This window comes from Pseudomonas sp. XK-1, assembly GCF_038069885.1.
Classification (GTDB): domain Bacteria; phylum Pseudomonadota; class Gammaproteobacteria; order Pseudomonadales; family Pseudomonadaceae; genus Aquipseudomonas.
On sequence record NZ_JBBPES010000008.1, the window covers coordinates 142083 to 224195 of the forward strand.

At 62.8% G+C, this 82113-nt stretch carries 66 protein-coding genes; 37 read left to right on the top strand and 29 right to left on the bottom strand.

Features of this window, described 5'->3' with window-relative positions:
• The first annotated feature begins 152 nt into the window (after nucleotides 1–152).
• Together WMW70_RS19970 and WMW70_RS19975 are read left to right on the top strand one after the other, a co-directional pair.
• Nucleotides 153–1382 carry an acyl-CoA dehydrogenase gene (locus tag WMW70_RS19970; protein ID WP_341439205.1) on the top strand — a complete coding sequence of 410 codons (1230 nt, stop codon included), beginning with the start codon at nucleotides 153–155 and terminating at the stop codon, nucleotides 1380–1382.
• A 180-nt stretch (nucleotides 1383–1562) separates the two neighbouring features.
• On the top strand, nucleotides 1563–4793 hold the full coding sequence (locus WMW70_RS19975) for a DUF1631 family protein (RefSeq protein ID WP_341439206.1): 3231 nt from the start codon (nucleotides 1563–1565) through the stop codon (nucleotides 4791–4793).
• A 15-nt stretch (nucleotides 4794–4808) separates the two neighbouring features.
• Here the strand turns inward: WMW70_RS19975 and WMW70_RS19980 are convergent, their stop codons facing one another.
• The 3 genes from WMW70_RS19980 to xthA form a co-directional block, all read right to left on the bottom strand.
• Nucleotides 4809–4991, bottom strand: a complete 183-nt coding sequence (locus WMW70_RS19980; protein ID WP_341439207.1) for a hypothetical protein — start codon at nucleotides 4989–4991, stop codon at nucleotides 4809–4811.
• A 103-nt stretch (nucleotides 4992–5094) separates the two neighbouring features.
• Nucleotides 5095–6465 carry a phosphate ABC transporter substrate-binding/OmpA family protein gene (locus tag WMW70_RS19985; protein WP_341439208.1) on the bottom strand — a complete coding sequence of 457 codons (1371 nt, stop codon included), beginning with the start codon at nucleotides 6463–6465 and terminating at the stop codon, nucleotides 5095–5097.
• Between the two features lie 142 nt (nucleotides 6466–6607).
• Entirely contained in the window at nucleotides 6608–7420 is an 813-nt protein-coding gene (gene xthA, locus WMW70_RS19990) for an exodeoxyribonuclease III (RefSeq protein ID WP_341439209.1), read from the bottom strand.
• Between the two features lie 142 nt (nucleotides 7421–7562).
• Here xthA and WMW70_RS19995 point away from each other — a divergent pair, with 142 nt between their 5' ends.
• The 9 genes from WMW70_RS19995 (at nucleotide 7563) to WMW70_RS20035 (ending at nucleotide 25364) form a co-directional block, all read left to right on the top strand.
• Nucleotides 7563–8204: a GNAT family N-acetyltransferase gene (locus tag WMW70_RS19995; protein ID WP_341439210.1), complete on the top strand. Its 642-nt coding sequence runs from the start codon at nucleotides 7563–7565 to the stop codon at nucleotides 8202–8204.
• Between the two features lie 148 nt (nucleotides 8205–8352).
• The gene (locus tag WMW70_RS20000) at nucleotides 8353–10080 is read left to right on the top strand and encodes an autotransporter assembly complex protein TamA (RefSeq protein ID WP_341439211.1); all 1728 of its coding nucleotides are present in this window, start codon (nucleotides 8353–8355) and stop codon (nucleotides 10078–10080) included.
• Nucleotides 10077–13757: a translocation/assembly module TamB domain-containing protein gene (locus WMW70_RS20005; protein ID WP_341439212.1), complete on the top strand. Its 3681-nt coding sequence runs from the start codon at nucleotides 10077–10079 to the stop codon at nucleotides 13755–13757. The genes WMW70_RS20000 and WMW70_RS20005 overlap by 4 nt, the downstream gene beginning before the upstream one ends.
• Nucleotides 13758–14091: 334 nt before the next feature.
• Nucleotides 14092–15465 (top strand): alanine/glycine:cation symporter family protein, encoded by a 1374-nt coding sequence (locus WMW70_RS20010; protein ID WP_341439213.1) that lies wholly within the window; start codon nucleotides 14092–14094, stop codon nucleotides 15463–15465.
• 110 nt (nucleotides 15466–15575) lie between these two features.
• A complete protein-coding gene (gene tpx / locus WMW70_RS20015) occupies nucleotides 15576–16076 on the top strand; it encodes a thiol peroxidase (protein ID WP_341439214.1) in 501 nt (166 codons plus the stop codon).
• Between the two features lie 194 nt (nucleotides 16077–16270).
• Complete coding sequence (locus WMW70_RS20020; protein WP_341439215.1) at nucleotides 16271–17497, top strand: MdtA/MuxA family multidrug efflux RND transporter periplasmic adaptor subunit; 1227 nt, start codon at nucleotides 16271–16273, stop codon at nucleotides 17495–17497.
• Complete coding sequence (locus WMW70_RS20025) at nucleotides 17494–20586, top strand: MdtB/MuxB family multidrug efflux RND transporter permease subunit (protein ID WP_341439216.1); 3093 nt, start codon at nucleotides 17494–17496, stop codon at nucleotides 20584–20586. The genes WMW70_RS20020 and WMW70_RS20025 overlap by 4 nt, the downstream gene beginning before the upstream one ends.
• 85 nt (nucleotides 20587–20671) lie before the next feature.
• Nucleotides 20672–23779, top strand: coding sequence for a multidrug efflux RND transporter permease subunit (locus tag WMW70_RS20030; protein ID WP_341439217.1), 3108 nt, complete (start codon nucleotides 20672–20674; stop codon nucleotides 23777–23779).
• Nucleotides 23780–23930: 151 nt separating this feature from the next.
• Complete coding sequence (locus WMW70_RS20035) at nucleotides 23931–25364, top strand: efflux transporter outer membrane subunit (RefSeq protein ID WP_341439218.1); 1434 nt, start codon at nucleotides 23931–23933, stop codon at nucleotides 25362–25364.
• 64 nt (nucleotides 25365–25428) lie between these two features.
• Here the strand turns inward: WMW70_RS20035 and WMW70_RS20040 are convergent, their stop codons facing one another.
• Together WMW70_RS20040 and WMW70_RS20045 are read right to left on the bottom strand one after the other, a co-directional pair.
• The gene (locus tag WMW70_RS20040; protein WP_341439219.1) at nucleotides 25429–26436 is read right to left on the bottom strand and encodes a TRAP transporter substrate-binding protein; all 1008 of its coding nucleotides are present in this window, start codon (nucleotides 26434–26436) and stop codon (nucleotides 25429–25431) included.
• Nucleotides 26437–26816: 380 nt separating this feature from the next.
• Entirely contained in the window at nucleotides 26817–27323 is a 507-nt protein-coding gene (locus WMW70_RS20045) for a disulfide bond formation protein B (protein ID WP_341439220.1), read from the bottom strand.
• Between the two features lie 338 nt (nucleotides 27324–27661).
• Here WMW70_RS20045 and cls point away from each other — a divergent pair, with 338 nt between their 5' ends.
• The gene (gene cls / locus WMW70_RS20050; RefSeq protein ID WP_341439221.1) at nucleotides 27662–29047 is read left to right on the top strand and encodes a cardiolipin synthase; all 1386 of its coding nucleotides are present in this window, start codon (nucleotides 27662–27664) and stop codon (nucleotides 29045–29047) included.
• A 29-nt stretch (nucleotides 29048–29076) separates the two neighbouring features.
• On the opposite strand, the gene WMW70_RS20055 is transcribed toward cls, so the two are convergent.
• From WMW70_RS20055 to WMW70_RS20065, 3 genes are all read right to left on the bottom strand, one after another.
• A complete protein-coding gene (locus WMW70_RS20055; protein WP_341439222.1) occupies nucleotides 29077–29268 on the bottom strand; it encodes a hypothetical protein in 192 nt (63 codons plus the stop codon).
• A gap of 113 nt (nucleotides 29269–29381) precedes the next feature.
• Complete coding sequence (locus WMW70_RS20060) at nucleotides 29382–29597, bottom strand: CsbD family protein (protein WP_341439223.1); 216 nt, start codon at nucleotides 29595–29597, stop codon at nucleotides 29382–29384.
• Nucleotides 29598–29705: 108 nt separating this feature from the next.
• Nucleotides 29706–38288 carry a GH36-type glycosyl hydrolase domain-containing protein gene (locus WMW70_RS20065; RefSeq protein WP_341439224.1) on the bottom strand — a complete coding sequence of 2861 codons (8583 nt, stop codon included), beginning with the start codon at nucleotides 38286–38288 and terminating at the stop codon, nucleotides 29706–29708.
• A gap of 324 nt (nucleotides 38289–38612) precedes the next feature.
• On the opposite strand from WMW70_RS20065, the gene WMW70_RS20070 reads away from it, so the two are divergent.
• The 6 genes from WMW70_RS20070 to WMW70_RS20095 all read left to right on the top strand — a co-directional run bounded on the left by WMW70_RS20070 (nucleotide 38613) and on the right by WMW70_RS20095 (nucleotide 43903).
• Nucleotides 38613–39494 (top strand): hypothetical protein, encoded by an 882-nt coding sequence (locus WMW70_RS20070; protein ID WP_341439225.1) that lies wholly within the window; start codon nucleotides 38613–38615, stop codon nucleotides 39492–39494.
• Nucleotides 39495–39627: 133 nt separating this feature from the next.
• Nucleotides 39628–39786: a DUF3309 family protein gene (locus WMW70_RS20075; RefSeq protein WP_341439226.1), complete on the top strand. Its 159-nt coding sequence runs from the start codon at nucleotides 39628–39630 to the stop codon at nucleotides 39784–39786.
• 421 nt (nucleotides 39787–40207) lie between these two features.
• Nucleotides 40208–40438 carry a hypothetical protein gene (locus WMW70_RS20080; protein ID WP_341439227.1) on the top strand — a complete coding sequence of 77 codons (231 nt, stop codon included), beginning with the start codon at nucleotides 40208–40210 and terminating at the stop codon, nucleotides 40436–40438.
• 150 nt (nucleotides 40439–40588) lie between these two features.
• Complete coding sequence (locus tag WMW70_RS20085) at nucleotides 40589–40990, top strand: DUF4398 domain-containing protein (RefSeq protein WP_341439228.1); 402 nt, start codon at nucleotides 40589–40591, stop codon at nucleotides 40988–40990.
• On the top strand, nucleotides 40987–41787 hold the full coding sequence (locus tag WMW70_RS20090; protein WP_341439229.1) for an OmpA family protein: 801 nt from the start codon (nucleotides 40987–40989) through the stop codon (nucleotides 41785–41787). Before WMW70_RS20085 ends, WMW70_RS20090 begins: the two co-directional genes overlap by 4 nt.
• Before the next feature lie 31 nt (nucleotides 41788–41818).
• Nucleotides 41819–43903 carry a putative bifunctional diguanylate cyclase/phosphodiesterase gene (locus tag WMW70_RS20095; protein WP_341439230.1) on the top strand — a complete coding sequence of 695 codons (2085 nt, stop codon included), beginning with the start codon at nucleotides 41819–41821 and terminating at the stop codon, nucleotides 43901–43903.
• A 25-nt stretch (nucleotides 43904–43928) separates the two neighbouring features.
• Here WMW70_RS20095 and WMW70_RS20100 read toward each other — a convergent pair whose 3' ends face one another.
• Entirely contained in the window at nucleotides 43929–44657 is a 729-nt protein-coding gene (locus WMW70_RS20100) for a Crp/Fnr family transcriptional regulator (RefSeq protein WP_341439231.1), read from the bottom strand.
• A 164-nt stretch (nucleotides 44658–44821) separates the two neighbouring features.
• Nucleotides 44822–45541: a Crp/Fnr family transcriptional regulator gene (locus tag WMW70_RS20105; protein ID WP_341439232.1), complete on the bottom strand. Its 720-nt coding sequence runs from the start codon at nucleotides 45539–45541 to the stop codon at nucleotides 44822–44824.
• A gap of 368 nt (nucleotides 45542–45909) precedes the next feature.
• On the opposite strand from WMW70_RS20105, the gene WMW70_RS20110 reads away from it, so the two are divergent.
• The 4 genes from WMW70_RS20110 (at nucleotide 45910) to WMW70_RS20125 (ending at nucleotide 47695) form a co-directional block, all read left to right on the top strand.
• Entirely contained in the window at nucleotides 45910–46398 is a 489-nt protein-coding gene (locus tag WMW70_RS20110; protein ID WP_341439233.1) for a glycine zipper 2TM domain-containing protein, read from the top strand.
• A 73-nt stretch (nucleotides 46399–46471) separates the two neighbouring features.
• Nucleotides 46472–46642: a hypothetical protein gene (locus tag WMW70_RS20115; protein ID WP_341439234.1), complete on the top strand. Its 171-nt coding sequence runs from the start codon at nucleotides 46472–46474 to the stop codon at nucleotides 46640–46642.
• Nucleotides 46643–46729: 87 nt separating this feature from the next.
• Entirely contained in the window at nucleotides 46730–46948 is a 219-nt protein-coding gene (locus WMW70_RS20120; RefSeq protein WP_341439235.1) for a hypothetical protein, read from the top strand.
• Nucleotides 46949–47188: 240 nt separating this feature from the next.
• Complete coding sequence (locus WMW70_RS20125) at nucleotides 47189–47695, top strand: ATP-dependent zinc protease family protein (protein ID WP_445942172.1); 507 nt, start codon at nucleotides 47189–47191, stop codon at nucleotides 47693–47695.
• A gap of 144 nt (nucleotides 47696–47839) precedes the next feature.
• Here the strand turns inward: WMW70_RS20125 and WMW70_RS20130 are convergent, their stop codons facing one another.
• The 9 genes from WMW70_RS20130 to WMW70_RS20170 all read right to left on the bottom strand — a co-directional run bounded on the left by WMW70_RS20130 (nucleotide 47840) and on the right by WMW70_RS20170 (nucleotide 55538).
• Complete coding sequence (locus tag WMW70_RS20130; protein ID WP_341439238.1) at nucleotides 47840–50008, bottom strand: catalase; 2169 nt, start codon at nucleotides 50006–50008, stop codon at nucleotides 47840–47842.
• Nucleotides 50009–50179: 171 nt separating this feature from the next.
• Nucleotides 50180–50461, bottom strand: coding sequence for a hypothetical protein (locus tag WMW70_RS20135; protein WP_341439239.1), 282 nt, complete (start codon nucleotides 50459–50461; stop codon nucleotides 50180–50182).
• Nucleotides 50458–51006: a pyridoxamine 5'-phosphate oxidase family protein gene (locus WMW70_RS20140; protein ID WP_341439240.1), complete on the bottom strand. Its 549-nt coding sequence runs from the start codon at nucleotides 51004–51006 to the stop codon at nucleotides 50458–50460. Before WMW70_RS20140 ends, WMW70_RS20135 begins: the two co-directional genes overlap by 4 nt.
• Before the next feature lie 29 nt (nucleotides 51007–51035).
• Nucleotides 51036–51524, bottom strand: coding sequence for a hemerythrin domain-containing protein (locus WMW70_RS20145; protein ID WP_341439241.1), 489 nt, complete (start codon nucleotides 51522–51524; stop codon nucleotides 51036–51038).
• Nucleotides 51525–51728: 204 nt separating this feature from the next.
• Complete coding sequence (locus tag WMW70_RS20150; protein ID WP_341439242.1) at nucleotides 51729–52685, bottom strand: hypothetical protein; 957 nt, start codon at nucleotides 52683–52685, stop codon at nucleotides 51729–51731.
• Between the two features lie 425 nt (nucleotides 52686–53110).
• Nucleotides 53111–53317, bottom strand: coding sequence for a hypothetical protein (locus tag WMW70_RS20155; protein ID WP_341439243.1), 207 nt, complete (start codon nucleotides 53315–53317; stop codon nucleotides 53111–53113).
• 392 nt (nucleotides 53318–53709) lie between these two features.
• Nucleotides 53710–54381: a transmembrane anchor protein gene (locus WMW70_RS20160; protein ID WP_341439244.1), complete on the bottom strand. Its 672-nt coding sequence runs from the start codon at nucleotides 54379–54381 to the stop codon at nucleotides 53710–53712.
• Between the two features lie 12 nt (nucleotides 54382–54393).
• Nucleotides 54394–55131 carry a HupE/UreJ family protein gene (locus tag WMW70_RS20165; protein ID WP_341439245.1) on the bottom strand — a complete coding sequence of 246 codons (738 nt, stop codon included), beginning with the start codon at nucleotides 55129–55131 and terminating at the stop codon, nucleotides 54394–54396.
• 47 nt (nucleotides 55132–55178) lie between these two features.
• On the bottom strand, nucleotides 55179–55538 hold the full coding sequence (locus WMW70_RS20170; protein ID WP_341439246.1) for a hypothetical protein: 360 nt from the start codon (nucleotides 55536–55538) through the stop codon (nucleotides 55179–55181).
• A 117-nt stretch (nucleotides 55539–55655) separates the two neighbouring features.
• On the opposite strand from WMW70_RS20170, the gene WMW70_RS20175 reads away from it, so the two are divergent.
• Both WMW70_RS20175 and WMW70_RS20180 read left to right on the top strand, forming a co-directional pair.
• Nucleotides 55656–55943: a metal-sensing transcriptional repressor gene (locus tag WMW70_RS20175; protein ID WP_341439247.1), complete on the top strand. Its 288-nt coding sequence runs from the start codon at nucleotides 55656–55658 to the stop codon at nucleotides 55941–55943.
• A 50-nt stretch (nucleotides 55944–55993) separates the two neighbouring features.
• Complete coding sequence (locus tag WMW70_RS20180) at nucleotides 55994–56344, top strand: DUF3147 family protein (RefSeq protein WP_341439248.1); 351 nt, start codon at nucleotides 55994–55996, stop codon at nucleotides 56342–56344.
• Between the two features lie 277 nt (nucleotides 56345–56621).
• On the opposite strand, the gene WMW70_RS20185 is transcribed toward WMW70_RS20180, so the two are convergent.
• The 4 genes from WMW70_RS20185 to WMW70_RS20200 all read right to left on the bottom strand — a co-directional run bounded on the left by WMW70_RS20185 (nucleotide 56622) and on the right by WMW70_RS20200 (nucleotide 63599).
• Nucleotides 56622–58025, bottom strand: coding sequence for a TolC family protein (locus tag WMW70_RS20185; protein ID WP_341439249.1), 1404 nt, complete (start codon nucleotides 58023–58025; stop codon nucleotides 56622–56624).
• Complete coding sequence (locus WMW70_RS20190; RefSeq protein ID WP_341439250.1) at nucleotides 58022–61201, bottom strand: efflux RND transporter permease subunit; 3180 nt, start codon at nucleotides 61199–61201, stop codon at nucleotides 58022–58024. Before WMW70_RS20190 ends, WMW70_RS20185 begins: the two co-directional genes overlap by 4 nt.
• A 92-nt stretch (nucleotides 61202–61293) precedes the next feature.
• Nucleotides 61294–62532, bottom strand: coding sequence for a multidrug efflux RND transporter periplasmic adaptor subunit MexE (mexE, locus tag WMW70_RS20195; RefSeq protein ID WP_341439251.1), 1239 nt, complete (start codon nucleotides 62530–62532; stop codon nucleotides 61294–61296).
• 152 nt (nucleotides 62533–62684) lie between these two features.
• On the bottom strand, nucleotides 62685–63599 hold the full coding sequence (locus WMW70_RS20200) for a LysR family transcriptional regulator (protein WP_341439252.1): 915 nt from the start codon (nucleotides 63597–63599) through the stop codon (nucleotides 62685–62687).
• A gap of 249 nt (nucleotides 63600–63848) precedes the next feature.
• Here WMW70_RS20200 and WMW70_RS20205 point away from each other — a divergent pair, with 249 nt between their 5' ends.
• Nucleotides 63849–64862, top strand: a complete 1014-nt coding sequence (locus WMW70_RS20205) for a zinc-dependent alcohol dehydrogenase family protein (RefSeq protein ID WP_341439253.1) — start codon at nucleotides 63849–63851, stop codon at nucleotides 64860–64862.
• Between the two features lie 118 nt (nucleotides 64863–64980).
• On the opposite strand, the gene WMW70_RS20210 is transcribed toward WMW70_RS20205, so the two are convergent.
• Nucleotides 64981–65934 carry a ribose-phosphate diphosphokinase gene (locus tag WMW70_RS20210; RefSeq protein WP_341439254.1) on the bottom strand — a complete coding sequence of 318 codons (954 nt, stop codon included), beginning with the start codon at nucleotides 65932–65934 and terminating at the stop codon, nucleotides 64981–64983.
• Between the two features lie 198 nt (nucleotides 65935–66132).
• Between WMW70_RS20210 and WMW70_RS20215 the strand changes: the two genes are divergently transcribed.
• Nucleotides 66133–67029 carry a universal stress protein gene (locus tag WMW70_RS20215; protein WP_341439255.1) on the top strand — a complete coding sequence of 299 codons (897 nt, stop codon included), beginning with the start codon at nucleotides 66133–66135 and terminating at the stop codon, nucleotides 67027–67029.
• Between the two features lie 446 nt (nucleotides 67030–67475).
• On the opposite strand, the gene ytfE is transcribed toward WMW70_RS20215, so the two are convergent.
• Nucleotides 67476–68141, bottom strand: a complete 666-nt coding sequence (ytfE, locus tag WMW70_RS20220) for an iron-sulfur cluster repair protein YtfE (protein WP_341439256.1) — start codon at nucleotides 68139–68141, stop codon at nucleotides 67476–67478.
• A gap of 148 nt (nucleotides 68142–68289) precedes the next feature.
• Between ytfE and norR the strand changes: the two genes are divergently transcribed.
• The 7 genes from norR (at nucleotide 68290) to ubiT (ending at nucleotide 76129) form a co-directional block, all read left to right on the top strand.
• Entirely contained in the window at nucleotides 68290–69819 is a 1530-nt protein-coding gene (gene norR, locus WMW70_RS20225) for a nitric oxide reductase transcriptional regulator NorR (RefSeq protein WP_341439257.1), read from the top strand.
• Between the two features lie 195 nt (nucleotides 69820–70014).
• Entirely contained in the window at nucleotides 70015–71349 is a 1335-nt protein-coding gene (locus tag WMW70_RS20230; RefSeq protein ID WP_341439258.1) for a coproporphyrinogen III oxidase, read from the top strand.
• A 173-nt stretch (nucleotides 71350–71522) separates the two neighbouring features.
• A complete protein-coding gene (gene moaB / locus WMW70_RS20235; RefSeq protein WP_341439259.1) occupies nucleotides 71523–72080 on the top strand; it encodes a molybdenum cofactor biosynthesis protein B in 558 nt (185 codons plus the stop codon).
• A complete protein-coding gene (locus WMW70_RS20240; protein WP_341439260.1) occupies nucleotides 72077–73309 on the top strand; it encodes a molybdopterin molybdotransferase MoeA in 1233 nt (410 codons plus the stop codon). Before moaB ends, WMW70_RS20240 begins: the two co-directional genes overlap by 4 nt.
• Before the next feature lie 429 nt (nucleotides 73310–73738).
• Entirely contained in the window at nucleotides 73739–74734 is a 996-nt protein-coding gene (ubiU, locus tag WMW70_RS20245; RefSeq protein WP_341439261.1) for a ubiquinone anaerobic biosynthesis protein UbiU, read from the top strand.
• A 10-nt stretch (nucleotides 74735–74744) separates the two neighbouring features.
• A complete protein-coding gene (locus tag WMW70_RS20250; protein WP_341439262.1) occupies nucleotides 74745–75632 on the top strand; it encodes a U32 family peptidase in 888 nt (295 codons plus the stop codon).
• Entirely contained in the window at nucleotides 75629–76129 is a 501-nt protein-coding gene (gene ubiT, locus WMW70_RS20255; protein ID WP_341439263.1) for a ubiquinone anaerobic biosynthesis accessory factor UbiT, read from the top strand. Before WMW70_RS20250 ends, ubiT begins: the two co-directional genes overlap by 4 nt.
• A gap of 104 nt (nucleotides 76130–76233) precedes the next feature.
• Here ubiT and WMW70_RS20260 read toward each other — a convergent pair whose 3' ends face one another.
• Complete coding sequence (locus WMW70_RS20260) at nucleotides 76234–76911, bottom strand: Crp/Fnr family transcriptional regulator (RefSeq protein WP_341439264.1); 678 nt, start codon at nucleotides 76909–76911, stop codon at nucleotides 76234–76236.
• Nucleotides 76912–77106: 195 nt separating this feature from the next.
• Here WMW70_RS20260 and can point away from each other — a divergent pair, with 195 nt between their 5' ends.
• The 3 genes from can (at nucleotide 77107) to WMW70_RS20275 (ending at nucleotide 78573) form a co-directional block, all read left to right on the top strand.
• Nucleotides 77107–77733: a carbonate dehydratase gene (gene can / locus WMW70_RS20265; protein WP_341439265.1), complete on the top strand. Its 627-nt coding sequence runs from the start codon at nucleotides 77107–77109 to the stop codon at nucleotides 77731–77733.
• Nucleotides 77734–78010: 277 nt separating this feature from the next.
• Nucleotides 78011–78256 carry a type II toxin-antitoxin system CcdA family antitoxin gene (locus tag WMW70_RS20270; RefSeq protein WP_341439266.1) on the top strand — a complete coding sequence of 82 codons (246 nt, stop codon included), beginning with the start codon at nucleotides 78011–78013 and terminating at the stop codon, nucleotides 78254–78256.
• On the top strand, nucleotides 78256–78573 hold the full coding sequence (locus tag WMW70_RS20275; RefSeq protein WP_341439267.1) for a CcdB family protein: 318 nt from the start codon (nucleotides 78256–78258) through the stop codon (nucleotides 78571–78573). The genes WMW70_RS20270 and WMW70_RS20275 overlap by 1 nt, the downstream gene beginning before the upstream one ends.
• A 749-nt stretch (nucleotides 78574–79322) precedes the next feature.
• On the opposite strand, the gene WMW70_RS20280 is transcribed toward WMW70_RS20275, so the two are convergent.
• The 3 genes from WMW70_RS20280 to WMW70_RS20290 form a co-directional block, all read right to left on the bottom strand.
• Nucleotides 79323–80213, bottom strand: coding sequence for a DUF2971 domain-containing protein (locus WMW70_RS20280; RefSeq protein WP_341439268.1), 891 nt, complete (start codon nucleotides 80211–80213; stop codon nucleotides 79323–79325).
• 97 nt (nucleotides 80214–80310) lie between these two features.
• Entirely contained in the window at nucleotides 80311–80667 is a 357-nt protein-coding gene (locus tag WMW70_RS20285) for a hypothetical protein (RefSeq protein WP_341439269.1), read from the bottom strand.
• 125 nt (nucleotides 80668–80792) lie between these two features.
• Nucleotides 80793–81053 (bottom strand): hypothetical protein, encoded by a 261-nt coding sequence (locus WMW70_RS20290; RefSeq protein ID WP_341439270.1) that lies wholly within the window; start codon nucleotides 81051–81053, stop codon nucleotides 80793–80795.
• Nucleotides 81054–81195: 142 nt separating this feature from the next.
• Between WMW70_RS20290 and WMW70_RS20295 the strand changes: the two genes are divergently transcribed.
• Nucleotides 81196–82113 (top strand): IS110 family transposase (locus WMW70_RS20295; RefSeq protein ID WP_341439271.1); only part of this gene is annotated, 918 nt, incomplete at its 3' end.

Consider the following 82113-nt stretch of genomic DNA (forward strand, 5'->3'; position numbering starts at 1 on the left):
ACGAAATGGCAACAGACCCGCATGGATCATATATCGGTGATGAATGTTTATACACGGTGAGAATAGGTTAGATAAATCCTAGTCCCTGATCTAGCATCATTTCCACCTCACCGAATCAGTCATTCACACTCAGCGTCAGAAGGTAGCCGCCCATGGATTTCGCCTACTCCCCCAAGGTTCAGCAACTGCGTGAACGCGTAACCGCGTTTATGGAGACCCATGTCTATCCAGCCGAGGCCATGTTCGAGCAGCAGGTCAATGAAGGCGACCGCTGGCAGCCCACCGCGATCATGGAAGAGCTGAAGGCCAAGGCCAAGGCTGAAGGTCTGTGGAACCTGTTTCTGCCGGATTCCGAACTGGGCGCTGGCCTGACCAACACCGAATATGCACCGCTGGCCGAGATCATGGGCAGTTCCCTGATCGGTCCTGAACCCTTCAACTGCGCTGCGCCGGACACCGGCAACATGGAAGTGCTGGTGCGCTACGCCAACGAAGCGCAGAAGGAACAGTGGCTCAAGCCTTTGCTGGACGGCACCATCCGTTCCGCCTTCGCCATGACCGAACCCGGTGTGGCCTCATCCGATGCCACCAATATGCAGGCCAGCGCCGTACGCCAGGGCGATGAGTGGGTGATCAACGGCCGCAAGTGGTGGACCTCCGGCGCTTGCGATCCGCGCTGCAAGATCATGATCTTTATGGGCCTGACCAACCCAGACGGCCCGCGCCACCAGCAGCACTCGATGATTTTGGTGCCGATGGATGCCCCGGGGGTCAAGGTGCTGCGGCCGCTGCCGGTATTCGGTTACGACGACGCGCCCCACGGCCACGCCGAAGTGCTGTTCGAAAACGTGCGGGTGCCTTATGAAAATGTGCTGCTGGGCGAGGGCCGCGGCTTCGAGATCGCCCAGGGTCGCCTCGGCCCAGGCCGCATTCACCACTGCATGCGCTCCATCGGCATGGCCGAGCGCGCGCTGAAGCTGATGTGTCAGCGTTCGGTCGAGCGTACCGCGTTCGGCAAGCCACTGGCACGCCTGGGTGGCAATATCGACCATATCGCCGACTCGCGCATGGAAATCAATATGGCCCGTCTGCTGACCCTTAACGCGGCTTATATGATGGACACCGTGGGCAACAAGATCGCTGCCAGTGAAATCGCCCAGATCAAGGTGGTGGCACCCAACGTCGCCCTCAAGGTGATCGACCGGGCGATCCAGATCCACGGCGGGGCGGGGGTCTCCAACGACTTCCCGCTGGCCTACTGGTACGCCATGCAGCGTACCCTGCGCCTGGCTGACGGCCCGGACGAAGTGCACCGCGCGGCCATCGGCAAGTTCGAGATCGGCAAGTACATGTCCCGCGACATGATGAAAGCCAGCCGCTGATCGGATAACCCCCGGCTGCAAAGAACGCCAAGGCCCGCGGATGCGGGCCTTGGCGTTTGTGTTTGGGGTAAACGCCAGCCGTCGGCCAAGCGCCTGGCGGCGTTGCTGGCGACCTGTGCAAGTGCCTGTGGCGGTCTATAGTGCTTGAGTGGAAACGAGCCAATACAGGATGTAGGGGGGATGTCGATGCAACAGCGTACCGCCGTAATCGCTGCCTTGTGTCAGGCTGTCAGTACACATTTACCGCCTTGCCTGGAGGCTCTGGTCGATGCCTCGAATCGCGCCTTGAATGAACTGCGCCTGTCGGCGCGCAGCAATTTCGAGGCCCAGGGGTGCGACGATTTCCTGCGCCTGTGCAGCGCCCTGCGTGAGCGCACCATCGCCCAGACCGTGGCGGCCATCCTTGAACTCCTGCCCAGCGGCACCACCCCCCAGGCCGTAACCCCCTCGGGCAGCGAGTGGCAGCTGGTCGATGACGCGGAAGTAGAGGAGATGCTCGAAGCGCGCCGCCTGGTACGCCAGCTGCGCGAGCCCCTGGGCGTCATGGAGTGGCGCAGTTGCGCACGCCTGAACGCCGTCACCGGGGCCCACGCGAAAGATCGCGAAAACCCGCTGTCGCTGGAATTCATGATCCGCGTGCTGCAGTCGCGGCTCAATCTGCGCGGGCAACTGCCTGTGGTGCGCGAGCACTTCTATGCCGCGGCGGCCAAAGAGCTGAGCGTGGTGCTACAGGCCTATTTCAAACACCTGGATACGGTCTTCGCCGAATTTCAGATCGAGCCGCGCATCGATCCGGTGGTGCACCCGGCGCTGGAGCGGCAACGCGCCCGGGCGGCGCGCAAACCGGATGCGTCCTACCAGGCGATCCAGCAGTTGCGCGCGGTGGATGCCGGCTCCGGCGTAGGTTCGAGTCCGGTCGCGGCGCAGCCCGTCGACCCGGCAGTACTGCAGCAGGCGCTGAGCCAGGTGCAGCGCCTCGAACCGCCTCAGCAGGGCTGGTCGGCCCAGGCCTTTGTTCAGGAACTGCAGGCTGCCGGAGCCAGCTTGTCGCCGCGCCAGAGCGACGATGCCGGGGTGGTGGCCGAGCTCTTTCAGCACATCGAGCAGGAGTCGCTGATCGCCCAGGACATCAAGCCGGCGCTGCGCCATCTGATGTTGCCGGTGGCCCAGGCCGCGATGCTCGAACCCGCCGCCTTTGCCGACACCTCTCACCCGGTCCGGGCCACTCTGGACAAGCTGATCCGCCTCTGCGATTTTTCCGACCCGCCCAATCTGGCGCTGGAAAACCGCGTACAGCAGCTGATTGCCGACATAGTGGCGGACTATCGTGGCGACAACAGCGTATTCAGTCGCTGCAATGACGAGCTGGAGCAGTTGCTGGCCATACAGCAGCGCGCCTACAGCAACAATGCCGATCGTGTGCGCCAGTACAATCGCGGACGCGACGCCCTGGAGCGGGCCCGCCAGCAGGTCGGCCGCGAGCTGTTGGCGCTGTTCGGCAGCCGGGCACCGCAGATACTGCTCGATCTACTGGACAGCGGCTGGCGCGAACTGCTGGTGCACGAGCTGATTCGTCACGGCGAACAGAGCGCCGAATGGCTGGATGATCTGGCGGTGATCCGGCAACTGAACCACTGGCTCCAGGTGGAGGCCGGCGGTGCAGGTTCTGACAGCGAGCCGGTCGAACGTGCCTACGAGTCAGGCGCGGTTCTGGAGCTGATGCGCAAACGCATGGAGAGCTTCCTGCCCGGGCAGTATCGCCACACTCCGGTGCTCAATCAGCTGCAACAGCAGTTGCAGGGTGAACAGGCGGTCGAGCTGGTCGAGCTGCAGCCACCGCAAGCGCAAACCCAGGACTTGCGCGACCTCGAACCCGCGCAACAGCGTTGGCGCGAGCGGGTTCAGCAGCTCAAGGAAGGCGACTGGCTGGTGACGCAGAAGGGCCAGCATTTGCAGCTGATCTGGGCCAACCCGAGCAGCGACCACTATGTTCTGGTCGATAGCCAGGGCCGTGAAGCCGGCAGTTTCACGTCCCATGAACTGATGCACCAGCTCGCCACCGGTTGGATCGGCACCTCGGCACCGGAAGGCCAGGGTGTGATCCAGGACCATCTGGAGAACATCGTCGGCAAGCTCTACCGCGATATCGCCTATGCCCGCAGCCACGACGAGCTGACTGGTCTGCTCAATCGGCGCAGCTTCGAAGCCGCCGCGGCCCAGGCCCTGGCCAGCCCCCAGCCGTGCGCCTTTATCTATGGCCATATCGACCTGTTCAGCGTACTCAACTCCAGCTTCGGCCCCCTGGCCGGGGACACCTACCTCAAGCACACCGCCAGCCTGCTGGCGGCCCAGTTACCCGCAGGGGCAACCCTGGCGCGTATCGGTGGGGTGGATTTTGCCGTGGTGCTGCCCCAGGCCGATGCCGACCAGGCCAGCCTGCAGGCCGAAGCGCTGCGCGCCGCCATAGAAGGCAACCCGCTGGAATGGCAAGGCCATTCGCATAGCGTGACCATGAGCCTGGGCATCGTGCTGACCCGCGATTGCCACGATGTGATCAACCTGTTCCGCGACCTGCAGATGGCCTGCAACAGCGCCAAGGAGGCGGGGCGCAACCGCGTGCATGTCTACAGCGACGAGATCGACGGTGCCCGCACCGGGCTGATGGCCATCGCCGGGCGGGTGGACGATATAGTCGAACGCGGCGAGCTTAGCCTGCGGGTCCAGCAGATCGCGTCCACCGAATCCAGCAAAGGGCACCTGCCGCATTACGAAGTGCTGCTGGTGATGGAAAACGAGCTGATGTTGCTGGACTTCATCAGCGCCGCCGAACGCTATAACCGCATGACCAAGGTCGACCGCTGGGTGCTCAAGCGGGTGTTCAGCGGTCTGGCCCAGCACCCGGGCATCTGGGATCACTGCAGCGGCCTGTCGGTCAACCTGTCCGGCAGCAGCCTGAATGACGACCGCCTGCTCGAGTTTATCGAGTCGCTGTTCGAGGACTACGCGATACCGCCGCAGCGTATCTGCTTCGAGCTGACCGAAACCGCCGCGGTGGCCAACCTGACCAAGACCGCCGACCTGGTGCGTTACCTGCAACGGGTCGGCTGCACCTTTTCCATCGACGATTTCGGCACCGGTTTTTCGTCCTACGAGTACCTCAAGCGCCTGCCGGTGGATTACGTCAAGATCGATGGCAGCTTCGTCAAGGAAATCGAGCGCTCGCCGAGCGACCATGCCATGGTCAAGTCGATCAACGAGATTGCCCATGTGCTGGGGCGCAAGACCATCGCCGAGTACGTCGAAACGGCCAGCATCCGTGAGTGCCTGGCTGCCATGGGCATCGACTTCGTGCAGGGCTATGGGGTCGAGATGCCGCTGTCGCTGGACGCGTTCTTCTCACGCTACCGCTAGGGCCTGGGTGTGGGCTCAGGAGGTTGGCTGGTCCTTGTCGGCGGCGGCCAGTTCGCGCAGCCAGAGCAGGCGCTGATGCAGTTGAGCGGCAAAGGCGCGGGCGGCCAGCTCCTCATAAAAGGTCAGCCCCCGCGGCCCCATGCGTACCTGCCACAGTGTGCGGCCATGGCGCTGCAACGCTTCGATCTGCACATCCATCCGCCTGCATTCCCCTGTCTGCCGAGTAACGGCCGCCACCTTCATGCGGCCGTCTTCCCAGAGGTTACGCCAAGTCCCGCCGAAGCGGGAGTAGGCCGCCGGCTCAATAAACCCAGACCTCGACCCGGCGGTTGCGGATACGTCCGTCATCGGCGTTGTTGGCGGCCACCGGCAGTTCGTCGCCGAGACCGATGATATCGCGGAAGCTGACCCCGGCTTTGCTCAGCTCGCGGCGCACGGCCATGGCGCGCAGCTTGGACAGCAGCTCGGCGCGAGCGACATCGGCCTTGGCGTCGCCGAAGCCGACCAGCACCACCTTGCGCTCGAGTTTGTTCTGCTGCTGCAGGTAATCGAGTAGCCGCGGCAGATCGCGCAGGGCCTTGTTATCCAGGCTGGCACTGCCTTGCTGGAAACGAAAATTCACCGACAGCCGCTGTGCCTCCCGGGTCAGCGCCTGGTACCGGGCGGGCATCTCGGGGGTGGCCGCGACCTGCATGGCCTGCACGTTCTGCGCAATAAAGCCGCTGCGCTCGACAATGGCCTGGCCACGCGGGCTATGGGCGAACTGGACCAGGGCACGCGCCCAGGGGTTGGCCAATGCGGGCTGGTTATAGAGGAACAGACGCCGCGACAAGGGGTAGTCCTCGGTGGCAATCAAGGCCGGGGTGGGCAGCATGGGCTGCGAGTCGCCGGCGGCGATCGCCAGGGCCTTGGCCTGGCGGATATAGGGCAGGCCGATAAAACCGATGGCGTTGCGGTCCTGGCTGACTGCATCGGAGAGCTGCTCGCTGGACTCATAGCGCTTGGCGTGGGCGGCCAGGGTCCTGGCGTTGGCGCTCAACACCAGTTCCTTGAAGGTGTCGAAGGTGCCGGACTTGTCATCGCGGGCGTACAGGCTAATGGGGCCGGGCGGCGCGCCGAGCTGTGCCCAGTCGCTCAGCTCGCCGGCAAACACCTGGGCCAGTTGCTCGGTGCTCAGGGCCGTCAGTGGGTTGCTCGGGTGCAGAATGATCGCCAGCCCATCGAGGGCGATAATCTGCTCGGCCTCACGGCTGGTCAGATCGCCCAGGGCGGCCAGGTTGCTGGCTTCGCTGTCCTTGATCGGCCGCGAAGAGGCGGCCAGCTCGGCGCTGCCGTCGGCCAGGGCGCTAAAACCGGTGCCCGAGCCGTGTGCGGCCACTTCGATGCTCAGACGGCGGCCATCGGCGTTTGTGGCGACTATCCTCTGCTCGTTTTCCACCATCCCGGCTTCGATGCGGATGGCGCTCAGGCCCTGTTCTTCCAGCATGCCTTCGACCAGTGCCGGCCCCAGCCGTGCGCCTATGGTGTTGGAACCCTGGATACGCAGCACGCTGGCGTTGTTATCGGCGGCCAGGACCGACCAGGGCAGGGCATAGCAGACGGAGCCGAGCAGCAGAAAGCTGAGGGTGCGAAGCCAGGTTTCACGGTCAGACGTGGAGAGGGCGCGCGACATGCGGCAGACACCTTGTGGTGAGTGAAGGTGCTGCGAAGATAAGACAAAAATATGACCGCAATATGACGACGGGGTGATGCCTGGAGGGCTCTGCGATGGGACGGGTCAGCAGGGTGCCGACCGCCCCGGTCGGTGGCAGTGGTCAGCCCAGTTCAAGCCAGATCGGCGCATGATCCGAGGGCTTCTCCATGCCGCGCAGCTCATAATCGACGCCGGCATCCTTGATCCGCTCTTGCAGCGCCTGGGAGGCGAGGATCACGTCGATGCGCAGGCCGCGCTTGGGGTCGTCCTCGAAGCCGCGGCTGCGGTAATCGAACCAGCTGAAGCGATCATTCACCGCCGGATTGAGATGGCGGAAACTGTCGATCAGGCCCCAGTTCTTCAGGGTCGCCAGCCACTCGCGTTCTTCCGGCAGGAAGCTGCACTTGCCGGTTTTCAGCCAGCGCAGGCGGTTCGGCTCGCCGATGCCGATGTCGCAATCCTCCGGCGAAATATTGATATCGCCCATCACCACCAGGGCTTGCTCGGGGCTGAACTGGCTTAGCAGCAGGTTCTGCAGGTCGGCGTAGAAGCGTTGCTTGGCCGGGAACTTGGTGGGGTGGTCGCGGCTTTCGCCCTGGGGGAAGTAGCCGTTCATCACGGTGACCGGGTTGCCCTGGGCATCGGCAAAGGTGCCGTAGATAAAGCGCCGCTGAGCGTCTTCGGCGTCACCCGGAAAACCCTTGTGCAGCGTAAGCGGCTCCTGGCGTGAGAGCAGGGCGACGCCGTAGTGGCCCTTCTGACCGTGGTAATGCACCTGGTAACCCAGCTCACGAATCTGCGCCTCGGGAAACTGCTCGTCGGCCACTTTGGTTTCCTGCAGGCCGATCACATCGGGCTGGTGCTTGTCGATCAGCGCCGCTAATTGATGGGGGCGTGCGCGCAGGCCATTGATATTGAAGGAGACGATCTTCATGGGCGGCAGTCCTGGGTTGCGCTCTGGAAAGCAGGGGATGCTAGCCCATTCGCCGGAGGCGGGCCAGCCGTATGGCGGCCGGCGCAGTGCAGTGCTAACGTGGCATCAGGCCCATAAATAAAGAAGAACTGAGGTCAATACCATGCCCAACAGTCCCGCCGAAGTTCGTATGCTCGACAGCGGCTATGCCCGCGAAGCCCGCTCGCTGCTGTATCACGCCTACCGCCACGACCCCACCTTTGCCTACCTGTTCGAAGCCGACCGGCCCGGCTATGACCAGCGTGTGCGCGCCACCGTGCGCGAGCTGGTGCAGCAGCACTTCAGCGAGGACCTGCCGGCCATCGGCTTGCTGATCGACGATCGCCTGATCGGCATGGCCCTGATCGCGCCGCCTCAACGGCGCATGGATATCACCGAGAGCTGGAACTGGCGTATGCGCATGCTGCTGACCACCGGCTTTCGCTGCACCAAGCGCTACCTTGAGTACCATGATGCGGTAATCGCCTGCCTGCCGCCTGGCCCTTATCACGTGCTGCCGCTGCTGGGTGTGCATCCGCAATATCAGGGCCAGCACCTCGGCGAACAACTGCTTGAAGCGCTGCACAACTGGTGCGCCGAAGATACCGGCTCCCAGGGGGTGGTGCTGGATACCGGCAACAGCCATTACCTGGACTTCTACAAGCGTCAGGGCTACCAGGAGATTGGCGAGGTGGCGGTCGGCCCGATCATCGAGCACGTCTTCTTTCACCCCAGCCCGCAACCGGCAATCAAGGCCAGCGCCTAGGGCGCTGTCGATCACCACCGGTAATCGTTTTGCCCATGGATACTGGCCTTGGTTGGGTTTGAACGGCGGTTACCGGTTGAAATAACTGCGTGCTGAAAATCGTTCTCAACGCTCTAGGGTGGCACTTTGCTCGTGCTAGCATCCGCCCATGGGTGTTTTCTTCAGGCTTACTGCTGCATGTGTTCTGCTATTGCTCGGCTCTTCAGTGCTGGCCGAAGCGCGTTTGCTCGTGCGTGTGCAGCCGGCCAATAGTGCCCTCAAGGACAATATCGAAGGCCATATCGGCAGTCTTGGCGAGCGCGATGCCCGGGCCCTGCGGCGCTACGTGCGCAGCGCCGAAGCGCAGGCACAAAAGGCGGCCCAGGCCCTGGGCTATTACCATGCGCAGATCAGCAGTGAAGTCAGCGATGGCGCGACGCCGCGCCTGACCCTGCGCGTCAACTCCGGTGAGCGGCTGCGCTTGCGCGAGGTGACCCTGCGTATCGAGGGCCCGGCCAGTCAGCTCGCGGCGTTTCGCCTGCCGCGTGATGCCCAGTTGCGCAGTGGTGCGCCACTCAATCATGGGCGTTACGAGGCGGCCAAACGCAGTATCCAGAATCAGGCGTCACGCTATGGCTTCTTCGCCGGACGCTTTACCCGGCAACGCCTGGATATCGATCCGGCGGCGGGGGTGGCCGATATCGAACTGGTCTATGACAGCGGGCCGCGCTATCAGTTGGGCGCGATCAGCTTTACCGGCGACGTGCCCTTCGAGACGCAATTGTTGCAGCGCATGGCGCCCTTTGCCGCCGATAGCCCCTATGACTCAGAGCTGATCGCCGAGCTGTATCAGGCGCTGCGTTCCAGCGGCTATTTCGAGACGGTGCAGGTCGATGCCAATCCGGCTAGCGCGGAGCAGTTGCGCATCCCGGTAGTGGTTCAGCTGCAGGCCCGTCAGCCGCGCAGCATGGGTCTTGGCCTGGGGTTTTCCACCGATGTGGGGCCGCGGGTGCGGGCCAACTGGACGCGCCACTGGGCCAATCCCCAAGGTCATAGCTATGGTGCGGAAACCGAGCTGTCGGCACCGCGGCAGAATCTCGGCCTCTGGTATGACATCCCCCTCGACCCACCGCTGACCGACAAGCTGCGGATTGCCGGCGGCTATCAGTTTGACGATCTGGCCGATAGCGATATCGACAGCCGCCTGCTCACCTTCGGCCCGGAGTGGCACCGCAAGCTCGACAGCGGCTGGCAGCGGGTGATCTCGCTGAAATGGCAGCATGAGGAGTACGACCTGGGTGATGACAGGGGCAGCAGCACCCTGTTAATGCCGGGCGTCAGCTATTCGCTGTTGCGCAGCAATAACCAGATCGACCCCAACCATGGCTACCGCCTGCAGTTCGAACTCAAGGGGGCCGCCGAAGGCCTGCTGTCCGATACCAGCCTGGTACATGCCAATGTCCAGCTCAAGGGCCTGACTACCCTGGCCAGCCGGCATCGTTTCCTCGGCCGGGTGCAGTTCGGCGGCACCGAGGCCGGCGGCTTCGGCAATGTGCCGCCGTCGCTGCGCTTTTTCGCTGGCGGCGACCAGAGCGTGCGCGGCTATGACTACCAGAGCCTGTCGCCGGAGAACCGCGATGGCGACAAGGTCGGTGGTCGTTACCTGTTCTCCGGCAGCCTCGAATACCAGTACAGCATCGCCGAGCGCTGGCGGCTGGCGAGCTTTGTCGACCAGGGCAACAGCTTCAACTCGCTGGATATCCCCTCGCTGAAAAGCGCGGTGGGGTTCGGGGTGCGCTGGGTCTCGCCGCTGGGGCCGTTGCGCTTCGACCTGGCGCATCCGCTGGATGATCAGGGCGGCGTGCGCCTGCATTTCTCCATGGGGCCGGAACTGTGAAGCCATTACCGCGCAAGGGACTGCGCAACGCACTGTTAAGCCTGTTCTGCGTGCTGCTTCTGCTGAGCGCCGGGCTGAGCCTGCTGCTGAGCAGCCAGACGGGCAGCCGCTGGCTGCTGGAACAGGTGCCCGGGTTACGGGTCGACGGCTTCAGCGGCACGCTGGGCGGTACCTGGCGTGCCGAGCAGCTGCACTGGCAGCAGGAGGCCAACAGCGTGCGGGTCGACAGCCCGAGCCTGGCCTGGTCGCCGGCCTGCCTGTTGCGCATGACCCTGTGTATCGAGCGCCTGCATGCTGCGCAGATCAGCCTGGTGTTCCCGCCTGGCGAGGCAGCTGACAGCGAAGCCTTCAGCTTGCCGGAACTGTCCCTGCCGTTGGCCCTGCAGCTGGGCGAGATCGCCATCGACAGCCTGCTGTTCAATGACAATGAGGTGCTGCAGGGTCTGCAGCTGGCTGCACAGTGGACCACCCGGGGGCTGCGCATCGACAGCTTGAGCCTGCACAGCGGCGAACTGCAGCTCGAGCTGACGGGCCTGCTGCAGACCACTGGCAACTGGCCGCTGCAGCTCGCTGGCCAGTTGCAACTGCCCGCACCGCAGCAACAGCCCTGGCTGCTGGCCTTGCAGGTCGAGGGCGATCTGCGTGAGCGCCTGCAACTGCAGGGCGACAGCAGCGGCTACCTGCTGGGTCGCCTGAGCGGCGAGCTGCAGCCGCTGGCCGAGCATTTTCCGGCCCGCCTGCAACTGCAGGCCGAGGGTTTCAAGGCCAGCACCGAGCTGCCGGACAGCCTGCGCTTCGACCAGCTGGCATTGAGCGCCGACGGCGATCTGCAGAGCGGTTACCGGCTCAGTGGCAGTGCCAGCCTGGCGGCCCAGCAAGAACCCGTCGCGCTGGTGCTGCAGGCCCTGGTAACCGCTGCCGGTGCCGATATCGAGGCGCTGCGCCTGACTGCCAGTCCGCAGCAGCAGGTGCAACTGAGCGGCCGTCTGGACTGGCAGGAGGGCTTTAGCCTCGACAGCCGGTTTGACTGGCAGGACTTCCCCTGGCAGCGCCTTTATCCGCTGGAGCAGGAACTGCCCGTGGCGCTGCATAGGCTGCAGGGCGAACTGGCCTACGACAAGGGTCATTACCTTGGCTACTTTGCCGCCGAACTGGAGGGCCCCGCCGGAGCCTTCAGCCTGCAGAGCCCGCTAAGTGGCGACCTGCACAAGCTGTATCTGCCCGAGCTGCGCCTGCAGGCCGGCCAGGGCCGTGCCGAAGGCCAGGTCAGCCTGGGTTTTGCCGAACAGCTGAGCTGGGATGTGCAGCTGCAACTCAGCGAGCTGAATCCCGCCTTCTGGCTGACGGAGTTGCCCGGCACCCTGGCAGGGCCGCTGAGCAGTAGCGGCAGCCTGAAGGATCAACGCCTCGAACTGACAGCCGATATCGACCTCAGCGGCCGCCTGCGCGGCCAGCCGGCCGTGGCCCAGGCGCGGTTCGCCGGCAGCCCGGACAATGGCGAACTGAGCCGCCTGGAATTGCGTCTGGGCGATAACCGCATCTACGGCCAAGCCTCGCTGCAGCAGCAATTGCAGGGGCAGCTGACCCTGGCCATGCCCCGTCTGGGGCAGCTCTGGCCGCAGCTGCAGGGTCAGTTGCAGGGCCAGCTCGATCTGGCCGGCAGCCTGCAGGCACCGCAAGGCCAGTTGCAGCTCGACGGCAGGCAGTTGGCCTTTAGCGATCGGCGTCTGCAGCAGCTCAGCCTCAACGCCAGCCTGGACAGGGCCCAGCGTGGCCGCCTGAATCTCGATGTCAGCGGGATCCAGTTGGGCGAAACCAATCTGGGCCGGCTTAACGCCAGCGCCGAGGGCGACCGTCAGCGCCAGAGCCTTGAGCTGCAGCTTGAGGGACCGTCGCTGCAAACCCGGCTGGCGTTGGCCGGGCGTCTGGATCAGGACAACTGGCGCGGCCAGCTGCAGAGCGGTCAGTTGCAGAGCGGCGGCCAGGACTGGCGCTTGCAGCAACCGGCAACCCTCAACTACCTGGCCAGCGGCCAGCTGGATCTGGGCGCGCACTGCTGGCGCTCGGGACCTGCCAGCCTGTGCGGCGAGGCCCAGCGCCTGCTACCCGAAACCAGGCTGCGCATGCGCCTGAGCGATTTCCCCCTGGACAGCCTGGCCCCCTGGTTGCCCGAGGACTTCGCCTGGCAGGGGGAGCTCAACGGCCTGCTGCAGCTGGACCTGCCGACCAGTGGTCCGAGCGGACGTTTGCAACTGGATGCCGGCAGCGGCGTCTGGCGCGTGCGTGACCAGCAACACTGGCTGGACTTTGCCTATGACAGCCTGCGTCTGAACACCGAGCTTGGGCCGCAACGCATCGACAGCCTGCTGGAATTGCGCGGCCCGAAAATCGGCGAGCTGGAGCTGCAGGCCCGGATCGACCCGCGTCCGGCGGATAAGCCGCTCACTGGCAGCTTCCGTCTGAGCGGCCTGGATCTGGCATTGGCGCGGCCCTTCGTGCCCATGGTCGAGCGCATCGCCGGCCAGCTCAACGGGGCAGGAACCCTCTCCGGTGGCCTGCTGGACCCACAGGTCAACGGCAACTTGCGCCTGCTCGACGGCGAAGTGTCCGGCGGCGAGTTGCCACTGGACTTTACCCAGCTGCAGCTGCAGGCCCGCATCGACGGCGAGCGTCTGCTGCTCGAAGGTGGCTGGCGCAGTGGCGAGCATGGCCAGGCCAGCCTCGACGGCGAGCTGAGCTGGAGCCAGGGCATGGTCGCCGATATACGCCTGCGCGGCAGCCGCCTGCCGGTCAGGGTGGAGCCCTATGCGGCGCTGGACGTCGAGCCGGACCTGCGCCTGCGCCTGCTCGATGAGCAGCTTGCGCTGACCGGCAAGGTGCTGATCCCCAGCGGCCGGATCGAGGTGCGCGAGCTACCGCCGTCAACCGTGCAGGTTTCCAGTGATGCCCGGGTGGTTGGCCACGAAAGCCCGGCGCATCGGGCTCCGGCAATCGCCATGGATATCGCTGTCGAAGTCGGTCAGCAGCGCCTCAGCTTCAGCGGTTTTGGCCTGGATGCCGACCTGGCCGGACGTGTACATATCGGCAACGACCTGGATACCCGCGGCGAACTGAGCCTGAACAAGGGGCGATTTCGCGCCTATGGCCAACGCCTGACCATCCGCCGTGCGCGCCTGCTGTTCGCCGGGCCCATCGACCAGCCCTATCTGGATATCGAAGCGATCCGCCGGGTCGACAACGTGACGGCGGGGCTGCGCCTCAGCGGCAATGCCGCGCAACCCACCAGCACGGTGTTCTCGGAACCGGCCATGAGTCAGGAGCAGGCGCTGTCCTATCTGGTGCTGGGGCGGCCGCTGGGGCAGGGCGGTGATGACAACAATATGCTTGCCCAGGCGGCATTGGCCCTGGGCATGGCCGGCAGTGCGCCGCTGCTCGGCAACCTGGCCGCGGGCCTGGGGCTGCGCGATTTCCAGCTGGATACCAAAGGCAGTGGGGTGACCACCAGTGTGGTGGCCAGCGGCAATCTGTCCGAGCGGCTTAGCCTGCGCTATGGCGTCGGTGTATTCGAGCCCGCCAACACCATAGCGCTGCGCTATGAACTGAGCCGCCGGCTCTATCTAGAGGCCGCCAGCGGGCTGGCCAGCTCCCTGGATATTTTCTACCGGCGCGATTTCTGATCCCCGCGCCCGGTAGGTAAACCAGCCCTGATGGCCTCTGTGTTTATGCGGTCTTTGTTGTTGAACAAAGGCCTTAACTCCCGGGTAACCGCAGGTTCACGATAAAAACGTCCAAGTAATTGAATCTAAACAGTTAAAACAACTGCACAAGTCTTCATATACTGACGCCCCCAATCTCGGGGCAGCCCTGGCTGTGGCTGACAGGCATTGCCGACCCGTTGTCGGCGGTTAACGCTCACCTGAGGGGTTAACCGCATTGCAACAGCGCCTATCCGGCGGTCGCGCAAGCGAAGGATACCCACCTCGCGCTCACTACAAGAATAAGGAAACCAACATGGAATTCATCAACACCCTGGTCAATCAACTCAATGGCGTGGTCTGGGGCCCGCCCATGCTGGTCCTGATTCTCGGCACCGGTCTGTTCCTCATGCTGCGCCTGAATTTCATGCCGCTGACCAAGATCGGCGCTGGCTTCAAGCTGATGTGGCAGGGCCGCAAGAAAGGCGATGCCGAGAGCGGCGAGATCAGCCCGTTCCAGGCGTTGATGACCTGTCTGGCCGCCACCGTGGGTACCGGCAATATCGCCGGCGTGGCCACCGCGATCTTCCTCGGCGGCCCGGGTGCACTGTTCTGGATGTGGTGCACCGCACTGGTGGGTATGGCCACCAAGTACTGCGAAGTGGTGCTGGCGGTGCATTACCGCGAGAAGGACGACCGCGGCGAGCACGTCGGCGGGCCGATGTACGCCATCAAGAACGGCCTGGGCAAGAAGTGGCTGTGGCTGGGCACTGCCTTCGCCATCTTCGGCGGCTTCGCCGGCTTCGGCATCGGCAACATGGTGCAGGTCAACAGCATGGCCGCAGCGCTGCAAACCACCTTCAATGTGCCGCTGTGGCTGACCGGCCTGGTCACCATGCTCTTCGTCGGCATGGTCATCCTCGGCGGTATCAAGCGTATTGGTAAGGTGGCCGCGACCCTGGTGCCCTTTATGTGTGTGGCCTACATCATCGCCGCCATGGTGGTGCTGGTGGTCAATGCCGCGGAAATCCCGAAAGCCTTTGAAATGATCTTCACCTACGCCTTTACCCCGATTGCTGCTACCGGTGGTTTTGCCGGTGCGGCGGTGATGGCGGCGATCCGCTTCGGTGTGGCCCGCGGTATCTTCTCCAACGAAGCAGGTCTGGGTACTGCCGGTATCGCTCAGGCGGCCGGCACCACCAACAGCCCGGTACGTTCGGGAATGATCGGCATGCTCGGAACCTTTATCGACACCATCATCATCTGCTCGATGACTGGCCTGGCGATCATCACCTCCGGCGTATGGACCAGCGGTGTCAGCGGTGCGGCACTGTCGGCGGCAGCCTTCGAACAGGCCATGCCGGGCGTCGGCGGTTATCTTCTGACCGTCGCCCTGGTGGTGTTCGCCTTTACCACCATCCTCGGCTGGAGCTACTTCGGCGAGAAGTGCTGGGAATATATGGTCGGCACCAAGGCGATTCTGCCGTTCCGCATCCTCTGGGTGTTGGCGGTGCCGTTTGGTGCCATTGCCCAGCTGGACTTCGCCTGGCTGGTGGCCGACACCCTCAACGGCCTGATGGCGATTCCCAACCTGATGTCGTTGCTGCTGCTTAGCCCCATCGTGGTCAAGCTGACCAGAGATCATTTCGCGAAAAAAACCCAGGTTGGCGTGGTTAAGGCTACAGCCTGACCCGTCGGTCAGTTAATATTGCGGGCCGTCAGGGGCGCGAGACTTGCCATTTGCCAAGCTCGCGCCCTTACTTGTTTACCGTCCCCAATCTGCACAGAAGGATCGATTCCATGGCACAAGTCACCCTCAAAGGTTCCCCGGTCGAAGTGACCGGTCAATTGCCGCAAGTCGGTCAGCAAGCGCCGTCCTTTACCCTGGTCGGCGCGGGTCTGGCCGATGTCAGCCTGGCCAGCCTGGCTGGCAAGCGCAAGGTGCTGAACATCTTCCCCAGCGTCGATACCCCGACCTGCGCGACTTCGGTGCGTACCTTCAACGCCGGTGCCAGCAAGCTGGCCAACACTGTGGTGCTGTGCATCTCGGCCGATCTGCCGTTTGCCCAGGCGCGCTTCTGCGGCGCGGAAGGCCTGGAGAACGTGATCAACCTGTCGACCATGCGCGGCTCCGAGTTTCTCAAGGACTATGGCGTGGCCATCGCCTCCGGCCCGTTGGTCGGTGTAGCCGCCCGCGCCGTGGTGGTGCTGGATGAAAACGACAAGGTGCTGCACAGCGAACTGGTCAGCGAAATCGCTGACGAGCCGGACTACGCCGCGGCGATTGCCGTACTCAAGTAACAGCTGCTCAATGATTGTCCAACGGCCTGCCTTGCAGGCCGTTTTCATTTCTGCGGGCTTTTCTGGAGAGCAGTTTTTTATCGGCGGATCAGGCAGTTAGTTACGTAAGGAAATGGTAAATAGGCGGTAAAGAGACTTTGCAGGCTGGCTGATACTGCATATCGTTCAGGCTTCCCAAGGAAGTGATCCTCGCCATGCCTGATTCCGCGTTCGCCCCCCGTCCTCGCCACCTGTCGCGCCAATGGCTGTTGGGCTCGCTCGCACTGGCTGTTCTTGCCGTACTGCTGTGGTGGTTCTGGCCCAGCCCGCCGGAAGCGCCACAGGGCCGTGGCCGTTTTGGCGACATGGGACCGGTGCCGGTGCGTGTGGCGACTGTCAGCCAGGGCGACTTCCCGGTTGAACTCAAGGCCCTGGGCACTGTGACCGCCTATAACACGGTGAATGTGCGCGGCCGGGTCGAGGGGGAGCTGGTCAAGTTGCTGTTCAAGGACGGCCAGCAGGTCGAGGCCGGCGATCTGCTCGCGGTAATCGACCCACGTGCTTACGAAATTGCCTTGCAGCAGGCCCAGGGCGCACTGCAGGAACACCAGGCGCAACTGCGTAACGCCGAGCTGGACCTGGCGCGCTACCGCGGCTTGTATGCCGAAGACTCGATTGCCAAGCAGACCCTCGATACCCAGCAAGCGCTGGTCAACCAATACCGCGGCAGCCTCATGAGCCTGCAGGCTGATGTCGCCACCGCGCGGCTGAACCTGGATTTCACCCAGATTCGCGCCCCCATTAGCGGCCGCCTGGGCATTCGCCAGGCCGATGTCGGCAATCTGCTCAGCTCCGGTGATGCATTGCCGCTGGTGGTGATTACCCAGACCCTGCCGATTGCGGTGATCTTTACCCTGCCCGAAGCCGAACTGCCAGCCGTGGTGCAGCAACTGCGTGCCGGAGCGACCCTCGCGGTCGAGGCCTGGGACCGCAGTGAAAAACTCAAACTGGCCGAGGGCGAACTGGAGAGCGTCGACAACCTGATCGACACCGCCACCGGCACGGTCAAGCTCAAGGCGCGCTTCGCCAATGCCGAGGAAATGCTCTTCCCCAACCAGTTCGTCAATGTGCGTCTGCGGGTAAAAACCCTGCAGAACGTCACCCTGATGCCGGCCGCCGCGCTGCAATTCGGGGCCAGCGGCACCTTCGCCTATGTGGTGGACAGTGATGACAAGGTGCAGCTGACGCCGATCAGCGTTGGTGCCAGCGACGGCCTGCGCAGCGTGGTCGAGCAGGGCCTCAAACCAGGTGATCGCCTGGTGCTGGAGGGTACCGACCGCTTGCGTTCGGGCAATCAGGTCGAAGTGATCAGCGACAAACCGGTTGCCGCCCAGGCCGAGCCGGCCACGCTTGAGCGCCAGGGCGCGCCGCGCGCCCAATGAACGCCTCACGCCTGTTTATCCTGCGGCCGGTCGCCACCACGCTGATCATGCTGGCGATCTTCCTCAGCGGCCTGATCGCCTACCGCCTGCTGCCTGTCTCGGCGCTGCCGGAGGTGGATTACCCGACCATCCGGGTGATGACTCTGTATCCAGGTGCCAGCCCGGACGTGATGACCAGTGCGGTCACCGCGCCGCTGGAGCGCCAGTTCGGCCAGATGGCCGGGCTCAAACAGATGTCTTCGACCAGCTCGGGCGGTGCCTCGGTGATCACCCTGCGCTTTAACCTGGAGGTGAAGCTGGATGTCGCCGAGCAGGAAGTGCAGGCAGCGATCAACGGCGCGAGCAACCTGCTGCCCAATGATCTGCCGGCACCGCCGGTGTACAACAAGGTCAACCCGGCTGACACCCCGGTGCTGACCCTGGCCATCCGCTCGAAAACCATGCCGCTACCCCAAGTGTTCGACCTGGTCGACACCCGCCTGGCGCAGAAACTGGCGCAAACCAGCGGCGTCGGCCTGGTCACCCTGGCCGGCGGGCAACGTCCGGCGGTGCGTCTGCGAGTCAACCCGCAAGCCTTGGCCGCTTATGGCTTGAACCTCAGCGATGTGCGCAACCTGATCACCGCGAGCAACGTCAATCAGCCCAAGGGCAACTTCGATGGCCCGACCCGGGTGTCGCAGCTGGATGCCAACGATCAGCTGAAATCCGTCGACGAATACCGCGAGTTGATTCTGAGCTATCAGGACGGCGCGACGCTGCGTCTGAAGGATGTCGCCGAGATTATCGACGGCGCGGAAAACCAGCGCCTGGCCGCCTGGGCCAATCGCAACGAAGCGGTGCTGGTCAACGTGCAGCGCCAGCCGGGGGCCAACGTGATCGATGTGGTCGACCGCATCCAGACCCTGCTGCCCAACCTGACCCAGGGCCTGCCGGCCAGCGTCGAGGTCAGCGTGCTGACCGACCGCACCGAAACCATCCGCGCGGCGGTCAAGGGCGTGCAGTATGAGCTGCTGCTGGCCATCGCCCTGGTGGTGCTGGTGACCTTTCTGTTCCTGCGCAAGCTGTCGGCCACCATCATCCCGTCCATCGTCGTGCCGCTGTCGCTGATCGGCACCTTCGGCGTGATGTACCTGGCTGGTTTCACCATCAACAACCTGACCCTGATGGCCCTGACCATCGCCACCGGCTTTGTGGTGGACGATGCCATCGTCATGCTGGAGAACATCGCGCGGCATCTGGAGGAGGGCGAAACGCCGCTGAATGCCGCGCTCAAGGGGGCCAAGCAGATCGGCTTTACCCTGGTGTCGCTGACCATCTCGCTGATCGCGGTGCTGATTCCGCTGCTGTTTATGGCCGACGTGGTGGGACGCTTGTTCCGCGAATTCGCCATCACCCTGGCGGTGGCCATCCTGATTTCCCTGGTGGTGTCGCTGACCCTGACGCCGATGATGTGCGCGCGCCTGCTCAAGGCGGAAAAGCCCGAGGAAGAAGGGCGCTTCTACCGCGCCGCCGGGGCGGTGATCGACGCCATGATCGCCCGTTATGGCCTGTGGCTGACCTGGGTGCTCAAGCATCAACCGCTGACCCTGCTGGTGGCCATCGGCACCCTGGCGCTGACCGTAGTGCTATACCTGGCCGTGCCCAAGGGTTTTTTCCCGGTGCAGGACACCGGGGTGATCCAGGGTATTTCCGAGGCACCGCAGTCGATTTCCTTCCGCGCCATGAGCGAGCGCCAGCAACGCCTGGCCGAAGTGATTCTGCAGGACCCGGCCGTGGCCAGCCTGTCGTCCTATATCGGCGTGGACGGCGACAACCCGACGCTCAACAGTGGCCGCCTGCTGATCAACCTGACGCCACGGGCCGAGCGCGATGTCAGCGCCAGCCAGATCATCGAACGGCTGCGCCCGGAGCTGGCGCGGATTCCCGGGATCGAGCTGTACCTGCAACCGGTGCAGGACCTGTCCATCGAGGATCGGGTCAGCCGCACGCAGTTCCAGTTCAGCATGGAGTCGCCGGATATCGGTCTGCTGGAAGAATGGGTACCCAGGCTGGTCAGCGCGCTGCGCGAGCAGCCGGAGCTGACTGACGTGGCCAGCGACCTGCAGAACCGTGGCCTGCAGGTGTTTCTGCAGATCGACCGCGACATGGCCGGTCGTCTCGGCGTCAGCATCGCCGATATCGACAACGCGTTGTACGACGCCTTCGGCCAGCGGCAGATTTCCACCATCTACACCCAGGCCAGCCAGTACCGCGTGGTGCTGGAGAGCGAGAATGCCGGCAGCATCGGCCCGGCGGCGCTGCGGCAGATTCACGTCAAGGCCGCCGATGGTCAGCAGGTTGCGCTGTCGACCCTGGCCCAGGTCGAGGAGCGCGCCGCCAGTCTACTGATCAACCATATCGGCCAATTCCCGGCAGCCACGCTGTCGTTCAACCTGGCCAGCGGCGTATCGCTGGGCGAAGCGGTGGCGGTGATCGAGCGGGTCGAGCGCAAGATCGGTATTCCGCCAGCGGTGCAGACGCGCTTCCAGGGCGCAGCGGAAGCCTTCCGCGCCTCGCTATCGAGCACCTTGCTGCTGATTCTGGCGGCCATCGTCACCATGTACATCGTGCTCGGCGTGCTCTACGAGAGTTACATCCATCCGATCACCATTCTCTCCACCTTGCCTTCAGCCGGGGTCGGCGCGCTGCTGGCGTTGCTGATCAGCGGCAACGAGCTGGGGTTGATCGCGATCATCGGCATCATCCTGCTGATCGGCATCGTCAAGAAGAACGCGATCATGATGATCGACTTCGCCCTCGACGCCGAACGCAACCAGGGCATGACGCCTACGGATGCGATCTATCGCGCTGCGCTTTTGCGCTTCCGCCCGATTCTGATGACCACCCTGGCCGCGCTGTTCGGCGCGATTCCTCTGATGCTGGCCACCGGCTCCGGGGCCGAGCTGCGTCAGCCCTTGGGCCTGGTGATGGTCGGCGGGCTGCTGCTGAGCCAGATCCTTACGCTGTTCACCACGCCGGTGATCTACCTGTACTTCGATCGCCTTTCGCGACGGGTCAGTGGCCGTAGCGCCGCCGGGGTGGCGGTGTGAGTGCTTTTTGTAGGAGCCAGCTTGCTGGCGATTATGGCCAATGCAAAAGCATCGCGAGCAAGCTCGCTCCTACAGGGGCTGCGGCATGAACCTCTCCGGTCCCTTTATCCGCCGGCCGGTGGCAACCCTGCTGCTGAGCCTGGCGATTCTGCTGCTCGGCGGCGTCAGCTTCGGTCTGCTGGCGGTAGCGCCGCTGCCGCAGATGGATTTCCCCACGATTACCGTGCAGGCCAGCCTGCCGGGAGCCAGCCCGCAGATCATGGCGTCCAGCGTGGCCACGCCGCTGGAGCGCTCGCTCGGCACCATCGCCGGCATCAGCCAGATGAACAGCCGCAGCAGCCAGGGCAATACGCGGATCATGATCCAGTTCGACCTGGACCGGGATATCAACGCCGCCGCCCGCGAGGTGCAGGCGGCGATCAATGCCTCGCGCGAGCTGCTGCCCAGCGGCATGCGCAGCATGCCGACCTACCGCAAGGTCAACCCCTCGCAAGCGCCGATCATGGTGCTGTCGCTGACCAGCGAGGTGCTGCCCAAGAGTGAGCTGTATGACCTGGCCTCGACCATCCTGGCGCAGAAGCTTGCCCAGGTAACCGGCGTCGGTGAAGTGCAGATCGGCGGCAGTTCCTTGCCCGCCGTGCGCGTGGCGCTGGAGCCGCGCTTGCTCGATCAGTACGGCATCGCCCTGGATGAAGTGCGCCAGAGCATCAGTGCGGCCAACGCCAAACGGCCGAAAGGCGCGGTGGAAGATGCCGAGCGGCACTGGCAGGTGCAGGCCAGCGACCAACTGGAAAAAGCCGCCGACTACCTGCCGCTGATCATTCGCTACCAGGACGGCGCGGCGGTGCGCCTGGGCGATGTGGCAACCGTCACCGATGGCGTCGAGGACCGCTACAACAGCGGCTTCTTCAACGATGAGCAGGCCGTGCTGCTGGTGATCAACCGGCAGACCGGGGCCAATATCATCGAAACCATCGCCGGTATCCGCGAACAGTTACCGGCCCTGCGTGCGGTGATTCCAGCCAGTATCGAGCTGCAGGTGGCCATGGATCGCTCACCGGTGATCAGCGCAACCCTGCATGAGGCCGAACAAACCCTGCTGATCGCCGTGGTGCTGGTGATTCTGGTGGTGTTCGCCTTTCTCGGCCGTTGGCGCGCCGCGCTGATTCCGGCCCTGGCGGTGCCGGTGTCGCTGGTCGGCACCTTTGCGCTGATGTACCTGCTGGATTTCTCCCTGAACAACCTGTCGCTGATGGCGCTGATCATCGCCACCGGCCTGGTGGTGGACGACGCCATAGTCGTGCTGGAAAACATCTCGCGGCATATCGAGGCCGGCGAAACGCCCATGGCGGCGGCGTTCAAGGGCGCGCGGGAGGTTGGCTTCACCTTGCTGGCGATGAACCTGTCGCTGGTCGCAGTGTTTATCTCGATCCTGTTTATGGGCGGCATCGTCGAGCGGCTGTTCCGCGAGTTTTCCATCACCCTGGCCGTGGCCATAGTGATTTCCCTGCTGGTGTCGCTGACCCTCACGCCAATGCTCTGCGCCCGCTGGCTCAAGGCCGAAACTGCCGAACACCAGCCCGGTACCATGCAGCGTTGGGGCAGGGCCGTGCAGCGGCGGGTGCTGACGTTCTATAGCCGCAGCCTGGACTGGGCGCTCAAGCATTCCTTGCTGATGCTGTTCAGCCTGCTGGCAACCATCGCGCTGAATATCTTCCTGTTTGTCAGCGTGCCCAAGACCTTTATGCCGCAGCAGGACACCGGCCAGCTAATCGGCATGATTCGTGGCGATGACGGCCTGTCGTTTCAGGTGATGCAGCCGAAGATGGAAATCTTCCGCCGCGCCGTGCTGGCCGACCCGGCGGTGGACAGCGTGGCTGGGTTTATCGGCGGCAGCGGCGGGATCAATAACGCCTTTATGATCGTGCGCCTGAAGCCTGTCTCCGAGCGCAAGGCCAGCGCCCAGGAGGTGATCAACCGCCTGCGTCATTCGGTGCCGAAAGTGCCGGGCGGGCGGATGTTTCTGATGCCCGATCAGGACCTGCAGATCGGCGGGCGGGAAGGGCGCAGCTCGGAAAACGAATACATGCTGCTGTCCGGCGATCTCGATGAGTTACGCAAGTGGCTGCCGCCGGTGCGTGAGGCGCTGCGTGCACTGCCGGAACTCACAGATATCGACGCCAAGGAGGCTGAAGGCACCCAGCAGATCCGCCTGGTGGTTGACCGCGACATGGCCAAGCGCCTGGGCGTGGACATGAATATGATCACTGCGGTACTGAATAACGCTTTCAGCCAGCGCCAGGTGTCGACCATCTACGACAGCCTCAATCAGTACAGCGTGGTGATGGAGATCAACCCGCAGTTCGCCCAGTACCCGGAAACCCTCGACCAGATTCAGCTGATCACCGCCGAAGGCGCGCGGGTGCCGTTGTCCAGTTTCGCCCGCTGGGAGCGCAGCCTGGAAGAAGACCGGGTGCATCACCAGGGCCAGTTCGCGGCGGAAAACATCGGCTTCGCCCTGGCCGAAGGGGTCAGCCTGGAGCAGGCCAGTGAGGCGATCAACAACGCGGTTGCCCGGGTCGGTTTACCCACCCAGGTGCAGGGCATGCTCGGCGGCACCGGTGGGGCCTTCCAGCAAACCCAGCAGAACCAGCCGTGGATGATCCTGCTGGCCTTGGTGGTGGTGTATATCGTCCTCGGCGTGCTGTATGAGAGTTATATCCACCCGCTGACCATTCTCTCCACCTTGCCCTCGGCCGGGGTCGGCGCGCTGCTGGCGCTGCAGCTGATGAGCATCGAATTCAGCCTGATTTCACTGCTCGGTTTGTTTTTGCTGATCGGCATCGTCAAGAAGAACGCGATTCTGATGATCGACCTGGCGCTGCAGCTGGAACGCCAGCAGCACCTGAGCCCGCAGGAGTCGATCCGCCAGGCCTGTCTGCTGCGCTTCAGGCCGATCATGATGACCACCCTGGCGGCGATTCTCGGCGCGCTGCCGCTGATGCTCAGCAGCGCCGAAGGCGCGGAAATGCGCCAACCGCTGGGCATCACCATTGTTGGCGGGCTGGTACTGAGCCAGCTGCTGACCCTCTACACCACGCCGGTGATCTACCTGTATTTCGACCGCCTGCGCCACCGGGTCAACCGCTGGCGAGGCGTGCGCACCGACGCTGCTCTGGAAACCCCGCTATGAACGGTTATGGCCGCAACTGGGTGGAGGGAGCCGTTGTACGTCGTAGGGTGCGCCGCGCGCACCAAGGGTTTATGGCGGGCGCTGGTGCGCACGGCGCACCCTACCTAATTGCCCAAATGCCTTAAGCATCACCTGATTGGTACATCGCCTTATGAAAGTCCGAGCCGTATATCGTTTACCCGCTTTGCTGGCTTTGAGTCTGGCTTTGAGTGCCTGCGCACTGGGACCCGACTATCAACGCCCCGAACTGCAGATTCCTACGCAGTTTAAGCAGATTGAAGGCTGGACCCAGGCCAAGCCCGGTGATGTGCTGGAACGCGGCAGCTGGTGGCAGTTGTATGGCGATGCTGAGCTGAATGCCCTGGTCGAGCGGCTGAATATCTCCAACCAGAACCTGGCCGCCAGCGAGGCGCAATATCGCCAGGCTCGCGCCCTGGTGCGCGGCGCGCGAGCGGCGTTCTATCCGAGCCTGTCGAGCAGCGCCGGGGCCAGCCGCAGCGGCCAGGGCACTGGCAGCCAGAGCACGTCCAGCAGCACCAACTCGAACAGCAGCGGCGTGTCCAGCAGCTATGACCTCAGCCTGAATGCCGCCTGGGAACTGGATATCTGGGGCAAGCTGCGCCGTTCGCTGGAATCCAGCCGCGCCGGTTTCGAGGCCAGCGCCGCCGACCTCGCCGCGCTAAAGCTCAGCCTGCAATCAGAGCTGGTACAAAACTACCTGCAACTGCGCGTGCTGGATGATCAACAGCGCCTGCTCGATGCCACAGTCGCGGCCTATGCGCGGTCGCTGAAACTCACACAGAACCAGTACAACGCCGGCATCGTGCCGAAGTCCGATGTCAGCCAGGCGCTGACCCAGCTGAAAAGCACCCAGGCCCAGGCCATCGACCTGAAATGGCAGCGCGCCCAGCTGGAGCATGCGATTGCCGTGCTGATCGGCGTACCGCCCAGCGAACTGAGCATCGCCGTGCGTGAGCAATTGCCCAGCCTGCCGCAGATTCCCGTGGCCTTGCCGTCGCAACTGCTGGAGCGCCGCCCGGATGTGGCCGCGGCCGAGCGCCGGGTGATGGCCGCCAACGCCGATATCGGTGTCGCAGAAGCCGCCTGGTACCCGGACCTGACCATCTCCGCCAGCGGCGGCTACCGCGGCAGCAGCTTTGCCGACTGGATCGATCTGCCCAACCGTTTCTGGTCCCTCGGCCCGCAACTGGCCCTGACCCTGTTCGATGGTGGCGCGCGTAGCGCCGAGCTGGAACGCAGTGAAGCGGCCTACGACCAGACCGTGGCGCAATACCGTCAATCGGTACTCGACAGCTTCCGTGAGGTGGAGGACACCCTGGTGCAACTGCGTGTGCTGGAGCAGGAAGCGGTAGTCCAGCAGGAGGCGCTGGACGCCGCCCGCGAGTCCTTGCGCTTGATCGAGAACCAGTACAAGGCCGGCACCGTGGACTTCAACAGCGTGGTCAATGTGCAGGCCACGGCGCTGAACAACGAGCGCACCAACCTCGGCCTGCTGGGCAGTCGTCTGACCGCCAGCGTGCAGTTGATCGCGGCGCTGGGTGGTGGTTGGCAGCAGAAGCAGTAGGGGGCGCTGCACATCCGCCCAGGCGGAGGGGCTTGGTGCGCATGGCGCACCCTACGGTCAGGAGCTAGTCGCGCTTGTTGCGGTTGACCGTTTGCGCGGCCTTGATTACATCGCGACCGATAACCGTCTCGAACTGCTGCCACACCGGCTGCATGGCCTGGCGCCAGGCGTCGCGCTGTTCATCGCTAAGGGCGATTACCTCGGTGCCGGCAGCGCTCTCGATACGCTTGCGGTCAGCCAGGTTGGCCGCTTCGGCCTGGCGGTTCACTTCAAAGGTGACCTCGTCGATGATGCCTTCCAGCTCCACGCGGATCTGGTGCGGAATGCCGTACCAGAAGCGCGGATTGCTCACCAGCATATAGTCGAGCACGCCGTGGTTGGTCTCGGTAATAAAGGGCTGCACGCTGTGCAGCTGCTTGCTGTAGATATTCGACCAGGGGTTTTCCGCCCCCTCGACCTTGCCGCTTTTCAGCGCCTCGAAGACCTCGGCAAAGGGCAGTACCAGCGGCGTTGCACCGAGCTGGTTGAACTGCGCCTCAAGCACGCTGGAAGGTTGGATACGGAACTTCAAACCGGCCGCGTCGCCCGGCACCAGCAGCGCCTTGGTGGCCGACAGCTGCTTCATGCCGTTGTGCCAATAGGCCAGGCCGACGATGTTGTGGTCTTCCATGGAGCGCAGCAACTGGCGGCCCTTGGCGCGCTTCTGAAAGCGGTTGACCGCGTCCAGGTCATCGAACAGGAAGGGCAGGTCGAACACCTGCAATTGCTTGGTGTACTTCTCGAACTTGGCCAGCGACGGTGCCAGCAGCTGCACCTCATTGTTGGCCAGGGCTTCGAGTTCGTTGGCATCGCCGTAGAGGCTGGAGTTGGGGTAGACCTCAACCTTGACCTTGCCGCCCAGGCGCTCCTCGGCGAGTTTCTGGAACAGCAGTGCGCCCTGGCCTTTGGGGGTGTTGTCGGCCACCACATGGGCGAATTTGATCAGGATAGGCCCCGTCTCGCTGGCGGCATGGACCTGGGCAGAGAGCAGCAACAGGGTGCTGGCCGCAACAACGGCTATCGACTTGAGCATGGCGTGTCCTTTTATTCTTATGGAAAAGTCGCGCCGCCGGCCCAGTGTGCGGAAAGGGCCTGGGCGACGCGATAGCGGCAGACACTCGCAATGCCTATGCCAGAGTCTGGCCTGGCCGGCGGGGACCGGGCCTGCGTTATACCGCTGTGCGCCAGATCACAGTGGCTGGCGGATTACCGCCGTTATCTCTGCGTTTGTCGGCGGTAATCCGCTTATCTGGGAGCCTGTCGGGCTTGACCGTTCGTAGCGAGGGAAAGTCCGGGTCGAGTCAGTTTTGTTGGTCTTTCGAGGAGAATAGCAAGCTATTTAACGAGAAAGAGCAGCAAAAATGGCCGAGTCCGGCTTTTCCGCAGTAGAACAGCGTTAAGTCCGACAGGCTCCTAGCGTCCCTGACGCAGTGCGCGCCAGGCGCTGAACAGGATCAGGCCCATCAGCAGCGTCAGGCTGAGCCAGGTCCAGGCGGTAAAGGGCAGGCCGAGAATCTTGTAGTCGTTCTGCCCGCATACCCCGGCGCTCATAAACACCTCGGGCAGGTAGTCATGCAACGGCAACTGGAAGGCATAAAAAGGGAAGGGTGAGCAGCTGAAGCTTTCCAGCACGCCGCTCTCGATCAGCAGCAGGTGGCTGTTATCGTAGACGGCCATGCCCCCGGCAGCCAGGAGCAGGGGCCACAGCGCCAGGCTCAGCCAGCGCAGGCCGAGCGCCTCGCAGGCCAGCAGCAGAAGACTGACAACTGCGCCACAGACCAGCCATAGACGGATCTGCACGCACAGGGTGCAGGGCTCCCAGCCGAACTGGTGTTGCAGGACCAGGGCGGAACCGAGCATGAGCAAACAGGCTGCGGCGATCAGGGCCAGCAGCGTAGTCAGAGGGGTGGGGCGGGTCATCCGAGTCTCCATGGCACGCCGGCAGTGGCGCAAGGCTTTAGGTCGCCGTGGGCTGACCCCGCGGCAGGGCGAAGGCAAGGATGATGGCAAGCGCCTGGACGATCAACCCCGGGATGCGCCCCGAGTGCATTTGTCCGCATTGCGCTGTCTCAGCTGTACTGCTCGCGCTACATTGCATGCGCCTGACGGGCAATTGTCGAGGCGTACGAGCCAGAATGCGCCAGCGCACCGACGCAGTGCCGGGAATTGCTAGGCTGCAGATGGACAGCTGTGCGTCTGCAGAGCACGGGTCGCGGGGGTACGCGCGGCTGCGCTTAATCACCTGCCGAGGATAGGCCATGCTTGCCTACCGCTGGATCGCAATACTCGCTCTGCCCTGGGCCCTGGGCTCACTCTCGGCCTGCAGCAGCCTGCCGACTCTGGTGCCGGACATGGCCCATAGTCATGCGCCGGTACGCCTTATCGGCCCGGGCGGGCCGCTGTCGCCAGCGCGCAGCCAGGCCATCATCGGCAGCCTCAAGGCGTCGGGCGTGGAGACCAATATCTTCGACCTGCACCTGGCCGTCGAACAGGCCATAGTCGGCAGCCCGCTGACGGCGGGCAATCGGGTCGAGTTGCTGCAGGACGGCCGTGCTACCTACCGTTCGATGATCGAAGCGATTGGCGCGGCGCGTGACCATATCAACATGGAGAGCTATATCTTCGACGATGACCAGGTCGGTCAGCGTTTTGCCGATGCCCTGATCGCCAGGCAGCAGGCCGGTGTGCAGGTCCATCTGATCCGCGACAGCGTCGGCACCCTGGGCACGGCCGCGGGCTTCTTTACCCGGATGAGCGATGCCGGGATACAGATCGTCGAGTTCAACCCGGTCAATCCGTTGACCGCCAAGGCCGGCTGGCAGGTCAATCAGCGTGACCACCGCAAGCTGCTGGTGATCGACGGGCGCATCGCCTTTCTCGGCGGGGTCAATATCAGCAGTGTCTATTCCGGCAGCTCGCCCCAGCTCGGCGAACAGGTGCCGATGTCCGGCGACTTGCCCTGGCGCGACACCCACCTGCGCCTCGAAGGCCCAGTGGTGGCCGAACTGCAGAAACTCTTTATCGGCACCTGGACCGGGCAGAAGGGCCCGGAGCTCAGCGCGCGGCATTATTTTCCGCCGCTGGAGCAGCGCGGCAATGAGGTGGTGCGGGCCATCGGCAGTTCCCCGGAGGAACCCCATAGCCTGATCTACGTCACCCTGATTTCCGCCCTGCGCAGCGCCCAGAGCGAAATCTGGCTGACCAACGCCTACTTCGTCCCCGACCCGCAACTGCTCACCACCTTCAAGGAGGCCGTGGGCCGAGGTGTGGATGTGCGTCTGATCCTGCCCAGCCGCACCGACTCCTGGTTGGTGTTCCATGCCGGCCGGGCCTATTACGAGCAGTTGCTGGAGGCCGGGGTACGCCTGTACGAGCGTGACGATGCCCTGTTGCATGTAAAGACCGCGGTGATTGACGGGGTCTGGTCCACGGTGGGCTCGACCAACCTCGACTGGCGCAGCTTCCTGCATAACCAGGAGGTCAATGCGGTGGTGCTCGGGGCGGATTTTGGCGAGCAGATGCGCGTGGTGTTCCGCACCGACCTGGCCAAGTCCAGCGAGATCAGCCTGCAGGCCTGGCAGGATCGCGGCCTGCAGGTGCGCGTCAAGGAGTGGTTGGCACGGCTTTGGGAGTACTGGCTCTAACAGGCCGTTGAAAAACTACCTGCTAAGCGTCAGCGCTTGAACAGCGCCGAGTCCAGCTGGTTGAAGCAGCGCACGAGCTGCTCATGGCTGGCGGCGGCAAAGGCTTTCTGGGCCAGCGGTACCAGCACCGCGGGTTTGACCCGGCCGGAAGCAAGCTGGCGCTGCATATAGGCCAGGAGGGTTGCGTCGCTGACCGCTTGGGTTGGATCGGGGCTGTCCACGGGCGAGTTCCTCGGCTATTGCCGTGTTTGCATTGTGCGCAATGATAGCCCTTCACGCTGCGGGCTGGTGCGACCGCTGTCGGCGCTCTGGCCAACAGCGGCTCAGTCAGGGCTTAGCTGGTGCGGTGCCGCTCGAAGAAGCTCAGCACCTGTTTTTCCGCATCGCCGCGCGGCATCTGGTAGCGCTGTTCTATCAGTGTCGTCAGCTTCTGCGCGTCGCCTTCGGACTTGATCAGCTCGTCCAGGGTCAGTTCGTCCCAGACGACACGGGCCAGGCCCGCGAGCTGACGCCAGTTCTTGCGAATGATTTCGGCGAGTGGTCTGCTCATTTTCGGACTCCCTGATTCGGCAACCAGTGAAACTGCATGGATAAAACCGCGCCCCGCGCTGCGCTCAGCATCGCAGCGCGGGTTAAGCGCGTCGGTACGCCGGCGCGCTTAACCCGGTCGGCAGCGCAACTCGATGCGATGTTCGCCGCCGTCGTCGACCAGCGGGATCTGCGTATCCGCGAGGGGCACGCCGTCCAGCGACAGCGAGGCAGGCGCGTCGACCTGCTGGATCACCTCGATGCGGTACAGCGTGCTGCCGAAGCGGTAGACCAGGCTGTAGCCCGGCCAGTCTGCCGGCAGTACGGGCTGCAGGCGCAGGCTGCTGCCGCTGCGCTGCAAACCGAGCAGTGACTCGACGATCAAACGGTACATCCAGCCGGCCGCGCCGGTGTACCAGCTCCAGCCGCCGCGCCCGGCATGGGGGGGCACGCCATAGACATCGGCGGCCACCACATAGGGCTCGACCTTGTACTGCTCGATGCTCTGCGCGCTGCCGTGGCTGACCGGATTGATCATGCGCAGCAGCTCCCAGGCCCGTGCGCTGTCGCCCAGGCCGGCAAAGGCCATGCTCGCCCACACGGCGGCGTGGGTGTACTGGCCGCCGTTCTCACGCACGCCGGGCACGTAGCCCTTGATATAGCCGGGGTCCAGGCCGCCCTGGTCGAAGGGCGGGTCGAGCAGTTGCACCAGCCCGACGTCGCGGCGCAGCAGATGTTTCTCCAGGGCGTCCATGGCGCTGCGCTGACGCTCGGGCGCGGCCGCGCCTGAGAGCACCGACCAGCTCTGGGCAATGGAGTCGATGCGGCACTCCTGGTTTCTGGCAGAACCCAGCGGCGTGCCGTCGTCGAAGTAGGCGCGGCGATACCAGGCACCGTCCCAGCCGTGTTCCTCCAGGCTGGTGCGCAGGCTGGCGGCCTGTTCGTTGCAGCGCTGGGCGAATGCCGGGTCGCCCTGGATCAGGGCGGTGTCGGCGAACTGCTGGAGTACCTCGAAGAGGAAGAAGCCCAGCCACACGCTCTCGCCGCGGCCCTGCTCGCCGACGCGGTTCATGCCGTCGTTCCAGTCGCCGTGGCCGATCAGCGGCAGGCCATGGGCACCGCGCGCCATGCCGTGTTCGATGGCACGCACACAGTGCTGGTAAAGGCTTTCCTGAAGCGAAGAACGTTGTGGCAGGTCGAAGTAGGACTCTTCGCCTGCATGCAGCGCGCGGCCCTCGATATAGTTCACCGATTCGTCGAGCACGCTGTAATCGCCGGTGATGCGCACATAACGGCTGGTGGCCAGGGGCAGCCACAGGTAGTCGTCGGAGCAGCCGGTGCGCACGCCGCGATCCAGCGGCGGATGCCACCAGTGCTGCACATCGCCCTCGCTGAACTGATGGGCCGCGCACAGCAGCAGGTGCTGACGGCTGGCCGCCGGGCTGGCATGGATCATCGCCATGCTGTCCTGCAGCTGATCGCGAAAGCCAAAGGCACCGCCGGACTGGTAGTAGCCGCTGCGGGCCCAGAAGCGACTGGCAATCACCTGGTACATCAGCCAGCCGTTGGCCAGCACATCGATGGCTGGCTCGGGAGTCTTGATCTGGATCGCCCCCAGGGTCTCGCGCCAGTGCGCAGTTACCTCCTCCAGCGCGCGGCTGGCGGCACTGGCACCGTGAAAGCGCTGGGCCAGCTGCAGCGCGGCCTTGGCATCGTGGCCGGCACCGAGGCGGAAGATCACCTCATGGCTGGCACCTTCGGCCAGCTCGAAGGCAACCTGGATTGCCGCGCAGGGGTCCAGGCCTCCGCCGGTGCGGCCCGACAGGTAGGGTCTGGCCATCGCCGCCGGGGCATTCAGGTTGCCGTTGCGGCCGAGGAATTCGCTGCGGTCGCCGCTGACGCTGCGCACCGGCGAGTCGACATCGAAGAACGCCACACGGCCGGGGAAGTCGATGGAGTAGGCGTTGCGGGCGAACAGTGCGCCGCTGACCGGGTCCTGTTCGGTGACCACGTGCATGGCCGATTTCTCGCGCAGGTCGCCGAGTACCCAGGCCACGTACCCGGTGGCCGACAGCCGGCGGGGGCGGCCGGAGTGGTTGCGCACCTTCAGGCGCGAGAACTTGATCGAGGCATCCAGCGCCACATACACCAGCAGCTCGCTGTGGATGCCGTCTTCATCGTGCTCGAAGACGCTGTAGCCGAAGCCATGACGGGTGGTATAGCTGCCCGTGCCGGGGCGCGGCAGCGGGGTGGGCGACCAGAACTGTCCGGTTTCGTCGTCGCGCAGGTACAGCGCCTCGTCGCTGGCGTCGCCGACCGGCTCGTTATGCCAGGGCGTCAGGCGGTATTCATGGGCGTTCTCGCTCCAGGTGTAGGCACCGCCGCTTTCGCTGATCACCGTGCCGAAGTGCGGGTTGGCCAGCACGTTGGACCAGGGGGCCGGGGTGCTCAGGCCATGGCCCAGGTGGATCACATACTCGCTGCCGTCGGCGCTGAAACCGCCGTAGGGGTTGCCCAGTTGCAGCGCGGGGTCGCGGACCGGCGTGTTGGCCGGCCGCGCTTGCGCGGTGCGCATCTGGCTGGCGTCGAAGCGCGGCAGCGCCGGTTCGCTGGAGCGCCGATGCACCTGCTCGGCCAGGCTGCCTTTGCTGTCGCTGAGTACCAGGCGCGCCACGGCGAGCATCAGCAGGCGGTCCTCGTTGGACAGTTGCTGGGCCGGACGGACGAAGATGCCACCGGGTCGATCGACCAGATGGGCTTCGCTGCCGGAGGTCACCAGGGCCATGATCAGGTCCTGCAGGTGCTGGCGATAGCCGACCTGGTCCTCGTTCCAGATCACCAGATCCACCGCCAGGCCTTTCTGCCGCCAGTAGGCATGCGCCTGCACCAGCTGGCGCACCAGCTCGATATTGGCCGGGTCGGCGATCTGTACCAGGACGATGGGCAGGTCGCCGGAAATCGCCTGGCCCCAGAGGTCGGACTGGTTGCGCTGGTTGCTGGCCAGCACGCTGGCATCGGCGCGCAGCGCGGCATTGGCGTAGAGGATCGAGGCGGCCATCTGCTCGAACAGACGGGCATCGGCCATGCTGGCGTTGAGCTGGCGCAGCAGCACCTGGCTGTGGGTCCAGGCCAGGCCGAAGACGCGGTCGGCCAGATGGCGATCGCGGTATTTGGCGATCAGCTGCAGGCAACCCTCGCGGCTTGCGCTGATGCCGCTGACCAGGTCGATAACTGCGGTCTGGCCTGGATCCAGGGTGATCCGGCAGCGAATTGCGACAATCGGGTCGAGCACCGAGCCGGCACTGCCGGACAGGCTGTCGACGCCGACGTCCAGCGCGGCCGGATGGGCCACGCTACGGCCGCGGCCAATAAACTGCGCGCGGTCGGTTTCGTAGGAAATCGCATCGATATCCACGCCGTGGGCGGCCAGCAGGTGGCACATCCAGGGCGTTTTTTCCTCGCTGGAACGCGGCCGCCGCGAACACAGGATCGCCTGCAACTCCGGCAGCAGTTCGGTCTGCACGAACAGCTTGCTGAAGGCCGGGTGCATGGCATCGGCTACGGCCGCGGCGAGTACCACTTCGGCGTAGCTGGTGAACTCCAGGGTGCGGCGGACCCGGGCGCGGTTGGTCAGGTGCAGGCGACGCAGTTCGATATCGTCCTCGGGGGAGACGACGATCTCGGTATGGGCGTCGAAGTCGCGTTCGCGCACCCGGAATTCGGCGCGGGCGTCGGTGAAGATCGCCTCGTAGCTGGCCGTGCGGCGCAGGGTCGGCTGGTACGCGGCGGACCAGAAGTCGCCGCTACTGACATCGCGCAGGTAGCAGAACATGCCCCAGTTATCGCGGCTGACATCTTCGCGCCAGCGCGTCACGGCCGTGCCGTTGCAGCGGCTGTAGCCGCCACCGGCACTGCTGAGCATGACGTGATAGTGACCGTTGGACAGCAACTGCACAGCGGGACGTCGGCGGTCGGGATCGGCGAATACCCGCAGCTTGGTTTCGGTGATTCGCGCGGCGGCGTCGGCCGCGGGCGAGTGGGTGGCATGCAGGTACTGTGCGGCGGTTTTCGGAATGCGTTCCTGCAGCAGCAGGGCGGTGGCCTGGAACTGCGGGTCGGACTCGAAACGCCTTTGCATCGGCCGGTCCAGCAATACATGGGTCAGGGCCAGCAGGCTCATGCCCTGGTGGTGGGCCATAAACGAATAGACCACCGCCGAGTCTTGCCCCCGGGGCAGGCGCGCCGGGGTGAAGTCGATGGCTTCATGCAGACCGAAGGTACCGGCCAGGCCCATCTCGGCCAGACGCTGGAGGTTCTTGCAGGCGGCTTGCGGATCGACCATCAGGGCCAGGACCGAGGCGTAGGGGGCCACCACTATGTCTTCGCCGAGCCCGCGTTTGAGGCCCAGGCCGGGCACGCCGAAGGCGCGGTACTGGTAGTTGAAGTGGGCATCCTGGGTGTTGTAACCGGACTCGGAGACACCCCAGGGCAGGCCCAGCTGGTTGCCATGCTCGATCTGCCGGGCCACGGCGGCGCGGCAGGTCTGGTCGAGCAGGGTGCCGGCATAGTTGGGCATCACCAGCATGGGCATCAGGTATTCGAACATCGAGCCGGTCCAGGACAGCAGCACCGGCACGCCGCGGTTGTTGGTCAGCAGGCGGCCGAGGCTGAACCAGCCTTCCTGGGGCAGCTGGCCCTGGGCGATCACGACGAAGTTGGTCAACCGCGCCTCGGATGCCAGCAGATCGTAACAGGCGCTGTCCAGACGGTTTTCTTCGGCGTTGTAGCCGATGCTGAACAGATCGCGCTGGGCGTCGTAGAGAAAGCGGAAGTCCATCTGCGCCAGACTCGCGGCCAGCTCGGCGAGGCGTTTGGCCATGGCGATCCGCTCGTTGGCATAACGCTGTACCTGCTGCACCTGGGCCTGACTGGCGGCCGGCCACTGCAGGCTGTCCAGCTGGCTCAGCTGCTGCCAGGTGGCTTGCGCGGGTTGCTCGGCGGCGTCCAGGGGCGGCAGGCAGAACAGGCTCAGCTCGTTATGCAGGTCATCGCAGTGCGCCAGCAGCGCCAACAGCCAGCGTTCACTGTCGCTGTCGGGAGTCGCTTGCAGGGTCTGGCGCAGCTGCTGGGCATGTTCCAGCAGCCGTTGCAGGCGCTTACAGCTTGCCGCCAGGCTGTGCGGCGCAGTCGACTGGGCATCATCCAGTTCGCCTTGCAGCGGGGCCAGGGTTTCTCTGTCGAGGCCCGCATCGGCCATGGCCTCGCGCAACAGCGCGAGGGTATCGCCGAGGCCGGCAAACAGCTGCGGGCTGAGCAGGGGCTGGGTGGCCAGCTCCAGCAGACCCGGACGCAGGGTCAGCAGCAGCCCGGCCAGGTTGCCGCTGTCCACCGTCGATACATAGTGCGGCGACAGGGGTTTGAGCGTCTGGGTGTCGTACCAGTTGAAGAAGTGCCGGCGATGGCGTTCCAGGCCGGCCATGCAGCTCAGCGACTTATCGAGACGTGCCAGCAGGCGGCCGGCGCTGAGGTAGCCGAAATCGTAGGCGGCCAGGTGCGACAGCAGGGCCATGCCCATATTGGTCGGCGAGGTGCGATGGGCGATCACCAGGCTCGGTTGTTCCTGGATATTGTCGGGCGGCAGCCAGTTGTCCAGCGGGCCGACATGCTGATCGAAGAAGGCCCAGGTCTTGCGCGCCAGGTTGCGCAGAAAGCGCAGCTCGTCGGCGGAGGGGTCGAATGCCTGGCGTGCTACCGAGCGGCTGAGCCACCAGGCGATTGCCGGGCCGCTCAGCCACAGCAGCAGCAGCGGGCTGGCCACGGCCAGCACCAGCGGCGTGGCGAGCAGCAGGGCGGCGCAGACCAGCGCGGTCAGCGGCGCGACCCACATCAGCCGGTACAGGCCGGGCAGGTCGTTGCGGCTGCTGCGCTCCACCTCGCGGGAGGGGTTCCATTGCAGCAGGCGCTTCTGGCTGATCAGCATGCGCCACAGGCTGCGGCCGATGGCGTCCAGGCTGATCAGGGCTTCGAAGGGCAGCCACACCAGGCTGAGCAGGGCGCGGCTGAAATGCAGCAGGGTCGCCCGCAGGGTCACCAGCAGGTGCTGGTCGAGGGGGATGTCATGGGGCTTGCGCAGCAGTTCCAGCAGCGCGGTGAGCAGCGGCTGGGCCAGCACCAGGGCGAGCACCATCAGGGTCCAGAGCAGTGCCTGGTCGACGGCGAACCAGCCCCACAGCAGCATGGCCAGAAAGGCGCTCGGCTCCAGGCTGCGGCGCAGGTTGTCGAGGATTTTCCAGCGGGCCAGGGCGCTGAGGCGATTGCGCTCGCTGCCGCCCTCGGACTTCGGCGTCCAGCTCAGCAGCCAGGGCAGCAACTGCCAGTCGCCGCGCATCCAGCGGTGCCGACGCTTGCAGTCGGCGCTGTAGCGGGCCGGGTGTTCTTCATACAGCTGCACATCGCTGAGCAGCCCGGAGCGGGCGTAGCAGCCTTCGATCAGGTCGTGGCTGAGGATGCGGTTGTCCGGGAAGCAGCCTTCCAGGGCCTGTTCGAAGGCATCCACCGCGTAGATGCCCTTGCCGACAAACGAGCCTTGCTGAAACAGGTCCTGATAGACATCGGAGACGGCGCGGGTATAGGGGTCAACCCCCGCGTCGCTGCCAAACAGTTGTGCATAGGCCGAGCGTGCGCTGCTCGGCAGGCTGATGCCGACCCGCGGCTGGAGGATTGCGTAGCCGCTGCTGATGCGTCGCCGCACCGGGTCGAATACCGCCTGATTGAGCGGGTGGGCGAGGGCCCCGACCAGCTGTTGGGCGACATCGCGCGGCAGCTGGGTGTCGGTGTCCAGGGTGATGACGTAGTTGACTCGCGGCAGCGCGGCGATAGCGCCAACGATCAGGGCGAAGTGCTCCTGACCCTGGCCGCGCAGCAGGGCATTGAGCGCGGCGAGCTTGCCGCGTTTGCGTTCATGGCCCATCCACACGCCTTCGGCGGGGTTCCAGCGGCGCGGGCGGTGCAGCAGGTAGAAGCGCTCGGCGGTGACGGGTGGGTATTTGAGGTTGAGCGCCTCGATCAGCTGGCGGGCCAGCAGGAGCAGGGCGGCGTCCTGTTCCAGCACCTCGCTGGGCGCATCCATAAAGTCGGTGAGCAGGGCGAAATGCAGGTTGGCGTCGCGGTTGGCGAGAAAGCGCACCTCCAGGCCTTCGACCAGCTCCTCGATATCCCGCGCACTGCCCATCAGCGTCGGCACCACCACCAGGGTGCGCGCCTGTTCGGGAATGCCGGCGCTGTAGTCCAGGCGCGGCAGGGCGTCCGGGGTCACGGTCAGGGTGACCAGCCAGTTCACCAGACCCAGGGCCAGGCAGCTGGTCATCAGCAGAGTGGGCATCCCCAGCAGCACCAGCAGGCTGTCGCTCAGGCCGGCCTGGCGTGCGACGGCGAGAAAGGGCCAGGCCAGCAACAGGCTGAGGAGCAGTGCCGGGGTCAGGAAGAAGGTCAGCGGTGCACGGCGCAGCAGGCGTTGCCAGGCTTCGCCGATGGGCACACGGGCTTCCAGGCGCTGTTCCAGCGCAGCCAGGCCCGGGCCCTGCAGGTAGAAGCCGACGTGAGCGCCAATGCCCTCGCCAGCGGCGGCCATTTCGATGGCCGTGCGGGCGACCTGCTCTTCCGCGTGGACGCAGTGTTTGGCCAGGCTTTCGACCCTGTGGCGGTAGTGGTCGCGGGTGGCGAAGTCCATGTCGGGGTAGATGGCGGCCGGGTCTTGGTTGAGCACCTGTTCGACCCGGCTCATGCTTTCGACGAAGCTCTGCCAGTTGCTGTCGGCCAGCAGACGCAGGCTGTTGATGCTGTTGCTGATGGAGACCTGTTCGGCCGCCTGTTGCTGAGTATCCAGCTGCACCAGGCGTTCGATGTTCTGCCCATTTTCGCCGAGCATCTGCTCGATCCAGGTCAGCGGCAGGATCAGCGCGGCGCTTTGTCCCTGCAGGCGCCTGGTCAGTTCGGCGACGAAGGAACTGCTCATCGGTGGTTGCGAGCGGGCCATGTCGGCGACGCTGAGCACCACGCTTTTGGCGTCCTGTTCGGCTGTTTCACAGATCTTGTCGGCCCAGTCGTTGGCCAGGTTGCGGTCCGCCCAGTTGGCCATCACCCGCGAGGCGATCCGGCGCAGGTTCTCGATCAGGGCCAGGCGCAGCATGATCGGAATCGCCCACAGCTCGCCGAGGGTCAGCGGCATGACCGACTGATAGGCCGCGACGAAGCGGCTGAGGCTTTCGCAATCGACCCGGCCATCGCCATGGGAAATGGTTGCCAGGGCGATGTCGTAGACCCGCGGCAAGCCCCTCGAAGGGCCGTTGGCCAGGCGTGGCAGCTCACGGCTGTAGCCTTTGGGCAGGTGCTTGCGCGCGGTGCGGATCTGCTCTTCGATCAGGTAGAAGTTGTCCAGCAGCCACTCCGCTGCCGGGGTGGCGCGGCGTGTGGCCAGGGGCACGGCATTGAGCATGGCGCAGCTGCGCGCCAGCAGCGCTTCGTTATCGTCCAGGCGGGTCAGCAGTGCCCCGGCGGCAGAGCGCGGGTTGAGCTTATGCTGCCCGGCCAGTTGATGGCCATGGCTGGCCATCTGTTCAGCGTTGAACAGTTCGGCGCGCAGGGCGGGTTCGTGGACAAACTGCTGAGTTGAACTGCGCAGACGCGACAGTGTGCGAATCCATATGCTGAACATTATTTCCTTGGCCGGCCGCGTCTATTTCCCGCGGCCTGGTAGCTGTGGGACTGGGCGAGGGGATGCGCCGCTCTGCAGATTTTCACCTGCTGATACGCAGAGGGCAGAACGTGCTGATGGGTTCTGCCGGTCACCAGTCTGACTGGGTGGCATGCTGGCGTCTGTCCGTCAGCGCACATGGCACCATAGTGGCGCTGTTGCGCTTATGGTCAGAGGCGCGTTAAGCGTGATGGCGCACCGACGGGCCCGGCGCGCGCTGCCAGAGTTGGGTGCGCGAGCCCTGCGATCACGCGGACAAGCCAGCGCGCGGCCGGAGTACTGGCAATGACACCGTTTCGACAGTTCTGCCTGCTGCTGCTGTGCAGCGCCTCCGGCCTGCTGCAGGCGAGCGATGCCGCGGCCTTGCGCGCCCGTCATCTGGCCTTGGCCGAGCCCCTGGCGAACAACCCATTCCAGCGCCCGCTGTACCTCGAATCGACGCACGGCGACAGCCTGCTGCAGGGCGATATCTACGCCGAGCTGGAGCAGCCGTTCAGCCTGGCCGGGCCGGCGTTACAGGGTGTCCGGCAGTGGTGCGAGCTGCTGATCCTGCACCTTAACGTCAAGGGCTGTCAGGCCTCCGGTACGCAGGCGCAGGCCAGGCTGAAGCTGTATGTGGGGCGCAAGTTCGATCAGCCGCTGGCCGATGCCTACCCGTTCGAATTCCACTATCGGGTCGAGGCCGCCCAGAGCGACTACCTGCGTGTGCTGCTGGCTGCGCCTCAGGGACCGCTGGGCACCCAGGATTACCGCATCGTGCTCGAAGTACTGGCGCTGGACGCTCGGCGCAGCTTCCTGCACCTGTCCTATGCCTATCGTTACGGGGTGGCGGCCAACCTGGCCATGCAGGGCTACCTGGCCACCGGCGGGCGCGACAAGGTCGGCTTCAGCATCGTCGGCAAGACCGCCAGCGGCGCGCCGCAGTACCTGGACGGCATGCGCGCGGTGGTCGAGCGCAACACCATGCGCTACTACCTGGCCATCGATGCCTACCTGGGCGCGCTTGCGCTGCCCGTCGCGGCGCGTCAGGACAAGCGCCTGAACGACTGGCACAGCGGCGTGGAACGCTACCCGCGGCAGCTGCACGAACTCGAGCGGGCGGCCTACCTGAGCATGAAACGTCAGGAGATTCGCCGTCAGCAGAGGCAGGCTGCGACGAGGCAATGAAACAACCCGATCTGTGTGCGGTAACGTACAGATAAGCTGTCTGCTTACTTTCATTCTGTAGCCATGTAGAGCGACGCTTGCGCGCCTGCCAAACGCATCCCCCATTCACGCTACAGCTTGCAAGGAAAGTCCCATGAGCTTAGGCACCATACTGTTGATCGTGCTGATCCTGATTCTGGTCGGCGTCATTCCCGCCTGGCCCCACAGCCGCAACTGGGGTTACGGGCCCAGCGGTGGCCTGGGCCTGGTGGTTGTCATCATCATCATTCTGCTGCTGCTCGGGCGTATCTGAACCGCGCTGCGGAGGTTAGCCAAATGCCGGGTCCGCTCGCCGGTCATGGCGCTCGCAATGCGAGGGTCAAAGCGCGGGCTGTTGTGCTGTTGCGGTATCCGTAGGTTGGCGATGAAGTGCGATCTTAAGATCGGTAGCGTACCGACTGGCGGCCATTGGCCTGCCATTGTGTTTACCCCGAATGCGTGAAGTGCGCAGCGGGAATGTCTTTGGGGGCCAGCATGCGCAAGCCTGTTGCGCCGCCTTGCAGTAGATGCCGATGCGTTGGTGCAGTGTTTTTCACCAAGAGCAGAGGCTGAATTGAACCAGCAACCTGTGGTCTCGCCGGTGATGGCGGGTAGGACATCTGGATTCTCAGCGACCTTTGGAAAAAAGTGCGCCTGCTGCCATAGGCAGCGGCTACGACCACAGGAGAAACACAATGGAATGTTCCCGCCCATGGCTGCTCACGTTGTGCGTCCTGGTACTGCTCAACGCAATCAGCCTGCATGGCAGTTTGCAACCGACCCAAGAAGCCGCCGACGCGCGCCAGCAAACCGCAGTTTGGAAAGCCGACACCCCGACGGCTCTTGGTCAAGGGCTCTGGGCCGTGGAGCTGGACGCTCAAGCAATGGCCGCCACAGCTGCGCCACTCCCCAGGTTCAGCTTTTGAAGCCCGCCCCGAATAATTTTCAGTTCTGATGACAATCTACCGCTGCAGGGCTCGCCTGACGTGGCTCTGTGCCCGGAAAAGCGCTGTCGTCAGTACCCAGTTTGCCCGGCCGAGTGCTCAGCTACCGGCATGGCCTTAGAGGATCACACCATGAGCAAGACCCCGATATCCACCCGCCTGGGGCCGTTGCGCCTGCTCGGCGCATGCGCCGGCCTGTTGCTGCTGAGCGGTTGCGCCTCACCGCCAGCCGCTCCCGATGTCGCCCTGCAGGCGGCCGAGTCGGCCATCAGCCGTGCCGAGCAGGCCCGCGTGGCCGACTATGCCTCGCCGGAACTGGGCGTGGCGCGGGACAAGCTCACCGCGGCCAACGCGGCGGTGCTGCGCGAGGAAATGATTCTGGCCCACCGCCTGGCCGAACAGGCGCGCGTCGAGGCGGAACTGGCTCTGGCCAGGTCGCAGGCGACCAAGGCCAAGGTGGTCAACGACGAAATGGTGAAAAGCACCGAAAGCCTGAAACAGGAAATGCAGCGCAACACTGGAGCTCAACAATGAATATCGCCCATAACCTCCTGGCCGCCGCCGTCGCCCTGACCCTGGTCGGTTGCGCCGCGCAGCCGAGCATGCCGCAGGGCGCTGCCGAGACCCGCCTCAAGTTGACCCAGCTGCAAGCCGATGCGCAGCTCAACACCCGCGCCCCGGTGGCGCTCAAGCAAGCAGAGGGTGCCGTACTGGCCGCCGAGCAACTGCGCAAGGATGAAGAGCAGGAGCAGGCCCTGGGCCAGCACCTGGTGGTCATGGCCGACCGCAAGGTGGAAATTGCCAAGGCCCTGGCCCAGACCCGCCTCTATGAAGATCAGCGCAAGGCCCTCAGCACCCAGCGCGAAGGCGCACGTCTGGATTCGCGGACCCTTGAGGCCAATCAGGCGCAACAGCAGAACGCCCGACTGCAGCAGCAGCTCGATGAGATGAACGCCAAGCAGACCGAACGCGGCCTGGTGATGACCCTCGGCGATCTGTTGTTCGCCACTGGCCGCTCCGAACTGCGTGCCGGCACGGTAAACAATCTGGACAAGCTGGCGCTGTTCCTCAAGCAGCATCAGGACCGTGACGTGCTGATCGAAGGTCACACCGACAATGTCGGCAGCGAAGAGGCCAACCTCTCCCTGTCGCAGCGTCGTGCCGATTCGGTGATGAACTTCCTCCGGCAGCAGGGCGTTGCGTCCATCCGCCTGGGCTCATCCGGCAAAGGCGAGAGCACCCCGGTCGCCAGCAACGATTCGGCCTCCGGTCGACAGATGAACCGTCGTGTTGAGGTGATCATTCGCAACACCTCCAGCACCCAGAACTAAATCAGTCGGGGCGGTCCGACAAGGTGGGGCTATGACGTATCGGGTATTGATTGTCTCTGCCGATGCCGACGACAGCAGTGCAATGCGCGAAATGCTGGTGGAGGCCCTAGACGGCCCCTTCAGCAGCGAGCGGGTGCGCTCTCTGGCTGACGCGCTGACGCGCCTGCAGGACCGCGGCATCGACGCGGTACTGCTCGACCTGTCGTTGCCCGATAGCCAGGGCATCGCCTCCTTCGAGCAGGTGTTTGCCGCCGTACCGCAAACACCGATCATGACCCTGTGTATTCCGGAAGATGAAGCCCTGGCGCTGCAGACCCTGCAGCGCGGGGCCCAGGGTTATCTGCTCAAGGGCCGGTTTGCCAGCTATCTGGTGGCGCAATCGCTGGGCCATATCATTCAGCGCCGCAATGTCGAGGCGAACCTGTTCTTCGAGCGGGCGCGAGCGGAAATCACCCTCAACTCGATCAGCGATGCGGTAATCAGCACGGATATGCAAGGCGCTGTCGAGTACCTCAACGTCGCGGCGGAGCAGATGACTGGCTGGTTACGCAACGAGGCACAGGGCCAGCCAATCGAACGGGTGATGAACCTGGTCGACGTTGACAGCGGTGCCAAGGTGGCCAACCCGTTGGAGCTGGTGTTGCGCGAGCATAAGCCCATGGGCATGAAGGCCGGCACCGTGCTGATACGCCGCGATGGCAGCCATGTGGCGATCGAGGATTCTGCTGCGCCGATCATTGACGCCAATCAACAGGCTAGCGGTGCCGTGATCGTTTTCCATGATGTTACCGAGTCGCGCAGCAGGGCCATGAAGATGGCGCACCTGGCCCAGCATGACTTTCTGACCCAGCTGCCCAATCGTGTGCTGCTCAATGACCGTATCGCCAAGGCCATCGATCTGGCAGAGCGCACAGGCAATGCCATCGCCCTGTTTTTTCTCGACCTTGACCATTTCAAGAGCATCAACGACTCCCTTGGCCACGCCACTGGCGATAAGCTGCTGAAAGCCGTGGCCGTGCGTCTGTCGGCCAGTGTGCGCAACTCTGACACCGTGTGTCGCAATGGCGGCGACGAGTTTGTGGTGCTGCTGGTGGAAGGTCGCAAGATGCAGGACGCCAGCGTCACCGCACAGAAGATCATCAGCGCCCTGGCCGAGCCTTTTATTCTTGGCCCGCATGAGGTGCAGGTGAGCTGCAGTATCGGCATCAGCGTGTACCCGATGGATGCCGATAACGCCGACACGCTGCTGAAAAACGCGGACATGGCGATGTACCACGCCAAGAAGGCCGGACGAAACAACTTCCAGTTCTTCAAGCACGCCATGAATGTTCACGCCGACGAGCGCCAGGTGATCGAGAAAAGCCTGTGGCAAGCCCTGCAATGGCAGGAATTCATCCTGCACTACCAGCCAAAATTCAATCTGGAGACGGGGGCCGTTACCGGGGCCGAGGCGCTGTTGCGCTGGCAGCACCCGCAGTGGGGCGTCACCCTGCCGGAGGGCTTTGTAAAGGTCGCCGAGGCGTGCGGTTTGATCGTGTCGATTGGCCGCTGGGTGTTGCGCGAGGCCTGCCGGCAAACCCGCCACTGGCAGGAACAGGGGCTGCACCTGGCCTCGATTGCGGTGAATATCTCCGCCCTGGAGTTCCGCCACCCGGATTTCGTCGCTGAGGTAAAAACCATCCTCTACGAAACCGGGTTGGAACCAGGCTGCCTGCAACTGGAAATTACCGAGAGCATACTGATGCGCGATGCCGAGCTCAGCAGCGGTATCCTCCAGCAGCTCAAGGGCCTTGGCGTGCAACTGGCAGTGGACGATTACGGCACAGGTTACTCAAGCCTGAGCTATCTGCAGAAGTTTCCCATCGATGTGCTGAAGATCGACAAGTCGTTTGTGCATGCCATTGACACCAGCAACGGCGTTATCGCCAGCGCAATGATCGCCATGGGCAGCAGCCTGCAGTACAAGATGGTCGCGGAGGGCGTGGAAAATCAGGAGCAGCTGCTGTTTCTCAAGAGCGCGCAGTGCGAGGAAGGACAGGGGTATCTGTTTAGTCGAGGGCTGCTCGGTGAACAGTTCGCCGACCTGTTTCTCGCCAAGCTACCGCCGGCCGCTTGAGTTGCCAGCTTGCGGCCGCGGTCATTCAGTGCTGCGCCTGCAGCTTATTAGGCAGTAACCGGGCGTAATCATCGCTCAGCGCCTCATAGCATTCGCAGGCGGCGGCCTCCAGGCCTTTGCGGTCGAGGATGGTGATGCGCCCGCGGCTGTAGTGAATCAGCTTTCGCAACTGCAGCGCGCCGGCGGCAATGGATACCCCACTGCGGCGTACGCCGAGCATATCGGACAGGTACTCGTGGGTCAGTTGCAGGTGATCGCTGTGGGCACGGTCATGGCTCATCAGCAACCAGCGCGCCAGCCGCGGTTCGACCTCATGGAAGTGGCCGCAGGCGATATTCTGCGACAGCTGCACCATCAGCACATAGAGGTAGCGCTTGAGGGTAGCTAGCAGCCGCGGGCATTCCAGCAGGGCTTCACGGAACTTCAGGGGGCTGATGCGCAGGGCACTGCCGGTGCCTTGCACCACGGCGCGGCTGGGGGCGGAGTTGATGCCCAGTACCTGGGTGGCCCCGAGCATGCCTTCGTTGCCGATCAGGGCCAGCTCCAGCGGACGATGCGAGCCAAGGGTGGTGACCAGCGAGATAAAACCGCTGACAGGGAAATACAGGGAGCGAAAAGGTCGGTCAGGCTCACAGAGAACCTTGCCGAAGTGCAATTCCACCAGTTCGCAATGGGCCATGACCCGGTCGCGCTCTTGGCGCGGCACTGCGCCCAATAACAGGTTGATGATGTGCGGTGGTGGTGCAACTGACATGACTGCGTCCTGCAGCACGAGGCAAGCCCATCGGGGCACGGAAGGGGTGCCTGGCAATCCCGTTTCCGCAGTCTGCCCCTATGCCGGCCGGGGGCTCTGTTCGCTGCACCACTTAGCGCAGGCTTTAAACGGCCTGCTTTGGTGCTGCGCAGGCTCTAAACGGGCTAATGCGAGGGGACAAAGGGCAGCAGGCGGTCGGTTTCCTTCTTGACCACGGCGTAGCACTCGCAACTCAGTTGCTCGAGCTTGTGGCGGTCGAGCACGGTGATATTCCCGCGGCTGTACTCGATTACCCCCTGACGCTGCAGCTTGCCGGCCGCCTCGGTGACCCCTTCGCGGCGCACCCCGAGCATATTGGCGATCAGCTCCTGGGTCATGCTCAGCTTGTTGCTGGGCAAGCGGTCGAGCGACAGCAGCAACCAGCGGCACAGTTGCTGGTCGATCGAATGGTGGCGGTTGCACACCGCGGTTTGCGACATCTGGGTAATCAGCGCCTGGGTGTAGCGCAGCATCAGCACTAGCAGTGCGCCATGGCGGCTGAACTCATCCTTGAGCTTCTGGCTAGGCATGCGATAAGCATGCCCGCCGCTCTGCACGATGGCCCGGCTGGGTGTGCTTTCGCCGCCCATAAACAGTGAGATACCCACCAGGCCTTCATTACCGACCACGGATATTTCCGCCGAAGCGCCGTTTTCCATCACATAAAGCAGAGAAATGATCGAGTCGGTCGGGAAATAGACATGGCGCATGGTATCGCCTGACTCGTAGAGCACCATGCCCAGCGGCAGTGACACCAGTTCAAGATAGGGGAACAGGCGATGCTGTACATCAGCAGGCAGAGCTGCCAGCAGGGTGTTGCGCTGGGGGATGTGCTTTTCAAGCATCTCCGTATCCCTTGGCGGAGCCGGGTTTCTTAATCTGCAAACTAGCGGTTGCTTTCAAGGACATCGCGTTTCGTACTCGACTGGATAACGTAACAGTTCTGCGTCTGCGAAAGCCGCAGGTGTCAACGATAGTGTCAGTTTGGCCGAGCCCGCTCTGTTCGTTAGCGTACACAGCAAGCCTTTACGCTGGTTCGCGACCCGGCTCCCGCAAGGCCTATGTGCGATAACGCACTGACAGGATGGGTTCATGGGCGTAGCCTGAACCGAGGAGCGACGATCAACGGCAGGCCCAGGCGTGCCGACGGTTTGCGCGATTCAGACCAGGGCGACAGTGCACCGCTGCCCGGCAACCTCAGAGGACATTGGCCATGAACATTTTCAATAGATGTGTAGCGCTGCTGGGGCCTGTTGCCGTGCTAACACTCAGCGCCTGCACTGCGCTCAACCCGCAAGCGCCTGCGCCTTATCCGCAGACTACGTATCAGACCAACGGCAATAACCAGGGCTATTCCAACGACTATGGCGTGGTGACCGCCATCGAGACCACCCAGGCCGAATACCAGGGCATTGCCGGCACCGGCTATGGCCTTGGCACTGTGGCCGGCGCGGTGCTCGGCGGGGTGGCGGGCAATCAGGTGGGCAAAGGTTCGGGCAACACCGCCGCGACCATTGCCGGCAGTGCGGGCGGTGCCTATATCGGTCACCAGATTGAGAAACGCAACCAGTCCGCGCCCGGCTACGCCATCACCATTCGTATGGCCAATGGCAGCTCCCAGACCCTGAACCAGGCCAGCCCCGGCGACCTGCGCGTTGGTGACCGGGTGCGCCTGGAGAATGGCGTGTTCCAGCGCTACTGATCGTCGGGGTGCAGGTCTGAACACCTGAACAAAACCGAAAAGCCCAAATAATCAATAAACAAGGAGGGTTCGCATGTCATTCGCACTTTATATCGGTGGTGCCCTGATCTTTATTGCCGGGCTGGTCTACGGCGCGGTACTGCTGGCTGTACCCACGCAATGGATAGTGGTGGGGGCCATCGTGTCGCTGGGCGCAGCCTTTGTCACCGGCGTCAGCGTCACGCGGCAGAAGGACCAGCCTTAGCAGGCAGGGTATACCGTGGAAGGCAAGCGCAAGGCCGACTGAAAACGGCCGACCCGCTGCTGTGGATTTATCAGTGGAGAGAAGCAGATGGACGGAATAAAAATTGCGGCACTGGTACTGATCATTGGCGGGGCCCTGGGCCTGGCCTATGGCGGTTTCAGCTACACCAAGGAAACCCACAACATCGATATCGGCCCACTGCATATGCAAGTGGCGGAGAAGGAACGGGTCAATGTTCCGCTCTGGGCGGGCTTTGGCGCAATCATCATCGGCGGTCTGCTGCTGGTGGGGCGCCGCAAAGGCTAGCCACCGACGGCTTGCCCGTCGGCCTGAGTTATACGCGCAAAAAAATGCCGCTTTCCTGTTAAGGGAAAGCGGCATTTTTCTTGGGTGAGCAGGATTGGGTGCCTGCTTCTGCGCGCGCCTGGATTCAGCTTCAGTTCAGCCAGCGTCATTATGCTGGCTCCACTTTTACTGGAAATGGAGTCTCAGCATGTCAGACCTGACCTTGGCCGTAGCGCAGGTGATCCGATGAGATTTGCCGCAATGACACTGTCCGCAGCGCTGCTTTCAACCGTCGCGATGGCCAACCAGCCACAGATCTATGGCCTGCATGAACAGGTTTCCCTGCACGAACTGGCCCTGAAACTGCCCGCCAAACTCGATACCGGTGCCGAAACCGCCTCACTCAGCGCCAAGAATATCGAAGTGTTCAAGCGTGATGGCGGCGAGTGGGTGCGCTTCCAGCTGGGCCTGGACGATGCCCGGCAGGCGCAGGTCATCGAAAAGCCGCTGACGCGCATGAGCTATATCAAGCGCCGCGCCGACGACCGTGGGCCCGGCGACAAACAGCTGTATACCGAGCGCCCGGTGATCGAGCTGGATATCTGCGTGGGCGATGAGCTGAAAAATATCGAGGTCAACCTCACCGACCGCAGCGCCTTTGAATTTCCGCTGCTGATCGGCGCGACGGCGCTGAAGGCGTTCAACGCTGCAGTCAGCCCCGGCGTGCGCTATTCGGCGGGTCAGCCAAGCTGTACGCAAACCAGTTGAATTGGCTCATTAGCGTTGTGCCGCGCAGCAGTAGGGCGCTACGCGGCCCTGAAGCGCCAGACTATTTCCCCCACACTTTGTAGGGTGCGCCGTGCGCACCAGAATTTGCTTCCGTCCGGGGCACCCTACATAGGCAACCTGGGTTCAGGCCACTATCGCATCCATGTCCGGGCGCTCGGTTATCCGGTGCTTGGCGATGGCAGCGAGAAAACTCGCGACAAAGTCGCCGTTGGCCATCTTCCCCGATGCGCTAATCACCCCCGGGCCTTGAAAGGCTGCCCCTTGATTGCCACTGCCGCGGGCGGCCTTGTCGATCAGCATGGCCCCGTCGTCGGTGGCGGCGATGGGCTTGCCATGTTTATAGGCCTCTTTGATGAACAGCAGGGCCTGGGCATTCTGGCACAGCGCATCGACGCTTTTGGCTCCACCCGGCACATACACGGCATCGAACTGTACCGAGCCGACGGTGGGCAGGCTGTGGTCCACCCTGAGGGTTTTCCCCGTGCCGCTGCGGATCTCGCCCAGCTGCGGGGCAATCACTTTCAGTGTGGCACCGGCGGCGAGCAGAGCGGCACGCAGGCTTTCGATGGTCGTGGCATCGACGTCATTGGCCGCCAGCACCGCGACTTTGCGCCCGATTATGGAGCCGGTGCGGGTCGTGGCCATGCTCAGGGCGGCGTCCATCAGGGGTTTATCCGTGCGCGGCAGGCTTGCTGCGCCCGTCGGCGCTGGCGGCACAGCCATGCCCAGGCCGTCGGCGACCCGTTGCGCCAGGGCAGTGTCGATCTGCGTCAGGTTCGCCAGCATGCGCTCGCGGATGGCGGGCACCGTGACCTTGCCCAGCTCGAAGCAGAAGGCGTCGACTATATGCGCCTGTTCCCAGGCTGCCTGGCTGCGCCAGAACAGCGCCGGCTGGGAGAAATGATCGGCAAAGCTGGGGCTGCGTACCCGGGCTTTTGCGCCCTCTATCGGCTCGGCATGGCTGACGAAACCACCTTGCTCCCAAGGGCGCTGCATCGGGCAACCGCCGCCCAGGGTGTTGGGCTCGTAACTGACGCGGCCCTTGATGATGTCCTGGCGCATATGGCCGTCGCGCTGGTTGTTGGCCACCACGGCAATGGGCCGATTGATCGGTATTTCATGGAAGTTGGGGCTGCCCAGGCGCGACAGCTGGGTGTCCGAGTAGGAAAACAGCCGGCCCTGCAGCAGCGGGTCGTTGCTGAAGTCGATGCCGGGCACCAGATGGCCCGGGTGAAAGGCCACCTGCTCGGTTTCCGCGAAGTAATTGTCGGGGTTGCGGTTGAGGGTCAGCTTGCCAATCAGCTGCACCGGCACCAGGGATTCGGGGATCAGCTTGGTGGCATCGAGCAGGTCGAAATCGAAGCTGTGCGCGTCCGCCTCGGCGACTATCTGCACGCCCAGCTCCCACTCGGGGTAACGCCCATGATCGATGGACTCCCAGAGGTCGCGGCGGTGAAAGTCGGCGTCCTTGCCGGCCAGTTTGACCGCCTCGTCCCAGACCAGGGAGTGCACGCCGAGCAGCGGTTTCCAGTGGAACTTGACGAAGCTGGCGCTGCCTGCGGCGTCGATAAAGCGGAAGGTGTGCACGCCGAAGCCTTCCATCGTGGCGAAGCTGCGCGGAATGGCACGGTCCGACATCAGCCACATCAGGGTGTGACTGGTTTCCGGCACCATGGAGATAAAGTCCCAGAAGGTGTCGTGGGCGGATGAGGCCTGGGGTATCTCGTTGTGTGGTTCGGCTTTGACGGCATGAATGAGGTCGGGAAACTTGATCGCATCCTGCACGAAGAACACCGGCATATTGTTGCCGACCAGGTCGAAGTTGCCCTCCTTGGTGTAGAACCTGACCGAGAAGCCGCGCACATCGCGGGCCGTATCGATCGAGCCGCGGGAGCCGGCCACGGTGGAGAAGCGCACAAACACCGGGGTTTTCAGGCTGGGGTCCTGCAGGAAGCCAGCCTTGGTCAGGGCGCTCATCGACTCGTACACCTCGAACACGCCATGGGCCCCGGCACCGCGGGCATGCACCACGCGCTCGGGGATGCGCTCATGGTCGAAGTGCATGATCTTTTCGCGCAGGATGTGATCTTCCAGCAGCGTCGGGCCGCGCTCGCCGGCGCGCAGCGAGTTCTGGTTGTCGCTGATGCGCAAACCCTGATTGGTCGTCAGCGCTTCGCCCGGCAATTCGGCGAGCACTGCCGCCGCCTGTTCGGAGCGGTTGGCATCGGCTGGGGACGGATCGAGACCGGTCAGGTTCTGAGAAACGGGGGCATCGTTAGTGCGCTTGCTCATGGGTACGCTCCTTGAAAAATTGAGCGTGGTAAGCCTGCACCTGAAACAGTCGGGTGAAGACCTCCACCACGCCATATGGACGGCGATATTCGGCAGGGAAGGGGCCAGTCAGCCTGGGCACTGAGTGCTCGAATCAGGCCGCTGGAAGAAAACCGGCGCATGCGGCCGGGGTTATTTGCTGACGCCTTTCACCACGCGTTCTTTGATGCTCAGGCGAAAGCTTGTTTCTTCCGGCTTCAACACATGGGTGCGCAGATGCCGGTTGCAGATAAACCAGATTTCGTCGCGGTCATTGGCGAGCACAAAATAGGCATCGCTGGTTTCCGAGGGGTTGTACAGACCCATGGCCCGGTAGGCATTAGTCGTGGAAAACCCGCTGTCGAGGGGCAGGGGTTGGGGGCCGCCCGGCATTTCCTCGACCCGCAGATAGAGCCCCTGCTCAAAGAACATCATGGCTTAGACTCGGCAGCGTCCAGCTTCCAGGCAGGCGTCAACTCGACACTGCGAACACCCGGTTTGGCGCTCGCCGTTGTGCTGCCGAACAGCGCGCTCAGCAGTGCAAACAGACGCTGCATCAGGCCTGGCTGGGCGTGCCAGTAGACCGCCGATTGCGGGATGAACTTGAGCAGCGCCTGCTTATTCAGCTGGGCTTGCGCAATAAGACGGGGAGAGTTGATCTGCCCGAGCCAGATCGCCCCCAACAAGTACTCCGAGGCTAAATCCTCGGCGTAAATCTCCGCGCGCCCGGCCAGCGATATGCGCTTCGTGCGCCCCGCGTCGGCAAAACTCAGGTTGATATTCGGCAGATTCGCGGCCGGCAGGCAGAGCGGATCGATAAAGAACCACAGGGCACCGCCGTCGTCCATTTCCCAGCGCGACATGGGGCTGCAGAGCAAGGCACCCTGCTCATCGATGCTGCTGAGCGTAGCCACAGACATACTTTCCATCATGCTGCGCAACGGCGACAGCTGCGCGCCGGGTTGGCTTCGAGTATTCACTGACGACTCCTGGATCGGGATAGAGACGACTAACTGCGTGCAGCCATCAGCTCTGCTTTACGCTCGCTGAGCTGGTCGCCCAGGGCCTTCATATCCAGATCAGTCTCTTTGGCTTTGGGGAACATTTCGTTCTGTTCTTCTTTGACGTGATGTGTGACGTATTCGGCCAACACCTTGATCTTCGCGTCGAACATTTCGCCATCGGGTTCTATGCCTTCAACCTGGGCAATCAGATCCTTCAGGGTGGCGTGCTCGACAGTTGCCTCGGGGATCAGCTCCTTGTCTTTCAAGGCCCGTTTGACCGCCGGGTAGAAAATCTCTTCTTCAATCTGGGCATGCACGCTGAGTTCGCTGCAGATCTGTGCGACCAGTTGTTTCTTCTTGTTCGCCGAGCGGGCTTTTTCATATTCGGCAAATAGATCGTTGACCAGTTTGTGATCGGCGCGCAGTAAGGTGGTGGCATCCTGTCTTTTGCCAGGGCTAACAGATGCTGCGGTCTTTTTCGCTGTAGTCGTCATGTGCCTGTTCCTTTATGTGGAATGTCACTGCGATAGGTATCTAGGGCAATCCAGAAACCGACTGCCTTGTTAAAAGGCAGCCGGGCCTACAGTTTCCTAGAACACAAAGATGGCCAGCAGGATGATGATGGGAATTGGAATCCCGAGAAATAACAGCAGTAATGAGCGCATGGCAGTCTCCGAACATTGAGTGGATAAGGGTGATCAGGCGTCGCGCTGACGGCCGCCATAGGGCGCGGCGAAGCTGGCAACGAAGGCACCGATCAGCAGTGAGATAAACAACCAGATCGCTGCATAGGCAGAAGCCTTGCGTGCGCTATCGGCGGCCTCTCGTGCACTGGTTTCAGCTTCGCTGAGGCTGGTTTGTACCCGTGCAAAGGTGTCGCTTACCCGCTGTTCGGCTTCTTGCTGAGTCAGACCGGTGCGCTGGGCGACAACCTGGCCGACATAGGCGATATCCTCTTCAGGCAGGACGCCTGTGCGCAGCGAATTCATAAAGATGCGCGTCACCTCAGCCATGGAAACAGCCGTTTCCTGCTGCGGCGTCAAGCTGTCCAGCGGGGGGCTCATGGCGTTTATGTCGCGGCGAAACAGGGTGTCGAGGAAGTAGCCAATGGCACCAGTGTTGGTCTCGTCAGCCGCCATCTCTGAGCCTGCGGCCACGCCGCCAGCAGTCGCCACCATGGCGCTGGTGGCAACGCCTCCGGCCACTGAAGCACCCGCCTGAACACCGCCGTTGACGATGGAGCCGATCACCGAGGTGAGCAGGGTAGCGGTTGCCAGCGAGGCAACCGCCCAGGCCAGGAAACCATGGGCGGTGTCGCGGAAATACACCTCGTCGGTGTGCACTTCAACCCACTTGGTCCGCATGCGACCTGCCAGGTAACCACCCATGCCGGCGGCCAGCAGCTGGGTAAGGGTGACCCAGATAATCGTGCTTACGCCGAAAGTCGTGACGCTGACGCCGTCGTTGGCCCAGGGCGATATCGAAGACAGGCCCAAGCCGGTGCCGAGTATCAGCAGGATTAGGGACAGTGCCGCCGCTGCCGCTGCACCGGCGAAGATGGCACCCCAGGACACCGCACTGACGGACAGTTGCGGCGTGGCGACGGCTGTTCTAACTGAGCCGTATATCGCGTTCTGTTCATTTATTGTAGTCATTGCGATCTCGATATAACCGAACCTCGCGCGAGATTGCAGCGAGCCGGAACCAAGACCATTACATCGGGTAAAAAAAGTGTCGGTGCGCTATCGCGCAAAGGCAATTTGCTATTAACTGTCGGTTGCGGGTCGGCGGGGCGTTGTTTATGCAACTGCATATAGCGAGCGATCTTTTTGCCTCGCCAAGGCGAACTTTAAGTTCGCTAACGCACTTATATTCTTTTGTTTGCGGACTCTCATGTTAATTGGCGAAACGCACTATCAGGGCTCGCCGGCCTATACGCGCTTAGCGCCTATTGCCGCACGCTCAGCCCTGTGATGGGCGGATCAAATAGCGCATATGCAGGCAGGATGCTGTACTGCGTGGCAATATTTATGGCGCGTTCAAACAGCGTCGCCGGGCGGGTTTTGCAGCTCATGCCGGATCAGTTCGAAGTACAAGGCGGCTCATATTTCAAGCCATTGAGTGCCGATAATGGCAAGGCATTCACGAAGTATTCCGGCGCGGATATCAACTGGGGCAGCATGTAGTTCGGTTCGCGTTCCGTGCCGAGGTAGCGCGCTGATGATGAGTCGATAGGCGTACTTGCTTGCGCACTCCAGCGTGCGCCTGTTTCGGGTTTCAGTTGCATGGTGGCGTTACCTCGCTACAGATCAAGAACCAGGGGGTGGATGCCGCTTTCGTCCTCTGCCGGCACGGCGCAGCAGATCAGCACCCTATCGTCCTCGGGCATTTCCGCCGGAGGGGCGGGCGACCCTCCCAGCCGACTGCCCCAGCATGGACTTTGGCACTGCCTGGCTGAAGACCAATAGCCACCTGGGGCTGATAGTCCCGTCTGCCGTGCTGGCCTTGGAGCGCAACATGGTCATTAATCCCCAACCACCAGGCCGTGAAGCAGATCAAGGTGTTCGAGGTGTACGACTTTATCTATGACCCGCGTATGTTCAGGTAGGCAGGGCTGCTCAGTCTTGCTGTTCCGAACATAGATGTAAGCCCCTGAACATGATGGCCGGGGGCTTTGCCTTAGATAACTCGTTTGACGCTCAGGTAATCGCCCTTGGTCTTGAGCGTGATGGTCACGTCGCTGTTGCTACGGTTGCGCCAGAACCAGCCGTGGGTGCCGTCGAAAATGGCGGTGAATTCGCCTTTGTCACCCTTGATCTGCTTGGCCTTGCTGTAGCTGTGGTAGTAGCCCTTGGGGCCGTTGTAGGGCTCGCCGTGGGTGTCGTGGTTGACCGGGATGCCATTGGTTGTCCACTCGTAGCTGACCGTGGCTTTGTTCAGCATTTCCAGTTTGATTTCACGGCCCTCGCCCGGTTTCAGCGTAAGGGTCATCTCATCGGACTTCAGGACTGGCTGAGGTTCTGCTCCCGGTTCGGCCACAGGTGCTGCCACAACGGGTTCTTGAGCTTCAGGGTGGACAGGTACGGGGGCTTGAACGACTGCAGCCGCAGCTGGCTGAACCGCTGCATCCGCTGCATCCGCTGCTGCTTCTTCGGTCAAGGTTTTCTTGATTTCGCCCATCTGGGTCAGGCCGAGTACGCGGCCAACGCCCGTTGGGTCGATGGCGTATTCAGAGGGCATTACCACGGTGACCAATAAGGCGGCGGCAACACTCATTGCGATCAGGGTGGAGCGCAGTAGTTGGCGGTTAGTCGGCAATTCGCTTTGGGTCGGAAGCCTGGTATTGAACATGCTTAAAATTCCTTACTGAGAGACGATCAGGCCGGTGAGCTGGTAACCCATCAAGAGGAAACCGGCGCTCATCATGGCGACGTTGGCGGTGTAGGCATGACGCCAGAAGCTGGCGGTGCGTCGCCAGTAGCCCATGACAATCAGGATGGCGCTGAGCGCCAGGAGCTGACCAATTTCGACGCCAACGTTGAAGGCAATCAGATTGGTAATCAGGCCGTCTGCCGAGATCTCGTACTCCTGAATCTTGGTCGCCAGGCCGAACCCATGCAGCAGGCCAAATATCAGCGTGGCCGCTTTGGTGTCCGGCTGGCGGCCAAACCAGCGCTGGAACGCGCCGAGGTTATCCAGCGCCTTGTACACCACCGAGAAGCCGATAATGGTGTCGATCACATAGGGGCTGATGCTGATTTCCGCCAGTACGCCCAGCAGTAGCGTCACGGTGTGGCCCACGGCGAAAAGGCTGACGTAGAGAGCCACGTCTTTCAGGCGGTAAAGAAAGAAGATCACCCCGAAGAGGAACAGCAGGTGGTCGTAGCCGGTGATCATGTGCTTTGCGCCCATGTAGATGAACGGCAACACCATCACCCCTGAGCTTTCCTGGATAAAGCCTTTGTCGCCCTCGGCAATAGCGTGGGCCAGCGCGTCCGGCATGCCGAGAAACAGCAATGCCGTGAACAACAGCAACAGGAGTAACGAGCGGTACGGGCGCACGGCAGATACGTCCATTGCGCCCATAGTTAGCGGATGCATGGTTGAGTCCTGAATTAAAGGGATTTTGGGCCGCACAGCGGCCTGTGTCAGAGCGCGAATGTGGCGCGGGGTGGCCGTTCGATCAGGAAGATCGGGCTGGGCGGAATGGAATAGCGAGGGGCTTCAATCAGCTGCGCACGCTCGGGCTGCGTACTGATGCTCAGCAGCGTGGTCAGGTGCGGTGTTTCGTGCACATGGTCGGCGGTCAGCGAGGAGTGGTAGTGATCGGCGCACGCTGCACAGGCAAATGCACCGTCGCCGTGGACATGCGCACGAGTACCATCATTGCCGCTCCAAGCCGACTGACTCGCGCCCATAAACAACGCAGAGGTGTGCCCGGCCCAGGCCATCAGGATGGCGAGAGCAAGTACAAAAATCACCTGGGTGCTGATGGGTTTGCTGAGCATGCAGTGGCTCTTTCAAGACTTAAATGGCTGGCTTTTCTGTCGGCGCGGCAGGTTTGCCATATCCCCCCCTGGGGGATAGCATTCGAGCGTAAATCATCGATGTACGAGACTCAAGGCATGAGCGATCACGAACACGGCAACCAGCACCAAAGTCATAGCGATATCATCAAAAGGTTGAAACGTGCGGAGGGTCACCTGCGCAGCATCGTCACGATGATTGAAGACAATCGAGCTTGCGTGGACATTGCTCAGCAACTGCATGCCGTGGAAAAAGCCGTGTGTCAGGCCAAGCGTGTGCTTATCCAAGACCATATCGACCACTGCCTGGAGCGCACGATAGGAGCACTCTCGTCAGGCGAGCGCACATCACTCGAAGACTTCAAGCAGATTACCAAGTACCTCTGAGCGCGACTCGAAGTAAAAGGCATCAACAATAACGTTTTAGGAGATGCAAGATGACTTGGGTTATCAGCAAATATTTCCTGACAGCAATAGTGGTCGTTGTGGTGTCGGAAGTCGCGAAGCGTAGTGACAAGTTTGGGGGTTTGATCGCTGCGTTGCCCCTGATCACCGTCCTGACGCTTATCTGGCTAAACGTTGAAAACCAGTCAGCAGAGAAAATCGCAAACCATGCCCGCTACACCTTCTGGTATGTGTTGCCAACCCTGCCGATGCTACTCGCATTTCCTCTGCTGCTGCCCCGGTTCGGCTTCTGGCCCGCTCTACTGATCTACATCGTTGCCACAGCAGTTTGTTTCGCTTTGTTTGCCTTATGCATGCGACGTTTCGGTATCGAATTGCTCTGATGAAGGCCCCGTAAGTACAACGTTGCTTTTCTGCATAACAGCTATAAAGGCCGGCGGTAAAAACTGGCTTTTAGCGCTGTAGCCGGTGATCTGCGTCGATTAGAGGGGCCGAAAGCGGCCTCACCTGGATGCCTGCTTCTGGCCCCTGGCCAGCCATCTCTCTGTATTGCTCGCTCTTCGCAAACGTCTTTATCACCCGCAAAAAAAAAAGCCCCACGGCAAGGAGCAACTGCCGTGGGGCGGGAAGGGGTTGGCAAGCCAACCGGGGGAGAGTCTGTTAGGCGTTAGGCTGCCATCCGCCGCCAAGGGCCTTGTAGATGGCGACGATGCCGCGATACAGCTCGACTTCCGCCTGGGCCTGGGCGTCTTCGGCGCTCAGGCGTTCGCGTTCGGCATCCAGCAGTACGAGAAAATCCACTTCCCCTTCGCGGTAGCGCACGCGGGCTTGTTCGGCTGCGGCGCGGCTGGCTTCGGATTGGCGCAGCAAGGCGAGCAGGCGCTGCTGGCGTTTGCCGTAGTCGCTGAAGGCGTTGGCGGATTCTTCCAGGGCCAGCAGCACTTGTTGCTCATAGTTGGCCAGCGCGCCATCGGCTTCAGCTTCGGCCCCGCGCAGGCGGGCGCGCACGCTGCCCAGATCAAACGCGGCCCAGCTGATGGTCGGTGCCAGGCCCCAGGCCTGCGCCGCCGCTGAACCCAGCTGCGAACCCCGCCCGGCGGTAAAGCCGAGGAAGCCGGACAAACTCACCCGTGGAAACAGGTCCGCCGTGGCCACACCGATATTGGCGGTGGCGGCGGCCAGTTGCCGTTCGGCCGCGCGGATATCCGGGCGGCGGCGCAGTAAGTCGCCGGGGTCGCCCACCGGCAGCGCCTTGGCGATGGCGGGCAGGTCCTGGGCCGAGAGATCCACGCTCAATTGCTCCGGACGCTGGCCGAGCAGGGTGGCGATGCGGTGCTTGGCGCGCTGCTGTTCGGCCTGCAACTGCGGCAGGCTGGCTTCGGTGCCGGCCAGGCGCGCATCGCTGCGTAGCACATCCAGCTGACTGCCGACGCCGGCGACCCGCAGTTGTTCGGTAATGGCGCGGGATTCCTGCTGGTTTTTCAGGTTGGCGCGGGCGATACGTTCGCGCAGTTGTGCGCCGCGCAGGCTGCCGTAGGCATCCACCAGTTCGGCGATCAGGCTGACCTGCAGCTGCTGGTAATCGGCTTCGGCCACATCCAGTTCGGCATCGCTGGCTTCCAGTTGGCGCTGGATGCGGCCAAACAGATCCAGTTCCCAAAGCATGTCCAGGCCCAGGTCGTAACGTTCGCCGCGTACGCGCTGCTCGGTTACGCCGGGTTGCTGGGCTTTGCCGAACTCACCGCTGGCGCGGCTGGTGATGGTCGGTAACTGGTCGTTGCCGAGGTCATCACGGATGGCCTGGGCCGCCTGCAGGCGGGCAAAGGCCACGCGCAGCTGGCGGTTCTCCTGCAGCGATTGTTGCACCAGCTGGTTGAGGATCGGGTCGTCGAACTGCTGCCACCAGCTGGTCTCGAAACGCGAGAGGTCGTAGCTGCTGCTTTGTGCGCTGCTCAGTGTGCCGGCATCCATCTGCGGGGCCCGGTAGTCCGGGCCGACGGCGCAAGCAGTCAGCGCCAGCGTTAACAGGCTGATAACCAGTGGCTTGGCGTTAAGGGACTTCATACCTGCACCTCCTGCATACGGGCCACTTTGCGCGCTTCGCGTTTCTCCACAAAGGCGCGGATCAGTACATAGAACAGCGGGGTCAGCAGCAGGCCGAAGAAGGTCACGCCGAGCATGCCGCTGAACACCGCAACGCCCATGGCATGGCGCATTTCCGCGCCGGCACCGGAGGACAACACCAGGGGCACCACACCCATGATAAAGGCGAAGCTGGTCATCAGAATCGGCCGCAAACGCAGGCGGCAGGCTTCCAGCACCGCGCTGACGCGGTCCATGCCTTCTTCCTGTTTTTCCTTGGCGAACTCGACGATCAGGATTGCGTTCTTGCACGCCAATCCCACCAGTACGATCAAGCCGATCTGGGTAAAGATGTTGTTGTCGCCTCCAGCCAGGATCACCCCGGTAATGGCCGACAGCAGGGTCATCGGCACGATCAGGATCACCGCCAGCGGCAGGCTCCAGCTTTCGTACTGAGCGGCCAACACCAGAAAGGCCAGCAGCACGCAGAGCGGGAAGACGAAGATCGCGCTGTTGCCGGCCAGAATCTGCTGGTAGGTCAGGTCGGTCCACTCGAAGCTCATGCCGTTGGGCAGCTCTTCCTTGAGCAGCTTGGCGATGGCCGCTTCGGCCTGGCCGGAGCTGTAGCCGGGGGCTGCCGCACCGTTGATCTCGGCGGTGAGGAAGCCGTTGTAGTGCATCACCCGATCCGGGCCGGAGCTGGCACTGACCTTGAGGAAGGCTGACAGCGGGACCATTTCGCCACGGTTGTTGCGCACCTTGAGCTGGCCGATCTGCTCCGGCTCCAGGCGGAACTGCTGCTCAGCCTGCACGTTGACCTGATAGGTACGGCCAAAACGGTTGAAGTCGTTGGCGTACAGCGAGCCCAGGTAGATCTGCATGGTGTCGAAGATGTCGCTGATCGCCACGCCGTGGGTCTTGGCCTTTTCGCGGTCGATTGCAGCATCGATCTGCGGCACATTCACCTGGTAGCTGGTGAACACCGACATCGGGTCCAGCTCCGGCAGCGCGCGGGCCTTGGCGATGACGTTCTGGGTCTGCAGGTACAGCTCGTCATAGCCCAGGTTGCCACGGTCCTGCACCTGCAGGCGGAAGCCGCCGATAGTGCCCAGACCCTGTACCGGTGGTGGCGGGAAGATGGCGATATAGGCGTCCTGAATCTCACTGAACTGCGCGTTCAGCTCGGCCGCAATGGCGGTGGCGCTCATCGACGGATCACTACGCTCATCGAACGGCTTGAGCGGGGTGAAGACGATGCCGCTGTTCGGGCTGTTGGTGAAGCCGTTGATCGACAAGCCCGGGAAGGCCACGGTGTTTTCCACCCCGGGGTGCTTGCCGGCGATGTCCGACATCTTCTTGATCACGTCTTCAGTGCGGTCCAGAGTCGCCGCATCTGGCAACTGGGCGAAGGCCACCAGGTACTGTTTGTCCTGCGCCGGTACAAAGCCTGTGGGAGTCGTCGCGAAGCCCAGGTAGGTCAGGCCCATCAAGCCGGCGTAGACGAACAGGGCGATGCCGCTGCCGCGCAGCACGCGCTTCACGGTGCCGACATAGCCATGGCTGGCGCGGTCGAACGCGCGGTTGAAGGGTTTGAACAACCAGCCGCCAAACAGCCTGTCGAGCAGCTTGGAGAAGCGGTCCTTCGGCGCGTCATGGCTTTTCAGCAACACGGCAGCCAGGGCCGGGGACAGGGTCAGCGAGTTGATCGCCGAGATCACCGTGGAGATGGCGATGGTCAGGGCGAACTGCTGGTAGAACTGTCCGCTGAGTCCGGAGATAAAGGCCGTAGGGATAAACACCGCGCACAGCACCAGGGCCGTGGCGACGATGGGCCCGGTCACTTCCTTCATCGCCTGTTTGGTGGCTTCCACCGGGGTTTTGCCCAGGCCGATATTACGCTCGACGTTTTCCACCACGACGATGGCGTCGTCCACCACGATGCCGATGGCCAGTACCAGGCCGAACAGCGACAGGGCGTTGAGCGAGAAGCCGAACATGTGCATCACGGCGAAGGTACCGATCAATGACACCGGCACGGCGGCCAGCGGGATGATCGAGGCGCGCCAGGTCTGCAGGAACAGAATCACCACCAGTACCACCAGGATGATGGCTTCGAGCAGGGTGTGTACCACCGCCTCGATGGAGCCACGCACGAAGATGGTTGGGTCATAGACGATTTCGTAGTCCACGCCCTGCGGGAAGCTCTGCTTCAGCTCAGCCATGCGCGCACGCACCGCATCGGAAATCTCGATGGCGTTGGAGCCGGGGCGCTGGAATACCGGGATGGCCACGGCGGGCTTGTTGTTGAGCAGCGAGCGCAGTGCGTACTGACTGGAGCCCAGCTCGATCCGCGCGATGTCTTTCAGGCGCGTGATTTCGCCATTTTCACCGGCGCGGATAATGATGTTTTCGAACTCTTCCTCAGTGACCAGACGGCCCTGGGTGTTGATCGACAACTGAAAGCTGTTGCCCGCATCGGACGGTGGCGCACCAAGGGAACCGGCGGCGACCTGGCGGTTCTGCTCGCGGATGGCGTTGACCACGTCGGCAGCCGTCAGGTTGCGTGAAGCCACCTTGTTCGGATCGAGCCAGACCCGCAGCGAGTAGTTGCCCAGGCCGAACAGCTGCACATCGCCGATACCGTCCAGACGCGCCAGCTCATCCTTGATATTCAGCGCGGCGTAGTTGGACAGATACAGCATGTCGTAGCGGTCGTCCGGCGAGGTCAGGTGCACCACCATGGTCAGGTCGGGCGAGGCCTTGTCGACGGTCACACCGAGGCGCTGCACTTCGGTGGGCAGTGTTGGCATGGTGCGGGTCACGCGGTTCTGCACCTGTACCTGGGCTTTGTCCAGATCGGTGCCGAGGGCGAAAGTCAGGGTCAGGGTCATCTTGCCGTCGGCAGTGCCCTGGGACGACATATAGAGCATGCCTTCCACACCGGTGATCGCCTGTTCCAGCGGCGAAGCAACGGTTTCGCCGATCACCTTGGGGTTGGCACCGGGGAAGGTGGCGCGCACCACCACAGTGGGCGGCACCACTTCCGGGTATTCGCTGATCGGCAACTGGAACAGCGAGATCGCCCCGCTGATCAGGATCAGCAGTGACAGCACGGCGGCGAAGATCGGCCGCTGAATAAAGAATTGCGAAAAGTTCATTTGAGAATCCTTGGGCGCTGGTGCGCATGGCCTAGGCGGCCCCGCACACCCTACGGTCGGGTAGGGTGCGCTGCGCGCACCAAGGCGTCTTGTCAGCCTCGCGGCTTGCCATTGTTGAGGTCTTGTTTTGCGACCCGTGGTGCATCACGGTTCTCCACGGATTGGCGCAGGCGGGCCAGTTGGGCGAGGGTGGCCTCATCGGCCATGGGCACGCTTTGCGGATCCACCGTGGAGCCGGGGAAGGCGCGCTGCAGACCGTTGACCACGATCTTCTCGCCCTTGGAAAGGCCCTGACGCACGATGCGCAGGCCTTCCAGCTTCGGCCCCAGCTCGACGGCGCGGTACTGCACGGCGTTGTCCTTATCGAGTACCAGGACGAACTTCTTGCCCAGGTCCGTGCCGACTGCTTCGTCCTTGATCAGCGCGGCGGCGTACTGGCTGCTGCCAACCAGCTTGAGGCGAGCGTAGAGGCCCGGCGTGAAACGCCCGTCGGCGTTATCGAACACCGCACGGCCACGGATGGTGCCGGTTTGCGGGTTGACCTGGTTGTCGAGAAAATCCAGCTCGCCCAGATGCGGATGACCCTCTTCGCTGGACAGGCCCAGGTACACCGGGCTGGCATCGCGGGTCTTGCCACCGGCCTGGCGCGCCAGCTCGACATATTTGAGGAATACGCGCTCATCGGCATCGAAATAGGCGTAGACCTTGTCGGTGCTGACCAGGGTGGTCAGCAGGCTTTGCCCAGCGTTGACCAGGTTGCCTTCGGTGATTTCCGCACGGCTGACGCGGCCATCAATCGGCGCGGTAACCCGGGTAAAACTGAGGTTGAGGCGGGCGTTATCCAGTTCTGCCTGGATGCCGGCGACCGCGGCCTTGGCTTCTGCCGCAGCGCTGGCGCGGGCATCGGCCAGTTCGGCGGAGATGGCGTTGCTCTGGCGCAGACGCTCGCCGCGATTGGCTTCGCTTTGCGTGCGGGCCTGGCTGGCGCGGGCCTGTTGCAACTGGGCTTCGAGGCGTTTGACCTCGGCCTGGAATGGCCGTGGGTCGATCTGGAACAGCAGGTCGCCTTTCTTCACCAGGCGGCCTTCATCGAAGACTACCTGATCAATAAAGCCGGACACCCGTGGGCGAACTTCAACCGACTCTGGCGCTTCCAGGCGGCCGGTAAACTCGTCCCATTCGTTGATCGGTTGTTCGATAACTTCGGCCACGCTGACTTGTGCGGCCGGCATCTGTTGCGCGCTTTCCGGCGCTTTGCCGCAGGCGCTCAGTACCAGCACTGCGGCAAGAGCCAGGGGGAAATGCCAGAGGTTTTTAGAGGACTGTTCCATGTGTGCTTCCGCCAGAGGGTGTAGTGATGAGGCGGAGTCTGCTGCGGCGGGGCTTAGGCGACGAATCGAACGATTCGAAGATATCTATCACTCAGAATGATGGAAAGCAGGCTTGTATCGACAAAGCCGTATGTGAGCAAAGCGTCTGGGGCCTACAGGCTGTCCGGATCGCCGCAGAACATCTGGATGCGCGAGCGCAGCCAGCGTTCCGCCGGGTCGTTGTCCTGGGCACCGCGCCAGGCCATATGCAGCTCGAAGGTCTGCGCCGGAATAGGCAGTTCCTCGGCGCGTACGCCGCCGGCGGAGGTCAGGGCGGCGGCGGTGTAGTCCGGCACAGTGGCGAGAATATCGGTGCCGGAGAGCAGGGTGCCGAGGCCGTTGAACTGGGGCAGGGCGAGCACCACCCGGCGCTTGCGGCCGATTTTCTCCAGCTCGCTATCAATAAAACCACCGAGGTCGCCGGCAAAGGACACCAACGCATGGGGCCGCGCGCAGAAATCATCCAGGCTGAGGGGCCCGGGCGCACTATCGGCGCGCAGCAGTTTCGGCTTGCTGCGGCGCAGCACCTTGCGTTTGGCATTGGCCGGTAGTTCATCGGTATAGGCCACGCCCACGGATATCTCGCCAGAGGCCAGCAAGGACGGCATCAGCAGATAGTTGGTACGGCGAATCACCAGCACCACTCCCGGCGCTTCGGCGCGCAGGCGCTTGATCAGTGGTGGCAACAGGCCAAATTCGACGTCATCCGACAGACCGATGCGAAACACCGCATCGCTGGTGGCCGGGTGAAACTCGGCGGCGCGGCTGACCGCGGTGGAGATCGAATCCAGCGCCGGCGAGAGCAGGGCGGCGATCTCCGTGGCCCGCGCGGTGGGCTCCATGCTGCGCCCGGTGCGCACGAACAGCGGGTCGTCGAACAGGCTGCGCAGGCGGGCGAGGGCGGCGCTGATGGCCGGCTGGCCGAGAAAGAGTTTTTCCGCGGCGCGGGTCACACTGCGCTCGTGCATCAGCGTTTCGAAGACGATCAGCAGGTTGAGATCGACGCGGCGCAGGTCGTTACGGTTCATCCGGGGTCCATTCAGGCGAGGCGCTTCAGTGCAGGCGTATCAGGCTAATGCCGAATGCAGCTGGCAGGCAATACATGGATACGAATGATGCAGGGCGCGTGGATCATCACCGACAAGCATGGTGAATATCAGCCCCGCGCGGTGGTATTGCAGGCAAAGCCCGGATAAAGTCCGTGGCCATAAGCGGACGCCAAGAAAGTAGTACAGTGGTTTTGCGCGTACCCAAAGGGTCAACCGACGAGGTTTGCTATGTCCCGCATCATCCGTTTTCATCAGTTCGGCGAGGCCGACGTCCTTAAAATCGAAGAGCGTTCGACCCCCACGCCCGGCGCTGGCGAAGTGCTGATCGACGTGGAGGCCGTGGGTGTCAGCTGGTACGACGTGCTCTGGCGGCAGAACCTGGGCCATACCGCGGCGCAGTTGCCGGCGGGCCTGGGCCATGAACTGGCCGGCACGGTGCTGGCCGTCGGTGCCGGGGTCGATGACCTGAGCGTGGGTGACCGGGTTGCCAGCTTTCCCGGGCACAATGCCAACCGCTACCCGGCCTATGCCGAGCAGGTGGTGCTGCCACGCAGCTCCCTGACCCGCTACCCGGATAATCTGACCCCGCAACAGGCGAGCGTGCACTACGTGCCATCGCTGGTGGGTTGGCTTGGTTTTGTCGAACTGGCGAATCTGCAGCCCGGCGAGACCGTTCTGGTTACCGCCGCCAGCCGCTGTTGGGGCCCCTATATCGTGCAGATGGGCAAGGCCCTGGGTGCCCATGTAATCGCGGCCACGGCCTATGCCGAAGACAGCGATTTCCTCAAGCAACTGGGGGCCGACCAGATCATCCTCACCGAGGAGCAGGACCTGGTCAGCCGGGTCGGCAAACTCACCGATGGCCGTGGCGTCAATGTGGTGATGGACGCCCTTGGCGGGCCGCAGATGTGCCTGCTGGGCGATGCCCTGGCCCCGCGCGGGCGGTTGATCCTGTTCGATCTGCAGGGCGGTAATGAAACACCGTTCCCGGCCTGCGCCGCGTTCCAGAAGAACATCCAGTTCTTCGTCCACTGCATCGGCAACTTCACCGGCAAGGAAGAACTGGGCATTCCCCAGGACAAGGCCGCAGTGGCCAAGGCCCTGCAGGGCATCAACCAGCTGACCGCCGATGGCCTGCTGTTACCCCTGGTCGACAAGGTGTTCGCCTTTGACGAAGTGGTGGCGGCCCACCGCTATATGGAAACCTGCCCGAGCCGCGGCCGGGTGCTGTTGCAGGTCTAGAGCCGCCAGCGGTGGACAAAACTCCACCCTGCGAAGCACACCTCGTAGCCCGGATAAGCCTAGGCGCAATCCGGGATCGGCTTGCTGACCAGCAGCAATTCCCGGACTGCACGCGCGCCTAGCTGTATTCCTCCCTCAATAGCGCCGCCACCGCGGCGCTGGAATCGAGTATCTCCAGGCGCTGGGCGACCAACGCAGGGTCGAGGCGAAAGGGCGGAACCGTGTCGAATACCACCAGCCGCTGCAGCAGCGGGCTGTCGAGCAGGGCACTGCCGCCGGTGAACAGGCCGTGTACCGCTCCGGCCCAGATCTGCCTGGCTCCGGCAGCCTGACAGGCCTCGGCGGCGCGCAGCAGGGTGGTGCCGGTGCTGATCAGATCATCGACGATAATCGCCGTCTTGTTCCTTACCTCGCCGATCAGCAGTGAGTCCGTGACGCTTTCGTTGCGCCTGTGTTTGGCCATATAGGCGCTGGCCACCGGTCGGCCGATGCGTTGCTGCAAGGCCCGGCGAAACAGTTCGGCGCGCTTGATTCCACCGCTATCGGGGGATACCGCCACCACCTCGGCACCCGCCAGCCCGGCGGCGAAGTGTTCGGCGAACAGCTCCGCCCCCGACAGGTTGTGGCTGGGGATACGAAAGGCGTTGTCGAAGGCGGCCTCGCTGTGCACTTCCAGCGTCAGCAAGCGGTCCACTCCGCAGGCCTCGAACATGGCTGCCATATAGCGGGTGATGATCGGGTCCTGAAACTCAGTGCGGCGCTCCTTGCGCCCGTAGCACAGATAAGGGGCCACCACCTGCACCCGGCGCGCTCCGGCATCTTTCAATGCGCCGCAGAAGAACAGCAGGCGGCAGAGCTTGTCGTGACCGCTCTCTTCGGCGTCGCCATGCAGTGAATGGAACACCAGCACCTGACGGCCATTGACCGGCTGCAGGGGCCGGCTCTTGTGTTCGCCATCTTCGAACAGGCGTTCCTCGTGCTCGGCCAGCTGCCAGCCGAGCCGCTGCGCCACCCGCTGGGCATAGGCCTGGCTGCCGTGCAGGGCGAAGATCAGAGGTGTCTCGGTCGGCATGGCGCAGCTCCCAGGTTGGAGATATGCCTTGAGCATCGTCCTTTCCGCGGTGCAGTCAAGCCGCGTGGCGCGTCCTGCGGGCCCAGGCGGTGGAGTCTTGATATGCATCAAGACTCCACGCATCTGGCTGGCGCATTTTGTGTGTGTTGGATGCGCCGGCAGCCAGGCGCGGATTGATCAGCATCCCGGAGGTGCCCCATGAGTCAATATCAACGCCTGCTACTGATTGCCGACCCGCAGATGCGCCATTCGCCGGCGCTGCAACGCGCCGCCGCACTGGCGCAGAGCACCGGAGCGGCACTGCATATCCTGGCCCTGGTCGAACCCTTCGCAACGCTGCCTTTGCTGGACAAGAGCATCCAGGAACAGACCCGCGAAGATTACCTGCAGGAGCGCCGCGACTGGCTCAAGGACGAGGTCGCCCTATTGCAGAGCAAAGGCATTCAGGTGACCGCCGAGGCGCTCTGGACCCGCCAGCCGCTCAAGGAAATTCTCCTGCATGCCGCGGAGATGCCGGCCGACCTGTTGATCAAGGACCTGCAGCATGAACCTGCGCTCAAGCGCGCCTTCGTTACCCCGCTGGACTGGCACCTGCTGCGCGAGTGCCCGGTGCCTGTGCACCTGGTCAGCGCGGCGGCCAACCCGCTACCGCTCAAGGTCTGCGCGGCGGTCGACCCGGCGGCCCCGGAGGAGGAGCGCAACGAACTCAACAGCCGAATCATCGCCACGGCCAATGGCCTGGCCCTGCAGTGCAATGCCGAACTGCATCTGCTGCACGCCTACGACCTGTCGCCGGCCTTCCTTGCCGAGGCCGGCACCGCGACGGCGGTTTGCGTAGATATGCTCGACGAGCTGCGCCAGTCGCTGGCGGACGCCTTTGCCACGCTGGCGGAGCGTTATGGGGTGCCGGCCGAGCGCCGGCATTTCATCATGGGCCCACCCATTCGCACCCTGGCCGAGTTCGCCGCACGCGAGGGGCTCGATGTGCTGGTGATGGGCCGAGTGCAACGCAAGGGCCTGGACAAACTGCTGGGCAGTACCACCGAACATATGCTCTATCAGGTGCCATGCAGCGTGCTGGCGATAGCGCTTTGAGGGGGCAGGCAGGGTTCGGATTTGGGTCATCACGGTCGGCATGGTCGCTAGCCTGATGATCAGCCCCTCTCCCCAGGACTATCCAGCGTAAGCCGTGCCATGCGTAACAGGTCATTGCCAAGAAAAAGGCTCTGTACCTGTTATGCGTTGCAGCGCGCGGGCCAGCCCAGCAAGGATTCGTAGGGTGGGTTAGGCGCATGATCACGAGCTATCCGTCGACGCTTAATTCAGTTGCGCCGTAACCCTCCATCGGTGGCCAAGCTGAAGAGCGCTTGGTGGGTTACGTGGCGCACAGATCGCGCAGTTGCTTCGCCAACCTGGTTGCGCGCCACCCACCCTACAAAAGCTGCCTGCAACACATGATTGGTACAACCAAGAAAAAGACCCGGCCACGGATTGCAGGGGCTTTGCCTATGCCATAGCCACGACCAACAACGGCCAGGCGGCTAAGCCGGGTCGACGACGAACAGCACATTGTTTTCCAGGTGAATATGCTGCATCAGGTCGTCGTGCAGTTCATTCAGCCCGCGATACAGCGCGCGCCAGGTATTGCAGGCGTCTTCCGGTGGGGTGAGCCCGTGGGTGAGGGTTTCCATCTGTCTCAGTGCCTGGCCGTGGTGGTCGTGCTCGAAACGCATCATCGCAATGGGGGCGCTGGCCTGCCTGGCGTAACCGCCCAGGAGCATGGGAAAGAGAATCTGCTCCTCCTTGAGCATGTGGCTTTCCAGCTCCTGCTGCATGTCGCGCAACAGGTCGGCCAGGCCGTTCGGGCAATCGGCGCGGCTACCGTGAACCTGTTCGACCCGCAGGGCCAGGCGGATCAGTTCCGGCAGTTGCTCGCGGTGGCGGGCATGGTAGCGCTTGAGAATATGTTCGATCAGGTCCGCGCAGGGCTCGCTGCGCCAGTCCCGCTGCACAGCGCCCCTGGCCTGCAGGCTGTCGAGCTGGGCGGCGATTTCTTCGGGCTCGATGCCGCGCATGGCCGCCGCCTCGCGCAGGCTCTTGTGCCCGCCGCAGCAGAAGTCGAGATTGAAGGCGTGAAATACCCGGGTGGCACCGGCTATCTCGCAGGCCAGGTTGCCCAGGGGCTGGTCGAGAAGGGTCGAACTCATGGCGATTTCCTTGAATGGAGGACTCAAGGGTCAATGGCAACACCCGTGCCAGGATCAATCGCTTGAAAACCAAGGTATTTATTGTGCGCATGGTCGATAGAACCCTGATCTGTTAGGGTTCCATCGACCAATTAGGGTGATAAATACCATGATGGAAAGCAGCCTGCTCGCCGATCTGATCACCGAACTGCCCAATGCCGTGCGCCTGCAGCGGCTGGTGCATACCCTGCGCGAACACTTCAATTGTGGCGCGGTTGGGTTGTTGCGTCTGGATGGCGACAGCCTGCGCCCCCTGGCGGCCGTGGGCCTGGTGCATGAGGCGCTCGGTCGGCGTTTTGTGATCGCCCAGCACCCACGGCTGGCGGCGATCATGGCTTCCCGCGAGCCGACCTGGTTCGAGCCCGATAGCCGCCTGCCGGACCCCTATGACGGCCTGCTCGACGCCCATGTCGGCGAGCCCTTGCCCGTGCATGACTGCATGGGCGTGAGCCTGTACGTCGAGGGCCAGCAGTGGGGCGCGCTGACCCTCGATGCCCTGCATGCCGGCACCTTCGGCAGCAAGGCCCGGCGCGATCTGCAGCGCTACGTGCTGATGGTCGAGGCGGCTGTGCGGGTGACCCGCCTGGAACAGGAAAACCGCAGCCTGCGCCTGGCCCGCAGCGATGTGCAGACGGCCGCCCTGGTTACCGAGGAAAGCGAAATCCTCGGCCACAGCCAGGCTATCCGCCAGCTGCTGAGCGAGCTGGAAGTGGTCGCCGACTCGGAGTTGCCGGTGCTGTTGCTGGGCGAAACCGGGGTGGGCAAGGAGCTGTTTGCCCGTCACCTGCATCGTCTGTCACGGCGGCGCAACAAGCCGCTGATTCAGGTCAACTGCGCAGCGCTGCCCGAGTCCTTGGCCGAAAGCGAACTGTTCGGCCATGTCAAAGGGGCGTTCTCCGGTGCCAGCAGCGATCGTCCCGGGCGCTTCGATGCGGCCAATGGCGGCACCCTGCTGCTCGACGAGGTGGGCGAGTTGCCGCTCAGCGTGCAGGCCAAGCTGTTGCGCACCCTGCAGAATGGCGAGATCCAGCGCCTGGGCGCGGACAAGCCGCTGCATGTCGACGTGCGCATCATCGCCGCGACCAATCGCCACCTGCCGGACAGCATTCGCGACGGGCTCTTCCGCGCCGACCTCTATCATCGCCTGTCGGTTTACCCGGTGCCTATTCCGCCGTTACGCGAGCGCGGCGACGATGTGCTGATGCTGGCCGGGCACTTTCTCGAACTCAATCGCGCACGCCTGGGCTTGCGCAGCATGCGCCTGTCGCCCGCGGCAGAGCGCGCCGTGCTGGCCTATGCCTGGCCGGGCAATGTGCGCGAACTGGAGCATGTGATCAGTCGCGCGGCCCTCAAGCTGCTTAGCCGCGGTGCCAGCCGCACGCAGATTCTGACCCTGGAACCGGACCTGCTCGACCTCGACAACTGCGTTCACCTACCGCCTGCCAGCGCACCGTTGGAGCAGCAGGGCGCGTCTGTACCTGCCGCCTGTTCGATGCGCGAGGCGGTCGAAGCCTGTCAGCGCCAGAGCATCCTGCAAGCCCTGGAGCTATGCGCCGACAACTGGGCCAGCGCGGCGCGCCTGCTCGACCTCGACCCGAGCAACCTGCACAAACTGGCTCGGCGCCTGGGTTTGAAGTGACTGGCCCGGAGCCATCGCGATCAAGGCGCAGTGCCTCCCACGGCAAGCCTGTTGTCCTGCCGGGCTAAACCTCGGGATGACTTGAGCGAGCCCGCTTGCCAGCAGCCCATGGCTTTCTCCGCGGTTGATTCAGGTCAATGAGGTTTGCCGGCGATACCCCGACACTGAGGCTCGCGGTCATAGGGGGAAAGCCAGATGCGGAAAGCCATCAGTTGGGACAGCAAACTGCTCGGTCGTTACGCCCATGGCGATGTCAGCCATAGCTGCTATCCCGATCCCACCGCCTTTCATCGCGGCATAGGCTCGCTGGATCTGCTGCGCGCCCTGCGCAGCAGCCGGCAAGCTCAGCGCCCGTTGTCGCTGGCCGTGCAGTTGCCGTTTGGCCAGCATTCGCCGAGTACCTTCGCCGCCTATCTGGCGCGCCTGGAGCGGGAAGTCGAGATGATCGGCTGCCACCTGGGGCCGCAGCAGCGCGTCGAGCAGTTTCATCTGGCGGGCGGCAGCACGCCCAGCGCCGAGCAGCTGCACAGGTTGATCGCTCATCTGCGCCAACGCCTGCATTTTCTCGATTACGACGAGGGCGACTACGGCATCGATATCCAGCTGCCCCACTCGGATTGGGCGACCATGGGCCGGCTGCGCGAGCTGGGCTTCAACCACGTCAGTATCGGCGTGCCGGATATCGCCGCGGCCAGTGGCGCAGCCCTGGCCTGGCAGGACCCACGGCAAATCCGCTCGCTGATCGATGCCGCCCGTGCGCTCAACTACCGCTCGGTGAATATCGATATCGGCTACGGCCGGGCCTGGCAAACCCGGGCAAGTTTTGCGCGCAAGGTGGCGGCCATTATCGAACTGCAGCCGAACCGGGTGACGGTCTTCGACTATGCCGATCCACCGCAGCGCTATCGACCGCTTGGGCGCTTTGCCGCCAGTGGCCTGGCCGCCCGTGAGGACAAGCTGGCCATGCAGCGCCAATGCGTCGAACAGCTCAGCCTGGCGGGCTATCGCTATGTCGGCATGGGCCTATTCGCCCTGGCGGACGATGACCTGGTCATCGCCCAGGAAAACGCCAGTTTGCAGCGCAATTGCCAGGGCTTCAGTCAGCACGCGGGCTGCGACCATATCGGCCTGGGCGTCGCGGCCATCAGCCAGATCGACGGCCTCTACGTGCAGAACAGCCGCGATCTGCAGGGTTATCAGGCCCGGCTCGACAGCGACCAGCTGGCCACCTGGCGCGGCTTTCGCTGTGGCCCTGACGAGCGGCTGCGCGGCGAGGTGATCGAGCGCCTGATCTGTGACTTCGGCCTGGACATGCGGCGCATCGAGGCGCGTTTCGGGGTGGTGTTTCGTGCGTATTTCGCCGACATCTGGCCGGCTCTGGAGCAGATGCAGCGTGATGGCCTGATCCGCCTCGACGAGGCCGCTATCGCCATCCCCCCGGCCGGGCGTTTGCTGGTGCATTCGGTGTGCCGGTTGTTTGATCGCTACAGCGGTACTCCGCGTATGCAATCCGTTTCCCAGGCGGTTTAGCCGGCTGCGACCCTGGGTCGCAGTCGCTACAACCACCGCACAAAACCCCAGGCAATAAGGCGTTGAGGCCTGCGCAAGACGCTCTGCTCCCTGGGGCATACCTCCAACGAGGAATGGGCTGTAGCAAAGTACCGGTGCAGTCTGCGGCCAGACATTCTATGGAGACTTCCAGCATGGCTCATCTGTCCAGCACCGATTTCCAGGCATTACGCATCGCCGTCCTGACCGTCAGCGACACCCGCACGCTGGCCACCGATACCTCGGGGCAGACCCTGATCGAGGGGCTGGAGGCGGCCGGTCATGCGCTGGTCGAGCGGGCGCTGGTAATCGACGATATCTGGCAGATCCGCGCGCGGCTTTGTGCCTGGATCGCCGACCCGCTGGTGCAGGTGGTACTGATCACCGGCGGCACCGGTTTCACCGCGCGGGACAATACCCCGCAAGCCGTCGCGCCCTTGCTGGACAAGCAGGTCGATGGTTTCGGCGAACTGTTTCGCCAGGTCTCGCTGGCGGAGATCGGCACTTCCAGCCTGCAGTCGCGTGCTGTGGCCGGGATCAGCAATGGCGTGCTGATCTGCTGCCTGCCCGGTTCGCCCAACGCCTGCCGCACGGCCTGGGAGAAGATCCTGCGCGAGCAACTGGACAGCCGTACCGGCCCCTGCAACTTCGTCGCCCACCTCAAGCGCCTGGCCGATCAGCCACCAGCCGCGTTCTGTGGAGCCCGCTCATGAGCGCCTGCGGCTGCGCCGGGAGTAACCTGCGCCCAGTTGATCAGGCCATCGCCGAACTGCTGGCGCGGGCACCGGCACCGCCATCCGTGGAACGGGTCGCCCTGGGCCAGGCGCTCGGTCGGGTGCTGGCCGAGCCGCTGCAGGCACCTTTCGCGGTGCCGGCCTGGGACAACAGCGCAATGGACGGTTATGCCCTGCGCGCCGCCGATCTGCCGGCCGCCGGTGGTTGCCTGCCACTGGCCGGACGCATCGCCGCCGGTGATACGGCGGCGCAGGCGCTGCCCGCCGGCCATGCGGTGCGCATATTCACCGGTGCACCCTTGCCAGCGGGGGCCGACAGCGTGGTGATGCAGGAGCAATGCCGGCTCGATGAGGGCCGGGTTTGGCTGCCGCCGGTACAGGGCGGCGAGCATGTGCGTCGGCGTGGCGAGGAACTGGCTGCCGGCACTCAGGTGCTCAGCGCGGGGCAGCGCCTGCGCCCTCAGGAGCTGGGCCTGCTGGCCAGTTTCGGCGTCGACCGGGTGGCGGTCTATCGGCGCTTGCGCGTCGGTTTGCTCAGCAGCGGCAACGAGCTGCGCGAGCCGGGTGAGGCGCTGCAGCCCGGGCAAATCTACAACGCCAACCGCTATAGCCTGGCGGGCGTGCTGAGCAGCCTGGGCCTGGAGGTTCACGATTACGAGATCATGGCCGACGAACTGGCGGCCAGTCGCGATGCCCTGAGCCTGGCGGCCTCGGAATGGGACATGTTGATCACCTCCGGAGGCGTATCGGTCGGCGAGGAAGATCACCTCAAACAGGCGATTCGCGAACTGGGCGAGTTGCACCTGTGGCGTCTGGCGATCCAGCCGGGCAAGCCGCTGGCCTTCGGCGAAGTGGGCGGCAAACCCTGGATCGGCTTGCCGGGCAACCCGGCGGCGGCCCTGATCACCGCGCTGGTGGTGGCGCGGCCTTTTCTGCTGCGCGCCCAGGGCTGCCAGGACGTCGTGCCGCAGCCGCTGCGCCTGCCTGCCGGCTTCGCCTGGCGCAAAGCCAACGGCCGCCGCCAGTACCTGCGTGCGCGGCTGGAGCAGCAGGACGGTCAGCTGCGCGTATGCCTGCACCCGCAGCAGGGCTCGGCCATGCTCACCTCGGCCTGCTGGGCCGACGGCCTGGCGCTGGTCGAGATCGGCCAGACCCTGGAGGAGGGCGATCTGCTCGACTACCTGCCGTTTAGTGCGCTGCTGCATTGATTGGCCCGCTCTTATCAAACTGAAAATAGCCCATTGTTTTTATATTGAAATCTGTACGAGATCTTGTAGGAGCCAGTAACCGTAGGATGGTGTTGAGCGCAGCGATACCCATCGGGTGGTTTATGCCTTTACCCGTTAGCAGGGCGAGTATCGATGATGGGTTACGGCGCATTTGTTCGGCTGGCAGCAGGTCAATTTGCGAGCACCTGACCTACGCGGCCCGCCCCGTCCTACGGTCTCGATCCTTGAGTCCCCCAGTTTGCTGCGCGACAGCACGGCGTCTGGACGACGGGGGATCTCCTACAGGTATCCACACGCCGATAGCTGCGATGGCCACCTGGCGAGTCGGGGCTTGTTGACCGCGATCAAGGCCTAGCCCGCAGCCACCCCCTAAAGTGCCCGACAGTATTCCGCCCGGAAGGAGTTTTCATGCAACTGGTTTGCCCAGCAGGCAGCTTGCCTGCCCTCAAGGCCGCGGTTCGGCAGGGTGCCGACGCCGTCTATGTCGGTTTTCGCGATGACACCAATGCCCGCCATTTCTCCGGCTTGAACCTCGACGACAAGCAACTGGACAGCGGCCTGCAGCTGATCCGTGAGCAGGGCCGGCAGCTCTATATCGCGGTCAATACCTATGCCCAGCCCGACGGCTGGGCGCGCTGGCAGCGGGCGGTCGACCAGGCCGCGGCGCTGGGGGTGGATGCGCTGATCGCCGCCGATCCGGGGGTACTGGCCTATGCCAGCCGTCGCCACCCGGACCTCAACCTGCACCTGTCGGTGCAGGGCTCGGCCACCAATGCCGCCGCTCTAGCGCTCTATCAGCAGCGCTACGGCATCCGCCGCGCGGTGTTGCCACGGGTGCTGTCGCTGGCCCAGGTGCGTCAGGTGGCGGAGAAGAGTCCGGTGCCGATCGAGGTGTTCGCCTTCGGCAGCCTGTGCATCATGGCCGAGGGCCGTTGCCATCTGTCGTCCTACCTCACCGGCGAATCGCCCAACCTGTGTGGCGTCTGTTCGCCGGCCAAGGCGGTGCGCTGGCAGGAAGATGCCGAGGGGCTCAGCTCGCGCCTCAACGGCGTGCTGATCGACCGTTATGGCAAGGATGAGTCGGCCGGTTACCCGACCCTGTGCAAGGGCCGCTTTCTGGTCAATGGCAAGCGCTTCCATGCCCTGGAAGAGCCGACCAGCCTCAACACTCTCGATCTGATCCCGCAGCTCGCCGCCATCGGCGTGACGGCGGTGAAGATTGAGGGACGCCAGCGCAGCCCGGCCTATGTCGAGCAGGTCACCCGGGTCTGGCGCTCGGCGCTGGATGCCTACGCTCATGCGCCGCAGACCTATGCGGTACAGCCGCAGTGGCGCAGCGCACTGGACAGCCTGTCCGAGGGCAGCCAGACCACCCTGGGTGCCTACCACCGTTCCTGGCAATGAGGAGATCATCATGAAGCTCAGTCTGGGACCCGTCCTGTTCTACTGGAATCGCGAAAAACTGCTGGATTTCTATGCCGAAATGGCCGAGCAGCCCCTCGATGTCATCTACCTGGGCGAGACGGTGTGCTCCAAGCGCCGCGCCCTCGGCCTGGATGACTGGCTCGGCCTGGCCCGCGAGCTGGGCGAATGCACCCACGCCGAACTGGTGCTGTCGGGGCTGGCGCTGGTTGAGGCGGCGTCCGAACTGTCGAGCCTGAAGCGCCTGTGCGACAACGGCGAACTGCTGGTGGAGGCCAACGATATGGGCGCGGTGCAGTTGCTGCGCGAGCGCAAGCTGCCCTTCGTCGCCGGCCCCGCCCTCAACCTGTATAACGGCTATGCCCTGGCCGAGTTGATCGATTGCGGCCTGCAACGCTGGGTGCCGCCGGTCGAATGCTCCGGCGCGCTGATCCGCAACACCCTGGAGCAACTCGACAGCCTCGGCCTGGCGCGGCCGCAGGTGGAGCTGTTCGCCTACGGGCATCTACCCCTGGCCTATTCGGCGCGCTGCTTCACCGCCCGCGCGGAAAACCGGCCCAAGGACGACTGCCAGATCTGCTGCGAGAGTTTCCCTGAAGGTATCGTGCTGCACAGCCAGGAGGGCGAGCCCCTGTTTACCCTCAACGGCATCCAGACCATGTCGGCCAAGGTCAACAACCTGCTTGCCGACTATGCGCAACTGGCCGCAGCCGGTGCCGATCTGCTGCGCCTGAGCCCGCGCGCCGAGGGCATGGCCGGGGTCATTGCGGCCTTCGATACGGTGCGCTGCGGCGCGCTGCCACCTCTGGCGGTGGAAGGCTGCAACGGTTACTGGCACGGCCGCCCCGGCATGCTGCGCGGCGACGAGGTGGTGCTATGAAGACCTTTGCCCGCCTGGCCATGCGGGTCGCGCCGCCACTCTTGCCTCTGGGCCGCCATGTGCCGTTCTCGCTGCAGCGTCTGGTGCTGGAGAAGGTCATTGCCCGGCTGTTTGCCGAGCCCCTGGCGGAGGGTGAATTCGACCTGCTGCAGGGCCGCTGGCTGCGTCTGGAAATCAGCGATCTGCAGCTGGCCTGGTGCCTGACCCGCGACCAGAGCGGCCTGCGCATCGCCGCCGAGGCACCGGTGGATGTCTGCATCCGCGGCAACTGGCGCGAGTTCCTCCTGCTGGCCAGCCGTCAGGAGGACCCCGACACCCTGTTCTTCCGCCGCCGGCTGATGATCGAAGGCGACACCGACCTCGGCCTGGGCATCAAGAACCTGCTCGACAGCCTCGACCCCGACGGCTTGCCGCCGCGCCTATGGCAGTTGATCTGCGCACTGGGCGAGGCGGTTGCCATACCCGCGACGCAGGCCAAGGCCGAAGTGGTTACGTGAGCGACTACGCCTAACGTGTGATTGCGATGATGTGGCGAGCTTAAGACATTGATGGCTGAACGATGGACAGAGCCGCACTGCCCATCAGGGCTAGGCGGCTTCGCTTATTCGCAGTAGCTGGCCAGCCGCGGTGTGTTGATGATGCGGATATTGCGCCGCTCCATGGCGATCAGCCCGGCATCGATCAGCCGATGCAGAATGCGCGAGAAGGTTTCCGGCTGGATCCCCAGCTGCGAGGCGATCAGGCGTTTCGGCACGCTGAGCTTGATCTGACCATTACCGGCCTCCTGTTCCTGGCAGAGGTAGCGCACCACCCGGCGGCTGGCATTGGCCACGGCCAGGGTGTCGATTTCAGCCAGACGCTGGTCCAAGCGGGTACTGAAACTGGCCAGCAGTTTCAGGCAGATGCTCGGTTGGCCTTCCAGCAGGTGACGGTAATGGGCACCGTCGATGCTCACCAGGCAGCTGGGTTTCAGCGCACTGGCGGTGACCGGGTAGTGGCGGCTGTCGCAGAACAGCAGGGAGTCGGCAAAGATCTGCCCCGGCTGAATCACCTCGACCAGCTTTTCGTTACCTTCCGGCAACACGCGGGTCAGGATGATCTGTCCCTCCAGCAGCAGGTAGAAACGCTCCGCCAGATCGCCCTGATGGAACAGGACATCGAGGCTGTGCAAGCGTCGATGATTCGCCAGGTTGCCGACTTCCTGAAAAGCGCTGTCGGGTAGCCTGTCGAACAGCGGATGCTCGCGCAGGATGGCCAGGGTAGTAATGTCGCTCAGCATGGTTCACCTCAGTAGGCAGCATCTTAGGCGTGCCTGCCGGGCGGCAACATTCCTCCTCGGCACTACCTCTTTAGAGGCAGTGCGATAAAGAGGAGGCAGGCTGAGCGCTTCTTGACCGCCGACAATTCTGCCTCGGGCGGAGCATGGCTATCCTGCGCCATGCCCTTGCTGTCGCAGGGGAGATCGGGAGCCGCTATGGACGTAGAACAACTGTTGGCCAATAACCGCTTCTGGGCAGAGTCACTCAAGGCCCGCGAACCCGAGTTCTTTGCCCGCCTGGCCCGCCAGCAACGGCCGGAGTTCCTCTGGATCGGTTGTTCGGACAGCCGGGTACCGGCCAACGAGGTAGTTGGCCTGATGCCCGGCGAGCTGTTCGTGCACCGCAACGTGGCCAATATGGTGGTGGCCACCGATATGAATTTTCTCTCGGTGCTGCAATACGCGGTGGATGTGCTGCAGGTCAAACAGGTGATCGTCTGCGGCCACTACGGCTGCGGCGGCGTGCGCGCGGCCCTGGGCCATGAAGCGCTGGGGCTGATCGACAACTGGCTACGTGCGCTCAAGGCGCTCTATCACCAGAACCTGGAACGCTTTCGCGGCTTGGCAGCGGAAGAGCAGGTCAATCTGCTGTGCGAGCTAAACGTGCAGCGCCAGGTGCGCAACGTCTGCCACACCACCATCGTGCAGAACGCCTGGAAACGCGGCCAACCCCTGGCCGTGCACGGCTGGATCTACGGACTGACCGATGGCCTGGTCAACGACCTGGACGTGACAGTCAGCGGGGCTGATCAGCTCGACGACAGCTTTCTTTACGATCAGTGAATGGGCTCGGCAGCCGTCGTAAACGCCTGGTGCGCAAGGCCTAGGCGGCCCCGCACATCCTATGGAGCAAAAGCGCGATGCCCGTGGAGCCGGGTAGGGTGCGCCGTGCGCACCAGGGGGAGCCCGTAGGTTGAGTTAGCGGCGATTGTCATGGCTTAAGCAGCGACATCATTGCCAGCCGCCGAGGGAGAGTCCATATACAGTTGTTAGGCGCACCTTTGACCGCAAGCCTGTATGCGCATACCATCTGCGCATGAACACCCAGGAGGGAATGCCCATGCTTGCTGCCTACAACCCCAATGCCCCCAAACGAGCTGCCAACCTCAGCGTTAACGGTGACTTGCTCAATAAAGCCAAGGACTTGGATATTAACCTCTCCGCGACATTAGAGCAGGCTCTGGCTGAGGCCCTGAAGAAGAAACAGCGCGAACAATGGCTGGCCGAGAATCAGCAAGCCATCAATGCCTACAACGAACATGTGGAAGCTCAAGGCGTGTTCAGCGACGGCCTACGGAGCTTCTGATGCCTCAGTTCGCAGTACACAAGAACACAAACGCCGCCACAAAGGCTGCAGTGCCCTTCCTGCTTGATGTGCAAAGCGACCTGATTGCCGAGCTTGGCACGAGGGTTGTAGTACCTCTCTACACGGCTACCGCCATGAAAGGAAAAACGCTCAGAACCCTTACGCCAATGTTTGAAATTGATGACCAACAGTACGTGATGGTGACTCCGCAACTGGCCGGTATCGCTAAGAAACAACTCGGCACTCAAGTTGCCGACCTTTCAGCACAGCGTAATGAAATAATTGCTGCTCTTGATTTGCTGATCACCGGTATCTGATAGGTGAGTCTAACAAACTGGTACGGATCTGCTGGGCCGTGTGGTGTCACGAGCGGCGGTTCAATGGCAATTGGCAGAGCTCAAAGCCCGCCTGACGGCGGGGGTAATCAGGAAGGCGTGATGGTTTTCTTGTGGTTGTGGTGAGCAGCAGCACTGTCGAAACAGGCGAGTCCTGCAGCGGAATAAGGCCGATAACAATGATGATCTGTGTGATCGATTGAACGCTTGGCCCCCGCTGCGCGAACTACAGAATGGCCAGGGCGGTAGTGCCCACTACAGGCCGGATATACGAATGCAACCGCGCTGACGACAGATGCAAAAGCAAAGCCTTGCTCACTACTTGTGTGGAGAGTCCATATACAGTTGTTAGGGGCTAGTTTAGCCAAAGGATTGCAAAGGTTGCTATGAAGCAGATTGCAATAATAATGGATGTGACTAGCCAGATGCGGTTTGAGCGCTTCACGCATTTAATGCAGGCGCTACCATAATAGCCAAATTCGCTGCCAGTTACTTTGAGTCGCGCTGCCGGTTTACCCGCTAATGATGTGCCGCAACGAACACACTGCCAAGCATTTTGCCTGCGTTCTGCGCGGCGTCGAATTCCTGTGTCAATAACTATAAGTACAATTATTGCAATAAATATAAGAATTAAGGGTAGAGGGATGGACTGCATCGGTGACCCTAACGTTTGGTTAAGGGGCGGGCTTTAGCCCGTCCCAGTGAGCGAAGCGAGCGATTTGAACCAGTTGTTATATTTTTCTTGTGGCAAGGATATCCAGAAGCTCTTGGTGACCGCTTAATAGCTTTGATTCAATTATTAGCTCTGGATTAATTCCATATTTTTTGCATATTGCTATGGCGCTAGAGGAGAAAGGCTCGCCTGCATATGGAGATATGTATATCTGCTCAATTAGTTTATTGGTGCTAATTTTTACCGATTTTGCCGTTGGCTCAAATTCGTGCAGAGACTCATATTCGATGTCCGGGACAGTGAATAGCCTTATTTCGTTTTCATGACTAAATGAGGCGCGTTTTAAAAGAGGAGATAAGTGGCCGTCGGTAACGCAGTCTTTGGGAGTAATATTTTCATCATAAAAATCAAGATATTTTACGCGCCCTATGTGTACTAATAAATCTTGTTCAATGGATTCTATTGAGCTTTTGAGTGACGCTATACTGGTTTTTATGGCAAGTCCTTTGCCATTTTCTGAATATAGTTTCCACATAGCTTCAGATTCGGACAGGTTGTAATGCCAGCAGTTTACGGTTATGCCTTTAGTTGTTTTGTTGAATATTTCTTTAGATAGTTCTTTTTTTGCATCAAGTTTTATGCGAAATTGCTTAAGAAGCTCTTCGCCATTTGGGTTGTTTATTCCAGCGTTTCTTGAGTTTTCGGACATTATCTTAAGCTGTTCATGCATATGCTCAAGCTTATCGTCGGAAGCCCCTAAGAGGTTAGCCAAGGCTTCGAGCCCGACTTTAGGCATATAGCCTTCGAAAGGATCAGACTTTTCATAAAGTGAGAGTGGTGTGAAATAAAGTGATTCGGTTTCTAGTAGATTTACAAGTTTGTCCAGAGAAATATAACGCCATATAGGCATGTGGCCTGTAACACTTGATCCCATCTTTACTCTGGCCATCTCATGCACCCAATGACTTCGTGAAAAATATAACGTTTGGTTAAGGGGCGGGCTTTAGCCCGTCCCAGTGAGCGAAGCGAACGGTTTGAACCAGTTGTTATGCGCTTTTCCTGAGGGCTGTTGCTCGATTAATCCCCGCCCATACACTTATTAGAATTACAATTTGAAGGATAATTGTTGGAAAAAACATAACTGCGGCCAAGAAAAATGACTTGGTTTTTGTGAACAGCATTGATGTTAGTAGGTATGTTTGTATAGCCGGAGCGAGAAGGGATATAAGCATCAAGATGTCTACAAGCGGCGACTTGATGGTCTGCGATTTATCTGCATAGGAAAGAGCTACGCTGCATGGGATAAAAACAATGGATATTAATATGAATGCTATTTTTCTTCTATTCAGTTTGTTGAGGAAATCCAATTCTGGATTTATTGATTCTGTTGTTTTGGCATCCATTTTTTTGGTTCCTGATTTCCGAATTTACTTGAGGCGCATAACGTTTGGTTAAGGGGCGGGCTTTAGCCCGTCCCGAGTGAGCGAAGCGAACGGCTTGAACCTGTAGTTAGGTGAATTTGCACAATTTAAGTTCTACATAACACCGCTAAGTAGCCAAATACAAATGAGGAAACTGCTGTCAACCGGCACCAAAGAACTAGTGCAGATTCTGTTTTTGGAAGGCCACCTTCACCGTATGGGAACAGCAAAAACCAACCAGTTAATATGTTGTAGCCACCCCAAAAGCCTTTGTCTTCACGCTTTGTAAACGCAGCAATTTGCAAAATAACTGTTGTCATACCCGAGATGATGGCCGCGATGATGAGTAGGATTTGCAGAATTGCCACGACACTTACCTAACGATTAAGCTAAGGGGCGGCGGAACGCCGTCCCAGCGAACGAAGTGAGCGCTTTGAGTGCTGTAATGGACTCTCCCCGCGCCACAGTTCTATACCAAGAACAGTGGTGGCTGAAATTGGGAGTGTCGTGATGAAGCGAATAGCAGTTGATCTGGCCAAATCCGTTTACCAAGTTGCCGAGAGTGTCCGTTCTGGCCAGGTGGTGCAGCGCAAGCGGCTGAACCGAGAGGCGTTTAGGCGATATATACAGGAGCAAGCCGAGCCGGTCGAGTGGGTGATGGAGGCCTGTGGCACGGCCAACTACTGGGGGCGCGTAGCGCAATCCTTGGGGCATCGGGTGACGCTGATTCATGCGCGCTATGTGCGTCCCTATCGCCGGCGCAACAAGACCGACCGTAACGATTGTGATGCGATGCTGGAAGCGTCGCGCTGCAAGGATATTTATCCGGTGCCGGTGAAAACCCACGAGCAGCAGCTGCTGCAGCAACTGCACGGGCTGCGCGAGACCTGGAAGAAAAGCCGCACCCAGCGCATCAATCTGTTGCGCGGCATCCTGCGCGAGGCGGGTATCGAAGCCCCTGCTTCGACAGCCGCCTTCATACGTGCCGCCCACGAGTTGGTTGATCGAGCAGAACTGGCACCCTTGAGCCATCAGCTGCATATCGTCCTGGCGGAAATAAACCTGTACGAACAATGCATGGCCGAGTGCGAACAGCAGCTCAAGCGCTGGCACGCTGACGATGAAGTGGTGCGCAAACTCGATGAAGTCAGTGGTATTGGCCTGCTGACGGCCAGCGCCCTGACAGCGGCGGTCGGCAAACCTGAGCGCTTTGCCAGCGGCCGCCAGCTGAGCGCCTGGCTGGGCATGACCCCGAACGAATACAGCAGTGGCGAACGCCGACGGCTTGGGCGGATTAGCTGCAAGGGCAATATCTATGTGCGCACGCTATTTATCCACGGTTCGCGAGCGGCCTTGCTGGCGGCTCAGCGCTGCCAGGCACGCACGCCGGAGAAACTGACCCAGTTACAGCGCTGGGCCGTCGAGACA

Excerpts from the sequence above, each read along its gene's own strand:
- WMW70_RS20070 (WP_341439225.1), top strand. The coding sequence starts at position 38,613 with ATGACACCGTTTCGACAGTTCTGCCTGCTGCTGCTGTGCAGCGCCTCC.
- WMW70_RS20115 (WP_341439234.1), top strand. The coding sequence starts at position 46,472 with ATGTCATTCGCACTTTATATCGGTGGTGCCCTGATCTTTATTGCCGGG.
- WMW70_RS20075 (WP_341439226.1), top strand. The coding sequence starts at position 39,628 with ATGAGCTTAGGCACCATACTGTTGATCGTGCTGATCCTGATTCTGGTC.
- WMW70_RS20180 (WP_341439248.1), top strand. The coding sequence starts at position 55,994 with ATGACTTGGGTTATCAGCAAATATTTCCTGACAGCAATAGTGGTCGTT.
- WMW70_RS20200 (WP_341439252.1), bottom strand. The coding sequence starts at position 63,599 with ATGAACCGTAACGACCTGCGCCGCGTCGATCTCAACCTGCTGATCGTC.
- WMW70_RS19970 (WP_341439205.1), top strand. The coding sequence starts at position 153 with ATGGATTTCGCCTACTCCCCCAAGGTTCAGCAACTGCGTGAACGCGTA.
- WMW70_RS20110 (WP_341439233.1), top strand. The coding sequence starts at position 45,910 with ATGAACATTTTCAATAGATGTGTAGCGCTGCTGGGGCCTGTTGCCGTG.
- WMW70_RS20030 (WP_341439217.1), top strand. The coding sequence starts at position 20,672 with ATGAACCTCTCCGGTCCCTTTATCCGCCGGCCGGTGGCAACCCTGCTG.
- WMW70_RS20090 (WP_341439229.1), top strand. The coding sequence starts at position 40,987 with ATGAATATCGCCCATAACCTCCTGGCCGCCGCCGTCGCCCTGACCCTG.
- WMW70_RS19980 (WP_341439207.1), bottom strand. The coding sequence starts at position 4,991 with ATGGATGTGCAGATCGAAGCGTTGCAGCGCCATGGCCGCACACTGTGG.
- WMW70_RS20260 (WP_341439264.1), bottom strand. The coding sequence starts at position 76,911 with ATGCTGAGCGACATTACTACCCTGGCCATCCTGCGCGAGCATCCGCTG.
- WMW70_RS20095 (WP_341439230.1), top strand. The coding sequence starts at position 41,819 with ATGACGTATCGGGTATTGATTGTCTCTGCCGATGCCGACGACAGCAGT.
- WMW70_RS20035 (WP_341439218.1), top strand. The coding sequence starts at position 23,931 with ATGAAAGTCCGAGCCGTATATCGTTTACCCGCTTTGCTGGCTTTGAGT.
- cls (WP_341439221.1), top strand. The coding sequence starts at position 27,662 with ATGCTTGCCTACCGCTGGATCGCAATACTCGCTCTGCCCTGGGCCCTG.
- xthA (WP_341439209.1), bottom strand. The coding sequence starts at position 7,420 with ATGAAGATCGTCTCCTTCAATATCAATGGCCTGCGCGCACGCCCCCAT.
- WMW70_RS20275 (WP_341439267.1), top strand. The coding sequence starts at position 78,256 with ATGCCTCAGTTCGCAGTACACAAGAACACAAACGCCGCCACAAAGGCT.
- WMW70_RS20025 (WP_341439216.1), top strand. The coding sequence starts at position 17,494 with ATGAACGCCTCACGCCTGTTTATCCTGCGGCCGGTCGCCACCACGCTG.
- WMW70_RS20240 (WP_341439260.1), top strand. The coding sequence starts at position 72,077 with ATGAGCGCCTGCGGCTGCGCCGGGAGTAACCTGCGCCCAGTTGATCAG.
- ubiT (WP_341439263.1), top strand. The coding sequence starts at position 75,629 with ATGAAGACCTTTGCCCGCCTGGCCATGCGGGTCGCGCCGCCACTCTTG.
- WMW70_RS20170 (WP_341439246.1), bottom strand. The coding sequence starts at position 55,538 with ATGCTCAGCAAACCCATCAGCACCCAGGTGATTTTTGTACTTGCTCTC.
- WMW70_RS19975 (WP_341439206.1), top strand. The coding sequence starts at position 1,563 with ATGTCGATGCAACAGCGTACCGCCGTAATCGCTGCCTTGTGTCAGGCT.
- WMW70_RS20160 (WP_341439244.1), bottom strand. The coding sequence starts at position 54,381 with ATGTTCAATACCAGGCTTCCGACCCAAAGCGAATTGCCGACTAACCGC.
- WMW70_RS20145 (WP_341439241.1), bottom strand. The coding sequence starts at position 51,524 with ATGACGACTACAGCGAAAAAGACCGCAGCATCTGTTAGCCCTGGCAAA.
- WMW70_RS20065 (WP_341439224.1), bottom strand. The coding sequence starts at position 38,288 with ATGTTCAGCATATGGATTCGCACACTGTCGCGTCTGCGCAGTTCAACT.
- WMW70_RS20060 (WP_341439223.1), bottom strand. The coding sequence starts at position 29,597 with ATGAGCAGACCACTCGCCGAAATCATTCGCAAGAACTGGCGTCAGCTC.
- ubiU (WP_341439261.1), top strand. The coding sequence starts at position 73,739 with ATGCAACTGGTTTGCCCAGCAGGCAGCTTGCCTGCCCTCAAGGCCGCG.
- WMW70_RS20105 (WP_341439232.1), bottom strand. The coding sequence starts at position 45,541 with ATGCTTGAAAAGCACATCCCCCAGCGCAACACCCTGCTGGCAGCTCTG.
- WMW70_RS20165 (WP_341439245.1), bottom strand. The coding sequence starts at position 55,131 with ATGCATCCGCTAACTATGGGCGCAATGGACGTATCTGCCGTGCGCCCG.
- moaB (WP_341439259.1), top strand. The coding sequence starts at position 71,523 with ATGGCTCATCTGTCCAGCACCGATTTCCAGGCATTACGCATCGCCGTC.
- WMW70_RS20205 (WP_341439253.1), top strand. The coding sequence starts at position 63,849 with ATGTCCCGCATCATCCGTTTTCATCAGTTCGGCGAGGCCGACGTCCTT.
- norR (WP_341439257.1), top strand. The coding sequence starts at position 68,290 with ATGATGGAAAGCAGCCTGCTCGCCGATCTGATCACCGAACTGCCCAAT.
- WMW70_RS20285 (WP_341439269.1), bottom strand. The coding sequence starts at position 80,667 with ATGGATGCCAAAACAACAGAATCAATAAATCCAGAATTGGATTTCCTC.
- WMW70_RS20210 (WP_341439254.1), bottom strand. The coding sequence starts at position 65,934 with ATGCCGACCGAGACACCTCTGATCTTCGCCCTGCACGGCAGCCAGGCC.
- WMW70_RS19995 (WP_341439210.1), top strand. The coding sequence starts at position 7,563 with ATGCCCAACAGTCCCGCCGAAGTTCGTATGCTCGACAGCGGCTATGCC.
- WMW70_RS20010 (WP_341439213.1), top strand. The coding sequence starts at position 14,092 with ATGGAATTCATCAACACCCTGGTCAATCAACTCAATGGCGTGGTCTGG.
- WMW70_RS20190 (WP_341439250.1), bottom strand. The coding sequence starts at position 61,201 with ATGAACTTTTCGCAATTCTTTATTCAGCGGCCGATCTTCGCCGCCGTG.
- WMW70_RS20045 (WP_341439220.1), bottom strand. The coding sequence starts at position 27,323 with ATGACCCGCCCCACCCCTCTGACTACGCTGCTGGCCCTGATCGCCGCA.
- WMW70_RS20000 (WP_341439211.1), top strand. The coding sequence starts at position 8,353 with ATGGGTGTTTTCTTCAGGCTTACTGCTGCATGTGTTCTGCTATTGCTC.
- WMW70_RS20270 (WP_341439266.1), top strand. The coding sequence starts at position 78,011 with ATGCTTGCTGCCTACAACCCCAATGCCCCCAAACGAGCTGCCAACCTC.
- WMW70_RS20085 (WP_341439228.1), top strand. The coding sequence starts at position 40,589 with ATGAGCAAGACCCCGATATCCACCCGCCTGGGGCCGTTGCGCCTGCTC.
- WMW70_RS20150 (WP_341439242.1), bottom strand. The coding sequence starts at position 52,685 with ATGACTACAATAAATGAACAGAACGCGATATACGGCTCAGTTAGAACA.
- WMW70_RS20020 (WP_341439215.1), top strand. The coding sequence starts at position 16,271 with ATGCCTGATTCCGCGTTCGCCCCCCGTCCTCGCCACCTGTCGCGCCAA.
- WMW70_RS19985 (WP_341439208.1), bottom strand. The coding sequence starts at position 6,465 with ATGTCGCGCGCCCTCTCCACGTCTGACCGTGAAACCTGGCTTCGCACC.
- tpx (WP_341439214.1), top strand. The coding sequence starts at position 15,576 with ATGGCACAAGTCACCCTCAAAGGTTCCCCGGTCGAAGTGACCGGTCAA.
- WMW70_RS20175 (WP_341439247.1), top strand. The coding sequence starts at position 55,656 with ATGAGCGATCACGAACACGGCAACCAGCACCAAAGTCATAGCGATATC.
- ytfE (WP_341439256.1), bottom strand. The coding sequence starts at position 68,141 with ATGAGTTCGACCCTTCTCGACCAGCCCCTGGGCAACCTGGCCTGCGAG.
- can (WP_341439265.1), top strand. The coding sequence starts at position 77,107 with ATGGACGTAGAACAACTGTTGGCCAATAACCGCTTCTGGGCAGAGTCA.
- WMW70_RS20100 (WP_341439231.1), bottom strand. The coding sequence starts at position 44,657 with ATGTCAGTTGCACCACCACCGCACATCATCAACCTGTTATTGGGCGCA.
- WMW70_RS20040 (WP_341439219.1), bottom strand. The coding sequence starts at position 26,436 with ATGCTCAAGTCGATAGCCGTTGTTGCGGCCAGCACCCTGTTGCTGCTC.
- WMW70_RS20120 (WP_341439235.1), top strand. The coding sequence starts at position 46,730 with ATGGACGGAATAAAAATTGCGGCACTGGTACTGATCATTGGCGGGGCC.
- WMW70_RS20185 (WP_341439249.1), bottom strand. The coding sequence starts at position 58,025 with ATGAAGTCCCTTAACGCCAAGCCACTGGTTATCAGCCTGTTAACGCTG.
- mexE (WP_341439251.1), bottom strand. The coding sequence starts at position 62,532 with ATGGAACAGTCCTCTAAAAACCTCTGGCATTTCCCCCTGGCTCTTGCC.
- WMW70_RS20250 (WP_341439262.1), top strand. The coding sequence starts at position 74,745 with ATGAAGCTCAGTCTGGGACCCGTCCTGTTCTACTGGAATCGCGAAAAA.
- WMW70_RS20130 (WP_341439238.1), bottom strand. The coding sequence starts at position 50,008 with ATGAGCAAGCGCACTAACGATGCCCCCGTTTCTCAGAACCTGACCGGT.
- WMW70_RS20215 (WP_341439255.1), top strand. The coding sequence starts at position 66,133 with ATGAGTCAATATCAACGCCTGCTACTGATTGCCGACCCGCAGATGCGC.
- WMW70_RS20135 (WP_341439239.1), bottom strand. The coding sequence starts at position 50,461 with ATGATGTTCTTTGAGCAGGGGCTCTATCTGCGGGTCGAGGAAATGCCG.
- WMW70_RS20230 (WP_341439258.1), top strand. The coding sequence starts at position 70,015 with ATGCGGAAAGCCATCAGTTGGGACAGCAAACTGCTCGGTCGTTACGCC.
- WMW70_RS20155 (WP_341439243.1), bottom strand. The coding sequence starts at position 53,317 with ATGCAACTGAAACCCGAAACAGGCGCACGCTGGAGTGCGCAAGCAAGT.
- WMW70_RS20125 (WP_445942172.1), top strand. The coding sequence starts at position 47,189 with ATGACACTGTCCGCAGCGCTGCTTTCAACCGTCGCGATGGCCAACCAG.
- WMW70_RS20080 (WP_341439227.1), top strand. The coding sequence starts at position 40,208 with ATGGAATGTTCCCGCCCATGGCTGCTCACGTTGTGCGTCCTGGTACTG.
- WMW70_RS20280 (WP_341439268.1), bottom strand. The coding sequence starts at position 80,213 with ATGGCCAGAGTAAAGATGGGATCAAGTGTTACAGGCCACATGCCTATA.